General features: G+C 34.9%; 77 protein-coding genes and 1 tRNA gene (1 of these 78 running past the window's edge). 56 read left to right on the forward strand and 22 right to left on the reverse strand.

The window, feature by feature from the left end; all coding sequences use genetic code 11:
• From oxyR to GQ596_RS04885, 3 genes are all read left to right on the forward strand, one after another.
• A protein-coding gene (oxyR, locus tag GQ596_RS04875; protein ID WP_160400562.1) for a DNA-binding transcriptional regulator OxyR crosses the window boundary here: on the forward strand, positions 1-783 show its 3' portion. It extends 144 nt beyond the left edge of the window; the window shows 783 of its 927 coding nt (coding positions 145-927); its start codon lies off the left edge, out of view; it ends in the stop codon at positions 781-783.
• A 60-nt stretch (positions 784-843) separates the two neighbouring features.
• Entirely contained in the window at positions 844-1,470 is a 627-nt protein-coding gene (gene fabR / locus GQ596_RS04880; RefSeq protein WP_160400635.1) for an HTH-type transcriptional repressor FabR, read from the forward strand.
• Positions 1,471-1,648: 178 nt separating this feature from the next.
• The gene (locus GQ596_RS04885; RefSeq protein ID WP_202113744.1) at positions 1,649-2,677 is read left to right on the forward strand and encodes an alpha/beta fold hydrolase; all 1,029 of its coding nucleotides are present in this window, start codon (positions 1,649-1,651) and stop codon (positions 2,675-2,677) included.
• 56 nt (positions 2,678-2,733) lie between these two features.
• On the opposite strand, the gene pntB is transcribed toward GQ596_RS04885, so the two are convergent.
• Positions 2,734-4,131 (reverse strand): Re/Si-specific NAD(P)(+) transhydrogenase subunit beta, encoded by a 1,398-nt coding sequence (gene pntB / locus GQ596_RS04890; protein ID WP_160400563.1) that lies wholly within the window; start codon positions 4,129-4,131, stop codon positions 2,734-2,736.
• Positions 4,132-4,146: 15 nt separating this feature from the next.
• The gene (gene pntA, locus GQ596_RS04895) at positions 4,147-5,679 is read right to left on the reverse strand and encodes a Re/Si-specific NAD(P)(+) transhydrogenase subunit alpha (RefSeq protein WP_160400564.1); all 1,533 of its coding nucleotides are present in this window, start codon (positions 5,677-5,679) and stop codon (positions 4,147-4,149) included.
• Positions 5,680-5,996: 317 nt separating this feature from the next.
• Here pntA and mukF point away from each other — a divergent pair, with 317 nt between their 5' ends.
• From mukF to mukB, 3 genes are read left to right on the forward strand one after another with little or no spacing between them, the layout of a single operon-like run.
• Entirely contained in the window at positions 5,997-7,319 is a 1,323-nt protein-coding gene (gene mukF, locus GQ596_RS04900; protein WP_160400565.1) for a chromosome partition protein MukF, read from the forward strand.
• A gap of 43 nt (positions 7,320-7,362) precedes the next feature.
• Positions 7,363-8,085 (forward strand): chromosome partition protein MukE, encoded by a 723-nt coding sequence (gene mukE / locus GQ596_RS04905; protein WP_160400637.1) that lies wholly within the window; start codon positions 7,363-7,365, stop codon positions 8,083-8,085.
• A 2-nt stretch (positions 8,086-8,087) separates the two neighbouring features.
• The gene (gene mukB, locus GQ596_RS04910; protein ID WP_160400566.1) at positions 8,088-12,506 is read left to right on the forward strand and encodes a chromosome partition protein MukB; all 4,419 of its coding nucleotides are present in this window, start codon (positions 8,088-8,090) and stop codon (positions 12,504-12,506) included.
• 142 nt (positions 12,507-12,648) lie between these two features.
• Here the strand turns inward: mukB and GQ596_RS04915 are convergent, their stop codons facing one another.
• From GQ596_RS04915 to secG, 3 genes are all read right to left on the reverse strand, one after another.
• The gene (locus tag GQ596_RS04915) at positions 12,649-13,293 is read right to left on the reverse strand and encodes a LemA family protein (RefSeq protein WP_160400567.1); all 645 of its coding nucleotides are present in this window, start codon (positions 13,291-13,293) and stop codon (positions 12,649-12,651) included.
• Between the two features lie 376 nt (positions 13,294-13,669).
• Positions 13,670-13,755 (reverse strand) — tRNA-Leu (locus GQ596_RS04920).
• A gap of 10 nt (positions 13,756-13,765) precedes the next feature.
• Positions 13,766-14,140, reverse strand: coding sequence for a preprotein translocase subunit SecG (gene secG / locus GQ596_RS11185; protein WP_160400568.1), 375 nt, complete (start codon positions 14,138-14,140; stop codon positions 13,766-13,768).
• Between the two features lie 333 nt (positions 14,141-14,473).
• Here secG and thiI point away from each other — a divergent pair, with 333 nt between their 5' ends.
• From thiI to GQ596_RS04950, 5 genes are all read left to right on the forward strand, one after another.
• The gene (gene thiI, locus GQ596_RS04930) at positions 14,474-15,922 is read left to right on the forward strand and encodes a tRNA uracil 4-sulfurtransferase ThiI (RefSeq protein ID WP_160400569.1); all 1,449 of its coding nucleotides are present in this window, start codon (positions 14,474-14,476) and stop codon (positions 15,920-15,922) included.
• A 121-nt stretch (positions 15,923-16,043) separates the two neighbouring features.
• The gene (locus GQ596_RS04935; protein ID WP_160400638.1) at positions 16,044-16,760 is read left to right on the forward strand and encodes a response regulator; all 717 of its coding nucleotides are present in this window, start codon (positions 16,044-16,046) and stop codon (positions 16,758-16,760) included.
• Positions 16,761-16,794: 34 nt separating this feature from the next.
• On the forward strand, positions 16,795-18,174 hold the full coding sequence (gene cpxA, locus GQ596_RS04940; protein ID WP_160400570.1) for an envelope stress sensor histidine kinase CpxA: 1,380 nt from the start codon (positions 16,795-16,797) through the stop codon (positions 18,172-18,174).
• Positions 18,175-18,192: 18 nt separating this feature from the next.
• Positions 18,193-18,678, forward strand: coding sequence for a tRNA (uridine(34)/cytosine(34)/5-carboxymethylaminomethyluridine(34)-2'-O)-methyltransferase TrmL (gene trmL / locus GQ596_RS04945; protein WP_160400571.1), 486 nt, complete (start codon positions 18,193-18,195; stop codon positions 18,676-18,678).
• A 684-nt stretch (positions 18,679-19,362) separates the two neighbouring features.
• Positions 19,363-20,982 carry a hypothetical protein gene (locus tag GQ596_RS04950; protein ID WP_160400572.1) on the forward strand — a complete coding sequence of 540 codons (1,620 nt, stop codon included), beginning with the start codon at positions 19,363-19,365 and terminating at the stop codon, positions 20,980-20,982.
• Positions 20,983-21,198: 216 nt separating this feature from the next.
• Here the strand turns inward: GQ596_RS04950 and efp are convergent, their stop codons facing one another.
• Positions 21,199-21,765, reverse strand: a complete 567-nt coding sequence (gene efp / locus GQ596_RS04955) for an elongation factor P (protein ID WP_085246840.1) — start codon at positions 21,763-21,765, stop codon at positions 21,199-21,201.
• A 34-nt stretch (positions 21,766-21,799) separates the two neighbouring features.
• Here efp and epmB point away from each other — a divergent pair, with 34 nt between their 5' ends.
• From epmB to nudC, 6 genes are all read left to right on the forward strand, one after another.
• Positions 21,800-22,828, forward strand: a complete 1,029-nt coding sequence (gene epmB, locus GQ596_RS04960) for an EF-P beta-lysylation protein EpmB (protein WP_160400573.1) — start codon at positions 21,800-21,802, stop codon at positions 22,826-22,828.
• A 211-nt stretch (positions 22,829-23,039) separates the two neighbouring features.
• Positions 23,040-23,180, forward strand: a complete 141-nt coding sequence (gene rpmH / locus GQ596_RS04965; protein ID WP_025314679.1) for a 50S ribosomal protein L34 — start codon at positions 23,040-23,042, stop codon at positions 23,178-23,180.
• Between the two features lie 11 nt (positions 23,181-23,191).
• A complete protein-coding gene (gene rnpA, locus GQ596_RS04970; RefSeq protein WP_160400574.1) occupies positions 23,192-23,548 on the forward strand; it encodes a ribonuclease P protein component in 357 nt (118 codons plus the stop codon).
• 47 nt (positions 23,549-23,595) lie between these two features.
• Entirely contained in the window at positions 23,596-23,838 is a 243-nt protein-coding gene (gene yidD / locus GQ596_RS04975; protein WP_160400575.1) for a membrane protein insertion efficiency factor YidD, read from the forward strand.
• Complete coding sequence (gene yidC / locus GQ596_RS04980; protein WP_160400576.1) at positions 23,838-25,466, forward strand: membrane protein insertase YidC; 1,629 nt, start codon at positions 23,838-23,840, stop codon at positions 25,464-25,466. The genes yidD and yidC overlap by 1 nt, the downstream gene beginning before the upstream one ends.
• Before the next feature lie 51 nt (positions 25,467-25,517).
• The gene (gene nudC, locus GQ596_RS04985) at positions 25,518-26,321 is read left to right on the forward strand and encodes an NAD(+) diphosphatase (RefSeq protein WP_160400577.1); all 804 of its coding nucleotides are present in this window, start codon (positions 25,518-25,520) and stop codon (positions 26,319-26,321) included.
• A 308-nt stretch (positions 26,322-26,629) separates the two neighbouring features.
• Here the strand turns inward: nudC and GQ596_RS04990 are convergent, their stop codons facing one another.
• Both GQ596_RS04990 and hemB read right to left on the reverse strand, forming a co-directional pair.
• Positions 26,630-27,400 (reverse strand): IS1 family transposase, encoded by a 771-nt coding sequence (locus GQ596_RS04990; RefSeq protein WP_160400578.1) that lies wholly within the window; start codon positions 27,398-27,400, stop codon positions 26,630-26,632.
• Between the two features lie 275 nt (positions 27,401-27,675).
• On the reverse strand, positions 27,676-28,686 hold the full coding sequence (gene hemB, locus GQ596_RS04995; protein ID WP_160400579.1) for a porphobilinogen synthase: 1,011 nt from the start codon (positions 28,684-28,686) through the stop codon (positions 27,676-27,678).
• Between the two features lie 183 nt (positions 28,687-28,869).
• Here hemB and rpsU point away from each other — a divergent pair, with 183 nt between their 5' ends.
• The 13 genes from rpsU to ribD all read left to right on the forward strand — a co-directional run bounded on the left by rpsU (position 28,870) and on the right by ribD (position 44,416).
• Positions 28,870-29,085 (forward strand): 30S ribosomal protein S21, encoded by a 216-nt coding sequence (rpsU, locus tag GQ596_RS05000; protein ID WP_091346553.1) that lies wholly within the window; start codon positions 28,870-28,872, stop codon positions 29,083-29,085.
• A gap of 144 nt (positions 29,086-29,229) precedes the next feature.
• Entirely contained in the window at positions 29,230-31,011 is a 1,782-nt protein-coding gene (gene dnaG / locus GQ596_RS05005; RefSeq protein ID WP_160400580.1) for a DNA primase, read from the forward strand.
• Between the two features lie 81 nt (positions 31,012-31,092).
• A complete protein-coding gene (gene rpoD, locus GQ596_RS05010; protein ID WP_160400581.1) occupies positions 31,093-32,934 on the forward strand; it encodes an RNA polymerase sigma factor RpoD in 1,842 nt (613 codons plus the stop codon).
• Positions 32,935-32,994: 60 nt separating this feature from the next.
• Positions 32,995-33,966, forward strand: a complete 972-nt coding sequence (locus GQ596_RS05015) for a bile acid:sodium symporter family protein (protein WP_160400582.1) — start codon at positions 32,995-32,997, stop codon at positions 33,964-33,966.
• A 68-nt stretch (positions 33,967-34,034) separates the two neighbouring features.
• Entirely contained in the window at positions 34,035-35,549 is a 1,515-nt protein-coding gene (pitA, locus tag GQ596_RS05020) for an inorganic phosphate transporter PitA (protein WP_160400583.1), read from the forward strand.
• 64 nt (positions 35,550-35,613) lie between these two features.
• Positions 35,614-36,066, forward strand: coding sequence for a universal stress protein UspA (uspA, locus tag GQ596_RS05025; protein WP_160400584.1), 453 nt, complete (start codon positions 35,614-35,616; stop codon positions 36,064-36,066).
• A gap of 151 nt (positions 36,067-36,217) precedes the next feature.
• Positions 36,218-36,988 carry an SDR family oxidoreductase gene (locus tag GQ596_RS05030; protein ID WP_160400585.1) on the forward strand — a complete coding sequence of 257 codons (771 nt, stop codon included), beginning with the start codon at positions 36,218-36,220 and terminating at the stop codon, positions 36,986-36,988.
• 142 nt (positions 36,989-37,130) lie between these two features.
• The gene (locus GQ596_RS05035; RefSeq protein ID WP_160400586.1) at positions 37,131-37,460 is read left to right on the forward strand and encodes a hypothetical protein; all 330 of its coding nucleotides are present in this window, start codon (positions 37,131-37,133) and stop codon (positions 37,458-37,460) included.
• Between the two features lie 359 nt (positions 37,461-37,819).
• The gene (thrA, locus tag GQ596_RS05040) at positions 37,820-40,276 is read left to right on the forward strand and encodes a bifunctional aspartate kinase/homoserine dehydrogenase I (RefSeq protein ID WP_160400587.1); all 2,457 of its coding nucleotides are present in this window, start codon (positions 37,820-37,822) and stop codon (positions 40,274-40,276) included.
• A complete protein-coding gene (thrB, locus tag GQ596_RS05045) occupies positions 40,277-41,215 on the forward strand; it encodes a homoserine kinase (RefSeq protein ID WP_160400588.1) in 939 nt (312 codons plus the stop codon). It begins immediately after the preceding gene.
• A gap of 110 nt (positions 41,216-41,325) precedes the next feature.
• A complete protein-coding gene (gene thrC, locus GQ596_RS05050; RefSeq protein WP_160400589.1) occupies positions 41,326-42,615 on the forward strand; it encodes a threonine synthase in 1,290 nt (429 codons plus the stop codon).
• A 200-nt stretch (positions 42,616-42,815) separates the two neighbouring features.
• The gene (gene nrdR, locus GQ596_RS05055) at positions 42,816-43,268 is read left to right on the forward strand and encodes a transcriptional regulator NrdR (protein ID WP_160400590.1); all 453 of its coding nucleotides are present in this window, start codon (positions 42,816-42,818) and stop codon (positions 43,266-43,268) included.
• 14 nt (positions 43,269-43,282) lie between these two features.
• Complete coding sequence (ribD, locus tag GQ596_RS05060; RefSeq protein ID WP_160400591.1) at positions 43,283-44,416, forward strand: bifunctional diaminohydroxyphosphoribosylaminopyrimidine deaminase/5-amino-6-(5-phosphoribosylamino)uracil reductase RibD; 1,134 nt, start codon at positions 43,283-43,285, stop codon at positions 44,414-44,416.
• A gap of 169 nt (positions 44,417-44,585) precedes the next feature.
• On the opposite strand, the gene GQ596_RS05065 is transcribed toward ribD, so the two are convergent.
• Genes GQ596_RS05065 through GQ596_RS05080 form a run of 4 tightly spaced genes read right to left on the reverse strand, consistent with a single transcriptional unit; the run spans position 44,586 to position 48,293 of the window.
• On the reverse strand, positions 44,586-45,023 hold the full coding sequence (locus tag GQ596_RS05065) for a PTS sugar transporter subunit IIA (protein WP_160400592.1): 438 nt from the start codon (positions 45,021-45,023) through the stop codon (positions 44,586-44,588).
• Between the two features lie 56 nt (positions 45,024-45,079).
• The gene (locus GQ596_RS05070) at positions 45,080-46,495 is read right to left on the reverse strand and encodes a PTS fructose transporter subunit IIC (RefSeq protein ID WP_160400593.1); all 1,416 of its coding nucleotides are present in this window, start codon (positions 46,493-46,495) and stop codon (positions 45,080-45,082) included.
• 11 nt (positions 46,496-46,506) lie between these two features.
• The gene (pfkB, locus tag GQ596_RS05075; RefSeq protein ID WP_160400639.1) at positions 46,507-47,427 is read right to left on the reverse strand and encodes a 1-phosphofructokinase; all 921 of its coding nucleotides are present in this window, start codon (positions 47,425-47,427) and stop codon (positions 46,507-46,509) included.
• 11 nt (positions 47,428-47,438) lie between these two features.
• Positions 47,439-48,293 (reverse strand): tagatose bisphosphate family class II aldolase, encoded by an 855-nt coding sequence (locus GQ596_RS05080; protein ID WP_160400594.1) that lies wholly within the window; start codon positions 48,291-48,293, stop codon positions 47,439-47,441.
• Positions 48,294-48,638: 345 nt separating this feature from the next.
• Here GQ596_RS05080 and GQ596_RS05085 point away from each other — a divergent pair, with 345 nt between their 5' ends.
• Both GQ596_RS05085 and GQ596_RS05090 read left to right on the forward strand, forming a co-directional pair.
• Positions 48,639-49,460: a DeoR/GlpR family DNA-binding transcription regulator gene (locus tag GQ596_RS05085; protein WP_160400595.1), complete on the forward strand. Its 822-nt coding sequence runs from the start codon at positions 48,639-48,641 to the stop codon at positions 49,458-49,460.
• A 1-nt stretch (position 49,461) separates the two neighbouring features.
• Complete coding sequence (locus tag GQ596_RS05090; RefSeq protein WP_160400596.1) at positions 49,462-50,427, forward strand: sugar kinase; 966 nt, start codon at positions 49,462-49,464, stop codon at positions 50,425-50,427.
• Between the two features lie 244 nt (positions 50,428-50,671).
• On the opposite strand, the gene hemW is transcribed toward GQ596_RS05090, so the two are convergent.
• Positions 50,672-51,799 carry a radical SAM family heme chaperone HemW gene (gene hemW / locus GQ596_RS05095; protein WP_160400597.1) on the reverse strand — a complete coding sequence of 376 codons (1,128 nt, stop codon included), beginning with the start codon at positions 51,797-51,799 and terminating at the stop codon, positions 50,672-50,674.
• Positions 51,800-51,995: 196 nt separating this feature from the next.
• On the opposite strand from hemW, the gene GQ596_RS05100 reads away from it, so the two are divergent.
• The 21 genes from GQ596_RS05100 (at position 51,996) to yfbR (ending at position 74,565) form a co-directional block, all read left to right on the forward strand.
• Positions 51,996-52,868 carry a D-hexose-6-phosphate mutarotase gene (locus GQ596_RS05100; RefSeq protein WP_160400598.1) on the forward strand — a complete coding sequence of 291 codons (873 nt, stop codon included), beginning with the start codon at positions 51,996-51,998 and terminating at the stop codon, positions 52,866-52,868.
• Between the two features lie 191 nt (positions 52,869-53,059).
• A complete protein-coding gene (gene rplY / locus GQ596_RS05105; protein WP_160400599.1) occupies positions 53,060-53,344 on the forward strand; it encodes a 50S ribosomal protein L25 in 285 nt (94 codons plus the stop codon).
• 179 nt (positions 53,345-53,523) lie between these two features.
• A complete protein-coding gene (zwf, locus tag GQ596_RS05110) occupies positions 53,524-54,984 on the forward strand; it encodes a glucose-6-phosphate dehydrogenase (RefSeq protein WP_160400600.1) in 1,461 nt (486 codons plus the stop codon).
• A 12-nt stretch (positions 54,985-54,996) separates the two neighbouring features.
• Positions 54,997-55,695 (forward strand): 6-phosphogluconolactonase, encoded by a 699-nt coding sequence (pgl, locus tag GQ596_RS05115; protein ID WP_160400601.1) that lies wholly within the window; start codon positions 54,997-54,999, stop codon positions 55,693-55,695.
• Positions 55,696-55,937: 242 nt separating this feature from the next.
• Positions 55,938-56,384 (forward strand): division/cell wall cluster transcriptional repressor MraZ, encoded by a 447-nt coding sequence (gene mraZ, locus GQ596_RS05120; protein WP_160400602.1) that lies wholly within the window; start codon positions 55,938-55,940, stop codon positions 56,382-56,384.
• A 16-nt stretch (positions 56,385-56,400) separates the two neighbouring features.
• Entirely contained in the window at positions 56,401-57,339 is a 939-nt protein-coding gene (rsmH, locus tag GQ596_RS05125) for a 16S rRNA (cytosine(1402)-N(4))-methyltransferase RsmH (protein WP_160400603.1), read from the forward strand.
• Positions 57,329-57,715 (forward strand): cell division protein FtsL, encoded by a 387-nt coding sequence (gene ftsL / locus GQ596_RS05130; RefSeq protein ID WP_160400604.1) that lies wholly within the window; start codon positions 57,329-57,331, stop codon positions 57,713-57,715. The genes rsmH and ftsL overlap by 11 nt, the downstream gene beginning before the upstream one ends.
• On the forward strand, positions 57,712-59,463 hold the full coding sequence (ftsI, locus tag GQ596_RS05135; protein ID WP_160400605.1) for a peptidoglycan glycosyltransferase FtsI: 1,752 nt from the start codon (positions 57,712-57,714) through the stop codon (positions 59,461-59,463). The genes ftsL and ftsI overlap by 4 nt, the downstream gene beginning before the upstream one ends.
• A 10-nt stretch (positions 59,464-59,473) precedes the next feature.
• Entirely contained in the window at positions 59,474-61,027 is a 1,554-nt protein-coding gene (gene murE, locus GQ596_RS05140) for a UDP-N-acetylmuramoyl-L-alanyl-D-glutamate--2,6-diaminopimelate ligase (RefSeq protein ID WP_160400606.1), read from the forward strand.
• Positions 61,024-62,379, forward strand: coding sequence for a UDP-N-acetylmuramoyl-tripeptide--D-alanyl-D-alanine ligase (gene murF, locus GQ596_RS05145; RefSeq protein WP_160400607.1), 1,356 nt, complete (start codon positions 61,024-61,026; stop codon positions 62,377-62,379). Before murE ends, murF begins: the two co-directional genes overlap by 4 nt.
• A gap of 18 nt (positions 62,380-62,397) precedes the next feature.
• Complete coding sequence (mraY, locus tag GQ596_RS05150) at positions 62,398-63,480, forward strand: phospho-N-acetylmuramoyl-pentapeptide-transferase (RefSeq protein ID WP_160400608.1); 1,083 nt, start codon at positions 62,398-62,400, stop codon at positions 63,478-63,480.
• Positions 63,481-63,504: 24 nt separating this feature from the next.
• Positions 63,505-64,839, forward strand: a complete 1,335-nt coding sequence (gene murD, locus GQ596_RS05155) for a UDP-N-acetylmuramoyl-L-alanine--D-glutamate ligase (RefSeq protein ID WP_160400609.1) — start codon at positions 63,505-63,507, stop codon at positions 64,837-64,839.
• Positions 64,836-65,987, forward strand: coding sequence for a cell division protein FtsW (gene ftsW, locus GQ596_RS05160; protein WP_160400610.1), 1,152 nt, complete (start codon positions 64,836-64,838; stop codon positions 65,985-65,987). The genes murD and ftsW overlap by 4 nt, the downstream gene beginning before the upstream one ends.
• A complete protein-coding gene (murG, locus tag GQ596_RS05165) occupies positions 65,987-67,039 on the forward strand; it encodes an undecaprenyldiphospho-muramoylpentapeptide beta-N-acetylglucosaminyltransferase (RefSeq protein ID WP_160400611.1) in 1,053 nt (350 codons plus the stop codon). Before ftsW ends, murG begins: the two co-directional genes overlap by 1 nt.
• A gap of 164 nt (positions 67,040-67,203) precedes the next feature.
• Complete coding sequence (gene murC, locus GQ596_RS05170; RefSeq protein WP_160400612.1) at positions 67,204-68,652, forward strand: UDP-N-acetylmuramate--L-alanine ligase; 1,449 nt, start codon at positions 67,204-67,206, stop codon at positions 68,650-68,652.
• Between the two features lie 2 nt (positions 68,653-68,654).
• Entirely contained in the window at positions 68,655-69,563 is a 909-nt protein-coding gene (locus tag GQ596_RS05175) for a D-alanine--D-alanine ligase (RefSeq protein ID WP_160400613.1), read from the forward strand.
• A 13-nt stretch (positions 69,564-69,576) separates the two neighbouring features.
• Complete coding sequence (locus GQ596_RS05180) at positions 69,577-70,410, forward strand: FtsQ-type POTRA domain-containing protein (protein WP_160400614.1); 834 nt, start codon at positions 69,577-69,579, stop codon at positions 70,408-70,410.
• A 21-nt stretch (positions 70,411-70,431) separates the two neighbouring features.
• On the forward strand, positions 70,432-71,685 hold the full coding sequence (gene ftsA / locus GQ596_RS05185) for a cell division protein FtsA (protein ID WP_160400615.1): 1,254 nt from the start codon (positions 70,432-70,434) through the stop codon (positions 71,683-71,685).
• 93 nt (positions 71,686-71,778) lie between these two features.
• A complete protein-coding gene (gene ftsZ / locus GQ596_RS05190) occupies positions 71,779-72,906 on the forward strand; it encodes a cell division protein FtsZ (RefSeq protein ID WP_370516485.1) in 1,128 nt (375 codons plus the stop codon).
• Between the two features lie 67 nt (positions 72,907-72,973).
• Entirely contained in the window at positions 72,974-73,888 is a 915-nt protein-coding gene (gene lpxC / locus GQ596_RS05195; RefSeq protein ID WP_160400617.1) for a UDP-3-O-acyl-N-acetylglucosamine deacetylase, read from the forward strand.
• 83 nt (positions 73,889-73,971) lie between these two features.
• Positions 73,972-74,565, forward strand: a complete 594-nt coding sequence (gene yfbR, locus GQ596_RS05200) for a 5'-deoxynucleotidase (protein WP_160400618.1) — start codon at positions 73,972-73,974, stop codon at positions 74,563-74,565.
• Positions 74,566-74,642: 77 nt separating this feature from the next.
• On the opposite strand, the gene GQ596_RS05205 is transcribed toward yfbR, so the two are convergent.
• The 6 genes from GQ596_RS05205 to GQ596_RS05230 all read right to left on the reverse strand — a co-directional run bounded on the left by GQ596_RS05205 (position 74,643) and on the right by GQ596_RS05230 (position 81,318).
• Positions 74,643-75,314, reverse strand: a complete 672-nt coding sequence (locus GQ596_RS05205) for a response regulator (protein ID WP_160400619.1) — start codon at positions 75,312-75,314, stop codon at positions 74,643-74,645.
• Positions 75,307-76,935, reverse strand: a complete 1,629-nt coding sequence (dcuS, locus tag GQ596_RS05210) for a DcuS/MalK family sensor histidine kinase (protein ID WP_160400620.1) — start codon at positions 76,933-76,935, stop codon at positions 75,307-75,309. The genes GQ596_RS05205 and dcuS overlap by 8 nt, the downstream gene beginning before the upstream one ends.
• 118 nt (positions 76,936-77,053) lie before the next feature.
• On the reverse strand, positions 77,054-78,208 hold the full coding sequence (locus GQ596_RS05215) for an NADP-dependent malic enzyme (protein WP_160400621.1): 1,155 nt from the start codon (positions 78,206-78,208) through the stop codon (positions 77,054-77,056).
• A 133-nt stretch (positions 78,209-78,341) separates the two neighbouring features.
• The gene (locus GQ596_RS05220) at positions 78,342-79,637 is read right to left on the reverse strand and encodes a 2-hydroxycarboxylate transporter family protein (protein ID WP_160400622.1); all 1,296 of its coding nucleotides are present in this window, start codon (positions 79,635-79,637) and stop codon (positions 78,342-78,344) included.
• A gap of 278 nt (positions 79,638-79,915) precedes the next feature.
• Positions 79,916-80,503 carry a hypothetical protein gene (locus GQ596_RS05225; protein ID WP_160400623.1) on the reverse strand — a complete coding sequence of 196 codons (588 nt, stop codon included), beginning with the start codon at positions 80,501-80,503 and terminating at the stop codon, positions 79,916-79,918.
• A 110-nt stretch (positions 80,504-80,613) separates the two neighbouring features.
• A complete protein-coding gene (locus GQ596_RS05230; protein ID WP_160400624.1) occupies positions 80,614-81,318 on the reverse strand; it encodes a lipopolysaccharide core heptose(II) kinase RfaY in 705 nt (234 codons plus the stop codon).
• Positions 81,319-81,509: 191 nt separating this feature from the next.
• Between GQ596_RS05230 and GQ596_RS05235 the strand changes: the two genes are divergently transcribed.
• The gene (locus GQ596_RS05235) at positions 81,510-81,803 is read left to right on the forward strand and encodes a GIY-YIG nuclease family protein (RefSeq protein WP_160400625.1); all 294 of its coding nucleotides are present in this window, start codon (positions 81,510-81,512) and stop codon (positions 81,801-81,803) included.
• Positions 81,804-81,818: 15 nt separating this feature from the next.
• On the opposite strand, the gene GQ596_RS05240 is transcribed toward GQ596_RS05235, so the two are convergent.
• The 3 genes from GQ596_RS05240 to GQ596_RS05250 all read right to left on the reverse strand — a co-directional run bounded on the left by GQ596_RS05240 (position 81,819) and on the right by GQ596_RS05250 (position 84,704).
• Positions 81,819-82,805: a serine/threonine protein kinase gene (locus tag GQ596_RS05240; protein ID WP_160400640.1), complete on the reverse strand. Its 987-nt coding sequence runs from the start codon at positions 82,803-82,805 to the stop codon at positions 81,819-81,821.
• Positions 82,806-82,813: 8 nt separating this feature from the next.
• Entirely contained in the window at positions 82,814-83,425 is a 612-nt protein-coding gene (yihA, locus tag GQ596_RS05245) for a ribosome biogenesis GTP-binding protein YihA/YsxC (protein ID WP_160400626.1), read from the reverse strand.
• 67 nt (positions 83,426-83,492) lie between these two features.
• Positions 83,493-84,704, reverse strand: coding sequence for an aspartate aminotransferase family protein (locus tag GQ596_RS05250; RefSeq protein ID WP_160400627.1), 1,212 nt, complete (start codon positions 84,702-84,704; stop codon positions 83,493-83,495).
• Positions 84,705-84,921: 217 nt separating this feature from the next.
• Here GQ596_RS05250 and GQ596_RS05255 point away from each other — a divergent pair, with 217 nt between their 5' ends.
• Together GQ596_RS05255 and mltC are read left to right on the forward strand one after the other, a co-directional pair.
• Entirely contained in the window at positions 84,922-85,191 is a 270-nt protein-coding gene (locus GQ596_RS05255; protein ID WP_160400628.1) for an oxidative damage protection protein, read from the forward strand.
• An 8-nt stretch (positions 85,192-85,199) separates the two neighbouring features.
• Entirely contained in the window at positions 85,200-86,270 is a 1,071-nt protein-coding gene (mltC, locus tag GQ596_RS05260; RefSeq protein WP_160400629.1) for a membrane-bound lytic murein transglycosylase MltC, read from the forward strand.
• Positions 86,271-86,439 lie beyond the last annotated feature (169 nt).

The raw sequence follows: 86,439 nt of genomic DNA on the forward strand, positions 1-86,439 counted from the left end.
GAACGTACTAGCCGCAAAGTATTATTTACTCAAACGGGTATGATGTTAGTTGAACAAGCGAAAGAAATTTTACGGAATATTCAAATTCTAAAAGAGATGGCAAGTCGCCAAGGTGAAGAAATGTCTGGGCCAATGCATATCGGCTTAATTCCTACTATAGCACCTTACCTTTTGCCTCATGTTATTAGTGTTTTACATGAGTCGTTCCCTCAATTAGAACTTTATTTACATGAAGCTCAAACTGCTAGCATTGTTGCTCAGCTTGAAAGTGGTAAACTTGACTGTGCTATTGTTGCACAAGTTAAAGAAACAACACAATTTATTGAACTGCCATTATTTGAAGAACCTATGTTTTTAGCTGTTCCTGCTGGTAACGAATTAGCTAGTAAAAAAACTATTAAATTATCTAATTTAAAAGGGCAAAAATTCTTAATGTTAGAAGATGGACACTGTTTACGTGATCATGCTATGGGATATTGTTTCCAAGTTGGTATTGATGAAGATAAGCAGTTCAAAGCAACTAGCCTTGAAACGCTTCGAAGTATGATTGCTGCAGGTCGAGGTATTACTTTATTTCCAGAACTTGCTGCTCCTAATGAGAGGATTCGTGATAATATTTGTTATATTCCATGTTCAGATCCGGTACCTTCGCGTAGTATTACTTTGATTTATCGTCCTGGATCGCCACTACGTTCTCGTTATGAAACAATAGCTAAAACTATTCGAGAGCATATGCCGAAAGTACTTGCTGAAAAAGAGCGATTGTTAAAAGTAGCAAATTAATGTTAGGTTACATCTAAACGATTAGGATTGAGCTATTAAATGAAAAATATCAAGACAGGCATAGGTATTCGCGCTCAACAAAAAGAAAGAACTCGCCGTACGTTAATTGAGGCGGCATTTAATCAACTTAATGCAGAGCAAGGTTTTAATAGTTTAAGTTTACGAGAAGTTGCCCGTGAGGCTGGTATTGCGGCAACTTCGTTTTATCGCCATTTTCGTGATATGGATGAATTAGGTTTGGCCATGGTTGACGAAAGTGGTTTAACTCTTCGTCAATTGTTGCGCCAAGCACGTAAGCGTATTGAAAAAGGCGGTAGTGTACTAAGAACATCTGTTACTACGTTTATCGAGTTTATCGATAAAAATCCTAAAGTATTTTTGTTACTTCTTCGTGAAAAAGCCGGTACATCATCGGCTTTTCGCTCTGCTATAGCTAGAGAGATTCAACACTTTATTGTAGAGCTTGTTGATTATCTTGATAATGCTAACCAGATGCCTCACCATTACAATGAAGCTCAAGCAGAAGCAATGGTAACTATTGCTTTTAATGCAGGAGCTGAAGCAATTGATTTTGACACAGTACAAAGACAAAAATTAATTGAAGATCTTATTTTTCAATTACGGATGGTATCTCGTGGAGCTTATTATCTATACCATAAGGAACAAATCAAAAAAGATAGTCATTAATCATTATAATTTCCAAATCTAATCTTGAAATTCTAATTTGGTCGTAATATTAAAGTTTCATACTATTTAGCAATTAATTATTTCCAATAAAAATATCTAATAATTACTGATTTTTTCTATTTATTATTTACACTATAGCCGTAAAAAAGAGAAACATTGTTAAATAGGAATTAATTTAATGACTAAACTATACTTTTTGCTTTATTCGCTTATTTTGTCTTTTCCCTTTTTCAACTATGCTTATTCAAATGTAGGCTTTAAGGAAATCTATTATAGCAAAGAAGACAGTAGACCTTTAAATATTGCAATATGGTATCCGACAAATAATCAACAAAGAGCAGTAGCTATTGGTGACAACGCCGTTTTTTATGGTTCTAAAGTTATTCCTAATGCTGCACCTCTTTCAAATTATCATAAACATCCTTTAATTGTTATTTCACATGGTTATGGAGGAAGTTGGCAAAGTTTAAATTGGCTTGCTTATGAACTAGCAGATAAGGGATATATTGTTGCTGCACCTAATCATCCTGGAACTACTTATTTTAATAAAAATATTACTCAATCTAGTAAATTGTGGTTACGTCCTCAAGATCTAAGTAAAACTATTGATGCATTACAAATAGATGAAATTTTAGCAAACCATATTGATATGAACAAAATTTCATCTATTGGACATTCCCTTGGCGGTTGGACAGTAGCTGCACTTGCCGGAGCAAGGTTTGATACAGATCTTTTTAAACAAGATTGCACTATACATTCACATTTAAAAGCTTGCCAGTTAGTGAGTGAACTTGGACTAGATAACTCACAATTAAATAAAAACATGTCAGATCCGAGAATAAAGTCATTTATTTCTTTAGATGCGGGATTAGTTAGAGGATTTACCGCAGATAGTTTGAAAAATATTACTGTTCCTTCTTTAATCATTGGTGCTGGTATTGATGTTGGTGATATGAATGTAGAGCTTGAATCTGGTTATTTACAACAGTTTCTTTCAAAATCATTATCAACTTATATTGTTATTCCTGATGCAATGCATTTTACTTTCATACAAATTTGTAAATCAGATGCTATAGATATTTTAGAGCAAGAGGCTAAAGGAGAATCAATCATTTGTAAAGATGGCGGTAATCGCACAAGGACAGAGATACACCGTGAAATAACGGATCGAATAATCGATTTTTTAGCTAAATCAAATTTAAATTAGCGCCTATTTTAAAAATATACTGTGGCAAAACCACAGTATATTTTATGAATTAATCATTAAAGACTTTGTAGTACTTTTTCAACACTATCTTTAGCATCACCAAATAACATATAGCTATTTTCTTTAAAGAATAGTGGATTTTGTACGCCTGCATAACCAGTATTCATTGAGCGTTTAGAAATAATAACAGTCTTTGCTTTCCAAACTTCAAGAACAGGCATGCCAGCTATTGGGCTATTAGGATCTTCTTCTGCCGCTGGGTTAACAGTATCGTTAGCTCCAATTACCCAAACCACATCAGTATCAGGGAAGTCATCGTTGATTTCATCCATTTCTAATACAATATCATAAGGGACTTTCGCTTCAGCTAATAATACATTCATATGCCCAGGTAAACGTCCTGCCACTGGGTGAATGCCAAATCTAACTTCAATACCCATGCCACGTAGTTTTTCAGTAATATTACTTACAGCACCTTGAGCTTGAGCAACAGCCATACCATACCCAGGAACGATGATAACAGAACGAGCTTCTTTTAATGTTTGAGCTACTTCCGATGGTTGCATTTCGCGGTATTCACCTTGTTCTTCATCAGATGAACTTGTTGAACTACCATCACTACCAAACCCACCAGCAATAACACTAATAAATGAGCGGTTCATCGCTTTACACATAATATATGAAAGAATTGCACCTGATGAACCAACTAATGCGCCTGTTACAATTAAGAGATCGTTACCTAACATAAAGCCAGCTGCTGCTGCTGCCCAACCAGAATAAGAGTTTAGCATTGAGATTACTACTGGCATATCAGCACCACCAATTGAGGCAACAAGATGGAAGCCAAATACAAATGCAATTATCGCCATAATTAATAGACTAAGGAGTGCACCTGTTCCTTTTTCTACTTCAATGAAGGTATACATTAATATGATCGAAACAACAATCGCAGCTAGATTCCAATAATGTTTATTTGGAATAGAAAGCGGTTTAGAGCTAATGCGACCATTTAATTTACCGAATGCAACAACAGAACCTGAGAAAGTTACAGCCCCAATAAATACACCCACAAAAATTTCGACTAAATGTACAGTAAGCTCACTACCATGAAATAGTTGTGAATGATTGTTTAAGTCTAAAAAGCTATTTAAACCAACAAGTACAGCAGCCATACCAACAAAGCTATGTAGTAGCGCAACAAGTTCTGGCATTTGCGTCATTTCGACTTTCTTAGCAAGGTATAACCCAATTGTTGCACCAATAATCATTGCGATTACGATCCAGTGTAATCCACCCTTGATACTAGCTACTGCTGCAATAAGTGCAATAGCCATACCAATCATACCGTAGATATTTCCTGATTTGGCTGATTCTTGGTTAGAAAGACCACGTAAACTAAAGATAAAAAGTAATGCAGCAATAACATAGGCTGCTTGAATGATTCCATTACTCATGGTTTATTCCCTCCCTTACTTGTCACGTTGAAACATTTTCAACATTCTTTGAGTAACAAAGAATCCGCCAAAAATATTAATACTAGCGATTAAAATAGCAACAAAGGCAATTGCTGTACTTAGACCGTTGTCATCACCGATTTGCAATATTGCTCCGACTAAAATAATACCAGAAATTGCATTAGTTACTGACATCAGTGGAGTATGTAGAGAGTGCGTAACATTCCATACAACGTAATAACCAACCACACAAGATAAAGCAAAAACAGTGAAATGCCCTAAAAAGCTTTCAGGTACAGAATTTGCAAGCCAGAAATAGGCTAGAACGGCTAATGCAAAAATTCCATATTTTTTACGTGGATCCATTGGTTTTGGTTCAGGTTTAGCAATTGGCTCAGAAGTTTTTTTCTGCGGTTGTGCTGATACTTGAATTGGTGGTGCTGGCCAAGTGATTTCTTTCTCTTTAACCACGGTTACGCCACGAATAACAACATCTTCAAAGTTGATATCAATATTGCCGTCTTTTTCTTTAGCAAGCAATTTTAATAGGTTAACAATATTTGTACCATAAAGCTGAGATGCTTGAGCAGGCATACGATTAGCTAAATCAGTATAACCAACAATTTTTACATTATTCTCAGTTTCGAAAACTTCGCCAGGTTTGGTTAACTCACAGTTACCACCTGTTAATGCGGCTAAATCGACAATAACACTGCCCGGCTTCATTGATTCTACCATCTCTTTAGAGATCAGTTTTGGTGCAGGTTTACCGGGGATCAAAGCTGTGGTAATAATGATATCTACATCTTTAGCTTGTTCAGCAAATAATGCCATTTCAGCTTCAATAAAGGCAGCAGACATTTGCTTAGCGTAGCCATCACCAGAACCAGCTTCTTCTTCGAAATCTAATTCTAAAAAGTCGGCACCCATACTATTAATTTGTTCAGCAACTTCAGGACGAGTGTCGAATGCGCGAACAATAGCGCCTAAACTTACTGCCGCCCCAATTGCTGCAAGGCCCGCAACACCCGCGCCAATAACTAACACTTTTGCAGGAGGTACTTTACCTGCTGCAGTAACTTGTCCTGTAAAGAATCGACCAAATTGATTTGCGGCTTCAATAACTGAACGATAACCAGCAATATTAGACATTGAACTAAGTGCATCTAAAGATTGTGCACGCGAAATACGTGGAACACAATCCATCGCCATTACAGTAATATTTTTAGCTGCTAATTTTTCTAATAGATCTTTGTGTTGGGCAGGATAAATATAACTGATGAGCGTTAATCCCTCTTTCATTAATGCGATTTCATCATCAGTTGGTGCATGAAATTTCAAAATTAAATCATTTTGCCAAATATCTTGAGTATTTTGGATTGTTGCTCCAGCCTCAATAAAAGCTTGGTCTTCAAAATGAGCCGCATGTCCAGCGCCTTGTTCTACAGAAACTGTAAAACCAAGTTTTAACAGTTGTCCAACAGTTTGGGGAGTTGCTGCAACTCTAGCTTCATTGGCTAACCGTTCTCTAGGTATACCGATATGCATTTTGTTACATCCTTATGTTAGTTTATATAGAGTTTGTTGATTTTAGCATAAATAGACATCAGTGCGAGTGGGGAATCTGTTTTTTATTCAAGAAATAATATTTTAATTAATTTTAATGATATTTATTAATTAATATTATTATAAATTTAAATATAACGAGTAATCATCTAAATGATATCATTTTAATTCTTTCTTAGAATTCCATTACAAATTTACTCTATATTGTTATATAATTGACGTTATTTTTTTCTATGCCGTGAATAATGGATGTTCTGTGGAATGTTTCTATTTTGTTCTCCTTGAATTAAGGAACTTTTATGATTGATTTTTCCCAATCAGTGCCGGAACTGGTCTCTTGGGCAAAAAAAAATGATTTTTCGATCACATTACCGGTTGAAAGGTTAGCTTTTTTATTGGCCATTGCCGTATTAAATAGCGAACGCTTTGATGGTGAAATGACCGAATCTGAATTAATTGACGCTTTTAGGCATGTTTCGCTAATTTTTGAACAAAGTGAAGATACCATCACTGTCCGAGCCAATAATGCAATTAACGATTTAGTGCGTCAGCGATTCATTACTCGATTTACAAGTGATATGACTGATGGTTTTTCTATTTACCGCTTAACACCATTAGGAATAGGTATTTCTGATTATTATATCCGCCAACGTGAATTTTCGACGCTGCGCTTATCTATTCAGTTGTCTATCGTTGCACAAGAATTGAAGCGTGCCGCAGATGCTGCAGTCGAAGGTGGTGATGATTTACATTGGCATCGAAATGTCTTTGCACCATTAAAATACTCGGTTGCGGAAATTTTTGACAGTATTGATATTACCCAACGTGTTATGGATGAACAACAGGCTGACGTTAAACAAAATATTTCTGCCCTATTAAGTCAAGATTGGCAAGCAGCAATTAGCAGTTGTGAAGGGTTACTGACTGAAACATCCCAAACATTGCGTGAGCTACAAGATACGTTAGCCGCAGCTGGTGATAAATTACAAGCTAGTTTGCTTTTAATACAAGATGCAACACTTGCTAATCCTGATCTTGATAAAATTAACAATGTGGTTATGGATCTACAAGGTAAGCTTGATCGCATTATTGGTTGGGGGCAAAAAGCAATAGATCTTTGGATAGGTTATGATAGGCACGTTCATAAATTTATCCGTACCGCTATCGATTTAGATAAAAACCGTGTATTTTCACAACGTTTACGCAAATCAATTCAAGGATATTTTGATTTGCCTTGGTCGCTCACTTTTGCTAATGCCGAGCGTTTACTTGATATGCGTGATGAGGAATTAGCTTTACATGATGCCGAAGTTACAGGCGAATTACCATCAGAACTTGAATTTGAAATGATTGAGGAAATTCAAGAACATATTATTGCGCATATTGAACAAAATTTATTGATATTTAAGCAAGAAAATAAACCACTTGATATGGGGATTACCATTCGCGGCTATTTAGCTCAGTTCCCTCGTGAACAGCATTTTGATATTGCAAGGTTATTTATTGATCAAGCTATTCGCCTTGGTATTGCCGAAGATGATTTACTTGGTATTTCTGCTGAATGGAAACTTATTAACGATTATGGAGCTAAGGTACAAGCACATGTCATCAATAGATACTAACGATTTAGACACACAACAAACTGCACATCATCTTGATGAAGTTATGGGGCGTATAGCAGCTAGCTCTCAGGCGTCCATTGATAAATATATGCCAGTTAAGTTGGCTCAAGCGATAGCTAATCCGATTTTTCCTGAACTTGATAGTTTACTACGTTCAGGTCGACATATTGGTATTGATGAACTTGATCATCATGCTTTTTTAATGGATTTTCAACTTGAGCTTGAACAATTTTATCAACGCTATAATGTTGAATTAATTCGAGCACCGGAAGGTTTTTTTTACTTACGTCCTCGTTCTACAACATTAATTCCTCGTTCGGTATTATCAGAGCTTGATATGTTAGTTGGTAAAGTGCTTTGTTATTTATACCTAAGCCCAGAACGATTAGCACATGAAGGTATTTTTACCCTACAAGAACTATTTGAAGAGCTTATTTCATTAGCCGACGAAAGTAAATTACTCAAATTAGTCAATCAACGATCAACAGGTTCAGATTTAGATCGTCAAAAATTATTTGATAAAGTAAAAACAGCATTAAATCGATTACGTCGGTTGGGTATGATCTTTTTTATTGTTGGTAATGATAGTAACCGTTTTCGTATTAATGAATCAATTTTCCGTTTTGGTGCGGATGTGCGTAGTAGTGATGATGCTCAAGAAGCGCAATTACGCCTAATTCGAGATGGAGAAGCAATTAAAATTGAATCATCCTTAATTTTAGATAATCAAGAACTAGATGAAGATGTTAGTGAGGAGACTGAATAATCATGATTGGACACGGTAAATTTCACTCATTAACTTTGATAAACTGGAATGGTTTTTTTGCTCGAACGTTTGAGCTTGATCAATTAGTTACAACATTATCTGGTGGTAATGGTGCAGGTAAATCAACCACCATGGCGGCTTTTGTTACTGCATTAATTCCTGATTTAACTTTATTGCATTTTAGAAACACCACCGAAGCAGGTGCCACCTCTGGTTCACGCGACAAAGGTTTGCATGGTAAATTAAAACCCGGTGTTTGTTATTCAATGCTCGATGTGATTAACTCTCGCAATCAGCGAATTATTTGTGGTGTACGTTTGCAACAAGTAGCAGGGCGGGACAAAAAAGTCGATATCAAGCCATTTTTACTACAGGGTCTACCTATTGGTATTAGTCCAACAGAATTAGTAACGGAACGTTTAAATGACAGACAAGCACGTATTTTATCATTGCCGGAGCTAAAAGATAAAGTTGAATCAATGGAAGGCGTTATTTTCAAGCAATTTAACTCTATTACTGATTACCATTCGGTTATGTTTGATTTTGGTATTTTACCAAAACGCTTACGCTCTTCATCTGATCGTAGTAAATATTATCGTCTTATTGAAGCTTCACTCTATGGTGGGATTTCAAGTGCGATTACCCGTTCACTGCGTGATTACTTATTACCTGAAAACAGTGGTGTACGTAAAGCTTTCCAAGATATGGAGGCTGCACTACGTGAAAATCGAATGACATTAGAGGCTATTCGAGTTACGCAATCTGATCGTGATTTATTTAAACATCTAATAACAGAATCGACTAATTATGTAGCAGCTGACTATATGCGTCATAATAATGAACGCCGAGTTCATATAGAATCAGTACTTGGTCTGCGTCGTGACATGTTTAAAACACAAGATCTGCTTATTAGCAATCAATACCGCCAAGTTGAAATGGCAAAAGAACTTAAAGAACATCAAGATGCGCAAAGTGATCTGGAAACCGACTTACAGGCTGCTAATGATCACCTTAATTTAGCGCAAACTGCATTGCGTCAACAGGAAAAAATCGACCGTTATCAAGCAGATTTAGATGATTTAAACTTAAAGTTAGAAGAACAAAACGAAGTAGTACTTGAAGCTAATGAACAGTACCAAACCTATCGTGATCAAGTTGAACAAACAGAACAAGAAGTTGACGAAATCAAGACTCAATTAGCTGATTATCAACAAGCGCTTGATGTTCAACAAACCCGTGCAATTCAATACCAACAGGCTTTACAAGCATTAAAAAATGCACAAAGTTTATGCCAATTACCTAAATTAGGCATTAGCAATATTGAAAATTACTATGAATTGTTTGAAGAAAAGCAAAGAGAGATCACCGAACAAGTTCTTGAGCTTGAGCAAAAATTAAGTGTATCTGATGCAGCAATTAATCAATTTGACCGCGCTTATCAACTGGTAGTCAAATTGGTTGGTGATGTAACTCGTAGTGAAGCCTTTGCTGCAGGAAAAGAGGCATTAAGACAGTGGCCATCACAATGTTACCAAGCTGAAAAGGCTGAACATTTACAACTACAACTTGATGAACTAGAACAGCGTTTTTTTGAACAAAAAGAAGCAGAATCATTATTAATACAATTTTGCAAACGTATTGGTCGCCAAGTTAATTATGATGAGCTTGATGAGCTAAAACAAGAGCTTGAAGTACAGCTTGATAACAACGCAACATTAGCTAATGAATCAAGCGAAAAACGTATTGAGTTTAGACAAGAACTTGAACAGATACAGTCAAAAATTACTGATTACCGACAAAAAGCACCTTTATGGCTAAAAGCTCAAGATGCCTTAACTGCTTTACAAGAACAAACAGGTGAAACGTTTGCCCATAGTCAAGCAGTTACACAACATATGCAACAACTGCTTGAACAAGAACGTACTCTTATTACTGAGCGTGACCAAATCAGTTTTAGACGTAACCAACTTGATATCCAAATTGAACAACTTAACCAACCAAGTGGTGTCGATGATGGGCGTTTGTCTGCGCTAGCTGAACGATTTAATGGTGTATTACTTTCTGAAATTTATGAAGATGTAACTATTGATGATGCTCCTTATTTTTCTGCACTCTATGGGCCTGCAAGGCAGGCTATTGTTGTGCCTGATTTATCATTAGTAAAACAGCAATTAGAAACGCTAACAGCAAGTGATGAAGATTACCCTGAAGATATCTATTTTATTGAAGGAGATCCATCATCATTTGACGATAGCGTATTTAATTGTGAAGAAATGAATAAATCGGTATTGGTCAAAACAGGAGATCGTCAATGGCGATTTTCAAGTTTTCCAGCTGTACCGCTATTTGGGCGAGCAGCTCGAGAAGTTCATCTTGAAAAACTATCTACTGAGCGTGATGAGTTACACGAACGTTATGCGACAATCTCGTTTGATTTACAGAAATTACAACGTATTGAACAAAATGTTGGACAATTTGTTGGTCAATATTTAGCTGTGGCTTTCGATGTTGATCCTGAAGCTGAAGCGCAAAAGCTTTCGTCACGACGCAACGAAATTGAACGCCAATTATCATCCCAAGAAAATATTGATAAACAAAACCAACAACAAGTCGCCTCTTGCAAAGAACAACTAACTATTGTTAATCGACTTATTGCACAGATGCACTTACTTGCGGATGATGATTTAGCTGATCGTGTTGATGATTTACGTGAGCAAGTTGCTCAGGCCCAAGATGCCGCCCAATATGTAAGTCGTCACATCCATACAGTTTCAGAACTTGAGCCAATTTTAGCTGTTTTACAAAGCGATCCTGAACAGAACGAAACTCTACGTGAACATTACAACACGGTTAAAACACAGCAACAAACGATTCGTCAACAAGTTTTTTCCTTAACGGAAGTAATGCAACGGCGTGCCCACTTTAGTTATGAAGACTCGGCAGGAATGCTGAACGAAAATACTGATTTGAATGAAAAACTACGATCCCGATTAGAAATTGTCGAAGCTCAAAAAACTGATGCTCGTCGTCAGATGCAACAATATCAAGATCAGTACAACCAGTATAATCAAACACTTGCTTCGCTCAAAAGTGCGTTTGACACTAAACGAGACATGCTTAATGAATTGCAAAAAGAGATCGAACAAATCGGCGTAAAAGCGGATGCGATCACTGAAGAGCGAGCTCGAATTCGCCGTGATGAAATTCATCACAAATTGAATAGTAATCGCCAAAATTGTACATCGCTTGAAAAACAACTCATTATGTGCGAAAGCGAAATGGCACAACTGCAAAAACGTCTAACTCAAACTCTGCGTGATTATAAGCAACTAAGAGAACAGGTAGTACAAGCCAAAGCGGGTTGGTGTTTAGTATTAAGGCTGGTTAAAGAGAATAGTGTTGAACGTCGTTTACACCGTCGTGAGCTTGCTTATTTAAGTGCTGATGAATTGCGTTCCATGTCGGATAAAGCATTAGGTTCCTTACGTTTAGCTGTTAATGACAATGAACATTTACGGGATGTATTAAGACTATCAGAAGATCCAAAACGCCCAGAACGTAAAATCCAATTCTATATCGCTGTTTACGCACATTTGCGTGAACGAATTCGCCAAGATATTGTTAAAACTGACGATCCAATTGAAGCGATTGAACAGATGGAAATTGAGTTATCTCGCTTAACTGAAGAATTGACATCGCGTGAGCAACAATTGGCAATCAGTTCAAAAAGTGTATCGAATATTATTCGTAAAACGATTCAACGTGAGCAAAATCGTATTCGCATGCTTAATCAAGGGTTACAAGCCGTGGCATTTGGTCAGGTTAATGGCGTGCGTTTAAATGTCCATATTCGTGAGGCGCATTCAACACTTTTAGCCGCACTTGCTGATGAACAAAATGAACATCAAGATCTATTTAGTAATAATCGAATTACCTTCTCAGAAGCGTTAGCTAAACTTTATCAACGTTTAAATCCACATATTGATATGGGACAACGAACTGCTCAAAATATTGGTGAAGAACTGCTAGATTATCGAAATTATCTTGAAATGGATGTTGAAGTGAATCGAGGTGCTGACGGTTGGTTACGTGCTGAAAGTGGTGCATTATCAACAGGTGAAGCTATTGGTACGGGGATGTCTATTTTACTCATGGTAATTCAAAGTTGGGAAGACGAATCTAAACGCTTGCGTAACAAAGATATTTCGCCATGTCGATTATTATTTTTGGATGAAGCAGCTAGACTTGACGCCAAATCAATTGCCACATTGTTTGAGTTATGTGAACGGTTAGAAATGCAATTGATTATAGCCGCACCTGAAAACATTAGTCCTGAAAAAGGAACAACCTATAAACTCGTACGTAAAGTTATCAATAACCAAGAACATGTGCATGTAGTTGGTTTGAAAGGCTTTGCGTAATTTTCTATTATTTTTTACTTTTTTGCCGACAATTTGTCGGCAAAATTTTGATTGAAAATGCAAATAGACTATGGGTTTCTTATTTAGTTAAATTATATAAAACAAGAAACCCCAATATTGAGTAAATTAAGATGATTATTAGTTATTCTGGTTGGTTTGTCTCTTGACTGTTGTGCTTTTTAGGTTCTTTAATTTTTTTTACATTTTCAGTTGCTACAGATGCCATTCTACCCATCGTATCCCTTAAAATTTTGCCATCATCAGTTTTAAATGATACAAGTTGTTCTATGCCATTCTCATCTACTTCAAAATAGGTGGCTTCAACAAAACCAAGTTTACTAGCATAGAATAAATGAGGAATACTGCCACGGGTTGAATTATAAATCTGAACAGCAGCATTATAAGCTTCTCTTCTTTCTAAAATAGAATTTTCAATTTCATCAAGTTGAGTCATCAATTGTTGATAGGTTGAATTCGCTTTTAAATCAGGAAAACGACTAGCTAGCATTTGAACATTGCCTATAACACGAGATGTTTGGGAAGCTGCAATATTTGCATTAGAAACGCTATCGCTCTCAGTGATAGTGAAATGAGCTAACTTTTCGTGATCACCATAGCTAGATGCAATATCAGACAATCTTTGTGCTATATCGTATCTTTTCTTTATTGTTACATAAATATTTGATTGTCTTTGTTTAACATTTTCAGCCAAACATCTTAGCTTATTATATGCAAAAAACAACCAAACTAAAATTGAGATTAAGATTAAAATAAAGACTATTAACATAGTTAAAACAATTCCTTATAATAAAATTTGATATTTTAATTGTTTGACATATTACATTACTTAGGTAAAAATCGCAACGAAGTATTGTCTGTTATTTGTTCAATTTTAAAAGGTTATCATGATATATTGCAACATCTACTTTTATATTCCTTGAAGCATGCGTACACCCGTAATTTTCTTTCACCGATATTTAAAATGATTGTTACCCAATTTTCACGTTAACATAAATGTTCATTTTTTAACTTATTATAAAGTAACAATTTATTTATAGGTTTGGTACTTTTAGTTTATACATATGGATTTTTTGGGGATATTTATTATAGAATGGCAAACCTAAGTTTTTTAGGGTTTAAAAAAATGTTATTGATTATTGATTTGGTGCCGTGGGCGGGACTTGAACCCGCATGCTCTTAGAGCACTACCCCCTCAAGATAGCGTGTCTACCAATTTCACCACCACGGCGCCGTTTTTATTATTCTGGAATATCTGAAGTTGAGTTTTGTTGTACTGGTTGAGTAACCGGTATTGTTACAGGATCTATATAACCTTCGTTTGGCTGAATGGTTGCCGGCACACTATTATCACCGATACTAACTCCCTTGCTCGGCATTACACGAGATTTGCCACCTAAATTTGACAGTAAAATGCTTATCACAAAAAACAAAACACCTAATAGCGTTGTCGCACGGGTTAAAAAATTTCCACTGCCTGAAGAGCCAAATAAAGTTGCAGATGCACCAGCTCCAAAAGACGAACCCATATCAGCCCCTTTGCCACGTTGTATTAGCACTAAACCAACGATGACAATTGCAATGATCAAATAACTTATAATTAAAAATTCGTACATTTTAACCTGTCAATTTTAATATGTTATACAACAGAATTTATTGATGCGAAATATTAGCGAAAGACAGGCCAACAAGCAAGTAAAATTTAAAATATAGTTGATATATTTTGAGCATTTATGCTTTTAAATAACTAAAAATACGCCACTTATATATAAGGAAAATATCTTTTTTACATTATGTATTACTGTTTTACACGTTCACTTTATTTCAAAAAATAAATTAATTGATACTTTTTTAATTTTATAATTTCTATATTATTTCATAATCAATTGTGCGTTTTTTGGGGAAAACCAGTATAATGACCCCATTTTATTATCTTTTACATTGATTTTATGAAATTTATTGTTAAGCTTTTTCCCGAAATTACCATTAAAAGTGATTCTGTTCGTTTACGATTTATTAAAATATTAACGAGCAATATTCGTAATATCTTAAAACATCACATTGAAGATGTCGCAGTGATTCGTCATTGGGATTTTATTGAAGTTCGACCAAAAATTGAAAATAGTGAAGCTCAGATACTTGGGTTATTAACGCGCATCCCGGGCATTCATCATATTCTAGCGGTTGATGAACTTACTTTTATTGACGTTCATGACATTTTCGAAAAGGCATTAGACTATTATGCCCCACTAATTGAAAATAAAACCTTTTGTGTACGAGTCAAACGCCGTGGAAAACATGAATTTACATCAATTGATGTTGAACGTTATGTTGGCGGTGGACTAAATCAACACGTTGCGTCTGCTAAAGTTCAATTAACTCGCCCTGATATCACAGTCAACCTTGAAATTGACAAAGATAAATTACTGCTTGTCAAAGGTCGACATGCAGGGATAGGCGGTTTCCCGACTGGTACACAAGAAGACGTATTATCGCTCATATCAGGTGGTTTTGATTCTGGCGTATCGAGTTACATGCTAATGCGTCGCGGCAGTCGAGTGCACTATTGCTTTTTTAATCTAGGTGGCAAAACTCATGAAATCGGGGTTAAACAAATGGCACACTATTTATGGGAGCGATTTGGAAGTTCGCATAAAGTTCGTTTTATTGCTATTGACTTTTCTGATGTTGTGGGTGAAATTCTTGAAAAGGTAGATGATGGGCAAATGGGGGTTATTCTAAAACGAATGATGATTCGTGCTGCATCGAAGATTGCGCAACGCTATAATGTTGAAGCGCTTGTCACTGGCGAGGCGTTGGGGCAAGTATCAAGTCAGACGCTTACTAATCTACGATTAATTGATAATGTCAGTGACACATTAATTTTGCGCCCACTTATCACACACGATAAAGAAACAATCATTAATCTTGCTCGTCAAATTGGCACAGAGGATATCGCAAAAACAATGCCTGAATTTTGTGGTGTTATATCTAAAAAACCAACAGTTAAAGCCGTAAAAGAAAAAATTGAAGCTGAAGAATTGAATTTTGATTTTACAATTTTAGATAGAGCGGTTGAAAATGCTGAAAATATTGATATTCGTGAAATAAAAAAACAAACTGACACAACAATTACATCGGTTGAAACAGTGACTATGCTTAATTCAGATCATGTTGTTATCGACATTCGATCACCTGAAGAGCAAGAAGATAACCCATTAATACTAAACGATATTGAAATCAAACACATTCCGTTTTATAAGTTAGCAACTCAATTTGGGGATTTGGAACAATCAAAGCAGTATTTGTTATATTGTGAACGAGGTGTGATGAGTAAATTACAAGCGCTTTATCTAATTGATCAAGGTTTTAAAAACGTAAAAATATTTCGCACATAAAACTTAACAATAATTTACTATATTCTTGGCATTTTTTACATATATAATGGATTTTTAGATATAAGTTGTAATAGTTATAAGAGTAGAAGTATCAAGAATGAATTATACAAAGAGGGATGTAATGAGTAGCAAATTACTTGTTGTTGATGATGATCCAGAAATTGCTGTATTATTACGTGAATTACTTGAATTAGAAGGGTATCGAGTTGAAGTTGCAAATAATGGTATACAAGCTTTAGAAAAGTTTGATAGAACAATCGATCTTATTTTACTTGATATTATGATGCCAGAAATGAACGGACTTAGTGTATTATCTCAACTTAGAGGTAAATTTACTGTCCCTGTTATATTTCTAACGGCCAAAGACAATGAATACGATAAAGTTATTGGACTAGAACTTGGTGCAGATGATTACATATTAAAACCATTTAATGATAGAGAACTTGTTGCTCGAATCAATGCGCTTTTACGCAGAACGCGATGGGATAATATTGTTGAAGATGATTCCGATAAACCAAATGAATACACTATTGATAAACTGAATGTAAACCGGAAACAGCAATCGATTTATTTTGATAACAAGTATGTTGAAGTAACAGGTACAGAATTTCAGGTATTGCTTAAATTGCTTGAAAATGCAGGTAAAATAATTTCACGAGATACATTAAGCGAGACAGTTTTAGGCAAAGAATTTATTCCACTTGCTCGTTCGATTGATGTACATGTTTCTAATCTACGGAAAAAGCTTCCGCCTAGAAGTGATGGCTTGCCTTGGATTAAAACATTACGTTCTAAAGGTTATTTGTTTGTCATTGATAAAAATGACGATTTATTATAAAGCTAAGAAAATATTAACGTAAAGGTCAGATGAAATGTGGCTTTTTGATAGACTAACAATCAGAATTTTCACTATATTTTCACTGACTATAGTTTTTTTTCTTATGTTAATTATAGTGTTACCAAGCCTTGATTCTCGAAATCTGACTTATTTAGCCAATAAAGACAAGGAAATTGGTAACCTATTAGCTAACCAGATTGAAAAAGATCTTATAAAAATACCAAAAGATAGCTTTCGGTGGTGGATGCGTTTTATTGTTGTAATGGATAGCCATCAAAAGCCGGGGCAGTCTTTATTTGTTGTTACACCGAATGAACAGATAATTACAGCTGAAACTAAAAATATTGATTTAATCAAAAATTTTAGTGAAAAATCGCATAATGTTGCTGATCCAGCAAGGAAAATCTATGATTCTCAAGAAATTATAGGCCCCTTTTTGCTCCATTATTCCAATGCTGAATATCAACTGTATATTTTGCAACAAGCAACCGATACGCAATCGCAATTTGTCAATTTCATCTTTGATCACCCATTCTTATTATTGGCATTGACAATGCTTGCAAGTTCGCCTTTTTTACTTTGGTTATCTTGGAGTATTGCTAAACCAGCGCGACGACTAAAGCAAGCGGCAGATCAAGTAGCAAAAGGGAATTTACAAGAAATGCCCGAACTTGAACAAATCGGATCGTCTGAATACAAAGCAACTGGCGCTAGTTTTAACCACATGTTAAGGGAACTAAAACGAATGCAAGATGTGCAACAGCGATTGTTTTCTGACATTTCTCATGAATTACGCACACCGCTAACTCGTTTACAGCTTGCTACTTCGTTATTACGTCGTAAACAAGGCGAAAGTAGTGAAGTGATACGAATCAATAACGAAGCACTAAAACTCGATTCCATGATTGGTGATTTACTATCATTGGCAAGACAACAACATGACAATAACGAAGTTAGAGAATCGAAAAAAACTAACAAATTATTCAAACAAGTACTGGATAACGCCACTTTCGAAGCAGAACAGATCGGCAAAATATTTACCGTCATCAACCCGCCGACTAATCAAACCATATTATGCTATCCTGTCGCGTTATGTAGTGCGCTCGAAAACGTTATTCGTAATGCGTTTCGTTATTCAAACAAAAAAGTGACTGTTGATTTTATTACACAACAACAAAAAATTACCATTACCATCGATGACGATGGCCCAGGTGTTGCAGAAAGTGAGCTTGAACAGATCTTCAGGCCGTTTTACCGTACAAGCGAGGCTCGCGATCGTGAATCAGGTGGCACAGGGCTTGGACTTGCTATTGTTGCTAATGCTATCATACGCGATCACGGCACCGTAAAAGCTGAAAAAAGTCACCTAGGTGGGCTTAGAGTTGTGATAATATTACCAATTTATAAATATTAACCATCGAAGAGAACAGTTGTGTCAACAGTTGCCCTAAACATCGTTTTATTTGAACCTGAAATTCCAGCTAACACAGGTAATATTATACGTCTTTGTGCCAATACTGGCTTTAACCTACACATTATTGAGCCCATGGGCTTTTTTTGGGATGATAAAAAGTTAAGACGGGCAGGGCTAGATTATCAAGAATTTGTGGATGTAAAACGTTACAAAAATTTTGACCACTTTATGCAACAAAACCAAATTGATTTGCAAACTCAACTTTATGCCTTAACTACCAAAGGGCAAAAACCACATAGCGAAGTCAATTATAAAAACAATGACTTTTTAATGTTTGGCCCAGAAACCCGAGGTTTACCAGCAAGCATACTTGATGTATTACCCCAAAACAAAAAAATACGCATCCCCATGTTAGCAACCAGTCGTAGTATGAATTTGTCAAATTCAGTAGCCGTTGTGGTATACGAATCATGGCGTCAATTAAATTACCTAGGTGCAAAATAGTGTCTATGCTTGAAGATTAGGCTGATTTTTGTAAAAAAAAGCAGCAAATAAAAACTTCAATAAAATCAATACCTTTCCTGACCGTTTTTTGAGGGTTTTCGCATTATTTTTTATAAAAAAGTGACTCACAAAAAACACCTAAGGTTATGTTGTTGTCTTGTTACGGCGTCGGACAAATTTGAACATGCTGAGCATAGCGAAGGTGGCCTCGTAGAGGCGAGTATCAGGATGATACTAGTAGCGTAGCCAAAGGCCACATTATGTGCCAAAGCGTGGGATTGCAAAGGGAATTCACTTTAATTTCTTAACTCGGACGTTGTCACGATAGCTATTTTGTTCGCAAAAGGTCAAGACGTCCGAAACCACCGCACCAAACCCATTTTATACACTAACAAAAGGCCTGATTTTTAGCTAAAAAATCAGTCAGGAAAGGTATTGATTTTATTGAAGTTTTTATAAAGCGTTTTTACCACACAAAAATGCTCTCCAAAAAAACAAAGCAACACCCTCTTACTCCTAACAATTCTTTACAATAAATTAACAAAAAAAGTGGCGGACTATTCATCTTCAAGTTATAATTTTTAAGCTTTTTCAAGCAAGGAATCGCTTATTAATTAGGCTAGAAATTATAAAAATTTAAATAAAACAAGAAATTACTTGACAGGAAATTAAAAATGCACTATCATGGTTGGCATCTGGCATCTGGCCTGCCAAACCTATGCCCTAAATCTTATTGATTCGCACAGTGGTCAAAATAGAGCGCCACAGTTATTTTCATCACCGAAGTCATTTCGCGTAGCGAAATCGACGCCGTCATCGGCAAAATCTTTGGCAAAATTATCGCCGATATCCAAGTGGTTATCCAAACCGCCATTATTATCTAAATCCGCATTGGTTCTTGCGCCATTGTTGTTATTGCCGTATACGCAGGGGGCACAGGCGTTAACGGCACAGACATCAAGGGTCATAGAGGGTAGCGCGCCGTATTTAACGTTTGATGGTGGACAGACAAAAGCTACTAATACAGACACCTTCTTGGCAATCGAGTTGCCAGATGGAAGACGTATTACGCCATCGACCAACACATCGAGTCGGACAAACCCAATAATGTTAATTAATGGAAGAACATTTAATGATATTCATATGGTAATACCGTCGGGTGCAGCATCGACTAGTTTAAGTAGTCTAATCAGCCAAGGGAAGTGGGGAGATGATGATGGTGACGGGCAGGGAGCAGGAGGAGTAACGGCATCAGGGAGTATGTCGTTAACAATAAAGGATATAAATAGCACTGCGGTTAGTCGTAGTGATACATTAAGCATATGTAACGCGCCTTATGCGGTAACCTTAAGTAGTACAGGGGGGAATTTAGTTACGCAGTATGGTGTACCCAATAGTAGTACTTTTAGTGGAGGTAGAGCGACGTATTATATCATGCCGTCACAGCCTGAAATTTGTTCGGTCAGGCCGAATTTGTTGTATGGTGGAACAACTGGCATTGATTCTAGGGACAACCCCCGCCATGCAGGTCCTGCTAACATATGGAATCCTAGTAAGGGCTTTTTAGTTCAGTCAACGAGTTCATCATCTTACGGCCGAAACTTTCCAACGACTGGTGCAGATGGTTTGTATTTTGATTTGGATATGGGGGGCGTTGATGGAAGTCAGTTGCGTTGGACAGTTAACACAAGTGGTAGTATAACAGCAACAGTGAGTTGGACAAGGCCGTTAACAGGAAGGTTCACAACCCCAAACGGGAGTTCTTCGGAAGCTGATAGATGGATTACGGATAAATCAAAATATGTAACACGGGTAACGTTGCATGGTCCAGAGGCAAGAAGCCAGTGGAACGACAATAATCCTAGTCAAATTACTGTGCCATCTTTGCCACAGACGTTTGAGTTGGTCGGAAGGGATAGTAATGGTCATGAGGTGAAGTATGGATTTGTCTTAAAGCAGTGGTTCGTCAATCGGGGAGATCGTAGGGCTTCCGTTTTAGATCAAACCACATGGTGTAATAATTTGGGGTATCGATTGTCTGCGGTAAGGGATTTAAGCAATGCGACATGGGGTTGGTGGGTAAACGCAATACCGACTTCATCAGGTAATTATTATAAGCGTAACATAGGCGCAGGCCTTTTCACGGAGTGGGGCTACATGAGAGACTACGTTGGTGCGGGTTTTGAAAAACTCTACTCCTACTGGACACCCGAATCCAATGGTGGTAATTACGCTGTCGACTCGGAGAACGGCTACGGCAGGATCGAACAGTACAACAGCTATGTTGCTTGTACCACACCTTAGTTATTAACGTTTAGTTCTTAATCCTTAGGGCACGGAAGGTGAGAGAACAATATAACAAAGAATAAAGCCCCATCCTGTAAGGTTGGGGCTTTTTCTTAGAACTGTGTTGTTGCCGTTAAATGCAGCCTATTATTCCTTTTTATTACACTATTAATAAAAAAGCGAGGTCAAAAACCTCGCTTTTTTCGATAGATATTAACTTGCGCTGTGCGCTATTTATTTAACGCGTGATACGTATTCACCTGAACGCGTATCCACTTTAAGCACTTCACCGATTTGTACAAATAACGGCACACGCACAACGGCACCTGTTGATAATGTCGCAGGTTTGCCGCCAGTTCCCGCTGTGTCGCCTTTTAATCCAGGATCGGTTTCGATCACTTCAAGTTCAACAAAATTGGGTGGCGTGACTGCAATCGGTTGGCCATTCCATAATGTTAAAATACACTCAGCTTGATCAACTAGCCATTTTGCATTGTCACCAACGGCTTTTGCGTCAGCCGAAAGTTGCTCAAATGTGTCGTTATTCATGAAATGCCAAAATTCACCGTCGGTGTAAAGGTACGTTAAATTCATGTCAACCACGTCTGCAGCTTCAACTGATTCGCCCGATTTGAATGTTTTATCGACAGTTTTGCCCGAAAGTAATTTTTTAATTTTTACTCGGTTAATAGATTGCCCTTTGCCTGGTTTGTAAAATTCATTTTCAACAATAACGCATGGTTCGCCATCTTGCATTATTTTAAGACCGGCTTTAAACTCATTTGTACTATAAGATGCCATAAAAGCTCCAACTAAAATTCTGAATTACAAAAAAATGAGCCATATTATACAGCAAAAAATTGAACTACCCAATAATAAAGATAAATGGATTGTTGATCTTGCCACTGTTGTGACAGATATTAATGTTTTATATTCTTATTTAGGATTGAATGCTGACACAATTTCGAGCCCGATGTTGCAGGCAAGAAAGCAGTTTCCACTTCGTGTGCCGATGGCGTTTATTCGTCGAATGAAAAAGGGGGATAAGAATGATCCGCTTTTGTTGCAGGTACTTTGTCATGAAAACGAGATGCTAAATGTGGATGGCTATAGCCATGATCCTTTGCAAGAACAGGATAATGCCATTCCCGGGTTGTTGCATAAATATCATAACCGTGCATTATTAATCACAAAGACGGGTTGTGCAATTAATTGTCGTTACTGTTTTCGACGGCATTTTCCTTATCATGATAATCAAGGTAGTAAGCAGAATCTTGCTGTAGCACTTGAATATATTGCTAACCATCCTGAACTTAATGAGATTATCCTTTCAGGGGGTGATCCGTTAATGGCTAAAGATCATGAAATGGCGTTTTTGATCAGTGAATTAGAAAAAATTCCTCACGTTAAACGGTTGCGTATTCATACGCGTTTAGCGGTGGTGATTCCGTCGCGTATTACGCCTGAGTTATGTCAGTTATTTGCTAAAAGTCGGTTGCAATGTGTAGTGATTACTCACATTAATCATCCAAACGAGATTGATGATGATGTTGCTCAGGCCGTTTCGTTATTAAAACAGCAAAGCGTGACGGTGCTTAATCAAAGTGTTTTGTTAAAAAATGTGAATGATAATGCTGATGTGTTGGCAATGTTAAGTGATCGGCTTTTTGATGTTGGTATTTTACCTTATTACATTCATTTATTAGATAAAGTACAAGGCGCTGCTCATTTTTGGGTTGATGATGAGTCCGCTAAGGTTATTATAAAACAACTTGCCGAGAAAGTATCAGGCTATTTAGTGCCTAAATTAGCACGCGAAATTGGTGGTGAGAAAAGTAAACAAGTGCTTACTTTTTGGAGTTAGTTAATTAGGTTTTACCTTATAAATTAATATGTTATAAGTTATTTTTTCTATTTTATTTTATCGTGTGGTAATTAGATATTAATGGGATTTATCTGTAAAAATCTCATTGACGAAAAATAAAATTAGCACTATAATTCCGACCTCTTTAATTAATGCTGTGGAGTTTTTACTCTACGCCTTGTTGATAAATTAGATTTGGATATAAATCGTCATGAAACGCACATTTCAACCATCAGTATTAAAACGCAATAGAACTCACGGTTTCCGTGCTCGTATGGCAACTAAAAATGGTCGTCAAGTTCTTGCTCGCCGTCGTGCTAAAGGCCGTGTTCGTTTAACTGTTGCTAGCTGATTTAAAGTTGGGTGATTAAGCTCACTTTTCCTCGGGAGTTGCGCTTGTTAACTCCCTTTGATTTTAATTATGTCTTTCAAGAGTCTGTTCGAGCAGGTTCACCTTTTCTTACCTTAGTTACACGAAAAAACACCTTAGATCATCCTCGATTAGGGTTTGCTATCGCTAAAAAACAGGTAAAACGTGCTCACGAGCGCAATCGTATCAAGCGACTGGCTAAAGAGTACTTCCGACATCATCAGCATCAATTTCCTAATATTGATTTTATTTTGATGGCTAAACAGCCTGTTATCGATTTAGATAATCAGCAACTTGTTGAAATACTTAATCAATTATGCCAACGAATCATCGCCAAGCAAAAGGATTAAATAAATTTATATTGATTATCAAATTGCATGTTTGTGCATGTAAGGATATGATAGTTAATGTTTTTGTATTTTTTATTCGTATATATCAACGTTTTATTAGCCCTTTATTAGGTCCTAAATGCCGCTTTACACCGACATGTTCACAATATGCAATAATTGCATTAAGACGCTTCGGATTAATAAAAGGTGGTTGGCTAACGGCGAAACGTGTATTAAAATGTCACCCTTTACATGAAGGAGGAGAAGATTTTGTTCCTCCCAAAACTAAAACCAATAGAGAAAAACACTAATGGGATCGCAACGTAATATTTTAGTCATTGTTTTACTTTTTATATCTTTTTTTATTTGGAAAGCATGGGAAGAAGACCATGCACCAAAACCACCTGTCGCTAATCAGTTGACACAATCAGTCAGCGATGATGATTCTATCGATGGTTCTGCACAGGGTAAAACAATTACCGTGAAATCTGACGTATTGTCACTCACTATTAATACTTATGGCGGTGATGTGCAAGCTGCTCAATTATTAAAATATGAGCAAACACTTCACTCAGGTACGCCTTTTCAATTGTTAACATCTCGCCCTGATTTTATTTATATTGCGGAAAGTGGTTTAACAGGTAAAGACGGTCCTGATAATGCGACACAAGGCTCAAAACGCCCTATCTATCAAACAACACAAACAGAATATGTTTTAGCTGATGGTCAAAATGAGCTGCGAGTACCATTAACTTACCAAGTTAATGACGTTACTTATACTAAATATTATGTGTTGCATCGTGGTAATTATGCTGTCGATGTTCAATATGACATTAATAACCAAAGTGGTGCTCCAGTTGAAGTGGCTATGTACGGTCAATTAAAGCAAACCATTAAATTACCTGATGATATCCCAACTGAAGGCGGTAGTGGTTTAGGTCAAAGTGCATTCCGTGGTACTGCTTACTCTAGTTCTAGTACTAATTATAGTAAATATAGCTTTGATGATGTTAAAGATAAAGCTTTAAGTGTTGAAACTCAAACAGGTTGGATTGCAATGTTGCAGCACTATTTTGCATCGGCTTGGGTGCCAGATCAGGATAAAAATAACTTGTTTTATACACGTTCAACCGCTAAAAATTCACAAGCTACTATTGGTTTTAAAGGTGAACCAACGATTGTTCAAGCAGGTAATAATACGTCTATTTCTGCAAAATTATGGTTAGGTCCAGAAATTCAAAACCAATTGAAAGAAACAGCTAATCACCTTGATTTAATTGTCGATTATGGTTGGTTATGGTTCTTATCGCAACCTTTATTCTACTTATTGAAGTTTATCCATAGTTTTATTGGTAATTGGGGCTTCTCAATTATTGTTATTACTTTTATTGTGCGTGGTATTTTGTTCCCATTAACGCGCGCTCAATATCGTTCTATGGCCAAAATGAAGTTATTACAGCCTCGTTTACAAGCTTTGAAAGAACGTTATGGCGATGATCGTCAAAAAATGAGTATGGAAACAATGGCGCTTTATAAACAAGAAAAAGTCAACCCATTAGGTGGTTGTTTGCCATTGCTTATTCAAATGCCAATTTTCTTGTCTTTATTCTATATGTTAGGTAATACGGTTGAATTGCGTCATGCGCCATTTGCACTTTGGATTCATGACTTATCAGCGCAAGATCCATATTATATCCTACCATTATTGATGGGTGGTACCATGTTCTTAATTCAGAAGATGTCACCAACACCAGTTACTGATCCATTACAACAAAAGTTAATGACTTATATGCCATTAATCTTTACAGTGTTTTTCTTGTGGTTCCCATCAGGCTTAGTTTTATACTATATCGTTAGTAACTTATTCACAATTGCTCAGCAACGTATTATCTACTGGGAACTTGAGAAAAAGGGACTTCACGAAAAGAAAAAGAAATAATAGTAAGTAAAGGAGGGGTAAAATCCTCCTTTTTTATTTTGGGTGTTTATAATGAATATACAACAACAATTTAATTTAACGGGCAATGAAACAGGTTACTGGTTTGTTAGTGCTAATGGTCGGTTGTGGTTGCCTAATGGCGAAGTGCCTGTTGGTTGTGCTAAGGAGCTCGGTTTTATAAATCAACGTGCTCAACCAATCGGCGAGTGGAATGGGCAGACCGCTTGGTTGATTTGTCGTGATATGAAAAATGCGATGAGCTCAATTCGTCCATTACTTGATAGTGCAGATTCATCATTATTTAATTTAGCTGGACGAGCTGTACAACTTTCTGAATTTTACCGTTCTCATAAGTATTGTGGATATTGTGGGCATGAAATGTATATCAGCAACACGGAATGGTGTTGTATGTGTGACCACTGTAAAGAGCGTTATTATCCACAAATTTCACCATCGATTATTGTGGCAATTCGGCATCAAAATAAAATTTTGTTAGCCAAGCATGTTAGACATAATCAAGATAACTTATATACTGTGTTAGCAGGGTTTACGGAAATTGGTGAAACTATGGAAACCGCCGTTGAGCGTGAAGTTTTTGAAGAATCGAAGATCAAAATTAAAAATATCCGCTATATTGGTTCACAACCTTGGCCTTTTCCTAATTCACTGATGATGGCTTATTTAGCTGATTATGATAGTGGCGAAATAGAAATAGATAAAAACGAGCTCGTTGAAGCAAATTGGTACCATTATACGCAGTTACCTAAAATACCTGAGTATGGCACCATTGCAAGGCGTTTAATTGAAGATACCATTGTTTTGTGTCGTGAATACGATGAATTTGGTGAAAATTAATCATATTTACTTGAGTATCAATAAGTATTAGGACTATTGGTACTCAATTGTACTCATAATTAGCAACATAACCTTTAGTGTTATAGTTAATTAGTTTATTTGATGAGATGCTCGTTATTTTTTGCCGTTTAATTAATTTATTATTCGGTAATGGCTCTGGTTCAGTATGAAAAAGGTACTATTAATAACTGTTGTTGGTAATTGAGAGGACGATTGTTCTGCTGTTTTTTTATTCTCACAACCACTAGTTAATAATGTACCATTAGTGGCTCATTTTAAAAATAATAATAAAGCGTTAAATTGAGTAATTATTGATTTTGACACCAAATAGCAAGTGCTTCACAGTGCCAATATTTCATCATGTCACACCAAGCTGAACGCCATTTACGTACTGTATCATTATGTAAATTAAGTAATTTTGCTATTTGCGAATTATTCTTACCCCAAACAAGTAGATCGATGAATTGTAACCATAATTCAGGTTTGGGAATACGGTTTAAGCGAGTATTGCTTACAATATTAAAACTATGTCTACAGCGTTTACAACGATAACAAGTTCTAGATCCAACTTTAGTTGTTTCGTTGGAGTGACAATATATGCAGGTTGGATTTTGTTCATTTAGTAAAGTAGTAACTTTTAGTTTTATCGTTTTATATTGTTCTGCTAAAGTGGGAATTAATATAGCTTGTTTTTGTTGTGTATACCACTTATGCAATGATGGATAATAAGTTTGAAGATAATTAATTATAGCTCGTTCTCGGCGCATTACTTTTTCGAATGAGATTTGAAGATTTTTAGCAATATTGGGATAACTAATATTTTTTATACGACTAGTAAATATCATTTCTAACCAACTAAATGGAGCTAGACGATTAAATGGTGTATTAGTTGAAACAGTAAAATATTTATGACAGCCTTTGCAACGATATGTTTTAGTCGGTTTTGAACGAATGATATAAAATTCTGTTTTTTTGCAAAATGGACAAGATTCAGCATGTTGCGATGTTATCTTTTTTAGTTCATGATGAAAAGCTTTAAATTCGTCATGTAATTCGTTTGGTACGAGTTCATAAATCATTTCTTATTTCCTTATTGCTTATTCTTGTAAATATTATCAGTTCGTTACATAAACATATAGCTGCCTAGAACTTTTTACCTATTTTACTTAAAACGTATTTTTAGCATTATGTTAATTTGTTGTTATTTTTATTTTGGGAATAATTAATGAGAAAATAAGATTGCTAATGTTAAAAATAGTTTGTATAGAAATTAAACCCCTCTTAGAGTAGGGGGCTGCTTGTTTAGGTAAAATCTTTAAAAAAAGATCCTTGTTATTTTTAATAAATACTGTTGTTATTGCTGATGTAGCCATTCAGCGACTTGTTTGGCAAAATAAGTTAAAACACCATCGGCGCCTGCACGTTTAAAACTGAGTAAAGACTCCATAATAGCTGATTTTTCATCTAACCATCCATTTTGGATTGCCGCTGTTAACATGGCGTATTCACCAGAAACTTGATAAGCAAAAGTAGGGACGGCAAAGGTTTCCTTGACTTTTTGCACAATATCAAGATAAGGCATGCCGGGCTTAACCATGACCATATCGGCTCCTTCGCTTAAATCTTGATAGATTTCTTGTAATGCTTCATTACTATTTGCAGGGTCGAGCTGGTAGGTTTTTTTGTTTCCACCTTTTATATTTGGGGCTGAACCAACGGCATCACGGAATGGGCCATAAAAACAAGATGCATACTTGGCCGAATAAGCCATGATTTGAGTATTAGCAAATCCTTGTTTTTCTAGCTCATTACGTATTGCACCAATGCGTCCATCCATCATATCGCTTGGCGCAATAATGTCTGCGCCTGCTTCCGCTTGCATTAATGCCTGTTTAACTAACGTTTCAACAGAGGTGTCATTTTGTACATAGCCTTGTTCGTCAATAATGCCGTCTTGTCCATGTGTAGTATAAGGGTCTAGTGCAACATCAGTTAGTATTCCCAGCTCTGGAAATTCTTTTTTTAGTGCGCGAATCGCTTTTGGTACCAAGCCATTTTTGTTATACGCTTCTTGTGCAAGTGGTGTTTTTTTTGTCGATTCTATCGCTGGAAATAATGAAAGAACAGGAATTCCTAATTTAGCTACTTGTTCTGCTTCTTTTAATAGTATATCAATACTTATTCTATTAACGTTTGGCATTGAAGTTACAGGTTCTGTAATATTATTTCCTTCAACAATAAAAACTGGATAAATTAGATCGTTAACTGTTAAGCTGTGCTCTGCAACCATACGTCGGCTAAATTCATGAGTACGATTACGGCGTAAACGACGATTGGGATATAGTCCAGTTATTAATGATGGCATGAAAGACTCCTGATTATTTTTATAGGTTTTATGTATTATCTGATGCTATATGTCGATTAGCAAATTAATTTGCTTTCTTACAATAATTCTATTTTTTACTTTACAAGATATATTGATTAGAGGTAAAATTGCGCACTAATTTTAGTCCCTTGTGATATTAAACAAATTTGAGGTGAGAGGCACATGCCAGTAATTAAAGTACGTGAAAATGAACCTTTCGATGTAGCGCTACGTCGTTTTAAACGTTCTTGCGAAAAAGCAGGAGTTTTAGCTGAAGTTCGTAACCGTGAATTTTACGAAAAACCAACAACTGTTCGTAAACGCGCAAAAGCAGCTGCAGTTAAACGTCATGCTAAAAAATTAGAAAGAGAAAACGCGCGTCGTACTCGTCTATACTAATATTTTGGATATTATTTATACTGAAAACTAAAATTGATATTAAAAATCAATTTATTATTTTTTTAATATAAAGAATTCTAACAAGCCGTATTTTTGATACGGCTTGTTTTATTTTTATAACACCAAAATTGGTTAGAATTTATCATGAAAGGCCATATTCCTCGCGATTTTACTTTAGATTTGATAGCTCGCACAAATATTCTTGATGTGATCGGCAAACGTGTAAAAATGAAAAAAAAGGGGAATAATTATTTTGGTTGTTGCCCTTTTCATGATGAAAAAACCGCTTCTTTTTCATTAAGTGAAAAAAAACAAATTTATTATTGCTTTGGTTGTGGCGCATCTGGTTCGGTAGTGAATTTTTTGATGCAATACGAGCATTTATCTTTTCCTGAAGCAATTGAAGAATTAGCTAGTATGCAGGGGATTAGAGTCCCTTATATAGACGCGGAGAATAATCAAATCGATCAATCTAAAAAGATTGAATCTCGAAATTTCCGTCGTGATTTATATACATTAATGGCTAAAATAACTAATTTTTACCAACAACAATTATCTCTACCTACTTCAACCGAAGCTCGTAAATATCTTGAACAGCGAGGGTTGAATTCTGAAATTATTACCAGATATAAGATCGGTTTTGCACCTAATGAGTGGCGAATGACATCACAAAATGTGGTTAAAAGTTATTCTGAAACAGTGCTTTATGAACGTGCTGGCATGTTGGTTACTACTGATAATGGTAATCGATATGATCGCTTTCGGGGCCGGATTATGTTTCCTATTCGTGATAGGCAAGGCAATGTGATTGCATTTGGTGGGCGAACTATTATTAATGATTCAGCTAAATATATTAATTCTCCTGAAACACCGATTTTTCATAAAGGATTTCAGTTGTATGGTCTTTATGAAGCACAAGAAATTAATCGTAATCCTCAGCAATTGATAGTTGTTGAAGGCTATATGGATGTGGTTTCACTTGCTCAATATGGTATTGATTATGCCGTTGCAGCTTTAGGTACGGCAACATCTGAAGAGCATATTAAATTATTATTTAGAGCAACAGATTCAGTAATATTTTGTTATGACGGCGATAATGCTGGACGAAGTGCCGCTTGGCGAGCACTTAATGTTTTATTGCCTTGTTTGATAGACGGTAAGAAAATTGCTTTCGCATTTTTGCCACAAGATGAAGATCCAGATAGTCTTGTTCGTAAAATTGGTAAAGATGGTTTTGAAGATTATTTAAGCGAAGCATCAAATTTATCAAAATTCTTATTTGATGAAATTTTGAAACAGGTTGACTTAAAAACGGCTGAAGGAAAAGCTAAATTGAGCTCTTTAGCTCTACCATTACTTGATCAAATTAATGCAAAAGTTTTTAGATTAAATTTGTTACAACAACTTGGAAATTATTTAGGCTTACTTGATGTGTCTCAACTAGAACAATTAATGCATGAAAATCGAGCTAAAGGTGAACAGAAAGTAAATGAAAAAGCGCCTGTATCACAAATTAAATTAACTACGATGCGTGTTTTAATTGGTTTATTACTTCAATATCCTAATCTTGCTGAGCAAGTTTCTGATATTAATGTGATTCGTCAAGTGAAAATGGCTGGTATAGAGATCTTTATTGAATTACTTGAATTATGTCAACGTTACCCTAATATAACGACAGCACAAATATTAACAGAATGTATAGATAGACCGTTTTATAAACAGCTAAATCGTTTGTCAACGTGGGATTGTCATTATCAAGATGATGAAATAGACTCAATTTTTTCACATACTTTAAAAGAGTTATATGATAATATACTGGCCCAAAGGCAAGATGAACTGATCGCAAAAGAGAGAGTCTCCGGCTTAAGTACCGTAGAGAAAAAAGAATTGGCGACCTTAATACTTGTTTTATCAAAAAAAGACTAAATATATAGGGTATATGTGGATTCCAGATAGTGTTCTACATATATGATATAGATGACTAAATAACTAAAGTGGATACCTTTTATGGAGCAAAATTCTCAATCACAGTTAAAACTCCTTATCATCCGAGGCAAGGAGCTAGGATACTTGACCTATGCTGATGTCAACGATCACTTACCGGAAGAGATTATTGATTCAGATCAGATTGAAGATATTATCCAAATGATCAATGATATGGGGATTCAAGTTCTTGAAGAAGCCCCTGATTCTGATGAGTTATTACTTTCAGATAATGTCCCTGATGAAGAAGCCGTTGAGGCAGCAACAGCATTAGTATTATCTAATGTTGAGTCAGAAATTGGTAGAACAACCGATCCTGTTCGTATGTACATGCGTGAAATGGGTGCCGTTGAACTGTTGACTCGCGAAGGCGAAATCGATATTGCTAAACGTATTGAAGATGGTATTAATCAGGTTCAAACTTCAGTATCAGAATATCCTGAGGCTATTACTTACCTTTTAGAGCAATATAATTTAATTGAAAGTGGACAAGTCCGTTTATCTGATTTGATCACTGGTTTTGTTGATCCTAATGCCGAAGAAGTCGCTGAGGAATTGCCGGAAGATTTAGATGTTAGTGATCCTGAAATTGAAATTGATGATAGTGACGATGAAAGTGAAGATGAAGAAAGTGATTCTTCAACCGATGACGATGTTTCTATTGATCCTGAAGTTGCGAAAGCTAAATTTGCTGAATTAAAGGTGCAACACGATAAAACTTCTGAAGCGATTAAAAAATATGGCCGAGCTCATAAAAAAGCGCAAAAAGAGATCGAAAATCTATCAGAGATCTTTAAACAATTTCGTTTAGTTGCCAAACAGTTTGATATTCTTGTCAATAACATGAGATGCATGATGGATCGTGTTAGAACTCATGAACGTGCGATTATGAAAATTTGTGTTGAACGATGCAAAATGCCGAAAAAACAGTTTATGACTTATTTTACCAGTAATGAAAATAACATGAATTGGTATAAGAAAGCGTTAACTTCAAAAAATGCATTTGCGGCTAATTTGAAAGATTTTGATAATGAAATTGAAGCTCAAGTTAATTTGTTGCAACAAATAGAAACCGAAACGAATCTTTCTATTGAGCAAATTAAAGATATCAATCGACGTATGTCTATTGGTGAAGCTAAAGCACGCCGAGCCAAGAAAGAGATGGTTGAGGCTAACTTACGACTTGTTATTTCGATTGCTAAAAAATATACCAATCGTGGATTACAATTTTTAGATCTTATCCAAGAAGGCAATATCGGTTTGATGAAAGCTGTTGATAAGTTTGAGTATCGTCGTGGTTATAAATTCTCAACTTATGCAACTTGGTGGATTAGGCAAGCTATTACGCGTTCAATTGCTGACCAAGCTAGAACAATTCGTATTCCGGTACATATGATTGAAACAATTAATAAGTTAAATCGTATTTCACGTCAAATGCTACAAGAAATTGGACGTGAACCAACACCAGAAGAGTTGTCTGAGCGTATGCAAATGCCAGAAGATAAAATTCGTAAGGTACTTAAAATTGCTAAAGAACCAATTTCAATGGAAACGCCAGTTGGTGATGATGAAGATTCACATTTAGGTGATTTTATTGAAGATACTGCACTTGAACAACCGTTAGATGCCGCAACTTCTGAGAGCTTACGTAGTGCTACGCGTGATATTTTATCAGGATTAACACCAAGAGAAGCAAAAGTGTTACGTATGCGATTTGGTATTGATATGAATACCGACCATACACTGGAAGAAGTTGGTAAACAATTTGATGTAACTCGTGAGCGTATTCGTCAGATTGAAGCTAAGGCATTACGAAAATTACGTCATCCAAGCCGTTCCGATGTGCTTCGTAGCTTTTTAGAATAAATTTTATCATTTGTATATCGCCACTTTTGTGGCGTTTTTTTTACTAAAGATTCTAAAAATATGAATATACTACAACGTTTTAAGATCGATCCATTCTTGTTGGTACTCATTTGTGTTGTGGTTACAGCTAGTTTGTTTCCTTGTAAGGGGCAAGCTAAAGTTATTTTTGAATATCTCACAACATTTGCTATTGGCTTATTATTCTTTATGCATGGTGCTAAGCTTTCTTTTCAGGCGATTGTTATTGGTATAAAAAATTGGCGATTACATTTGGTTATTTTTACAACTACTTTTGTTATTTTCCCGATTCTTGGAATAATGATGCAAGTGTTGGTTCCCAATTTTTTACCGAAAAACCTTTATTTAGGTTTTGTTTATCTTTGTATATTGCCTGCAACGGTTCAATCAGCTATAGCGTTTACCTCAATAGCGAAAGGCAATGTGGCAGCTGCTATTTGTAGTGCTTCAGCATCAACGTTATTAGGCGTATTTATTTCTCCAATTTTAGTTGGCTTATTAATGAGTACTGAATCTTCTAGTTCCATGAATATGCTAGATGCAATTGCTTCTATCATGTTGAAACTAATGTTGCCATTTGTACTTGGTCACTTATCAAGGCGCTTTATAGGTCAATGGGTGGATAAATATAAACGTATTATCTCTAAGACTGATCGCCTTTCGATTCTATTGGTTGTCTATGTTGCTTTTAGTGATGCTGTTGCAAATGGCATTTGGACGCAGATTAGTTTGTTATCGCTTTTAGAAATTATTTTTTATTCCATTGTACTATTAACTATTGTTTTATTAATAACTACTTATGGTTCAAGATTACTCGGTTTTAATAAAGAAGATGAAATCACGATTGTGTTCTGTGGTTCAAAAAAGAGCTTAGCTAGTGGTATTCCCATGGCTAGTGTTATCTTTCCTATGTCGGTAATGGGTATAATGATCCTACCTTTAATGATATTTCATCAAGTGCAATTAATGGTTTGTGCAGTGTTAGCTACACATTATGCAAAACGAAAAATGTAAAATTTGTTTTGCTCATTACCTTATTCTCAAGGATAATAGGGACTCTATTAACAACAGAAAGATTTATTATGTTACATCTATTTGCTGAATTAGAATTCTCGACCATTATATTATTGGGATTTGCGTTGTTTTTTGTTCTCTTTTATGAAGCCATTAATGGATTTCATGATACTGCTAATGCTGTTGCTACCGTAATTTATACAAGAGCACTAAAAGAACAACTTGCTGTTTTTATGGCCGGTATGTTTAACTTTTTTGGTGTATTACTTGGTGGGTTGAGTGTTGCTTATGCCATCGTTCATCTATTGCCTACTGATTTATTACTTAATGTCAGCTCAACTCATGGACTGGCTATGGTCTTTTCTATTCTATTTGCTGCAATCATTTGGAATTTAGGAACTTGGTATGTTGGTATTCCCGCATCAAGCTCACACACATTAATTGGTTCAATTATAGGGGTGGCTCTTGCTAACGCATTTATTATGGATACTTCGATAATAAATGCCCTCAATATTCCCAAAATGATTCAAATCTTTTTGTCATTAATTATTTCTCCTGTGGTTGGTCTTGTAATTGCTGGGTTGATGATTTTTTTATTGCGAAAATACTGGACTCGTAAAAGCCAAAGTAAAAAAAGCAGTAAAAAGCGAGAACGCATCTTTATGACACCGGAACAACGTGAAAAACTCTATGGTAAGAAGAAACCTCCTTTTTGGATTCGCATTATGCTTATTATCTCAGCTGCAGGCGTAAGTTTTTCACATGGTGCTAATGACGGTCAAAAAGGTATTGGTCTCTTAATGTTAGTATTAATGGGGATTGCTCCTGCAGGTTTTATCGTTAATATGAACGCTTCGACTTATGACATTACTAACACGCGTAATGCTGTCCATGCTATTCAAGAATACTTTGTAGAGCATAATGATGATCTAACAGAGGTAATTGGTAAACAACCTGTATTAGATACCAATATTGTTTTAGATGACTTAAATAAATATCATTGTGATTATTCACATTCGTTTACCACCCTAGGTATTGCTAATCATTTATTTAATAAAATAAATGATTATGATTCACTAACGGTTGAGCAACGTTCGCAAGCCCGACGCATTTTACTTTGTTTATCTGATACTGTATCGCATGTGGCTAAACAGCCCAATGTGTCTTCAGAAGATAAGCAGTATTTAAAATCTTTGAAGGGTGATTTACTTAAAACCGTTGAGTATGCACCAATTTGGATTATTATTGCGGTTGCTTCAGCGTTAGCTGTTGGGACAATGATTGGTTGGCGCCGTGTGGCTATAACTATTGGTGAAAAAATTGGTAAAAAAGGGATGACTTATGCGCAAGGGGTATCAGCGCAAATCACAACGGCCTTATCAATTGGGATTGCAAGTTATACGGGGATGCCTGTATCTACAACTCAAGTGCTTTCGTCATCAGTTGCCGGAACAATGATCGTTGATGGTGGCGGAGTACAAAGTAAAACCATTAAAAATATTGCGTTAACATGGGTTTTAACACTCCCAATTTCGATTTTGTTATCTGGATCGCTTTTTTGGCTTGCTCAAAAATTAATTTAGTAGTAAAAGTAGGGTACTGGTTTTAATTTACTTGAGCGTTAAAAATAGGAAGGAGAAAAGTATCATGGCTTATAAACATATATTAGTCGCAGTTGATTTGTCACCTGAAAGTGAAGTACTTGTAGAAAAAGCCGTTTCTATGGCCAGACCATATAATGCTCAAATATCATTGATTCATGTTGGTATTAATTATTCAGATCTTTACACCGGTTTAGTTGATATCAATATGAATGATATGAAAGATCGAATCACTGAAGATGCTCATCTTGCATTGAATAACTTAGCAAATGATGCAGGCTATCCTATTGCTCATACTCTTTCGGGTAATGGGGAATTTGACCAAGTGTTAATTGAAGCCATTCACGAATATAACATTGATTTAGTTGTATGTGGTCATCATCAGGATTTTTGGAGTAAATTAATGTCTTCCGCTCGTCAACTTATCAATAATACTCATATCGATACTTTGATTGTTCCGTTAAAAGATGATGAACCTGTGGAAGAAGCTGCTAAATGAAGTATTCAATACAAACCCGCTTAATTAGCGGGTTTTTTATAAGTATTTTATAAATAAGTTTGTAAAAATTTTCAGGAAAGTATGTGTTTAAGTATATTTTTATTTACTATTTTCTAGTTTATGTAAATACACTTAAATTGTTATTTAGCCAATGAGGAGATTTAATGTGAATATTGCTTTAGTTACTGGTGCATCTTCTGGCTTTGGGGAAGCTATTTGTCGTAAGCTTATAGCTGATGGTTATAAAGTTGTTGGCGTAGCTAGACGTGCAGATAAACTACAAAATCTTGCAGATGATTTAGGTTCTAATTTTTTGTCATTACCATTAGATATAACTAAAAAAGATGCAGTGAGCTCCATTTTGTTACAATTACCTAAAGAATTCCAAACAATTGATATTTTGATTAATAACGCTGGTTTAGCTTTAGGTTTAGATCCAGCTTATGAAGCAGATTACAGCGATTGGGTAACAATGATTGATACTAATATTATTGGGTTAGTAAATCTAACTCGACAAATTTTACCTCAGATGGTTGAGCGTAATTTAGGTTATATTATTAATCTTGGTTCTGTTGCAGGTACTTATGCCTATAAAGGTGGAAATGTTTATGGTGCATCTAAAGCCTTTGTTAAACAGTTTAGTGCTAATTTGCGTACAGATTTATTAGGAAAAAAAGTGCGTGTCACCAATATTGAACCTGGATTATGTGGTGGTACAGAGTTTTCCAATATTCGTTTTCATGGTGATAATCAGAAAGCGGCAGCGGTTTATCAAGGTGTAGCGTTTATTACCCCAGAAGATATTGCTAATACTGTTTCATGGTTAATTAATACACCGGAACATTTCAATGTCAATTCAATTGAAATAATGCCTGTTGCACAAGCTCCGGCTGGATTGTCTGTTTGTAAAGAAGTTGACTAATAACATACCCATTGGCATTGTGTTTTGCATGTATATTTTTATTAAAAATTAAAAAAATTTGTTTAGTAAACAAAATAGGCTTGCACTTCTGTGAATGGGTTGCTATTCTTTCTTCTTGTAATTTTGATTGAGGTTTATGGCAATGACATTTTCTGAAGTAACGAAAACATTTGCGACTAGTTTGCCGGGTACAGATAGTTATGTAAAACTACGAAAGGCAATGAGAGCACTAATTCAAGAAGACCCAAAAAATGCTTCGGTTTATTTTTTGATTTTTGGATTTGCTCGTACATATGTTATGTTATATGAAGATCAAGAAGTATCACCTCAATTTGCCGAGGATAATCAAAAATTGATGTTATCGTATCTCAATATCTTAGATGAAGCTCTAAAAAAACAAGATGCTCAAAGCATATATCAAGCATTAAACAAAGTTGTCAATGAGTACGAAAATAGTAAAAAGGTTTTTTAAAATTACAGCCTGACATGAAAATGTCGGGCTGTTTTGTTTATAGTTTCAGGGAAAAATTTTTAGGAAAAATAATGATTATTTCAATCCATATGACAAATATTATTGGCACCTTAGGTACTATTACGCAATCTAGGGCGGGGTGATTTTTCCAAAAAATATTCAAAAACCCGCCTAAGAAAGGCGGGTTTTTTTGTTATATGTAAAAATTTATATAAAAAATAAATGTAGCTAGAAAATAAAATTACAACTAACGTTATAACGCTAAAAGGTTTTCTTAATACCTATCGACATAACAAGGTCGAATAAACTGTATTTTGAATCATAATGGGCATAAATTAAGATAATAAGTAAGGTGTGATATGAAAGTTTTAAAATTTGGAGGAACCTCTGTTGCTAATGCAGAACGTTTTTTACGAGTGGCAGAAATCATTGAAAATAATGCTAAACAAGAGCAAACAGCTACTGTTTTATCGGCACCTGCTAAAATTACCAACCATTTAGTTGCTATGGTTGAAAAAACAGTCGCTAAGCAAGATATAAAAAGTAATATTTATGATGCTGAAAAAATATTTGCCGATCTATTAGCTGGTATTGCAAAAGTGCAACCGAATTTCGCTTATGAAGAAATGAAACGTTTTGCATTAAATGAATTAAATAATGTAAAGCAATTACTTGAAGGCGTTGCTTTACTCGGTCAATGTCCTGATAGTATTAATGCGTCAATTATTTGCCGTGGAGAAAAACTATCAATTGCCATTATGCAAGAACTTCTTAAAGCAAAAGGTCACACCATCACGGTAATCGATCCTGTTGCGATGCTTATTGCAGAAGGTGATTATTTAGAATCGACTGTTGATATACCACAGTCAACACACAGAATTGCTGAAATGAATATTCCACAAGATAATTTTATCTTAATGCCAGGTTTTACTGCCGGTAATGAAAAAGGTGAATTAGTTGTACTTGGACGTAATGGTTCTGATTATTCAGCAGCTGTGCTTGCGGCATGTTTAAGAGCAAATAGTTGCGAAATTTGGACTGATGTTGATGGTGTTTATACTTGTGATCCTCGTATTGTGCCAGATGCTAAATTACTAAAAACGATGTCTTATCAAGAGGCGATGGAACTTTCATATTTTGGTGCAAAAGTACTTCATCCAAGAACTATCTTACCTATTGCTCAATTTCAAATCCCTTGTTTAATTAAAAATACGAATAACCCTGATGCACCAGGAACACTTATTGGTGCGAATGTTGTTGATTCAACCACTCCAGTAAAAGGTATCACTAATTTAAATAATATGGCAATGATAAACGTATCAGGTCCGGGTTTAAAAGGTATGGTTGGTATGTCGGCACGTGTTTTTTCTGCGATGTCTTATGCTGGTATTTCAGTTGTACTTATTACTCAATCATCATCCGAATACAGCATTAGTTTTTGTGTGCCACAAACCGAACTTTATCGAGCAGAAGAGGCTTTGAGCGATGAGTTTTATTTAGAATTAAAAGATGGATTACTTGAACCAATCGAAGTTATAGAAAAGCTTGCTATTATTTCTGTTGTTGGTGATGGTATGCGGACACTACGTGGTTTATCTGCTAATTTCTTTACAGCATTAGCCAGAGCTAATATTAATATTGTTGCTATAGCACAAGGTTCATCTGAACGTTCAATTTCGGTCGTTGTTGATAATGATGTTGCAGTTATGGGTGTACGTGTTGCCCATCAAATGTTGTTTGGTACCGATAAAATGCTAGATGTTTTTGTTATTGGCGTTGGTGGTGTTGGTGGAGCACTTATTGATCAAATTGGACGTCAACAAAAATGGCTTAAAAATAAACAAATTGATTTACGAGTGTGTGGCTTGTTTAACTCTAAACACAGCATAACCAATCGAGACGGCATTGATCTTAGTCATTGGCGTGACCAAATTAAGCAGAGTGAAATGAATTATTCTTTAGATAGCATTATCGAATTTGCTAAAAATAATAGACTACTTAATCCAATTTTGGTGGATTGTACTTCAAGTAGTGAAGTATCTAACAAATATGCAGATTTTTTAGCTAACGGTTTTCATGTGGTTACGCCAAATAAAAAAGCTAATACTAGTTCAATGGCTTATTATTTACGCTTACGTCAAGAAGCGGAAAAAAGTAAGCGTAAATTCCAATATGATACTAATGTAGGGGCAGGGTTACCAGTAATTGAAAATCTTCAAAATCTACTTAATGCAGGTGATGAATTAATCAAGTTTTCGGGAATTTTGTCGGGATCGCTTTCTTTTATATTTGGTAAACTTGATGAGGGCATGTTACTGTCTGAAGCAACTAAATTGGCTAAAGAGAAAGGTTTTACTGAACCTGATCCTCGTGATGACTTATCAGGCACCGATGTTGCTAGGAAATTGTTAATTTTAGCACGGGAAGCAGGATTGCAATTAGAACTTGATCAAATCAATGTCGAATCGGTTTTACCTGCTGAGTATGCCCGAGGTAGCATCGATGAGTTTATGGCTAAATTACCGCAGCTAGATGCAGAATTTAAAGTAAAATCTGAACAGGCAGCAAAAGAAGGTAAAGTATTACGTTATGTGGGTAGTATAGAAAACCATCAATGTAGTGTTAAAATTGAAGCTGTTGATAGTGAAGATCCTCTTTATAAAATTAAAAATGGTGAAAATGCCTTAGCTTTTTATACTCGTTATTACCAACCTATTCCACTTGTATTACGTGGTTATGGGGCGGGTAATGATGTTACTGCAGCTGGCGTTTTTGCTGATATTTTACGAACAACATCAGGCAAAATCGGAGGTTAAATGTTCCATAAATCTTTAACTGTTTATGCTCCTGCATCCATGGCTAATATTAGCGTTGGTTTTGATATATTAGGGGCAGCAATTAGCCCGATTAGTGGAGCTATGCTTGGTGACTGTATTACAGTTGAATCTGCTAACGAATTTTCTCTTACTTGCAAAGGTAAATTTGTTCAAAAACTACCAAGTGATCCAAAATACAATATTGTATTTCAATGTTGGCAGCGATTTTGTCAAGCAATAGGTAAAGCTTTACCTGTCCATATGACACTAGAGAAAAACATGCCCATTGGTTCCGGTTTAGGTTCAAGTGCCTGTTCTGTAGTTGGTGCATTAGTTGCTTTGAATGAATTTTTTGATAAGCCTTTAAATGAATTTGAAATGCTTTTTATAATGGGCGAACTTGAGGGGCGTATTTCAGGTAGTGTGCATTACGATAATGTTGCGCCTTGCTATTTAGGCGGTATGCAACTTATCCTTGATGAAATGGATATAATCAGCCAACCAATTCCTCATTTTGAAGATTGGTATTGGATTATGGCATATCCCGGTATAAAAGTATCAACGGCTGAAGCTCGTGCAATTTTACCCGCTTTGTACCAAAAATCAGATTGTGTTGCTCATGGGCGATATGTTGGTGGATTTATTCATGCTTGCTATACCAAACAACCAAAATTGGCAGCATCAATGTTGTGTGACAATATTGCTGAACCTTATCGTAAACAGCTATTACCTAATTTTGATGAAACACAAAAACGAGTTAAGCAACTTGGCGCTTTGTCATCGGGTATTTCGGGATCAGGGCCAACAATGTTTGTGATTGCTGATAAACTTGAAACAGCTGAGCAAATTGAATTATTACTTAAAAAATATTATTTGCAAAATGATGAAGGTTTTACTCATATTTGTAAAATTGATACTCAAGGTGCAAGAGTTATTTAGGTTTTTTATTATAAAAATAGGTCTAAAACTAGAAAAACGCCAACTTTTATTGATTAAACTGATATCAGTAAGATTACATAATTAAAGCATAAAGATAATTGGAACATATTATGAAATTATATAATTTAAAAGATCATTCAGAGCAAGTTAGCTTTGCACAAGCAGTTCAACAAGGATTAGGAAGAGGGCAAGGCTTATTTTTCCCTCAAGAATTGCCTAAGTTTTCATTAGTTGAAATTGAGTCGTTATTAAAACTTGATTTTATTACTCGTAGCGCCAAAATCTTATCTGCTTTTATTGGTGATGAGATTAGCAGTAATGATATGTATAGACTTGTTAAAAATGCATTTCAATTTCCAGCCCCAGTAGCCTCAGTAGAAGCGGATATTGGTTCATTAGAGTTATATCATGGACCAACATTAGCATTTAAAGACTTTGGTGGACGCTTTATGGCACAAGCGTTAGTGCAGGTCGCTGCTGATAAAAAAATTACTATTTTGACAGCTACTTCTGGTGATACTGGTGCGGCCGTTGCTCACGCGTTTTATCATTTACCAAATATTCGCGTCGTGATTTTATATCCAGAAGGTAAAATTAGTCCATTACAAGAAAAGTTATTTTGTACTTTGGGTGATAATATTCATACAATCGCTATTCAAAGTGACTTTGATGCTTGCCAAGCACTAGTTAAGAAAGCATTTGATGATGATGAATTAAAAACTAAAATTGGCTTAAATTCTGCTAACTCAATTAATATTAGCCGATTATTAGCACAAGTTTGTTACTATTTTGAAGCTTTTGCACAACTAACATCAACCCAACGTGAACAGTTGGTTATTTCTGTGCCGAGTGGTAATTTTGGCGACTTAACAGCAGGTCTACTAGCGAAAACAATGGGATTACCTATTAAACGCTTTATTGCCGCAACGAATGCCAATGATACAGTACCTCGTTATTTAGAAACTGGTAAGTGGGAACCTCACGCAACCATTGCAACATTATCGAATGCAATGGATGTAAGCCAGCCAAATAATTGGCCCCGTATTGAAGAGATTTATAAGCGCGAGGGATGGGCTCTTAAATCACTTGGTCATGCTACTGTTTCTGATGAAGTTGCTAAGCAGACTGTTTGTGAACTTTATCAAAAAGGTTACTTATCTGAACCTCATGGTGCAATTGCTTATCGTGCACTGCGTGAACAGTTACAAGAGGGTGAATATGGACTATTTTTAGGTACGGCACATCCAGCAAAATTTAAAGAAGTTGTTGAAGATATTCTAGGTAAATCTGTTCCACTTCCTGAAGGGTTAGCAGAACGGTCTGATATGACGTTACTTTCTCATCATATGCCTGATGATTTTGCTAAATTAAGGGATTTTCTCATTAAATTAAATTGGTAAGTATTTTATGCCATCAGATAGGTGGCTAAATATTTAATAAAACGAACTGAATTTATTAAATTCTTAATGACTAGTAAATTTTCATCATTATATATTTTATACCATCGATGACAAAACTAACATTACAATAATTAGACCCTTGTTTAAATCAAAATTTTCGGATATTGTAATGATTATTTTGTTACCGTAAGGATACATTTATGCACTGTCCTTTTTGCAATGCAGATGATACAAAGGTGATTGATTCACGTCTTGTCGGTGAAGGATTTCAAGTTCGTCGTAGACGACAATGTGTTGAATGTAATGAAAGATTTACTACATTTGAAGCAGCTGAATTGATTATGCCTAATGTCGTTAAAAGTAATAAAGTTCGCGAACCATTCAATGAAGATAAATTACGTAATGGTATGAAAAGGGCTCTTGAAAAACGCCCGGTTAGTTTTGATGCCATTGAAGATGCAATTACACGTATAAAATCTAAACTAAGAGCAACAGGTGAACGTGAGATCCCAGCCAAATTAATTGGTGATTATGTGATTGAAGAACTAAAAAACCTAGACAAAATTGCGTATATCCGTTTTGCTTCAGTCTATTTTAGCTTTGATGACATTGAACAATTTAGTAATGAAATTGCTAAGTTACAACAAAAATAGCCATCCAGATAATAATGATACATAATAACGATCATTTTTACATGCAACAAGCGATTGAGCTAGCTAAGCTTGGTCGTTTTACAACATCTCCTAATCCTAACGTTGGTTGTGTGATTGTAAAAGATAATAAAATTATTGGTCACGGTTATCATCAAAAAGCTGGTGAGCCTCATGCCGAAATTTATGCATTACAAATGGCTGGTGAAAATGCTAAAGGTGCAACGGCTTATGTAACACTAGAACCGTGTAGCCATTTTGGTCGAACGCCGCCATGTGCTGATGCGCTTATTGAAGCCGGTGTTACACGTGTGGTTATTGCTATGCAAGATCCTAATCCTAATGTTGCAGGTAATGGTATTAAGCGGTTGAAAGAAGCTGGAATAGATGTCATGATTGGCGTTTTAACTGAGCAAGCCGAAGCGATTAATAAAGGCTTTTTAAAACGTATGCGGACGGGTTTGCCATATGTACAACTTAAACTCGCTACGTCTCTTGATGGTAAAGTTGCCATGGCATCAGGTGAAAGCAAATGGATAACCTCAAGCGTGGCAAGGCAAGATGTACAACAATTTAGAGCACAAGCAAGTTGTATTTTAAGTACTTGTACCACCGTGCAAGCTGATAATGCAAGTTTAACAGTTAGATATCATCAGTTACCTGATGAAATAAAAAAAATCTACCTACCAGAAAAAATCCGACAACCTATTCGTGTCATTATTGACAGTCAAGATCGGTTAATGGGTAGCGAAAATATTTTCAATCAGCCAGGTGATACATGGGTAGTACGAAAAAAAAATAGCTTTATTGCAAAGCAAAACACCAAATTAATTATAGAGCCATCTAGTTGTAAAAAAATAGATTTATCTAAATTGTTTGTACTATTAGCTGAAAAACAAATAAATTCGGTTTGGGTTGAAGCTGGTGCTCATCTTGCAGGAGCATTGATAGAGCAAGATTTAGTGGATGAATTGATTATTTATTACGCACCCAAATTACTTGGTCATAATGCGTTAGATATGTGTATATTGCCGAATCTGAAAAGGCTTTCATTTGCACCACAATTTCATTTTGAATCGATTGCTATGGTGGGAGATGATTTACGAGTGGTTTTAAAAAGAAAGCGATTTTCCACTTTGGTAAACAATTAATAATTTTTTCAATAACATTTAAAACTAAATATTGAGTAATAATTTATCCTGTATGTATCAAAACAAATTTTACTTAAACTATTACGTAGTTAGCCAGTGTTAGATTCGCTTTCAATAGCCGTGTAAAATCCCATGAGTATAAACGAGGTTACTTACGGGATTATTAATACTAACTACCTTGAAGAATTGCTAATAAATCCTCAGGAGTTTTAACTGCGTGAATTCTTGTTAGCGTATCTTCAGCAATCACTGCTTGGGTTAGTTGACGTAAAATATCTAAATGTTCATTGGCTTTTGCAGCAATACCAATGACAACATAAGCTATATTATTATCTTCGTCCCAATTGATTCCTTCAGGATAGTATATGACTTTGATTCCAGTTTGGATAACACTATCACGTTTTTCCGTTGTGCCGTGTGGAATGGCGATTCCGTTACCTAAAAAAGTCGAAATTTGTTTATCACGATCAAACATTGCTTGGGTATAGTCATCTTTGACCACTCCAGCTTGAATCATTTTTTCTGATACCTCTTTAATTGCTTCTTTTTTAGAATAGGATCCAGTTACGATTGAAATATCATGTACTGTCAAATTTAATGTGCTCATTTCTATTCCTTACTAAATTGAATATACCGAAATAAATCGGTATATTTCTTGATTGATTAAACTGATTTTTTGGCAACTAATTGTCGATTTTGATGAATACGTACTAAACCTAATAAAATAGCGCCAACTAGTGCTCCTACGAAGATACAGCCTACCCATAAAAATGGTTTATTAACCAATGGCAGAACCAAAAATCCTCCATGTGGTGCAGGCACTTGAATTTGACATATGAATGTCAATACTGATGCAATTGCAGAAGATAACATCATAATTGGAATTACTCGCAAAGGATCCTTAGCCGCAAATGGGATTGCACCTTCTGTAATATGTGTCGAACCTAAAACATAGTTAACAAGTCCTGCAGCACGTTCTTCTTCTGTGAAAGCTTTGCTGCGGAAAATAGTGGTAGAGAATGCGATAACAAAGGGTGGTACTATACAAGCAGCAGACACACCTGCCATGAAATAGAAATTTCCTTCACCTAACAACATAGTGCCAGTAACATACGCTGCTTTATTAACAGGACCACCAAAGTCAAACGAACACATTGCTCCAATAACAATGCCGAGTAAAACAGGATTTGCAGATTGTAATGATTCAAGGAAAGATTTCATTCCATTATTAATACTTGCAATTGGACCTCCAAGTAAAAACATACCTGCACCGATAACAAATACACCAATTAATGGCATAATAAAAATCGATTTAAGTCCTTCAAATGAACGAGGTAATCCATCTAACATTTTTTTGACATAAAGCATTAAATAGCCTGCTGCAAAACCAGCTATAATTCCGCCTAAAAATCCTGCACCGGTAATATTGGCAATTAAGCCACCAACAAAACCAGCCACCATGCCAGGTTTTCCGCCTATTGAATAGGCAATAAATCCAGTAAAGATTGGCACCATTATGCCAAATGCTTGCCCACCTATTTTCATTAACAATGCAGCAAATTCATTATATTGGGCATTATTAGGGTCGGCTGAATAGATTCCCCATAAAAATGATAAAGCAATTAGTACTCCACCAGCGACAACAAATGGTAGCATGTTTGACACACCATTCATTAAGTGTTTATAGATTTGGCGTCCAATCGATTCTTTTACTTCTACTTGTTTTGATGAAGCCGTATTATTAGTGCTATTTTGTGCTCCTTTACGAACAGAAACTGTACCTGACATAATTTTTTCGATTAGTGCTGTAGCTTTATGGATACCATCTTTAACGGATACTTCAATCACGGGTAAGCCATTAAAGCGATCTGGATTGACATCTTTATCTGCTGCAATAATAACGCCAAGTGCATTGACAATATCAGCATCCGTAATGGCATTATCAACGCCACTTGCACCATTGGTTTCCACTTTAATTTCGACTCCGGCCTTTTGAGCCGCTGATTTTAAGGCCTCTTCAGCCATATAGGTATGTGCAATACCGGTTGGGCAGCCTGTAACGGCTAATATTTTTTTCATAACAACCTCCTTTACTTGATTTGGGTAACCTCAAGTTGATCCATATAAATATTTATTTTATTTAGTAAACCTAATCCGTCTGATTCTGCAACGTTAGCACCTGTTGCTGAGGCTTTTTTTATGGCTTTTTCAATATGTTGGTGTTCAGGTAGCCATTCACTAAGAAAGGCAGCTAGTGACGCATCACCGGCACAAGCCGAGCTAATTAATTTTATTTTTACAGTATTGCAAAACCAAATATTTGTCCCATTAGAAAAGTAAAGCCCTTTATCGCCCATGGTTAATAAAATATTTCTCGCTCCTTGTGAGTGAATATTTTCTAGTGCAGCAATGACTTGTGATTTTGTTTTCGTTTCAAAGCCAAAAATTTCTTTTACTTCATCATCATTAGGTTTAATTAATAGTGGTTTATAGGAGAGTAAATCACTTAATTTGGGGTGACTAATATCAAGAATAACTTGAATATTTTTTTTGCTACATAAATTTAAAATAGTCTCGTAATATTCCGATTCAATATTATTTGGCAAGCTACCACTGATGACTAAATAACTATTATTAACCAGTGATTCAATAATAGTTAGCATTTCTGTTTTTTTATCATTAGGTATAAGCGGACCTTTACTGACTAATTTATATTCGTTTTCATTATCATTGATAAAAACATTAATACGCGTGATATCATCAATAAAACAGGGTTTTGTCTTGACCTGTATTTTCGTTAGTTCATCAATAATATATTTACCAGAAAATCCACCAAAAAATCCTAATGCACAGGTGGGGCTATCAAATTTATGCAATACGATTGAAACATTGACTCCTTTGCCATTCGGGCTATATTCAGTATGAGAGGTTCGATTAACTGCATTAGGGTTAAGTCCTTGACAATGAATATTCATATCGATTGCAGTGTTAAGTGTTAATGTATAGATCATCATTTTGGCCTCTATAATTTGCCTGCACATCCACATGTTGTAATAATTTTTTTGACAATATCTTTCATTGCGGCTTTTGCAGGTTTCATATAATGGCGGGGATCATTGGCATCGGGATGTTCAATAAAGTATTGTTTTAAGGCATCTGAAAATGCAATTTTTAATTCTGTCGCAACATTTACTTTACAAATTCCACGCTTAATACACTCACGCACGTCTTTCTCTGGAACACCCGAAGCGCCATGTAATACAAGAGGAATATCAACCATTGAGCGAATTTCTGATAGACGATCAAAATCTAGTTTCGGTTCTGATTTATAAAGGCCATGTGCTGTACCAATGGCGATAGCGAGGGAGTCAATTCCTGTTTTTTCAATAAAATCTACAGCTTGTTTTGGATTGGTATATAAAGCATCTTTATCATTAACGATTAAATCATCTTCAACACCACCAAGGCGACCTAATTCAGCTTCAACACTAACATCGTAACGATGAGCATATTCAACTACTTGTTTGACAATGGCGATATTTTCTTCATATGGAAAATGGGAGCCATCAATCATTACCGATCTTACTCCTGCATTAATTTTATTGATGATGTCGTTATATTCTTCGTGATGATCTAAATGAACAGCTAATGGAATGTTATGTTTTTTTGACAAAGCATTTGCTATAGCAAGTATATTTTCTGTTTCTGCATAACTGTATGTACCAGGTGTACCAGCCAAAATAACGGGCGATTGTAATTCTGTTGCTGTTTCAACAACGACCTGCATAGTTTCTAAGTTATGGATATTAAAGGCAGGCACAGCATAATATTCTTTTTGAGCCTTTTTCAGCATGTTATTACTTGAAATAATAGTCATATAACTTCTCCTTAATAATCTAATTCACTTTGTATTACGTTAATAACTTTTGTTTTGAAAATTATTTTCATTAATTATGATTTCAAAACGAAAGTTAAGCTAGTAATAATACCGTGAGTTAGATCACAAAAATTAATATTACTTTTAAAACGAAATAAAAAAGATTGATAAATTTTCGTTTTGATAGTTAACATGTATATATGAAACGCCGTGGGATAAAAAATGTTAATTATTAATGGTATGATTTATAATATAAAATTCTAATCATAGTTTGATGTTGACCTAATATATGATTAATTCTATTATCACTATCCTTAATTTTTATCTATGGCGTAGGAAATAAAATTGGCTAGAGCATCTTCAGGTTTATTAAAACGACGATTACAAATTGCAGAAATTGTTCGTAAGCAAGGTGAAGTTAAAGTTGATGAATTATCTGAATTGCTTCAGGTCTCAAATGTGACTATTCGTCAGGATTTAACTTATTTAGAACAGCAAGGATATTTAAAGCGTTCTTTTGGGGGGGCAATTTATGTTACCCCTGAAGGTGTGTTTAATCAGCTAAGTGTCAATACACCAAGTTATATACAAAGTAATAGTTGTGATATTGAATTAGTCAAAACCTGTTTAAGTTATATTAATGATGGCGATACATTGTTTTTAAACCATGGAAATTTGATAAGAAAGTTGATTCCGTTTTTACATTGCAAAAAATCATTAATACTTATTATGAATGACATTAGCAATGCACAATTAGCGAAAGAGTTTACCGATGCTGAAGTAGTGCTTGTAGGTGGAGCCATACTGGAAGGGAATCTTTTGTTAGATAACAAAATGATCAATTTTATTTTGAATCAATTTTCTATATCGCATTTTGTTATCGAATTAAGTTCAATCAATACTGATAATCAATTGATTATTGAAAGTTTAGAACAGGTTAGAATTTATCAACAAATAATGAAAAAAGCAGCACATACAATTGGCATATTACCACAACGTATTGTTCATAATAATGATAATCGTATTGGAAATTTAGTTGATATTGATATGATGATTTTATCAAGATCTGCTGTAACCGAGTACCATCAACAATTATTAGATGCTAATTTTGAGCAGCTTATTTCAAATAAATATTGTGTAACTTATCAAAATAAATTGGAGACATAATATGCGTTTTAAAATCTGCACGATAGGCGAACTGCTAGTTGAGTTTTTAGCAAAAGAACAAAATCAGCGTTTCGATCAAGCTGGGGAGTTTGTCGGCCCTTTTGTTAGTGGTGCCCCTGCAATATTTGCAGATCAAGTTGCAAAATTAGGTTTTCCTGTTGTTTTTTTTAGTTGTGTAGGGAAAGATATTTTTGGAAAAATGTGCATCCATCGTCTTAAAAGTGATGGTGTCATCATTGATGGTATTACTCCACATAATAAGGCCAATACAGGTAGTGCGTTTGTTACTTATAAAGGTTCTAATGAAAGAGATTTCATTTTTAACATTCCAAATAGTGCATGTGGTTTACTTTCGTTTAATCATATTAATGAAAACTTATTAAGAGATTGTACTCATTTGCATGTAATGGGATCATCACTTTATTCGTTTCGTGTGGTTGATGCTATGAGAAAAGCATTGGATATCATCAAAAGTAAAGGTGGTACAATTTCATTTGATCCTAATCTACGCAAAGAAATGTTTGATATACCAGAAATGGAACAATCTTTTGATTATATTATGGAATATACCGATATATTTTTACCCAGTGAAAGCGAAGTTAGCTATTTCATTAACAATCATGAAAATGAACAACAAACCATGTTTAATTTACTTAAAAAAGGTATTAAACATATTGTGGTAAAAGGGGGAGCTAAAGGAGCTAAATATTATGGACTTGATGAACAAGGTCATTTACAAACACTTCATGTTGATGGATACAAGGTCAACTCGGTAGATCCAACTGGTGCGGGAGATTGTTTCGGGGCTACATTTGTCAGTTTAATGTTAGCAGGTTACTCGGTTGAACAAGCCTTGCAATATGCGAATGCTAGCGGTGCTTTAGCCGTATCTAAAAAAGGTCCGATGGAAGGAACTTCTACATTAGCTGAACTAAAACATTTCCTTTTTAATACTTCAATTGAGTAGTTATTAAAAGTGATGCGATTATCAGAATTATAGGCAAAAAAAACCCAATAACAAAGTTATTGGGAAAACATAAGGAATAGGAAAACAATGAAATAATACATTGTCGTAACATAGTATGTACTTTTTTATGAAGAAAGTCTGTAAAGATATCTGAATGATTAATTAAATAGTTTGTATTTATCATGTTAAATAAATGTAAATAATAATATCATTTGAATTAAGTTAAAATATTTCAAATAATTATCTATAGAAATATCTCTAATAACGAATTCAAAAATAGTTTACCATGATCTGTTATTTGCCAACTTCCTTTATTTTCAATTAAATAATTTTTTTCAATAGCAGTTGCTAACTGTTTTTCAACTGAGTGTAAAGGTAAATAAGTTCGTTGTTCAAATTCATGTTTAGGTGTTGGTTCAAAAAGTCTAAAACGATTCATAAAAAATTCAAATGGTAATTCCTCTTTTGGAACTGTATAATATTTATCTAAATAACGTCCCTCTAAATACCCTTTGGGGTGACGAGTTTTTATAGTTCGAATAATTTTCCCATCAGGTTGTGTTAATTTACCATGAGCGCCACATCCAATGCCTAAATAGTCTCCAAATCGCCAATAATTTAAATTATGTTTGCATTGCGAACCTTCTTTAGCATAAGCCGAGGTTTCATACTGCTGGTAACCATGCTGAGTTAATAATTGATGACCTTGTTGATAAATTTCCCAAAGCTTATCATCATCAGGTAAAACAGGTGGTTTTGAACCAAATAGCGTATTGGGTTCAATGGTTAATTGATACCAAGATAAATGCGGTGGTGCAATAGTAATGGCTTGTTTTAAGTCATATATGGCATCATCAATATTTTGATTTGGCAAACCATGCATTAAATCTAAATTAAAACTTCTTAAATTTAATGTTTTGGCAAGTTTTCCTGCTGTGATTGCTTCTTTGGGATCGTGTATCCGTCCTAACTTAACAAGTTTATCGGCTTGAAAGCTTTGCACACCAATTGATATTCGGTTTATGCCAGCTTGTTGATAACCATTAAATCTTTCTACATCAACAGAGTTTGGATTAGCTTCAATAGTGATTTCAGCATCTTTATTTATCGGTATTATTTTATTTATATTTGATAATAATTTATCAATCAACTCGGCAGAAAATAGACTAGGTGTACCACCACCAATAAAAATTGAATGAATTGAACGATTTAAACAAAAAACAGCATCATGCTGTAGATCTTTAATTAAATGCTCTATATAAGCTTGATAATCTGGTATTTTTTTTACAGTATGTGAATTAAAATCACAATAGGGACATTTTTGTACGCACCATGGCATATGAATATACAAACTCATTGGGATTTTATACATAAACGAGGGTCTTTCCTGAAACTTTTTAACAAAAATAACCAGACAGTATGTTGATTTGTTTTTTTATGGTGTAGCATTTTACTTCAATTTATAAAAAAAAGCTCTTGGCATCTATTGCGTTTTTATTATTGACTTAAAAAGCGTACAATTCTTAATAAATTTTTATATTAATTAAATTTGTTATTTAGGAGTAAGTATGAGTATATATAAAAAGATTTTAGATAGTAGCTTATCAGGTGTGCCACTAAGCTCATCAGTAAAACAATCGTCTTATGGTGAGCTCTCAACTTTAGTTATTAAGCATAAAACCTGTTGTGCAGCAGTTACATTACAAGGTGCACACTTATTATTTTGGCAACCCTCTAGTGAGCAAACCCCCGTTGTTTGGTTAAGCAATAATACCCATTTTAAAAAAGATGTAGCCATTCGTGGAGGAGTTCCTGTTTGTTGGCCATGGTTTGGTCAATTAGGTAATCCAACTCATGGTTTTGCGCGCCTTGTTGAATGGAAATTAGATTCTTGTGAAGAAGACGATAATGGCGTTGATCTTGTTTTATCACTTACTAATAGTCAACAAACAGAATCTTATTGTAACAAACCTTTCTCTGTGTCATTAAGTCTTCATCTAGGTAAAAGCTGTGAAGTTACTTTAAGTTGCTCAGCAGATTTTGATGTAACTAGTGCTCTACATACCTATTTTGGTATTGATAATATTGATCATGTTGTAGTTAAAGGGTTAGGTGATACTTATCAAGAACGTTTAGCTGTTGAAAACAAACCAGTAACTGTAGGTGAATTAACATTTAATCAAGAGGTCGATCGTATTTATACCGATGCAGGTAATCGAATAACAATAACTGATGGTGCTCGAACAATCCAACTAACCAACACTAATGTAAGTGATGTAGTCACTTGGAACCCATGGATAAATAAAGCTAAATCAATGGCCGATTTCGGCAATGATGAGTATAAATCGATGGTTTGTGTTGAAGCGGGTTGTATCACAAAACCATTGAAATTGTCACCAAATAAGAAATCAACTTATGGCTTTAAAATAGAGCTAATTTAAATATTTGATTCGTATTATATGTTGTATGATGCAATCAATATTTATACTGTCTTTAATATGATTAATTGATTGCGTTTACGAGCATAACACTCTATAATCTACGACACTTTTTTTAAAAGTACTAATTTAATAGCCAGTTACTGGGTCGCCTGTAATTGGTTTCTATATTTAAATAATTAAGAGAAATTAATATGTTTACATTTAAAGCTGAAGTTAGAAAAGAGCATGGTAAGGGTGCGAGCCGCCGCCTGCGTCACGCTGGTAAATTTCCAGCAATTATTTATGGTGGTAGTGAACCAGCAATCTCTGTTGTACTTGATCACAACCAAGTTTTTAATATGCAAGAAAAACCAGAATTTTATTCTGAAGTTTTAACCGTTGAAGTTGATGGTAAAGCTGTTAAAGTAAAAGTACAAGCTGTGCAACGTCATGCATTTAAACCAAAATTAGTTCATATGGATTTTGTACGAGCATAATTTATTTATTGGAATATCATTTAATTACTCGTTTCAAGCAAAAGGTCACCCAAAGGTGACCTTTTTGTTTTAGAGTTAATAGAATAGTACCTATTACTATGATTTACCCTATTAATTGGGTATACACCAGATATCGAACATAATAGAATAATTACATTATACCATTTTAGGAGAAAGCCATGTCTGATATCCCAGCTTGTAATTTAGTTATTTTTGGTGCTAAAGGGGATTTGACAAGACGAAAATTACTACCGTCTTTATATCAATTAGAAAAGTATGGAAAACTACCTGAACAAACCAAAATTTTAGGTGTAGGACGCGCTGATTGGGATCATGTTGCTTATTGTGAGGTAGCAAAAGATGCGTTAACTTCGTTTATGCCAGAACCGTTAGATGATAGTATTTGGCAACGATTTTCTAAACGATTAGATTTTCATAAATTAGATGTCAATGATAGCGTAGGTTTTGAAGGGTTAAAGAATAAACTTGATTCAAATCATCCTGCTATTTTCTACTTTGCAATGCATCCAGGGACTTTTGGGACGATTTGCCAGGGTTTAGCTACTGCTGGATTAAATCAATTACAAAACCGTATTGTGATGGAAAAACCACTTGGAACAGATTTACAGTCATCTCGTGAAATCAATGATTCAGTGGCTAAATTCTTTAGTGAATCGCAAGTTTATCGTATTGATCATTACTTAGGTAAAGAATCAGTATTAAATCTATTAGCTTTACGTTTTGCAAATACAGTATTTGCTTCATTTTGGGATCGTAATTCTATCGATCATGTTGAAATTACTGTAGCTGAACAAGTTGGTATTGAAGGGCGTTGGGGATATTTTGATAAAGCGGGTCAAATGCGTGACATGGTGCAAAATCATTTATTGCAGATCTTAACTATGATTGCAATGTCACCACCTGCTAACCTTGAAGATGATAGCTTACGTAGTGAAAAGATAGCTGTGCTTAACGCCCTGAGGCCAATTGATAAAACTAATATTCGAGAAAAAGTAGTTCGAGGTCAATATACTGCAGGATTTGTTAATGGTGTTAAGGTGCCTGGCTATTTAGAAGAAGATGGTGCGAATCAAAAAAGTAATACTGAAACATTTGTTGCGATTCGAGTTGATATTGATAACTGGCGTTGGGCAGGCGTTCCGTTTTACTTACGTACAGGTAAACGCTTACCAAGTAAATGTTCTGAGGTCGTTGTTTATTTTAAACCGTTACCACTTAATTTATTTAGTGAATTTTATCCAGAACTACCACAAAACAAATTGACGATTAGGTTACAACCTGATGAAGGAATGGATATTGAAATTCTAAATAAAGTACCAGGATTGGATAGCACTCATAATTTACAAACAACAAAACTTGATTTAAGTTTCAGCGAAACTTTTCACCAACAGAGTGCTGACGCCTACGAGCGTTTATTGCTTGAAGTTATGAAAGGGCGTCAAGCATTATTTGTTCACCGTGATGAAGTTGAAGCCGCATGGAAATGGGTTGATACAATTATTAGTGCTTGGGAAACAGAACATGAACCACCAAAAACTTACCAAGCCGGAACTTGGGGGCCAGTCGCATCGGTTGCTTTAATTACCAAAGACGGGCACTCATGGCACGAATTTGAATAAAGGAAAATAACTATGTTCACGTTAAATAAATATCAAAATGGTCAGTTACTGATCGAAGATTTAACTTCACATATTATCAATGAATTAAAACAAGCCGTTGAACAAAAAGGGTATGCATCTATTGCTGTTTCGGGTGGTAAAACACCTATTCCATTATTTACCTCACTGAGTCAACAAGATTTAGAATGGAGTCGAGTTTTTATTACATTGGTTGATGATAGATGGGTCGATGATAGTGATGATGCTAGCAACGAAAAATTAGTAATGACACATTTATTACAAAATAAAGCAAAATTGGCGAATTTTGTTGGTTTGAAAAACAGCTATGATAATCCATTTGATGGTGCAGAAATGACTAATAAAATGTTGGATAAAATTCCGATGCCATTTGATGTAGTTGTTTTAGGTATGGGCGAAGATGGTCATACAGCATCATTATTCCCTGATGCTGCTAATTTAGCAGCCGGTTTAGATATGAAATCTGGTCAAAAAGTTGTTGGTATGACCCCATTAACTGCACCACTTGATCGTATTACATTAACGCTACCAACAATTTTAAATAGTAAAAATATTTATCTACATTTAGTTGGTGAAAGTAAATTGAATGTATTAGAACAAGCCGAAAAAGGTAATGATATCAATCAAATGCCTATTCGTGCAGTTTTACAGCAGAACAAAGTTAATGTAACAGGGTTTTGGACTGTATCTTGAGTTTTTCTTTGCCGATCCTTGTCGGCAAAACCTTTCATTATTCCTTTCTTATAAACCCATTTTCAAAAAAAAGATAATAGGATGCGTTTTTAAACCTTTATAAATTAATTTATCAAATATCTATTATTTTATAAAATTTTGTGGTAAAAAGTGGGATTAAGTGGTGAAAAGAATTTAATTTTTAATTTATTGATTTTTAAAAATTAAAAATTAATGTGAAATTTACAAATAATGGAATTTTTATGTTCAGCGGTGCAATTTCAATCAATTTAGATAATAAAGGACGGTTGGCTATTCCCACTCGTTACCGTGAATCTTTATCTGAAGGTATGGTTTGCACAATTGGTTTATACCACCCTTGCTTAACCCTTTACTCCCTATCTGAATGGAAATGTATAGAGCAACAGCTTGCAACATTATCAACGATTGTTGATGCTGAACGTAGAATTAAAAGACTGTTATTGGGTTATGCAACTGAGTGTTTAATGGATAATTCAGGGCGAATTTTATTGCCATCTACGTTACGTACTTATGCTAAATTAGAAAAAAATACAATGTTTGTTGGTCAATCTAATAAATTCGAAATTTGGGATGAGGTAATTTGGTATCAACAAATTAAAGACGATATTGCCGCATTACCAACGGATATTGAAAATTTATCGGATAATTTGAAAAATTTAACTATTTAATAAGAGTAAAAGATTGATGGATTATCAACATAAAACAGTTTTGTTAAACGAAGCAGTAAACGCATTAAATATAAAAAAAGACGGCATTTATGTTGATGGCACTTTTGGACGAGGAGGTCATTCTCGTTTAATACTTGAACAACTTGGTGCACAAGGTCGATTAATTTCCATTGATCGTGATGAACATGCTGAGCAGGTCGCTTTACAAATAGAGGATCCTCGATTTACTTTTATTCGGGGTGAGTTTTCAAATCTATATCAATATATTAATAAGCTAGCTCTATTGGGAAAAATTGATGGCATTTTGCTAGATTTGGGAGTTTCATCTCCGCAACTTGATGATCCTGAACGAGGATTTTCTTTTATGCGTGATGGACCACTTGATATGCGCATGAATAACCATAAAGGTTTAACGGCAAGTGAATGGTTGTTGAATAGTGATGAAGAAAATATTACATGGGTGTTAAAAACATTCGGTGAAGAGAAATTTGCTAAGCGTATTGCTCGGGCAATTGTAGAACAAAATAAAGTTTTACCGATCACTCGTACATTGGAGTTAGCTAATTTAATTGAAAAAGCAACGCCAAGAAAAGATAAAAATAAGCATCCAGCTACACGTAGTTTTCAGGCTATTCGTATTTATATTAATAGTGAATTGGAAGAAGTTGAGCAAGCATTAAATAGTAGTTTATCAGTGCTTGCAAATCAAGGAAGATTAGCGGTTATTAGTTTTCATTCTTTAGAAGATAGAATTGTAAAACAATTTATTAGTCAGCAAAGTAAAGGTCCTGATTTACCGACTCGATTACCTTTGACACAACAGCAAATTAAACAATATGGTGATTCTAAATTAAAATCCCTTGGTAAGATTAAACCAAGTGCTATTGAAATTAAAAATAACCCGCGTTCTCGAAGCGCAATATTAAGGGTAGCAGAAAGAAAAAATGGACAGTAATCAAAACAATGATACTTTACAAGAAAAAATTTATAGTGATAAAAATATACAAAAAAGGCCAAGCAAAAGTTTAGTGGGTTTAATTATTAGTGATTTGTTTGGTCACCAAAAACTTTCATTGTTATTACTTGTAATGATTGTTATTTCTGCTGGTGCGGTATTAATAACAACCCAACAGGTTAGAAAACAGCTATTTGAGCGTGAGCAACTTTTATTAGAACAAGATGTTTTAGAAAGCGAATGGCGAAATCTTGTTATTGAAGAAAACGTACTTGCTGATCCCAAACGTGTTGAAGATAAAGCAAAAGTTCAATTAGGTATGTCTTATGTGACACCACAAAATGAAACAGTTATTGTGATAAAGAGTAAACAATGAAACCTGTCTCTAAACATAGAAAAAATAGAATTAAAAATATAAATGGTAGGAAGCAGGTTTTTACGCCCAGTCGCTTTTACATTGTATATGGTTTTATTATTTTTGCTATTATTTGTCTTATAGTTCGAATGGCATTGTTGCAAATTATTGAACCCGATAAACTTATTGATGAAGGAAACAAACGCTCGATTCGTCACCAAGAAATGGAAGCTCCAAGAGCAATGATCACCGATCGTAATGGTCGTGCATTAGCTGTAAGTGTGCCAATGTTTGATGTTTGGGCAGATCCTAAAATTGTTTTGCAAAAAGGAGGCGTTAAAGCAGATGATGTTCGGTGGCAAGGATTATCTAAAACACTGAACTTATCAATGTCGACATTAGAGCAAAAATTGAGTAATCCTTCAATGCGATTTGTTTACTTGTCTAAACAAGTAACTCCGACAATATCAGACTATTTAAAAAAATTGAAATTACCTGGAATCTCATTTGCAAAGACATCTAAACGCTATTATCCAGCAGCAGAAAATATAGCACAATTAATTGGTTTAACCGATATTGACGAAAATGGAACAGAAAAAGGTTCTGAAGGTATCGAAAAAAGTTTTAATAAATGGTTAATTGGTGAGTCAGGACAAAGAACTGTTAGACGAGATCGCGTTGGACGTGTTATTGAAGAATTAGAACGTACAGATAGTGAGGCTGCATCAGATTTAACATTGAGTATTGATGAACGTTTACAATCTTTAGTTTATAGTGAATTGAGTCAAGCAGTTGAATTTAATAAAGCGGATAGTGGTACTGCAGTTTTAATTGATGTGCATACCGGTGAAATTTTGGCGATGGCAACCAATCCATCTTATAATCCCAACAATCGCTCATCGATTGATTATAGCTTACTACGGAATCGTGCTGTAACAGATGCATTTGAACCGGGTTCTACAGTGAAACCATTAGTCGTGATGGCTGCTTTGGAGAAAAAAATTGCAGATCTAAATACAATTGTTGATACTAGACCATTTTTAGTTAATCGTTATGAAATTAAAGATGTATCGTATCAAAAATCATTGAATTTAGCTGGTATTTTAGAAAAATCAAGTAATGTAGGTGTCAGTAAATTAGCCTTACAAATGCAACCTGGTGAACTAGTTGAGTATTATAGCCGCTTTGGATTAGGACAACCTACAGGGCTTGGTCTTGGTGGTGAAGTAAGTGGTTCAATTGCTGCAGATAGAACTAGAAAGTGGGCTGATATTGAACGAGCAACTTTTGCTTTCGGGTATGGATTAAGTGTCACTCCATTACAATTAGCAAGAGCATATGCAACCATTGGGAGTTATGGTATTTACCGACCTGTTTCAATTTTGAAAGTAACTGAACCTGTCAAAGGTGAGCGAGTTGTACAAGAAAGTATTGCTAAAAAAGTTGTTCAATTAATGGAAGCCGTAGCTGTGACTGGCGGGGGGACTAAAGCATCCGTTCCTGGCTATAGTGTAGGTGTAAAAACAGGAACAGCTAAAAAGTTATCTGGAGGGCGCTATGTTAATCAATACTTGGCTTATACTGCGGGTATAGCTCCTGCTACAGCACCTAAATATTCCCTTGTAGTTGTTATTGATAACCCTAAGGCTGGCCAATATTACGGCGGTGCTGTTTCTGCACCAGTCTTTAGCCGTATTATGGGGGGAGTATTAAGAACGATGAATGTAAAACCCGATCGTCAAGTTGATGGTCAAATGATTATTTATTAATAGGTAGAGAATGATAGCTATAAGCACATTTAAGACATTATTTGAATTATTAGGTGGAAATCGTTATCTAGAATTAGACGATTTTCCGCTTAATCATTTACGTATTGATAGTCGCAAAGTGGAAAAAGGTGATGTGTTTGTTGCTATCAAGGGGCATACTGTTGATGGACGAGCATTTATTCCTCAAGCCATTTCTGCAGGTGCGGTTGTTGTTATAACTGAAACAAATCGAAAATCAAATAACTTAAATATTGAGTATCTTGAGCAAGATAATAAATCAGTGGTTCCCAAAATTAGTGTATTCCAACTTTCACAGCGTTTATCATTACTTGCTAATGATTTTTATGATTCTCCATCAAAAAAATTATCGGTAATTGGGGTAACAGGAACCAATGGTAAAACAACCGTGACCCAACTTATTGCTCAGTGTACAACATTACTCAATAACAAAACGGCTATTTTAGGTACCATTGGTAATGGAATTTATAACAAACTTGAATCATCTATTAATACCACGGCATCAGCAATAGATATACAATCCTTATTAGCTGATTTTGTAAAAAAACAGGTTAATGTTGTAGCGATGGAAATTTCTTCGCATGGGCTTGCGATGGGGCGTGTTAAGGGGCTAAATTGTTCTGCAACTGTATTTACTAATTTAAGTCGTGATCATCTTGATTTCCATAAGACTATGGGTAAATATGCAAAAGCAAAATGGTCGTTATTTAGTTCCGATAAAAAAGAAAAACAAGTTTTAAGTTCGGGTAAATCAATTGTTAATTATGATGATAAATATGGTAAACGATGGATTGATAAACTTCCAGAGGTAACGGCGGTATCATGTCAGCCTAAATCATTACGTCAGTTGAAGTCTTTAAACAGGCCTTATGTTGGTGTTTCGATGATCGAATATCATGATAAAGGAGCTCAAATTCATATGGATTCAAGTTGGGGTAATGCTATTATCAATAGTCAATTATTAGGTGAATTTAATGTTTCTAATTTATTGCTATCTATTGCAACACTTTTAACGCTTGATTATCCTTTTTTTGCTGTTGTAAATATGGCTTGTTTTCTTAAACCAATTTGTGGACGAATGGAAGTATTGCATGAAAATAATGGCCCTACAGTCATTGTTGATTATGCTCATACCCCTGATGCATTACAAAAAGCGTTACAGGCAAGCCGAATTCATTGTCAAGGAACATTATGGGTAATTTTTGGTTGTGGTGGTGATAGGGATACAGGGAAAAGACCATTAATGGCAGAAATCGCAGAACAATTTTCTGATAAAATTGTACTAACCAATGATAATCCTCGAACCGAAGATGAAATGAAAATTATTCACGACATTCAGCAAGGTTTACATCATACTAATAATGTACAAATAATTACCGATAGAGTGCAAGCTATTGGACAAACGTTAAAGCAAGCAGGACCAAATGATGTGATTTTAATTGCAGGTAAAGGACATGAAGATTATCAAATAATAGGTAAAACCAAATATCGCTACTCAGACCAAGAAACAGTGAAACAACTTTTAGGAGTAGAGAATCGATTATGATTCCAGTAAAAATTAAACAAATAAAAGAAGTAGTGAATGGTGACTCTTATCATATTCAAGACGAAAATTGTATTATTGACTCTATTTGTACCGATTCCAGAACAATTGCTAAACAGTCTTTATTTGTTGCACTTGTTGGTAATAATTTTGATGGACATGCTTTTGCTGAACAATCCATTAAAGATGGCGCTATAGCTGTGATTGTAGATCGTAAACTTGATAAAACAATACCTCAGATTGTCGTTAAAGATACTCGACTAGCTTTAGGTCAAATTGCTAATTTTGTACGCCAGCAAAGTATGGTTAAAATTGTTGCACTTACAGGATCATCCGGTAAAACATCAGTTAAAGAAATGACTGCCGCAATTTTGCAAAATTGTGGACAAACTCTTTATACGCAGGGTAATTTTAATAATGATATTGGCGTGCCATTGACAATATTAAGATTAACCACGCAAGATCAGTTTGCTGTAATAGAATTAGGAGCAAATCATATCGGTGAAATTACCTATACTACAAATATTGTCAAACCACACAGTGCTTTAATTAATAATATTGCTGAGGCACATATTGAAGGGTTTGGTTCACTTGACGGTGTGGCGGCGGCTAAAGGTGAGATTTTTGAAGGTTTATCTAAAGATGGTATTGCTATCATTAATTTGGATAGTTGCTCAAATAAATGGTTTGCTCAGTTAGCAAATAAAACCGTTTGGACATTTTCGTTATCTAATTTTTCGGCTGATTTTTATGCAAGTAACATTCAATATGCTGAAAGTACAACCTTTACATTACATACGCCGAATGGCGAATGCTCAATTATATTACCTCTAATTGGATTACATAATGTTTCAAATGCTATCGCGGCATCAGCTTTAGCGCTTTCTGTTGGTGCAACACTTAATCAGATACAACAAGGTTTAGCCTCTTTAAAACCTGTAAAAGGTCGGTTATTCCCAATAAGGTTAAATCAAACCCAATTAATTTGGGATGATTCTTATAATGCCAATGTTGGCTCAATGTCAGCAGCAGTAAAAGTGTTGGCAAAACAACCTGGCTATCGAATTTTGGTAGTTGGTGATATGGGGGAACTAGGTCCTGAATCTGAAAAATATCATCGACAAATAGGTGAACTTGCCCGTGATGAAAAGATTGATTGTGTAGTAAGTATAGGGAAATTAAGCCGATTTATTAGCCAGTATAGCTGTGAGGGTCACCATTTTAATAATAAGCAAGATGCAGTGAATTTTCTGTTAACGTTATTACGTCAATACCCAATTTTAACTATGTTAATTAAGGGGTCTCGTAGTGCCAAAATGGAAGAAATCATCGAAAAAATTCAAATTAAGCAATAAAGCGTTAGGATTAAAATTATGTTGGTGTGGATATCAGAATATTTAGTGAAACATTTTACCTTTTTTAATGTTATCTCTTATTTAACAGTAAGAGCGATTTTGGGGTTATTAACTTCTTTAGCGATTTCTTTATTTTTTGGTCAGAAAGTTATTGATAGGTTACAAAGATTGCAAATTGGGCAAGTTATTCGCCATGATGGACCTGAATCACATTTAAGTAAAAAAGGAACGCCTACTATGGGAGGGGTGCTTATTTTAGCATCTATTGTATTATCGGTACTTTTATGGGCAGATCTTCGCAATCCTTATGTTTGGGTAACCTTATTCGTTTTAATTGGTTATGGCATTATTGGCTTTATTGATGATTATTTAAAGGTAATCCGTAAAAATAGTGCCGGCCTTATTGCAAAATGGAAGTATTTTTGGCAATCAGTTATTGCGTTAATTGTTGCTTTTGGTCTTTATGTTTACGGAAAAGATAGTACAGTAACAGTGCTCGTTTTACCATTTTTTAAAGATGTTATGCCTCAATTAGGATTATTATTTATTCTACTTAGTTATATTGTGATTGTTGGGGCTGGGAATGCTGTTAATTTAACTGATGGACTTGATGGGCTTGCCATTATGCCAACTGTTTTTGTTGCTGCTGGTTTTGCCCTTGTATCTTGGGCAACAGGTAATGTTAATTTTGCTGCTTACTTACATATTCCTTATATCAAATTTAGTGGCGAATTAATGATTGTCTGTACCGCAATTATTGGTGCTGGCCTTGGTTTTTTATGGTTTAACACCTATCCTGCTATGGTTTTTATGGGAGATGTCGGCTCATTAGCTTTGGGTGGTGTGTTTGGAATTATTGCTGTTTTATTAAGACAAGAATTTTTATTACTAATTATGGGTGGAATTTTTGTTATCGAAACTTTATCAGTAATTTTACAAGTAGGCTCATATAAATTAAGAGGCAAAAGAATATTCAAAATGGCACCAATTCATCATCATTATGAACTAAAAGGTTGGCCGGAGCCTCGAGTTATTGTACGTTTTTGGATTATTTCATTAATGTTGGTTTTAATTGGGTTATTAACCTTGAAATTACGATAATTTAAAATAGATCAGGATTGAATCATGGTTAACTATCAGGGCAAAAATATTGTAATTATTGGATTAGGTATTACAGGTCTTTCTTGTGTTGATTATTTTCTTGACCAAAACGTTATCCCAAAGGTAATTGATACTCGTTTAAAGCCACAAGGATTAGAGCAATTAGATAATCGTGTTAATTATCATTTAGGCGGTTTAAATATTGATTGGTTGTTAAAAGCTGATTTAATTATCACTAGTCCAGGTGTCTCATTATCAACTCCAGAATTGAAAAAAGCAGCTGAAAAAGGTATTGAAATTATTGGTGATATAGAACTTTTTTGTCGTGAAGTTAATTTACAACCAAATAAAAAAATTGTTGCGATCACAGGAGCTAATGGTAAAACAACGGTGACGACATTGGTAGGTGATATTATTAAAGCATCAGGTGTCAAAGTTGGCGTTGGCGGTAATATTGGGCAACCAGCATTATCTCTATTAAACCAAGATTACGATATATATGTTCTTGAACTATCAAGTTTTCAGCTAGAAACAACATATAGTTTACAAGCTACTGTTGCAACAATTTTAAATATTTCAGAAGATCATATGGATCGATATCCTCTTGGTTTAATGCAATATGTCGAGGCTAAACAACGTATTTATCATAATGCTAAATATTGTGTAATTAACAGTGATGATAAATTAACTATTCCAACTGATAAACAACTCAACTGTGTTTCATTTGGTGTGAATAAAGGTGATTATCATTTAGGCGTTCACTATGAACACCTCATTGCACAAGGACAAAGTGTGTTAGATACTAAAATGATAAAACTAATTGGATGCCACAACTATCTTAATGCATTAGCGGCTTTAGCGATTGCTGATAAATTAAATGTTTCACGACAATCAAGTTTAACAACAATTGCTTCATTTAAAGGCTTACCTCATCGTTTTGAGTTGGTTTTTGAGCAAAATGATGTAAAGTGGATTAATGATTCTAAAGCGACCAATGTAGGTAGTACCGAAGCTGCACTGAAAAGTATTATTTGCCACGGTAAACTATACTTACTATTAGGTGGTGATGGTAAATCAGCTGATTTTTCTCCTCTATTACCTTACTTACAAAGTAACAACCTTGAGGTTTTTTGTTTTGGGCGAGATCGTTATTTGCTTGGTAAATTAGCTCCTAATATAACAACAATAACTGAAACAATGGCTGAATCAATACAAATTATTGCTCAAAAGGTGGTATCAAATGATGTGGTTTTGCTATCCCCAGCTTGTGCAAGTTTAGATCAATTTAAAAATTATATTGAACGAGGAAATCAATTTGCAAAATTAGCCAAAAAATATGTTCAAAGAGGTAAAAAATGACATTTTTTTGGTTAAGAAAACAAGTTAATCCGCATATACCTTTTGATAACCAATTACTTTGGACTGTGCTTGGTTTAATGATTTTTGGTTTAATAATGGTGACATCATCTTCAATGTCATTTAATGAAAGCAATCCTTTTTTTTATACTCAACGAGAGCTTATTCAATTAGGACTATCGTTATTTTTAATGTTTATTACACTGTATATTCCAATGCAACGTTGGCAGCAATTTAGCTCAATATTACTAATTATTGCTATTATTATGTTAATTGTTGTACTTGGTATAGGTTCTTCAATTAATGGTGCATCTCGTTGGATACCTCTCGGAGTATTTAATTTTCAGCCTGCAGAGCTTTCAAAATTAGCTTTATTTTTATTTTTAGCAGGTTATTTATCACGTAAATTTGAAGAAGTAAAAAATGGCTTTTGGGGATTTTTTAAACCAATGGTTGTTATGGCTGTACTTTCCGTTTTGTTACTTAAACAACCTGATTTAGGTACTGTTATCGTCTTATTTATGGTAACTATTGGCATCTTATTTATTGCTGGTGCTCAATTGTGGCAATTTATCGCTATTTTACTAACTGGTGTTGGTGCTGTTATTTGTTTGATTTTATATGAAGCGTACCGTTTAACTCGATTATTGACTTTTCTTGACCCTTGGCAAGATGCAACGGGTTCAGGTTATCAATTAGTTGCATCTTTAATGGCAATTGGTAGTGGTGGTATTACCGGGCAAGGTATGGGTAACTCTATTCTAAAATTAGGTTACCTACCTGAATGTCATACCGATTTTATTTTTTCAATTATTTCTGAAGAATATGGATATATAGGTGTAGTTGCTTTATTGTCATTACTTTTCTTTTTGACATTTAAAGCGTTAGCAATTGGTTATCGGGCCTTGAATGAAGGCTCATTGTTTTCAGGTTATTTAGCTTGTGAAATTGGTATATGGTTTGGCTTTCAAACATTTGTTAACGTTGGTGTTACATCTGGTATGTTACCAACCAAAGGATTAACATTACCCTTTATTAGTTATGGTGGTTCAAGCCTTATTGTGATGAGTATTGCAGTTGCAATATTACTTAGAATAGATTTTGAATTTAGACAACAACAAGCACAAGCAAGAATAAGGTTAATAAAATAATGAAAAAGTTATTAGTTATGGCAGGTGGAACAGGTGGGCACGTCTTTCCTGGTATTGCTGTTGCACATTATTTAATAAAGCAAGGTTGGCAAGTCAGATGGTTAGGTACCGCAGACCGAATGGAAGCGCAGTTAGTTCCTGAAAATGGTATTGAGATCGATTTTATTGAAATATCAGGGCTACGAGGAAAAGGTGTTATGGCATTATTAAAAGCACCCTATAAAATTATAAAAGCAGTCTTACAAGCTAGAAAAATATTGAAAACCTATCGTCCTGATGTCGTTCTTGGTATGGGGGGGTATGTTTCTGGCCCTGGAGGCATTGCGGCAAAAACACTTGGTATACCAATTGTAGTGCATGAACAAAATGGTATAGCAGGTTTAACCAACAAGTGGTTAGCTAAAATTGCAACTAAAGTTTTGCAAGCATTCCCTACAGCTTTTCCTAAAGCTGTAGTAGTTGGTAATCCTGTACGTAGTAACCTTTTAACTGTTGAAAAACCAGAGGAAAGATTCAAGAATCGTAATGGGCCAATTAGAGTATTGGTTATGGGTGGCAGTCAAGGGGCTAAAATTATTAATGATATTGTACCTCAAGTTATAACCAAATTATCGAATAAATATGTAGTATGGCATCAAACAGGTAAAGGAATGTTAGATTCGGTAATCGAGTCTTACCAAAGCTGTGATATGACCAATAATAAAGTGACTGAGTTTATATCTGATATTGCAGAAGCATATAATTGGGCTGATATTGTGATTTGTCGCAGTGGAGCATTAACTGTTAGTGAAATTGAGGTTGTTGGTATTGGTGCTATTTTTGTCCCTTTCATGCATAAAGATCGTCAGCAGTTTTGGAATGCAAAATCATTGTCGGATATAGGTGCTGCAGATATTATAGAGCAACCCAATTTTAACGCTGAGTCATTATTAAAACTATTATTAAATTTGGACCGTGATAAGTTAACTGAAATGGCAATTAAAGCTAAAAGTTTATCTATTGTGAATTCGACAGAGAGAGTAGCGGAAACCCTTAACTCAGTGGTAAAATAATTAGTTTTTAACATGAATTTATGTAATAATTTTTGTCAAAAAAAATCAGAGTAATTGTACGTTTGGGATGATGGATTGTTTTGGACAAAATAACTAAAATACAAATATTTAATTATACTGTGATTCAGCACACTACACAATAAAGAATGATTAGGAGTTCAATAGTGAATACAAAGGAATTAGCGAAATTAAGAGCAATTATTCCTGAAATGAAACGAGTCAAACATATCCATTTTGTGGGTATTGGTGGTGCTGGTATGGGTGGTATCGCGGAAGTTTTAGCTAATGAAGGATATGAAATTAGCGGTTCAGATATTGCTGAAAATACTGTGACTCAACATTTAGAAACGTTAGGAGCAAAAATTGTTATTGGTCATGTTGCTGAAAATGTAATTAATTCAAGTGTTGTTGTTATTTCATCTGCTATTTCGCAAGATAATATAGAAGTGATAGCTGCACGTGAGGCGCGTATACCGGTAATTCAACGAGCTGAAATGTTGGCTGAATTAATGCGTTTTCGTTATGGAATTGCTATTGCTGGTACACATGGAAAAACCACTACTACTGCAATGGTTACTGCTATCTATGCTGAAGCAAACCTTGACCCAACATTTGTTAATGGTGGTTTAGTTAAGGCCGCTGGAACTCATGCTCAATTAGGTAGCAGCCGCTATTTTATTGCTGAAGCAGATGAAAGCGATGCATCGTTTCTTCATTTGCAACCAATGGTCTCCATTATCACAAATATTGAACCAGACCATATGGATACTTATCAAGGTAGTGTTGATAATCTTAAACAAACATTTATCTCCTTTTTACGTAACCTTCCATTTTATGGGTTAGCTATTATGTGTTACGACGATCCTATTAATCGAGAATTATTACCGATTGTTGGACGTAAAATAATTACTTATGGGTTTAGTGAAGAAGCAGACGTTGTTATCAAAAATTATCGTCAAGAACGAGGTGTAAGTTATTACACGGTTTGTCGTCCAGGTTATAAAGATTTACAGATTGAGCTAAATGCACCAGGTAAACATAATGCTTTAAACTCGGTAGCTGCAATTATTGCTGCAACCGAAGAAGGTATTGATGATGAATCAATTATAAATGCATTAGCTAAATTTGCAGGTACTAGTCGGCGTTTTGATTTATTGGGTGTTTTTCCTCATATTGATGGTGGTGATATTATGATGGTTGATGATTATGGCCATCACCCTAGTGAGGTTAATGCAACTATTCAGGCTGCAAAAAACGGTTGGCCAGATCGACGACTTGTAATGTTATTTCAACCTCATCGATACACACGTACTCGTGATTTATTTGATGATTTTGCACAAGTACTTTCTCAAGTCGATGCGCTTATAATGTTGGATGTTTATTCAGCTGGAGAACAGCCTATCGCTGGAGCAGACAGCCGATCTTTGTGCCGTTCAATACGTAATCGAGGTAAAGTTGATCCAATTTATGTTTCTGATTTAGATTTGTTGCCTGAAATTATGCAAGAAATATTACAAGGTGGTGATTTATTAATTACACAAGGAGCTGGTAGTGTTGGTCGTATAGCGCGCCAATTAGCCGAAATTCAATTATTTTCAAAAGAGGTTCTATAAAAATGGTTGATAAAGTTGCTGTATTGTACGGTGGAACTTCTGCAGAGAGAGAAGTATCGCTTAAGTCAGGTAAAGCAGTGCATGCAGGATTATTGGCAAATGGTATTGATGCACATCTAATTGATACAAAGGAGCTTCTTGTTACCAATTTGAAAGAAGATGGATATACAAAAGCGTTTATTATTTTGCACGGACGAGGTGGGGAAGATGGCATTGTTCAGGCAATTTTGACTTACCAAAATATTCCTTATACAGGTAGTGATGTTTTATCGTCTGCACTAACAATGGATAAATTAAAAACTAAATTGGTGTGGAAATCGCTTAATTTGCCCGTTGCTGATTATGTTATGGTAGAAAAATCAAAACCAATTGATACGGATGCTATTGTTAAGCAACTTGGTTTACCATTATTTGTAAAGCCAAGTCATGAAGGTTCAAGTGTTGGCATGACTAGAGTTAATGAAGTATCTGAATTGGAATCAGCTATTGATATGGCTTTCAAATATGATAGTGTTGTGATGGTTGAGTCATTCTTAGCTGGTCCAGAATTTACCGTTGCAATTGTTGGTGATGATGTTTTACCATCAATTCATATTAAGCCTGCAACCAAATTTTATGATTATGATGCCAAATATTTATCTGATACTACACAGTATTTTTGCCCAAGTGGTTTATCAGATGATAAAGAAAAAGAAATTCGTAAATTAGCGTTAGATGCTTATAAAGCAGTCGGATGTCGTGGATGGGGAAGAGTTGATATCATGTTTAATGATAAACAAAAACCATTTTTACTTGAAGTAAATACTGCTCCAGGTATGACAGATCATAGTTTAGTACCAATGGCGGCAAAACAATATGGTTGGTCGTTTAACGAACTTGTAGCCAAAATTTTAAATTTAGCAACTTTATAATTGGCATTATTTTATGAAACAAGTTAGACAAGCAGCGCATAGACGAGAAGATAAAAATAAAAAGCGACTGCTTATCTTTCGTAATACAGAGCAATTAATTGGTTTTTTGTTCTTTATTATGATTATTCTTATTAGTATTTGGGTAATTAAAAGCTTTAAAAATTGGATGAATGATCCTGAGCAAATGGTGTTATCACAGTTAACGTTAAGTGGTGATCATACCTATACAACAGAGGACGATCTTCGAGAAGCCATTTTAGGATTAGGCTTACCTAACACCTACATTGGACAAGACGTGAATGATATCCAACAAGAAGTAATGCGATTTCCATGGGTTAAGCAAATAAGTGTACGTAAACAATGGCCTGATAGGTTAATTGTTTATGTCGAAGAATACAAACCTGCACTTTATTGGAATGATCTATTTTTACTTGATGAAAATGGCAATGTTTTTAGCGTACCACTTGATCGTATTGCTGAATTACAACTACCAAGACTATATGGTCCTGAGGGTAAGGCAAAATCAGCATTAGAAATTTATTCTAAATTAGAAAATCTTTCTAAGAAATTAGCAACTAACCAGTTAGCATTACATATTAAAGTAGCTATAACCGACGAACGCAATGCATGGCAATTAATGGTTGAACAGTGTGTATCTGGTTTTTGCCTTGAAAATCAGGAAATAAAATTATTGTTAGGTAATGAAAATATTGAACAACGGTATCAACAATTTATTAAATTATTTCCAGAAATTCAATCAAGAATTCCAGAAAATGAAAGAATAATGGTCGCTGATTTACGTTATGAAAATGGTATTTCAGTACAAAGAGAAAAAATGGTGCAGTAAGGAATAAATTAAGGCTGAAGTATGAAAGCAACAGAAAAAAAATTGGTCGTTGGGCTAGAAGTGGGTACATCCAAAGTGCTTGCCCTTGTTGGTGAAATTCTTCCTGATGGTATTGTTAACATTATTGGTGTAGGACATTGTCCATCAAAAGGAGTTGATAAAGGTGGAGTAAACGATCTAGAGTCTGTCGTAAAATCCATCCAACGAGCAGTAGAACAAGCAGAATTAATGGCCGATTGTCAAATATCTTCAGTATATTTAAGTCTCTCTGGAAAACATATTCGCTGTCAAAATGAAATAGGTATGGTACCAATAGCTGATGAAGAAGTGACAGCCGAAGATGTTGAAAATGTTGTTCACACAGCAAAATCGGTCCGAATTTTAGATGAGCATCGTATTTTACATGTTATTGCACAAGAATATTCTATTGATTTACAAGAAGGCATCAAAAATCCTATTGGTTTATCTGGTGTGAGAATGAAGGCCAAAGTTCATTTGGTTACCTGTCATAATGATATGGCTAGAAATATTGTTAAAGCCGTTGAACGTTGTGGATTGAAAGTTGATCAACTTATTTTTTCTGGTTTGGCCTCTAGCTATGCAGTTTTAACGGATGATGAAAAAGAATTAGGTGTTTGCGTGATTGATATAGGCGGAGGCACAATGGATGTAACTGTCTATACTGACGGTGCTTTACGTCATTCTGTTGTTATTCCTTATGCTGGCAATGTTGTTACTAGTGATATTGCCTATGCTTTTGGTGCACCACCAATGGATGCTGAAAATATTAAAATTCGTTATGGATGTGCTGTAGGTTCATTAATTGGTAAAGATGAAGTCATTGATGTCCCAAGCGTTGGCGGTAGGCCGTCTCGTTCTTTACAACGGCAAACTCTTGCAGATGTTATAGAACCCCGTTATTCAGAATTGCTTTCGTTAGTACAAAAAGAGTTACTTACATTGCAAGAAGAGCTTAAAAAACAGAATATCAAATATCAATTAGCCGCAGGTATTGTGTTAACAGGCGGAGCGTCTCAAATAAAGGGAATGGTAGAATGCGCTGAAAAAGTTTTTCAAAATCAAGTCCGTATTGGGCAACCATTAAATATATCAGGGTTAACTGATTATGTACAAAAACCGTATTGTTCAACAACCATCGGGTTATTACACTATGGAAAACAAAGTTTATTAAATGATGATTCAAAGGATAGTAATAAATCATCATTAAAAGGGATAGCTAAACGATTGACCGGTTGGTTTAAAAAAGAATTTTAGCTAATATATTTCAAGAACTTCATGGACATTGTAGACGATTATCTGTACAATGTCATAAGATCGTAAATTTGGAGATAAGTTATGTTTGAGCCTATGGTTGCAGACGATGAACCAGCAGCAGTCATTAAAGTTATTGGTGTCGGTGGTGGCGGTGGTAATGCCGTCGAACATATGATTGCCGAGCATATTGAAGGTGTCGAATTTTTTGCGGCAAATACAGATGCGCAGGCATTAAAAAGAATTAAGGTAGGTCAAACTATCCAAATCGGTACTAATGTAACTAAAGGACTTGGTGCAGGAGCGAATCCAGAAGTCGGTAGAAACTCTGCTGAAGAAGATCGTGAGGTTATCCGTAGTGCTATTGAAGGTGCGGATATGGTCTTTATTGCCGCTGGCATGGGTGGAGGTACAGGAACGGGGGCTGCCCCTGTAGTTGCAGAAATAGCAAAAGAGTTAGGTATCCTAACTGTTGCTGTTGTCACTAAACCTTTTGGCTTTGAAGGCAAAAAACGTATGGCTTTTGCTGAACAAGGTATTGCTGAATTAGCAAAACATGTTGATTCACTGATAACTATTCCGAATGACAAACTATTAAAAGTGTTAGGTCGAGGAGTTAAATTACTTGATGCTTTTGCAGCGGCTAATGGTGTTTTAAAAGGTGCTGTGCAAGGTATAGCCGAGCTTATTACTAAACCTGGTCATATAAATGTAGACTTTGCTGACGTAAGAACAGTGATGTCTGAAATGGGATATGCTATGATGGGTTCTGGTCGAGCTAGTGGTGATAATCGAGCGGAAGAAGCTGCTGAAATGGCAATTTCTAGTCCTTTACTTGAAGATATTGATTTATCTGGAGCTCGAGGCGTATTGGTAAATGTAACAGCAGGATTAGATCTCGGCTTAGAAGAGTTTGAAACAGTGGGTAGTACAGTTCGGGCATTTGCTTCTGATAATGCGACTGTTGTTGTTGGCACAACCTTTGATCCTGATATGTCGGATGAAATTCGAGTTACTGTGGTTGCAACGGGTATTGGTATGGATAAACGTTCAGAAGTTAAAATGTCTAAACCGATGCCTCGTAATGATTTATTTGCTCAAAATAACACGTTAGGACAACAAGAAGATAAATTAGCTAAAGTTGTTAATGAACCAACAACTTCATCTATTGAAGATAACAGAATTTTAGATATTCCTGCTTTCATTCGTAAGCAAGCAAATTAAAGTTGAACTTATTTGATTTTTTATTGTCAAAGTCAAAGAGTACAACAAGTAAAAAAGTAGGTGCAAAGTGAAACAAAGAACCTTAAAAAAGACTATTCAAGCAACTGGTGTTGGTTTACATACCGGCAAGAAAGTTAGTTTGACATTACGTCCTGCGCCTGAGAATACAGGTATTATTTACCGCCGTACTGATTTAAATCCATATGTTGATTTTCCAGTGGATGCAAAATCTGTACGCGATACAATGCTTTGTACTTGTTTAGTAAACGAAGATAATGTTCGTATCTCAACAGTCGAACATATTAATTCTGCTTTAGCAGGACTTGGTATAGATAATATTATTATTGAAGTTAATGCACCTGAAATTCCAATAATGGATGGTAGCGCTAGTCCCTTTGTTTATTTATTACTTGATGCAGGCATTGCTGAACAAAATGCACTAAAAAGATTTTTACGTGTAAAAGAGACTGTTCGAGTTGAAAATGGCGATAAATGGGCTGAAGTAAGGCCTTATAGTGGTTTTAGATTAGATTTTACTATTGATTTCCATCATCCTGCTATTGATAGCAGTTCGCAGCGTTATCAATTAGATTTTTCATCTGAATCATTTATTCGTCAAATTAGCCGGGCAAGAACGTTTGGTTTTATGCGCGATATTGAAGCGTTGCAATCCAAAGGTTTATGTTTAGGTGGTAGTTTAGATTGCGCAATTGTTGTTGATGATTATAAAGTGCTTAATGAAGATGGTTTGCGTTTTGATGACGAGTTTGTACGTCACAAAATGCTTGATACTATCGGTGATTTATATATGAGTGGTCATAATATGATTGGCGAAGTAGTTTGTTATAAATCAGGTCATGCACTAAACAACCAATTATTGCAGGCATTGTTAGCTAAACAAAGTGCATGGGAATATGTGACATTTACAGAAGAACAAACAGTACCACTAGCGTTGGGTACTAAGCAGCTTATTCTAGCGTAAAGTCGTAAGAAATATTACTATATATTATAGACGCTCCTATTTTTAATGGGGGCGTTTTTATTTTATATTAAAGAGATAATAACATGAATAATAGTCATTTTTTTGCTCATTTATCGCGATTAAAGCTTATTAACCGTTGGCCTCTAATGCGAAATATAAGAACGGAAAATGTATCAGAACATAGCTTACAAGTAGCTTTTGTTGCACATGCTTTAGCTATAATTAAAAATAAAAAATTTAATGGTGATGTAAATCCAGAACGAATTGCATTGTTAGCAATGTATCATGATGTTTCAGAAGTTATTACTGGCGATTTACCAACACCCACAAAATACTACAACCCACAAATTACTGTTGAATATAAAAAAATTGAAAAAATAGCTCAACATAAACTTATTAATATGCTTCCAAAAGATCTTCAAGATGATTTTAGAACACTAATCGATGATGATTTTTATAACGAAACAGAAAAAAGTATTGTAAAACAGGCTGATGCATTATGTGCCTATCTTAAAACGATTGAAGAATTGAGTGCTGGTAATAATGAATTTAAATTGGCAGAACAACGCTTAAAAAAGACGTTATCTGAACGTAATAGTCCAGAAATGAACTATTTTTTAGATGTTTTTCTTCCTAGTTTTAGCTTGTCATTAGATGAAATTACAATGGATAAATAAATTACTTAGTTTTATAGTATTATTACAAATAATTAATTAGTTAATTTTCTTATATGTGATGAGTATAGACGGATTTATTACTTATGATAAATATAACGTTTAACAGGTCGACCTATTGATAAATAGGCCAAATGGCTTTCAAGCTCACCTAGCTCTTCTAGGTAATCCAAGTATTTTTTAAGAGATATTCTCGATAACGAAATTAATTCTACAATGTCACTCATTGAAAATTCATTATTATATTTAATAATCGCCTCTCGAACATTTTGCAATGTTTGATTATCAATACCTTTTGGTAACCTTTTGTTGTGGCAAACAGGTTTTGCAAAAATTCGGTCATCAAGTTGATGTTGATTTAAAATTTTGGATGATGATAATAAGCGTATACGTTCTTTATAAGAAATTAATGCCATGCGTAATCGTTCAAAAGTAAAAGGTTTTACAATATAATCAATGACACCTAAGCGTAAAGCCGCTTGAATTTCACTTGTTTTACAGGCCGCAGTTACCATAATAATATCAATTTTTGGATAACTGATACGAATATGTTGTAATAGCTCTAGTCCATTGAGTTTTGGCATAAATACATCTAGCAAAATTAAATCAATATGATTATCGTGTATAAAATGCAGTGCCTGTTCACCGTTATTGACATTGGCGATTAAATTAAAGCCAGGAACCATTTGTAGGTATTTTTTATTTAATTCTGTCACCATAGGATCATCTTCAACTATTAAAACATCAACCATGAATTTTTTTCTCCCTATAGATTTCTTTAATTGGCAATAATACTTTAAAACACGTTCCTTTTTTATTGCTTAAGTCACATAATTCAATATGCCCATTGAGTTCATCGATACTTGCTAGAACCAAATACAGTCCAATACCTCGATTATCGCCTTTAGTTGAATAACCTTTTTGAAATATACGTTGCGTATCTTCTTCTGAAATACCTTCGCCATTATCATTGATTTCAATGTTAAACGTATCATTATTAATTTGTAAATTAACATTGATTTGTTTTTCTTCTAAAAATTGTACGGCATCTAAACTATTATCAATTAAATTACCTAAAATGGTAATTAAACTATGAGTGACAGATGTATCTGAAATCGGTGATAATATACCATTAATGTTAAAATTTAAATAAACACCTAATTCTCGGGCTCGGCTAAATTTACTATTTAGAAAACCAGAAATGATTGGATCTTTAATTGCTTGAGTGACAAGTTTTGATTCAGCTTGCTGGTTACCAATAATCTCTTCAAGATAATCAATTAATTCTTGTTTGTTATTATTAAACGCTAAACCATAAATAACATGTAATTTATTATTAAATTCGTGTGATTGAGAACGCAATGCATCAGCATAACGGTTTACACCGGTTAAGTTTTCAGCTAATTGTCGTATTTCGGTCATATCCCTAAAAGAGGCAATAGCACCAACTAATGCACCATTGACAAATAATGGAGCTCTATTTGTTAAAATAACAACACCATTAATGTTTTGTTCGCAATCATATTCGGCTAAGCCTGATTGCATGACTTCGTGTAAACGAGTATTTGGAATAATATCTGCAATTTGTGTACCTATAATATCGGATTTACAACTAGTAATCCGTAATATTCGTTTTGCCTCATTATTAATCTGGGTAATTGAACCATCACGATTAATTACTACAATGCCTTCTTTAACGGTTCTAATAATAGCATCGCGCTCTTCAAATAGTTGGGCCATTTCGCTTGGCTCAAGTCCATATAAAATTTTCTTAATATTGCGTGATAATAATAGGGCTAAAATAGAAGAAACGCTTAACGAAGCCAGTAATGAAAACCAGATGGATTGACTGGTTCTTGATGCTAAATGATCGATCTTTTTTAGTGTTTGTCCAACTAGTACTGCGCCAATTTGTTGATGATCGCTATTGAAAATAGGACTAAATGCTCGTATAGAATTGCCAAGTGTTCCTTCGGCTATTGATGTATAAGATTCTCCTTTTAATACTTTACCTTCATCGCCACCAACAATAAGCTGTCCAATTTTATTTTTATCAGGATGTGACAGTCGCACTCCTTGCATATTAAATACAACGACAAAATCAACCTGCGTTAGTTTTCGTATTTGTTCAGTATCATGTTGGATAAAAGATAAGCTATGAGGAGAGGGGGATTGTATATTCTTTATTATATTATCCGTTGATGAAATAATATTAGCAATATTTTCAACATGTTGGCGAGAAGTCTGTAAATATTCATTATTAACAAAATGAATAATATAAATATTTTCAGCTATGGACGATAATGTAAAAACTAAAAAAAATAAACTGATAAGCTTAAATTTAAGTGTTAACCGATTAAAAAGATATCTCATTTAGTCACTTTTCGAAAACAGTTATTGTTTACTTATATTAATGTACTAAAGGTAAAACCTGCTAATCAATTATTGAATTAACAGGTTATATTAAAATCTAATTAGCCAAATAATATGCTTATTTGGCAGCATTTTTAACGCTTTCAGCGACAACTTTAGCTACATTGGGTTCAAAAGCATTAGGTAATATATATTCTACTGATAATTTGTCATCAGTTACAATACTAGCTAATCCTTTGGCTGCAGCTAATTGCATTTCTAATGTGATATTTTTAGCTCTAGCATCCAACGCACCTCTAAAAATTCCAGGGAATGCTAAGACATTATTAATTTGGTTTGGATAATCACTACGCCCTGTACCGACAATATAAGCGCCAGCAGCTTTAGCTTCTTCTGGAAAGATTTCAGGTGTTGGATTGGCCATTGCAAAAATAATAGATTTTTCTGCCATAGTTTTAACCCATTTTGGATTTAATACTTTTGGTGCTGAAACACCAATAAATACATCAGCACCTTTGATCGCATCTTCTAATGTTCCTTTTTGCTTTTCGCGATTGGTTCTTTTGGCCATAGCTAAGTGATGCGGTGGTAATGACTCATCATCTTCAGATAAAATACCAATTTTATCAACCACTTTTAGATTGGTTACTCCTGCGGCTAATAACATATCAGCGATAGCTAAACCTGCAGCTCCACCACCGTTGACAACAATTTTAGCTGACTCAATTTTTTTATTTGCGACTTTTAATGCATTGTATAATGCGGCTAAAACAACAATTGCTGTGCCATGTTGGTCGTCATGAAATACTGGAATATCTAGTATTTCTTGCAAACGTTTTTCTATTTCAAAACATCTTGGAGCGCTAATATCCTCAAGATTAATGCCTCCAAACGAAGGGGCTAATGCAGCAATATGGCTAACAAGTTCATCAGGATCTTGTGTATTGAGCGATAGTGGAATTGCATCTACATTAGCAAATTGCTTAAATAATATTGCTTTTCCTTCCATTACAGGGATGGCGGCCTCTGGGCCTATATTACCAAGTCCTAATACTGCTGAACCATCAGTGATAACAGCGACTAAATTACGTTTACTGGTATATTCATATACAGATTCAGGATTTTCCGATATTTCTGTACACACCGCTGCCACGCCAGGCGTATACGCAACACTCAGATCGGCCATTGAATTTACTGGTACCTTTGAATGAATTTCTAATTTTCCATGCATTTGTTTGCTAATTGCTAATGCTTTTTCTTGAACTGTAGTCATAATTGTTACCTTCAAATTATGTTTATGAAATATTGTATTTATAAATATTATATTTACTGTTTTATGCTGCTATATTTATAACTCATTGATTGTTGTTATATCACCCTCTAAATTGTAGAAAGCTTTTTCCTTATTACATATGTAAATAACGTAATAATGCTGTGGTACAAATAACCATTAATGCACCACCTAATCGTGTTGCGACCTGTGCAAAAGGCATTAGGTTCATTCGATTTGCTGTGGAAAGTATTGCAACATCGCCAGTACCCCCCATACCACTTTGACATGAAGATATAATAGACGCTTCAACCGGGTACATCTTTAAGAAAAAGCTACAAACAAAGCCTGTCATCGAAACAGTAAATACCACCGAAATAATGGTAATAAAATAAGGAATAGTTAACACATTAACAACACTACCTAAGTCAATATACAATAAACCTAGTCCAGCCATAAGTGGAAAAGTAAAATTACCTGAGATAAATTTATACCATTGCTGACTACCGCGTTCTACGCTTTCTGGTAATAAACGAAAATATTTAACAACGGCGGTTGCAATAATCATAAGTACAGGTCCTGGAAAATGGGTAATCTTTTCTAAAATCATACCAAAAATAAATAAAGTAGCTAAAATCATCACTGCGCCACTCATGGCCCTTGCATCTAATGGTGTTTTATCTTCTTTTAAAGCATCAGCTAAACCATCAAATTCAATTTGAACTAATTGTCCATGACCACTTAAGTGTGGTTTAATTTCACCAATTCGACTCATAATAGCTGTAAAGGTAATGGCAAAAAAGTTGCCCACAACAGTTGCAGGAATTAATGCGCTAACAAATGAATCATAATTTTGATTAAGGATGTTGCTATAAGCATTAGAGAGTTGTAAAACACCTTCTCCAATCCCTCCAGCCATAACCGGTGACACAGTATAGAAAAATGCATGCTCCCAAGTATCACCAAAAGCCACAGCAACCGAAACGCCCACCAATGCGGCTAAGCACATACCAAGAAACATTGGAATCATCATCCGAATAAAACCTTGTATTAAAATGACACGATGCATACCTAAAATACTACCGCAAACTAAGCTAGCGATATAAAAGAGTAGAAAATTAGAGTCTTTCATTAGCATTTTGGTTGCTGTTAACGTATTTTCATCAAAAACACCATAATAAACTAACAAAGAAGGAACGATGAGTGATAATATCGCTGGAGCACCAAATTTTTTAAAAAATGGAATATTTTGTCCTACTGTCCCTAAAAACCAGCCTAATGGTAAAATAACGGCAAAACCACCAATTAAGGTTTTGGGAAGCATATCTAATTGGGCGGCGATAATAACGATGATTGAACAAACAATGAAAATGGGTAAAGGTAAGGAACCTACATAAAATTTGTTTTCTTTTATTTCCTGCATCATGCTCATAATATACCTCTTATACTACTAATTGGGTTTTAACTATATAATTAGTATAGTTATAGATGCAGAAATCAGAAGATTAAGAAAGTTATATAACTATTTTTGTAATTAATGTAAGTTATTAAGCAAATGGAATGGTATAAATTAAAATGCAGCATAATTTTGTTGAATTTTTTAAAACATCATAAACATTTTAGTCATTCAAATTTTTTCATCCTTCTAAATAGTAGCATCAAAAAAATAGATTAAAACATATGTATTACTTAAAATTTCTTTATGCTCAACTATTGGCGTAATAAGCATTCTTGGATTTTATCAACTTCTTTATTGAGTGACTCAATAACTAAGTTAGGGTGGGATCTTTCAAGCGTTTTTACATTTTCAAATCCATCATTGGCGACTGAACCAGTATATTGTTGAGCTTGTTTAATATTACTAAATAAATAACGAATATCACGTTGGTTACGTGTTGCAGTTAAAGTATAGCTAACAAAATATTTAGCATGATATTGGTAGTCAACGACAGCATTAGCAACAACATGATTACCTTCAACTAATTTAATTGTATCGCCACCATTAACCGTAATGGTTTGTTGGTTAGGTCTATTCCAATATGGCCACCATTGTGAGCTTAATGCATTTTCGCTGCTTAACACAACGGGGCTGTTATCCAGTTCTTGTGCAATACATAATGACAAAGATGAATGAAGCGTAGTAATTGGTCGTGACGTACTATATTTATTTAATATATCGATGTTTGACGAATTTTTAGTAATTTCAACGCCTTCTGTTTGGTAAATTGACTCCATTTTTTGAGATGTACAGCCAGTTAGGATAGTTAAAACAGCACAATAACCAATTAACTTTTTCATATTACATCCTTTTTAAGCCTAATTAATTTTATCTTTTACTGATTGCTCAGTTGGTGTTTAAAAAATCACGAATATCAATTTAACCAGAGTTATCCTTAATAGGAATATCGTTAATCTTCTTTACCGCGGATCTTACGAGATAACCGTTTAAATCCATGAGTAAACTTCTTAATTGCCATTGCCAAAAAAGGAACCTTAATTTTGATACCAAAACGTTCTTGCGATTCAATCGCATCATTGGCCTTGGTTAACCAAATAAAACCAGAGTTAGTTAAATCTATAGCTTTAATTTTTCCATCTGGTGTTAAAATAAAATTACCACCATGCACATCATTAGATACTAAATTATAGCTATGCAGTTTTTCAAGACAGTTTTTGACTTGCTCACCATACTCTCTCATCTCTTCCCATTTTAGGGAGCGACCTTCAATAAAATTAAATATCATATAATGACGTTTGGTTCTCTTATCGAAAGCAACCAAATAAAGTTCATAAGCAATATCACATTTATCAAGTGATATTTTTGCCAGTTTACGAATTAAATTAAAATAAAAATCGCCAGTTATTTTGGCAATAAGTTTGCGTTCTAAACGGTGCTCAACCCCACCATCAATTTTAAAAATAAATTTGGTTTGATTGTGATTGATTAAATAAGTATATCGTTCTAATTTATCGCTTGGGTCGAGCAATTCATGATGCCCTTCTTCAGCCAAAAATTGGTCAAACAGGTCTAGATAATTTATTTCATCATTTTGTACATAAGCGAACTTCATATCTCCACGTTCGACTTCAATAATTTTTGCAAAATTGTTCAAATTTTATTATCCCAAAGTACATCAAAAAAAAGTGGGTTTATCTTAAACATTATCAGCATTAAAGTAAATGAAACAGTAATGGTTAACAAGGTAGTATCGTTAAATAATATCGCTATAAAATTGAAAATACTGATTAGACAATAAAAATGATATTATGATGAAATTATTCGCTTTATATCTTTTGGCTATTTATGTCTAATAAAACGCCTAAATGGTTTTTATATATTATCAGAACAGCAAATCAATCGTTATACACTGGCATTACCACGGATGTTGCTAGGCGTTTACAACAACATCAAAATGGTAAAGGTGCTAAATGTTTAAAAGGGCATAGGGATTTGACAATTGTGTATCAAGTCTTGATTGGTGACAAATCGCTAGCACTCAAGCTTGAGTATCAAATAAAACAGTTTTCTAAACCCAAAAAAGAAGCATTAGTCAAAAGTCGCCCCATTTTTGATGAATTATTAAAATTAATCAATTAATCATATTGTTAATACTTACATTATTGACATTAATTTTATCGACGGTGCTTTGATTGCTTCAATTTGTTGCTTAAATTCCGATAATTGTTGTCGCCAAAAGTCTTCATCTGTGATCCACGGAAAAGCGATAGGAAAAGCCGGGTCTTGCCAGCGGGCAATAATCCATGCTAAATGGTGCACCATTCTCATCGCTCTTAATGGCTCAATTAAACTCAGCTGATCTGTATCAAAGTCAAAAAAATCTTGGTACATCTCAATTAGCATATCTAACTGTATACGTTGTTCGTGTTGATTGCCATAAAGCAGCATCCACAAATCTTGAATAGCGGGGCCATTACGGGCATCATCAAAATCAACAAACGTTGCACCATCTCGCCATAAAATATTACCTGCATGGCAATCAGCATGTAGACGGATAGGTTGCCAATCATTATGCCAATCGTGTTCAACGGTTTTAATTAATTGCGCTAAAATTGTTTTCAGATCAGATTGTACTTTTTGGGGAATAAAATGACACGATAATATTATTTCTTGGGGATAATAAAGATATTCTTCTAATCCGATAGTTGGTCGATGTAAAAAGGGCTTGCTTTCACCAATTTGATGAATACGCCCAAGCAACATTGCAACTGATTCCATCTGCTCCAGATTATCTACTTCGTATTGTCGCCCACCAACACTAGGAAATAGGGCAAATCGGTAGCCTTCATGTTCATGTAGCGTAGTATTGTTAATTGTCAAAGGGACAACAACAGGAATCTCAGCATCAGCTAATTGTTTAGTAAACTGGTGTTCTTCAATAATTTGCTCATTACTCCAACGATAAGGTCGATAAAATTTTACAACATAACGAATGCGATCCTCATCATGGAATTGATAAACTCGGTTCTCATAACTATTTAAAGCAGTCAGACCTGAATCAATACGAATGCCGATTGACAACAAACTCTCAAAAATTAACTCGGGCGATAAAGCATGGAATGAAAAAGCAGCATTATCAATTACAGGCTTCATTGTTGGCTAAACCACTCATCTAACTTTTGTTTTAAAGGCTCTAAACCCATACGTTTAGGCGATGAAAAAGGAGCCACAGTAATATCACCTTGAAAAGGTAAAATGGCTTCTTTAACCATGTTAACTTGTTTTTTTTGTGCACCAGAAGCTAATTTATCGGCCTTTGTGAGTAGTAACATAACAGGAATATCTACTGAAACCGCCCATTCAATCATTTGTTGATCTAAGTCTTTTAAAGGATGTCTTATATCCATTAGTACAACCAAACCTTTTAGGCTTTCACGTTTTTGAAGATATTCTCCTAATGATTTTTGCCATTTGCGTTTTATTGCTTCGGGAACTTGTGCATAGCCATAACCGGGCAAATCAACTAAGCGACAATTTTCTTCCACTTGAAATAAATTGATTAATTGTGTTCTTCCCGGTGTTTTACTGGTTCTTGCTAATGCCTTTTGATTGGTCAACGTATTCAGTGCACTAGATTTGCCAGCATTAGATCTGCCAGCAAAGGCAACTTCAACCCCATTATCGCTCGGTAAATGAGAAATATCAGGTGCACTTAAAATAAAATGTGTTTTTGCGTAATTTAATGGTCGAATATCTGTCATAAAAAGTATCCTTTAAGCACATTAACGGTGCTTAATTGATTAAAATGTCGTTACTGTATAGAAAAACTCAACTATTGACAACTTTTTCGACCGCTTTTGTTAATCGCTTCATGCCTTCTTCAATTTCGTCTTCGGATATTATCAACGACGGAGTAAACCGCAATACATTTGGGCCGGCATTTAAAATCATCACCTTAAATTCAGTAGCAACATTTAAAAGCTCTCGGGCTTTATTATGAAACTCAGGTTGTAACTCAGCACCTAGCAGCAACCCTTTACCGCGATATTCCCGAAACAACTTAAATTTATCATTAATTTCTTCTAGTTTTTCAATAAAAATAGCGCGTCGCTTTTGCACACCCTCAAGCACTTCGGCAGAATTAATGATATCGAAAGCCTCACAAGCTACAGCACAGGCAAGAGGATTGCCACCGTAAGTAGTGCCATGCACGCCAGGGTGCATAACTGAAGCAATGTCATTTGTGGTTAACATTGCACTAATTGGAAAACCGCCCCCCAAAGCTTTAGCCGAGGTCAAAATATCAGGAATGACACCATATTGTTGATAAGTATATAAACTGCCTGTTCTACCCATTCCGCATTGCACCTCATCAAATACCAATAAGGCTTTATATTCATCACAAAGCTCACGCACACCTTGCAAAAATTCAGGCGTTGCTGAGGTTAACCCACCTTCACCTTGAACCGGCTCTAACACAACAGCACAAGTATGGTCATCGATTACCGCTTTAACAGCATCAAGATCATTAAAAGGAACGTGAATAATATCAGCAGGTTTGGGACCAAAACCATCAGAATATTTGGCTTGCCCACCCACTGAAACCGTAAAAAATGTACGACCATGGAACGACTGATAAAAGGCAATAATTTTAGTTTTATAAGGACTGTGTTTTTGGATAGCATAATATCGAGCTAGTTTAAATGCCGCTTCATTTGCTTCAGCTCCTGAATTAGCAAAAAAAGCGCGATCAGCAAAGGTATTATCAATCAATTTTTGCGCCAAATTTAAAGCTGGCTCATTAGTAAACACATTACTAACATGCCACAGTTTTTCACTTTGTTCTTGCAAAGCTTTCACTAATCGTGGATGACAATGACCAAGCGCATTAACTGCAATACCACCCGCAAAATCAATATATTCTTCACCATGCTGGTCCCAAACACGACTACCTTGACCTTTAACAGGAATAAATTGAGCTGGTGCATAAACAGGTAAAATAACTTGATCAAAAAGTTCACGAGTGATTTTTGCTGGCATTGTTTAATCCTTATTTATTTTTAATGATAATTTCATGTTATTTTAAGCAAATTAACCGCAGTGTAAAGTAAATAATTATTCATTTATTTTAAATTAATATTCACTTGTAAAAGTAATTTCAATTTACAAACTTATTCAATAATTTTCTTCTTATCTCTAATTATTTTCAGGTATAATCAGCACCTGTTCGTTAATTGTACTTAAAAAAGAGATAAAAATGAGTCGTGTTATTTATTGCCATTATTTAAAAAAAGAAGCGGATGGTTTAGATTTCCAGCTTTATCCTGGGGAGCTTGGCAAACGTATTTTTAATGAAATATCAAAACAAGCATGGCAGGAGTGGCTTAAAAAGCAAACGATGTTAATTAACGAAAATAAATTGAATATGATGAATCCTGAACACCGCAAAAAAATTGAAATAGAAATGGTCAAATTTTTATTTGAAGGTGAAGATATTGTTATTGATGGATATAAACCTCAACATTGAGATAAAAAATGAAAAACAATAAAAAACTCATTGCATTAATTATTGCAGTCAGCCTGTTAGCGGGCTGCCCAAGCCGCAATTCGCACAAAGAAGATGAAGATTATTACGTCAAAGATACCAACGCATTCAATATCTTAATTAGCCAATATGCTAACAATATCGAACAAATTTGGGGGCCTAAAGAAGTGCTTATTGCTGGTCCTAAAGATTATGTTCAATATGAAGATAACCTAAAAACCCGTGTCCATATTAATTTTGTTTCAGGTATTATAACCATTGAAACCATGGCTGAATCACCAATAGAAAATTTAAAAGAAGCAATTGTTTCAACATTGCTTATGTCAGAACCAGTAGACATTATACGTCATGACAAAATCAGCCAAGACTTATCTAAAGACCCATTTTTATACAATCAGGTACTCGACCAAGAGCTCCAACCAATCCGCTGGAGCGGTCGAGCCAACAGCTTTGCGGATTATGTTCTTGCCAACAACCTAAAAATTCGCACCTCTGGTCCACATAAAATTGCCTATGTCGAAATTAAACTTGTTCCTAACCACATAAACCAACGTGCAAAAAAATTCTTACCACTGGTTACGGAAGCATCAAACCGCTATTTTATTGATGAACGTTTGATACTTGCCATTATGGAAGTTGAATCCGCATTCAACCCTTATGCGGTTAGCCGCACTGATGCACTTGGACTAATGCAAGTACAACAACATACCGCAGGGCGTGATATTTTTAAATTACGAGGTAAATCAGGTGAACCAAGTCGAAAGTTTTTGCTAGATCCTCGTAACAATGTTGATATGGGTACAGCGTACCTATCACTATTAAAAACAAAATACTTAGCAGGAATTAACAACCCTATTTCGCTAAGATACGCTATGATTACCTCGTATAACGGCGGGGCAGGTAGCGTGTTGCGTACGTTTTCAAACGACCGCAACGAAGCTATTAACATTATCAACTCAATGACACCACAACAAGTATATCGAAAACTTGTGACTTCACATGTATCACAAGAATCGCGCAATTATTTAATAAAAGTCAGTCGAATTTTAGATAACAAATAAATGGCATACAAATACCCCACTTTTTATACTTTATAGAAAGTGGGGTGTTTTTTTAATAAAAAATAATACGATTCTATTAAAAAACCTGGATTCAAACATGAAGTGCAATTTTAAACACGGTGGAGTGAAGAAAGTGAAAGGTGATTTATACTAGCACCTTCGCACCACC

Source organism: Gilliamella sp. Pra-s60 (genome assembly GCF_009795755.1).
Classification (GTDB): domain Bacteria; phylum Pseudomonadota; class Gammaproteobacteria; order Enterobacterales; family Orbaceae; genus Gilliamella.

Bases quoted from the DNA above. Each gene is read 5' to 3' on its own strand.
- GQ596_RS04885 (WP_202113744.1), top strand. From the start codon at position 1,649: ATGACTAAACTATACTTTTTGCTTTATTCGCTTATTTTGTCTTTTCCC.
- pntB (WP_160400563.1), bottom strand. From the start codon at position 4,131: ATGAGTAATGGAATCATTCAAGCAGCCTATGTTATTGCTGCATTACTT.
- pntA (WP_160400564.1), bottom strand. From the start codon at position 5,679: ATGCATATCGGTATACCTAGAGAACGGTTAGCCAATGAAGCTAGAGTT.
- mukF (WP_160400565.1), top strand. From the start codon at position 5,997: ATGATTGATTTTTCCCAATCAGTGCCGGAACTGGTCTCTTGGGCAAAA.
- mukE (WP_160400637.1), top strand. From the start codon at position 7,363: ATGGGGCGTATAGCAGCTAGCTCTCAGGCGTCCATTGATAAATATATG.
- mukB (WP_160400566.1), top strand. From the start codon at position 8,088: ATGATTGGACACGGTAAATTTCACTCATTAACTTTGATAAACTGGAAT.
- GQ596_RS04915 (WP_160400567.1), bottom strand. From the start codon at position 13,293: ATGTTAATAGTCTTTATTTTAATCTTAATCTCAATTTTAGTTTGGTTG.
- secG (WP_160400568.1), bottom strand. From the start codon at position 14,140: ATGTACGAATTTTTAATTATAAGTTATTTGATCATTGCAATTGTCATC.
- thiI (WP_160400569.1), top strand. From the start codon at position 14,474: ATGAAATTTATTGTTAAGCTTTTTCCCGAAATTACCATTAAAAGTGAT.
- GQ596_RS04935 (WP_160400638.1), top strand. From the start codon at position 16,044: ATGAGTAGCAAATTACTTGTTGTTGATGATGATCCAGAAATTGCTGTA.
- cpxA (WP_160400570.1), top strand. From the start codon at position 16,795: ATGTGGCTTTTTGATAGACTAACAATCAGAATTTTCACTATATTTTCA.
- GQ596_RS04950 (WP_160400572.1), top strand. From the start codon at position 19,363: ATGGTTGGCATCTGGCATCTGGCCTGCCAAACCTATGCCCTAAATCTT.
- efp (WP_085246840.1), bottom strand. From the start codon at position 21,765: ATGGCATCTTATAGTACAAATGAGTTTAAAGCCGGTCTTAAAATAATG.
- epmB (WP_160400573.1), top strand. From the start codon at position 21,800: ATGAGCCATATTATACAGCAAAAAATTGAACTACCCAATAATAAAGAT.
- rpmH (WP_025314679.1), top strand. From the start codon at position 23,040: ATGAAACGCACATTTCAACCATCAGTATTAAAACGCAATAGAACTCAC.
- yidD (WP_160400575.1), top strand. From the start codon at position 23,596: ATGATAGTTAATGTTTTTGTATTTTTTATTCGTATATATCAACGTTTT.
- yidC (WP_160400576.1), top strand. From the start codon at position 23,838: ATGGGATCGCAACGTAATATTTTAGTCATTGTTTTACTTTTTATATCT.
- nudC (WP_160400577.1), top strand. From the start codon at position 25,518: ATGAATATACAACAACAATTTAATTTAACGGGCAATGAAACAGGTTAC.
- GQ596_RS04990 (WP_160400578.1), bottom strand. From the start codon at position 27,400: ATGATTTATGAACTCGTACCAAACGAATTACATGACGAATTTAAAGCT.
- hemB (WP_160400579.1), bottom strand. From the start codon at position 28,686: ATGCCATCATTAATAACTGGACTATATCCCAATCGTCGTTTACGCCGT.
- rpsU (WP_091346553.1), top strand. From the start codon at position 28,870: ATGCCAGTAATTAAAGTACGTGAAAATGAACCTTTCGATGTAGCGCTA.
- dnaG (WP_160400580.1), top strand. From the start codon at position 29,230: ATGAAAGGCCATATTCCTCGCGATTTTACTTTAGATTTGATAGCTCGC.
- rpoD (WP_160400581.1), top strand. From the start codon at position 31,093: ATGGAGCAAAATTCTCAATCACAGTTAAAACTCCTTATCATCCGAGGC.
- GQ596_RS05015 (WP_160400582.1), top strand. From the start codon at position 32,995: ATGAATATACTACAACGTTTTAAGATCGATCCATTCTTGTTGGTACTC.
- pitA (WP_160400583.1), top strand. From the start codon at position 34,035: ATGTTACATCTATTTGCTGAATTAGAATTCTCGACCATTATATTATTG.
- uspA (WP_160400584.1), top strand. From the start codon at position 35,614: ATGGCTTATAAACATATATTAGTCGCAGTTGATTTGTCACCTGAAAGT.
- GQ596_RS05030 (WP_160400585.1), top strand. From the start codon at position 36,218: ATGAGGAGATTTAATGTGAATATTGCTTTAGTTACTGGTGCATCTTCT.
- GQ596_RS05035 (WP_160400586.1), top strand. From the start codon at position 37,131: ATGACATTTTCTGAAGTAACGAAAACATTTGCGACTAGTTTGCCGGGT.
- thrA (WP_160400587.1), top strand. From the start codon at position 37,820: ATGAAAGTTTTAAAATTTGGAGGAACCTCTGTTGCTAATGCAGAACGT.
- thrB (WP_160400588.1), top strand. From the start codon at position 40,277: ATGTTCCATAAATCTTTAACTGTTTATGCTCCTGCATCCATGGCTAAT.
- thrC (WP_160400589.1), top strand. From the start codon at position 41,326: ATGAAATTATATAATTTAAAAGATCATTCAGAGCAAGTTAGCTTTGCA.
- nrdR (WP_160400590.1), top strand. From the start codon at position 42,816: ATGCACTGTCCTTTTTGCAATGCAGATGATACAAAGGTGATTGATTCA.
- ribD (WP_160400591.1), top strand. From the start codon at position 43,283: ATGATACATAATAACGATCATTTTTACATGCAACAAGCGATTGAGCTA.
- GQ596_RS05065 (WP_160400592.1), bottom strand. From the start codon at position 45,023: ATGAGCACATTAAATTTGACAGTACATGATATTTCAATCGTAACTGGA.
- GQ596_RS05070 (WP_160400593.1), bottom strand. From the start codon at position 46,495: ATGAAAAAAATATTAGCCGTTACAGGCTGCCCAACCGGTATTGCACAT.
- pfkB (WP_160400639.1), bottom strand. From the start codon at position 47,427: ATGATCTATACATTAACACTTAACACTGCAATCGATATGAATATTCAT.
- GQ596_RS05080 (WP_160400594.1), bottom strand. From the start codon at position 48,293: ATGACTATTATTTCAAGTAATAACATGCTGAAAAAGGCTCAAAAAGAA.
- GQ596_RS05090 (WP_160400596.1), top strand. From the start codon at position 49,462: ATGCGTTTTAAAATCTGCACGATAGGCGAACTGCTAGTTGAGTTTTTA.
- hemW (WP_160400597.1), bottom strand. From the start codon at position 51,799: ATGTATAAAATCCCAATGAGTTTGTATATTCATATGCCATGGTGCGTA.
- GQ596_RS05100 (WP_160400598.1), top strand. From the start codon at position 51,996: ATGAGTATATATAAAAAGATTTTAGATAGTAGCTTATCAGGTGTGCCA.
- rplY (WP_160400599.1), top strand. From the start codon at position 53,060: ATGTTTACATTTAAAGCTGAAGTTAGAAAAGAGCATGGTAAGGGTGCG.
- zwf (WP_160400600.1), top strand. From the start codon at position 53,524: ATGTCTGATATCCCAGCTTGTAATTTAGTTATTTTTGGTGCTAAAGGG.
- pgl (WP_160400601.1), top strand. From the start codon at position 54,997: ATGTTCACGTTAAATAAATATCAAAATGGTCAGTTACTGATCGAAGAT.
- mraZ (WP_160400602.1), top strand. From the start codon at position 55,938: ATGTTCAGCGGTGCAATTTCAATCAATTTAGATAATAAAGGACGGTTG.
- rsmH (WP_160400603.1), top strand. From the start codon at position 56,401: ATGGATTATCAACATAAAACAGTTTTGTTAAACGAAGCAGTAAACGCA.
- ftsL (WP_160400604.1), top strand. From the start codon at position 57,329: ATGGACAGTAATCAAAACAATGATACTTTACAAGAAAAAATTTATAGT.
- ftsI (WP_160400605.1), top strand. From the start codon at position 57,712: ATGAAACCTGTCTCTAAACATAGAAAAAATAGAATTAAAAATATAAAT.
- murE (WP_160400606.1), top strand. From the start codon at position 59,474: ATGATAGCTATAAGCACATTTAAGACATTATTTGAATTATTAGGTGGA.
- murF (WP_160400607.1), top strand. From the start codon at position 61,024: ATGATTCCAGTAAAAATTAAACAAATAAAAGAAGTAGTGAATGGTGAC.
- mraY (WP_160400608.1), top strand. From the start codon at position 62,398: ATGTTGGTGTGGATATCAGAATATTTAGTGAAACATTTTACCTTTTTT.
- murD (WP_160400609.1), top strand. From the start codon at position 63,505: ATGGTTAACTATCAGGGCAAAAATATTGTAATTATTGGATTAGGTATT.
- ftsW (WP_160400610.1), top strand. From the start codon at position 64,836: ATGACATTTTTTTGGTTAAGAAAACAAGTTAATCCGCATATACCTTTT.
- murG (WP_160400611.1), top strand. From the start codon at position 65,987: ATGAAAAAGTTATTAGTTATGGCAGGTGGAACAGGTGGGCACGTCTTT.
- GQ596_RS05175 (WP_160400613.1), top strand. From the start codon at position 68,655: ATGGTTGATAAAGTTGCTGTATTGTACGGTGGAACTTCTGCAGAGAGA.
- GQ596_RS05180 (WP_160400614.1), top strand. From the start codon at position 69,577: ATGAAACAAGTTAGACAAGCAGCGCATAGACGAGAAGATAAAAATAAA.
- ftsA (WP_160400615.1), top strand. From the start codon at position 70,432: ATGAAAGCAACAGAAAAAAAATTGGTCGTTGGGCTAGAAGTGGGTACA.
- ftsZ (WP_370516485.1), top strand. From the start codon at position 71,779: ATGGTTGCAGACGATGAACCAGCAGCAGTCATTAAAGTTATTGGTGTC.
- yfbR (WP_160400618.1), top strand. From the start codon at position 73,972: ATGAATAATAGTCATTTTTTTGCTCATTTATCGCGATTAAAGCTTATT.
- GQ596_RS05205 (WP_160400619.1), bottom strand. From the start codon at position 75,314: ATGGTTGATGTTTTAATAGTTGAAGATGATCCTATGGTGACAGAATTA.
- dcuS (WP_160400620.1), bottom strand. From the start codon at position 76,935: ATGAGATATCTTTTTAATCGGTTAACACTTAAATTTAAGCTTATCAGT.
- GQ596_RS05215 (WP_160400621.1), bottom strand. From the start codon at position 78,208: ATGACTACAGTTCAAGAAAAAGCATTAGCAATTAGCAAACAAATGCAT.
- GQ596_RS05220 (WP_160400622.1), bottom strand. From the start codon at position 79,637: ATGAGCATGATGCAGGAAATAAAAGAAAACAAATTTTATGTAGGTTCC.
- GQ596_RS05225 (WP_160400623.1), bottom strand. From the start codon at position 80,503: ATGAAAAAGTTAATTGGTTATTGTGCTGTTTTAACTATCCTAACTGGC.
- GQ596_RS05235 (WP_160400625.1), top strand. From the start codon at position 81,510: ATGTCTAATAAAACGCCTAAATGGTTTTTATATATTATCAGAACAGCA.
- yihA (WP_160400626.1), bottom strand. From the start codon at position 83,425: ATGACAGATATTCGACCATTAAATTACGCAAAAACACATTTTATTTTA.
- GQ596_RS05250 (WP_160400627.1), bottom strand. From the start codon at position 84,704: ATGCCAGCAAAAATCACTCGTGAACTTTTTGATCAAGTTATTTTACCT.
- GQ596_RS05255 (WP_160400628.1), top strand. From the start codon at position 84,922: ATGAGTCGTGTTATTTATTGCCATTATTTAAAAAAAGAAGCGGATGGT.
- mltC (WP_160400629.1), top strand. From the start codon at position 85,200: ATGAAAAACAATAAAAAACTCATTGCATTAATTATTGCAGTCAGCCTG.